79 protein-coding genes and 1 pseudogene are annotated in these 83,787 nt (G+C 42.5%); 44 read left to right on the top strand and 36 right to left on the bottom strand.

The genetic code is table 11. The features are described 5' to 3' along the window. The 5 genes from AC4E96_RS00470 to rpmB all read right to left on the bottom strand — a co-directional run. On the bottom strand, positions 1 to 668 hold a 668-nt coding region (locus tag AC4E96_RS00470; RefSeq protein WP_490254568.1), incomplete at its 3' end, for an aldehyde dehydrogenase family protein. A gap of 64 nt (positions 669 to 732) precedes the next feature. Next, positions 733 to 1,542, bottom strand: a complete 810-nt coding sequence (gene mutM, locus AC4E96_RS00465) for a bifunctional DNA-formamidopyrimidine glycosylase/DNA-(apurinic or apyrimidinic site) lyase (protein WP_488032014.1) — start codon at positions 1,540 to 1,542, stop codon at positions 733 to 735. 99 nt (positions 1,543 to 1,641) lie between these two features. After that, a complete protein-coding gene (locus AC4E96_RS00460; RefSeq protein WP_490254567.1) occupies positions 1,642 to 2,133 on the bottom strand; it encodes a hypothetical protein in 492 nt (163 codons plus the stop codon). A 187-nt stretch (positions 2,134 to 2,320) separates the two neighbouring features. Then, positions 2,321 to 2,476, bottom strand: a complete 156-nt coding sequence (gene rpmG / locus AC4E96_RS00455) for a 50S ribosomal protein L33 (RefSeq protein WP_208830114.1) — start codon at positions 2,474 to 2,476, stop codon at positions 2,321 to 2,323. Positions 2,477 to 2,487: 11 nt separating this feature from the next. Continuing rightward, positions 2,488 to 2,724 carry a 50S ribosomal protein L28 gene (rpmB, locus tag AC4E96_RS00450; RefSeq protein ID WP_488032016.1) on the bottom strand — a complete coding sequence of 79 codons (237 nt, stop codon included), beginning with the start codon at positions 2,722 to 2,724 and terminating at the stop codon, positions 2,488 to 2,490. A 392-nt stretch (positions 2,725 to 3,116) separates the two neighbouring features. Here rpmB and AC4E96_RS00445 point away from each other — a divergent pair, with 392 nt between their 5' ends. Continuing rightward, complete coding sequence (locus AC4E96_RS00445) at positions 3,117 to 4,142, top strand: CDP-glycerol glycerophosphotransferase family protein (RefSeq protein ID WP_490254566.1); 1,026 nt, start codon at positions 3,117 to 3,119, stop codon at positions 4,140 to 4,142. On the opposite strand, the gene AC4E96_RS00440 is transcribed toward AC4E96_RS00445, so the two are convergent. Then, complete coding sequence (locus AC4E96_RS00440; RefSeq protein ID WP_490254565.1) at positions 4,118 to 5,194, bottom strand: CDP-glycerol glycerophosphotransferase family protein; 1,077 nt, start codon at positions 5,192 to 5,194, stop codon at positions 4,118 to 4,120. The two genes, AC4E96_RS00445 and AC4E96_RS00440, sit on opposite strands and share 25 nt — an antisense overlap. Before the next feature lie 182 nt (positions 5,195 to 5,376). Between AC4E96_RS00440 and AC4E96_RS00435 the strand changes: the two genes are divergently transcribed. Both AC4E96_RS00435 and AC4E96_RS00430 read left to right on the top strand, forming a co-directional pair. After that, entirely contained in the window at positions 5,377 to 6,471 is a 1,095-nt protein-coding gene (locus AC4E96_RS00435; protein WP_490254564.1) for a glycosyltransferase, read from the top strand. Between the two features lie 28 nt (positions 6,472 to 6,499). After that, the gene (locus AC4E96_RS00430; protein WP_490254563.1) at positions 6,500 to 7,267 is read left to right on the top strand and encodes a glycosyltransferase family 25 protein; all 768 of its coding nucleotides are present in this window, start codon (positions 6,500 to 6,502) and stop codon (positions 7,265 to 7,267) included. Positions 7,268 to 7,283: 16 nt separating this feature from the next. On the opposite strand, the gene radC is transcribed toward AC4E96_RS00430, so the two are convergent. Next, positions 7,284 to 7,958, bottom strand: coding sequence for a RadC family protein (radC, locus tag AC4E96_RS00425; protein ID WP_490254562.1), 675 nt, complete (start codon positions 7,956 to 7,958; stop codon positions 7,284 to 7,286). A 130-nt stretch (positions 7,959 to 8,088) separates the two neighbouring features. Between radC and coaBC the strand changes: the two genes are divergently transcribed. Genes coaBC through AC4E96_RS00400 form a run of 5 tightly spaced genes read left to right on the top strand, consistent with a single transcriptional unit; the run spans position 8,089 to position 12,016 of the window. After that, positions 8,089 to 9,297: a bifunctional phosphopantothenoylcysteine decarboxylase/phosphopantothenate--cysteine ligase CoaBC gene (gene coaBC, locus AC4E96_RS00420; protein WP_488032022.1), complete on the top strand. Its 1,209-nt coding sequence runs from the start codon at positions 8,089 to 8,091 to the stop codon at positions 9,295 to 9,297. Positions 9,298 to 9,323: 26 nt separating this feature from the next. Continuing rightward, positions 9,324 to 9,908 (top strand): nucleoid occlusion factor SlmA, encoded by a 585-nt coding sequence (gene slmA, locus AC4E96_RS00415; RefSeq protein ID WP_488032023.1) that lies wholly within the window; start codon positions 9,324 to 9,326, stop codon positions 9,906 to 9,908. Positions 9,909 to 9,942: 34 nt separating this feature from the next. Further along, positions 9,943 to 10,689 (top strand): hypothetical protein, encoded by a 747-nt coding sequence (locus AC4E96_RS00410; protein ID WP_488032024.1) that lies wholly within the window; start codon positions 9,943 to 9,945, stop codon positions 10,687 to 10,689. A gap of 26 nt (positions 10,690 to 10,715) precedes the next feature. Beyond that, the gene (locus AC4E96_RS00405; RefSeq protein WP_490254561.1) at positions 10,716 to 11,648 is read left to right on the top strand and encodes an alpha/beta hydrolase; all 933 of its coding nucleotides are present in this window, start codon (positions 10,716 to 10,718) and stop codon (positions 11,646 to 11,648) included. A gap of 11 nt (positions 11,649 to 11,659) precedes the next feature. Further along, positions 11,660 to 12,016, top strand: a complete 357-nt coding sequence (locus AC4E96_RS00400) for a hypothetical protein (protein ID WP_488032026.1) — start codon at positions 11,660 to 11,662, stop codon at positions 12,014 to 12,016. 51 nt (positions 12,017 to 12,067) lie between these two features. On the opposite strand, the gene AC4E96_RS00395 is transcribed toward AC4E96_RS00400, so the two are convergent. Next, positions 12,068 to 12,406 (bottom strand): hypothetical protein, encoded by a 339-nt coding sequence (locus AC4E96_RS00395; RefSeq protein ID WP_488032027.1) that lies wholly within the window; start codon positions 12,404 to 12,406, stop codon positions 12,068 to 12,070. A gap of 33 nt (positions 12,407 to 12,439) precedes the next feature. Then, positions 12,440 to 14,227, bottom strand: a complete 1,788-nt coding sequence (locus AC4E96_RS00390; RefSeq protein WP_490254599.1) for an ABCB family ABC transporter ATP-binding protein/permease — start codon at positions 14,225 to 14,227, stop codon at positions 12,440 to 12,442. Between the two features lie 146 nt (positions 14,228 to 14,373). Between AC4E96_RS00390 and ccmA the strand changes: the two genes are divergently transcribed. The 7 genes from ccmA (at position 14,374) to AC4E96_RS00355 (ending at position 18,568) form a co-directional block, all read left to right on the top strand. Then, positions 14,374 to 15,024, top strand: a complete 651-nt coding sequence (gene ccmA / locus AC4E96_RS00385) for a cytochrome c biogenesis heme-transporting ATPase CcmA (RefSeq protein WP_490254560.1) — start codon at positions 14,374 to 14,376, stop codon at positions 15,022 to 15,024. Between the two features lie 2 nt (positions 15,025 to 15,026). Next, a complete protein-coding gene (gene ccmB / locus AC4E96_RS00380) occupies positions 15,027 to 15,716 on the top strand; it encodes a heme exporter protein CcmB (RefSeq protein WP_488032029.1) in 690 nt (229 codons plus the stop codon). Then, on the top strand, positions 15,716 to 16,480 hold the full coding sequence (locus AC4E96_RS00375; RefSeq protein ID WP_488032030.1) for a heme ABC transporter permease: 765 nt from the start codon (positions 15,716 to 15,718) through the stop codon (positions 16,478 to 16,480). Before ccmB ends, AC4E96_RS00375 begins: the two co-directional genes overlap by 1 nt. Before the next feature lie 5 nt (positions 16,481 to 16,485). Beyond that, positions 16,486 to 16,719, top strand: coding sequence for a heme exporter protein CcmD (gene ccmD, locus AC4E96_RS00370; protein WP_488032103.1), 234 nt, complete (start codon positions 16,486 to 16,488; stop codon positions 16,717 to 16,719). Positions 16,720 to 16,743: 24 nt separating this feature from the next. After that, the gene (gene ccmE, locus AC4E96_RS00365; protein WP_490254559.1) at positions 16,744 to 17,235 is read left to right on the top strand and encodes a cytochrome c maturation protein CcmE; all 492 of its coding nucleotides are present in this window, start codon (positions 16,744 to 16,746) and stop codon (positions 17,233 to 17,235) included. Between the two features lie 63 nt (positions 17,236 to 17,298). After that, on the top strand, positions 17,299 to 17,949 hold the full coding sequence (locus AC4E96_RS00360) for a hypothetical protein (RefSeq protein WP_490254558.1): 651 nt from the start codon (positions 17,299 to 17,301) through the stop codon (positions 17,947 to 17,949). A gap of 49 nt (positions 17,950 to 17,998) precedes the next feature. Next, on the top strand, positions 17,999 to 18,568 hold the full coding sequence (locus AC4E96_RS00355) for a phosphoribosyltransferase (RefSeq protein ID WP_490254557.1): 570 nt from the start codon (positions 17,999 to 18,001) through the stop codon (positions 18,566 to 18,568). Between the two features lie 113 nt (positions 18,569 to 18,681). Here the strand turns inward: AC4E96_RS00355 and AC4E96_RS00350 are convergent, their stop codons facing one another. From AC4E96_RS00350 to ompR, 3 genes are read right to left on the bottom strand one after another with little or no spacing between them, the layout of a single operon-like run. After that, complete coding sequence (locus AC4E96_RS00350; RefSeq protein ID WP_488032034.1) at positions 18,682 to 18,930, bottom strand: hypothetical protein; 249 nt, start codon at positions 18,928 to 18,930, stop codon at positions 18,682 to 18,684. A 17-nt stretch (positions 18,931 to 18,947) separates the two neighbouring features. Continuing rightward, positions 18,948 to 20,255 (bottom strand): two-component system sensor histidine kinase EnvZ, encoded by a 1,308-nt coding sequence (gene envZ, locus AC4E96_RS00345; protein ID WP_490254556.1) that lies wholly within the window; start codon positions 20,253 to 20,255, stop codon positions 18,948 to 18,950. A 23-nt stretch (positions 20,256 to 20,278) separates the two neighbouring features. Further along, positions 20,279 to 20,998: an osmolarity response regulator transcription factor OmpR gene (gene ompR / locus AC4E96_RS00340; protein WP_488032036.1), complete on the bottom strand. Its 720-nt coding sequence runs from the start codon at positions 20,996 to 20,998 to the stop codon at positions 20,279 to 20,281. A 193-nt stretch (positions 20,999 to 21,191) separates the two neighbouring features. On the opposite strand from ompR, the gene greB reads away from it, so the two are divergent. The 3 genes from greB to AC4E96_RS00325 all read left to right on the top strand — a co-directional run bounded on the left by greB (position 21,192) and on the right by AC4E96_RS00325 (position 25,109). Continuing rightward, entirely contained in the window at positions 21,192 to 21,674 is a 483-nt protein-coding gene (gene greB / locus AC4E96_RS00335; RefSeq protein WP_488032037.1) for a transcription elongation factor GreB, read from the top strand. Between the two features lie 25 nt (positions 21,675 to 21,699). Next, positions 21,700 to 24,039, top strand: coding sequence for a Tex family protein (locus tag AC4E96_RS00330; RefSeq protein WP_488032038.1), 2,340 nt, complete (start codon positions 21,700 to 21,702; stop codon positions 24,037 to 24,039). A 131-nt stretch (positions 24,040 to 24,170) separates the two neighbouring features. After that, positions 24,171 to 25,109 (top strand): GyrI-like domain-containing protein, encoded by a 939-nt coding sequence (locus AC4E96_RS00325; RefSeq protein ID WP_490254555.1) that lies wholly within the window; start codon positions 24,171 to 24,173, stop codon positions 25,107 to 25,109. A 127-nt stretch (positions 25,110 to 25,236) separates the two neighbouring features. Here AC4E96_RS00325 and AC4E96_RS00320 read toward each other — a convergent pair whose 3' ends face one another. The 6 genes from AC4E96_RS00320 to lptM all read right to left on the bottom strand — a co-directional run bounded on the left by AC4E96_RS00320 (position 25,237) and on the right by lptM (position 31,136). After that, entirely contained in the window at positions 25,237 to 26,922 is a 1,686-nt protein-coding gene (locus tag AC4E96_RS00320) for a response regulator (RefSeq protein ID WP_490254554.1), read from the bottom strand. Between the two features lie 104 nt (positions 26,923 to 27,026). Continuing rightward, a complete protein-coding gene (gene xerC, locus AC4E96_RS00315; protein ID WP_490254553.1) occupies positions 27,027 to 27,986 on the bottom strand; it encodes a tyrosine recombinase XerC in 960 nt (319 codons plus the stop codon). Between the two features lie 42 nt (positions 27,987 to 28,028). Next, a complete protein-coding gene (locus AC4E96_RS00310; RefSeq protein ID WP_490254552.1) occupies positions 28,029 to 28,688 on the bottom strand; it encodes a DUF484 family protein in 660 nt (219 codons plus the stop codon). Next, positions 28,685 to 29,515, bottom strand: coding sequence for a diaminopimelate epimerase (gene dapF / locus AC4E96_RS00305; RefSeq protein WP_488032043.1), 831 nt, complete (start codon positions 29,513 to 29,515; stop codon positions 28,685 to 28,687). The genes AC4E96_RS00310 and dapF overlap by 4 nt, the downstream gene beginning before the upstream one ends. Positions 29,516 to 29,585: 70 nt before the next feature. Beyond that, positions 29,586 to 30,833: a diaminopimelate decarboxylase gene (lysA, locus tag AC4E96_RS00300; RefSeq protein ID WP_490254551.1), complete on the bottom strand. Its 1,248-nt coding sequence runs from the start codon at positions 30,831 to 30,833 to the stop codon at positions 29,586 to 29,588. 87 nt (positions 30,834 to 30,920) lie between these two features. Next, on the bottom strand, positions 30,921 to 31,136 hold the full coding sequence (gene lptM / locus AC4E96_RS00295; RefSeq protein ID WP_488032045.1) for an LPS translocon maturation chaperone LptM: 216 nt from the start codon (positions 31,134 to 31,136) through the stop codon (positions 30,921 to 30,923). 72 nt (positions 31,137 to 31,208) lie between these two features. Between lptM and cyaY the strand changes: the two genes are divergently transcribed. Next, positions 31,209 to 31,523 carry an iron donor protein CyaY gene (gene cyaY, locus AC4E96_RS00290; protein ID WP_488032046.1) on the top strand — a complete coding sequence of 105 codons (315 nt, stop codon included), beginning with the start codon at positions 31,209 to 31,211 and terminating at the stop codon, positions 31,521 to 31,523. A 190-nt stretch (positions 31,524 to 31,713) separates the two neighbouring features. Here the strand turns inward: cyaY and AC4E96_RS00285 are convergent, their stop codons facing one another. From AC4E96_RS00285 to AC4E96_RS00245, 9 genes are read right to left on the bottom strand one after another with little or no spacing between them, the layout of a single operon-like run. Next, positions 31,714 to 33,450 carry a Na(+)/H(+) antiporter subunit D gene (locus AC4E96_RS00285; RefSeq protein ID WP_490254550.1) on the bottom strand — a complete coding sequence of 579 codons (1,737 nt, stop codon included), beginning with the start codon at positions 33,448 to 33,450 and terminating at the stop codon, positions 31,714 to 31,716. After that, positions 33,440 to 33,694 carry a hypothetical protein gene (locus AC4E96_RS00280; protein ID WP_488032048.1) on the bottom strand — a complete coding sequence of 85 codons (255 nt, stop codon included), beginning with the start codon at positions 33,692 to 33,694 and terminating at the stop codon, positions 33,440 to 33,442. Before AC4E96_RS00280 ends, AC4E96_RS00285 begins: the two co-directional genes overlap by 11 nt. Continuing rightward, complete coding sequence (locus AC4E96_RS00275; RefSeq protein ID WP_488032049.1) at positions 33,695 to 35,209, bottom strand: proton-conducting transporter transmembrane domain-containing protein; 1,515 nt, start codon at positions 35,207 to 35,209, stop codon at positions 33,695 to 33,697. It abuts the gene before it with no gap. Then, positions 35,206 to 36,741 carry a monovalent cation/H+ antiporter subunit D family protein gene (locus tag AC4E96_RS00270; RefSeq protein ID WP_490254549.1) on the bottom strand — a complete coding sequence of 512 codons (1,536 nt, stop codon included), beginning with the start codon at positions 36,739 to 36,741 and terminating at the stop codon, positions 35,206 to 35,208. The genes AC4E96_RS00275 and AC4E96_RS00270 overlap by 4 nt, the downstream gene beginning before the upstream one ends. Then, positions 36,741 to 37,091, bottom strand: a complete 351-nt coding sequence (locus AC4E96_RS00265) for a cation:proton antiporter subunit C (RefSeq protein WP_488032104.1) — start codon at positions 37,089 to 37,091, stop codon at positions 36,741 to 36,743. The genes AC4E96_RS00270 and AC4E96_RS00265 overlap by 1 nt, the downstream gene beginning before the upstream one ends. A gap of 2 nt (positions 37,092 to 37,093) precedes the next feature. Then, positions 37,094 to 38,071, bottom strand: coding sequence for a DUF4040 domain-containing protein (locus AC4E96_RS00260; RefSeq protein WP_488032051.1), 978 nt, complete (start codon positions 38,069 to 38,071; stop codon positions 37,094 to 37,096). Continuing rightward, complete coding sequence (mnhG, locus tag AC4E96_RS00255; protein WP_488032052.1) at positions 38,071 to 38,397, bottom strand: monovalent cation/H(+) antiporter subunit G; 327 nt, start codon at positions 38,395 to 38,397, stop codon at positions 38,071 to 38,073. The genes AC4E96_RS00260 and mnhG overlap by 1 nt, the downstream gene beginning before the upstream one ends. Further along, positions 38,394 to 38,696 (bottom strand): MrpF/PhaF family protein, encoded by a 303-nt coding sequence (locus AC4E96_RS00250; RefSeq protein ID WP_490254548.1) that lies wholly within the window; start codon positions 38,694 to 38,696, stop codon positions 38,394 to 38,396. Before AC4E96_RS00250 ends, mnhG begins: the two co-directional genes overlap by 4 nt. After that, a complete protein-coding gene (locus AC4E96_RS00245; protein ID WP_488032054.1) occupies positions 38,696 to 39,184 on the bottom strand; it encodes a Na+/H+ antiporter subunit E in 489 nt (162 codons plus the stop codon). Before AC4E96_RS00245 ends, AC4E96_RS00250 begins: the two co-directional genes overlap by 1 nt. A gap of 373 nt (positions 39,185 to 39,557) precedes the next feature. On the opposite strand from AC4E96_RS00245, the gene AC4E96_RS00240 reads away from it, so the two are divergent. The 7 genes from AC4E96_RS00240 to AC4E96_RS00210 all read left to right on the top strand — a co-directional run bounded on the left by AC4E96_RS00240 (position 39,558) and on the right by AC4E96_RS00210 (position 46,844). Beyond that, a complete protein-coding gene (locus AC4E96_RS00240; RefSeq protein WP_490254547.1) occupies positions 39,558 to 40,391 on the top strand; it encodes an AAA family ATPase in 834 nt (277 codons plus the stop codon). A gap of 12 nt (positions 40,392 to 40,403) precedes the next feature. Continuing rightward, positions 40,404 to 41,576, top strand: coding sequence for a vWA domain-containing protein (locus tag AC4E96_RS00235; protein WP_490254546.1), 1,173 nt, complete (start codon positions 40,404 to 40,406; stop codon positions 41,574 to 41,576). 104 nt (positions 41,577 to 41,680) lie between these two features. Continuing rightward, positions 41,681 to 42,139, top strand: a complete 459-nt coding sequence (locus AC4E96_RS00230; protein WP_490254545.1) for a DUF2914 domain-containing protein — start codon at positions 41,681 to 41,683, stop codon at positions 42,137 to 42,139. Positions 42,140 to 42,232: 93 nt separating this feature from the next. Next, positions 42,233 to 43,171: a hydroxymethylbilane synthase gene (hemC, locus tag AC4E96_RS00225; RefSeq protein WP_490254544.1), complete on the top strand. Its 939-nt coding sequence runs from the start codon at positions 42,233 to 42,235 to the stop codon at positions 43,169 to 43,171. 89 nt (positions 43,172 to 43,260) lie between these two features. Next, positions 43,261 to 44,067: a uroporphyrinogen-III synthase gene (locus AC4E96_RS00220; RefSeq protein ID WP_490254543.1), complete on the top strand. Its 807-nt coding sequence runs from the start codon at positions 43,261 to 43,263 to the stop codon at positions 44,065 to 44,067. A gap of 43 nt (positions 44,068 to 44,110) precedes the next feature. After that, positions 44,111 to 45,643 carry a uroporphyrinogen-III C-methyltransferase gene (locus tag AC4E96_RS00215; RefSeq protein WP_490254542.1) on the top strand — a complete coding sequence of 511 codons (1,533 nt, stop codon included), beginning with the start codon at positions 44,111 to 44,113 and terminating at the stop codon, positions 45,641 to 45,643. Further along, positions 45,636 to 46,844: a heme biosynthesis HemY N-terminal domain-containing protein gene (locus tag AC4E96_RS00210; protein WP_488032061.1), complete on the top strand. Its 1,209-nt coding sequence runs from the start codon at positions 45,636 to 45,638 to the stop codon at positions 46,842 to 46,844. Before AC4E96_RS00215 ends, AC4E96_RS00210 begins: the two co-directional genes overlap by 8 nt. An 86-nt stretch (positions 46,845 to 46,930) precedes the next feature. Here AC4E96_RS00210 and AC4E96_RS00205 read toward each other — a convergent pair whose 3' ends face one another. Then, positions 46,931 to 48,019 (bottom strand): mechanosensitive ion channel family protein, encoded by a 1,089-nt coding sequence (locus AC4E96_RS00205; protein WP_488032062.1) that lies wholly within the window; start codon positions 48,017 to 48,019, stop codon positions 46,931 to 46,933. Between the two features lie 90 nt (positions 48,020 to 48,109). Here AC4E96_RS00205 and AC4E96_RS00200 point away from each other — a divergent pair, with 90 nt between their 5' ends. From AC4E96_RS00200 to AC4E96_RS00160, 9 genes are all read left to right on the top strand, one after another. After that, positions 48,110 to 49,021, top strand: coding sequence for a peptidylprolyl isomerase (locus AC4E96_RS00200; protein WP_490254541.1), 912 nt, complete (start codon positions 48,110 to 48,112; stop codon positions 49,019 to 49,021). A gap of 205 nt (positions 49,022 to 49,226) precedes the next feature. After that, positions 49,227 to 49,904: a GntR family transcriptional regulator gene (locus AC4E96_RS00195; RefSeq protein WP_488032064.1), complete on the top strand. Its 678-nt coding sequence runs from the start codon at positions 49,227 to 49,229 to the stop codon at positions 49,902 to 49,904. Positions 49,905 to 49,994: 90 nt separating this feature from the next. Continuing rightward, entirely contained in the window at positions 49,995 to 50,873 is an 879-nt protein-coding gene (prpB, locus tag AC4E96_RS00190) for a methylisocitrate lyase (RefSeq protein WP_490254540.1), read from the top strand. Between the two features lie 154 nt (positions 50,874 to 51,027). Next, on the top strand, positions 51,028 to 52,149 hold the full coding sequence (gene prpC, locus AC4E96_RS00185) for a bifunctional 2-methylcitrate synthase/citrate synthase (RefSeq protein WP_488032066.1): 1,122 nt from the start codon (positions 51,028 to 51,030) through the stop codon (positions 52,147 to 52,149). A gap of 146 nt (positions 52,150 to 52,295) precedes the next feature. Continuing rightward, on the top strand, positions 52,296 to 54,884 hold the full coding sequence (acnD, locus tag AC4E96_RS00180) for a Fe/S-dependent 2-methylisocitrate dehydratase AcnD (RefSeq protein WP_490254539.1): 2,589 nt from the start codon (positions 52,296 to 52,298) through the stop codon (positions 54,882 to 54,884). Beyond that, the gene (gene prpF / locus AC4E96_RS00175; protein ID WP_490254538.1) at positions 54,884 to 56,065 is read left to right on the top strand and encodes a 2-methylaconitate cis-trans isomerase PrpF; all 1,182 of its coding nucleotides are present in this window, start codon (positions 54,884 to 54,886) and stop codon (positions 56,063 to 56,065) included. The genes acnD and prpF overlap by 1 nt, the downstream gene beginning before the upstream one ends. A gap of 118 nt (positions 56,066 to 56,183) precedes the next feature. After that, positions 56,184 to 56,933: a tetratricopeptide repeat protein gene (locus tag AC4E96_RS00170; protein ID WP_490254537.1), complete on the top strand. Its 750-nt coding sequence runs from the start codon at positions 56,184 to 56,186 to the stop codon at positions 56,931 to 56,933. Positions 56,934 to 56,952: 19 nt separating this feature from the next. Next, positions 56,953 to 57,699, top strand: a complete 747-nt coding sequence (locus AC4E96_RS00165) for a bestrophin-like domain (protein WP_488032070.1) — start codon at positions 56,953 to 56,955, stop codon at positions 57,697 to 57,699. A gap of 101 nt (positions 57,700 to 57,800) precedes the next feature. Further along, positions 57,801 to 58,085, top strand: a complete 285-nt coding sequence (locus tag AC4E96_RS00160; protein WP_490254536.1) for a hypothetical protein — start codon at positions 57,801 to 57,803, stop codon at positions 58,083 to 58,085. 35 nt (positions 58,086 to 58,120) lie between these two features. On the opposite strand, the gene AC4E96_RS00155 is transcribed toward AC4E96_RS00160, so the two are convergent. The 4 genes from AC4E96_RS00155 to rho all read right to left on the bottom strand — a co-directional run bounded on the left by AC4E96_RS00155 (position 58,121) and on the right by rho (position 62,272). Continuing rightward, positions 58,121 to 58,603 carry a GNAT family N-acetyltransferase gene (locus AC4E96_RS00155; RefSeq protein ID WP_488032072.1) on the bottom strand — a complete coding sequence of 161 codons (483 nt, stop codon included), beginning with the start codon at positions 58,601 to 58,603 and terminating at the stop codon, positions 58,121 to 58,123. A 15-nt stretch (positions 58,604 to 58,618) separates the two neighbouring features. Next, entirely contained in the window at positions 58,619 to 59,323 is a 705-nt protein-coding gene (gene fre / locus AC4E96_RS00150; RefSeq protein ID WP_488032073.1) for an NAD(P)H-flavin reductase, read from the bottom strand. A gap of 107 nt (positions 59,324 to 59,430) precedes the next feature. Beyond that, entirely contained in the window at positions 59,431 to 60,912 is a 1,482-nt protein-coding gene (ubiD, locus tag AC4E96_RS00145; RefSeq protein ID WP_488032074.1) for a 4-hydroxy-3-polyprenylbenzoate decarboxylase, read from the bottom strand. Positions 60,913 to 61,003: 91 nt separating this feature from the next. Continuing rightward, positions 61,004 to 62,272 carry a transcription termination factor Rho gene (gene rho, locus AC4E96_RS00140; protein WP_488032075.1) on the bottom strand — a complete coding sequence of 423 codons (1,269 nt, stop codon included), beginning with the start codon at positions 62,270 to 62,272 and terminating at the stop codon, positions 61,004 to 61,006. Positions 62,273 to 62,800: 528 nt separating this feature from the next. On the opposite strand from rho, the gene AC4E96_RS00135 reads away from it, so the two are divergent. Then, positions 62,801 to 63,022, top strand: coding sequence for a TIGR02922 family protein (locus AC4E96_RS00135; RefSeq protein WP_488032076.1), 222 nt, complete (start codon positions 62,801 to 62,803; stop codon positions 63,020 to 63,022). Between the two features lie 250 nt (positions 63,023 to 63,272). Further along, positions 63,273 to 65,495 carry a hypothetical protein gene (locus tag AC4E96_RS00130; protein ID WP_488032077.1) on the top strand — a complete coding sequence of 741 codons (2,223 nt, stop codon included), beginning with the start codon at positions 63,273 to 63,275 and terminating at the stop codon, positions 65,493 to 65,495. 222 nt (positions 65,496 to 65,717) lie between these two features. Here AC4E96_RS00130 and AC4E96_RS00125 read toward each other — a convergent pair whose 3' ends face one another. The 3 genes from AC4E96_RS00125 to AC4E96_RS00115 all read right to left on the bottom strand — a co-directional run bounded on the left by AC4E96_RS00125 (position 65,718) and on the right by AC4E96_RS00115 (position 72,592). After that, entirely contained in the window at positions 65,718 to 68,603 is a 2,886-nt protein-coding gene (locus AC4E96_RS00125) for a family 16 glycosylhydrolase (RefSeq protein ID WP_490254535.1), read from the bottom strand. A gap of 78 nt (positions 68,604 to 68,681) precedes the next feature. Further along, positions 68,682 to 71,279 (bottom strand): glycoside hydrolase family 3 protein, encoded by a 2,598-nt coding sequence (locus AC4E96_RS00120; RefSeq protein WP_490254534.1) that lies wholly within the window; start codon positions 71,277 to 71,279, stop codon positions 68,682 to 68,684. A gap of 44 nt (positions 71,280 to 71,323) precedes the next feature. Further along, on the bottom strand, positions 71,324 to 72,592 hold the full coding sequence (locus tag AC4E96_RS00115; protein WP_490254533.1) for a sugar MFS transporter: 1,269 nt from the start codon (positions 72,590 to 72,592) through the stop codon (positions 71,324 to 71,326). Positions 72,593 to 72,829: 237 nt separating this feature from the next. On the opposite strand from AC4E96_RS00115, the gene AC4E96_RS00110 reads away from it, so the two are divergent. The 7 genes from AC4E96_RS00110 (at position 72,830) to AC4E96_RS00080 (ending at position 83,331) form a co-directional block, all read left to right on the top strand. After that, the gene (locus AC4E96_RS00110) at positions 72,830 to 74,170 is read left to right on the top strand and encodes a GH1 family beta-glucosidase (protein ID WP_490254598.1); all 1,341 of its coding nucleotides are present in this window, start codon (positions 72,830 to 72,832) and stop codon (positions 74,168 to 74,170) included. A gap of 86 nt (positions 74,171 to 74,256) precedes the next feature. Further along, entirely contained in the window at positions 74,257 to 75,579 is a 1,323-nt protein-coding gene (locus AC4E96_RS00105) for a glycoside-pentoside-hexuronide (GPH):cation symporter (protein ID WP_490254532.1), read from the top strand. Positions 75,580 to 75,598: 19 nt separating this feature from the next. Beyond that, positions 75,599 to 76,612 (top strand): LacI family DNA-binding transcriptional regulator, encoded by a 1,014-nt coding sequence (locus AC4E96_RS00100; protein ID WP_490254531.1) that lies wholly within the window; start codon positions 75,599 to 75,601, stop codon positions 76,610 to 76,612. A gap of 324 nt (positions 76,613 to 76,936) precedes the next feature. Beyond that, positions 76,937 to 79,900 (top strand): TonB-dependent receptor, encoded by a 2,964-nt coding sequence (locus tag AC4E96_RS00095; RefSeq protein WP_490254530.1) that lies wholly within the window; start codon positions 76,937 to 76,939, stop codon positions 79,898 to 79,900. A 13-nt stretch (positions 79,901 to 79,913) separates the two neighbouring features. Next, a complete protein-coding gene (locus AC4E96_RS00090) occupies positions 79,914 to 81,527 on the top strand; it encodes a tryptophan halogenase family protein (RefSeq protein ID WP_490254529.1) in 1,614 nt (537 codons plus the stop codon). A gap of 58 nt (positions 81,528 to 81,585) precedes the next feature. Further along, positions 81,586 to 82,314 carry a SapC family protein gene (locus AC4E96_RS00085; RefSeq protein WP_490254528.1) on the top strand — a complete coding sequence of 243 codons (729 nt, stop codon included), beginning with the start codon at positions 81,586 to 81,588 and terminating at the stop codon, positions 82,312 to 82,314. Positions 82,315 to 82,332: 18 nt separating this feature from the next. Further along, complete coding sequence (locus tag AC4E96_RS00080; RefSeq protein WP_490254527.1) at positions 82,333 to 83,331, top strand: cupin-like domain-containing protein; 999 nt, start codon at positions 82,333 to 82,335, stop codon at positions 83,329 to 83,331. A gap of 69 nt (positions 83,332 to 83,400) precedes the next feature. Here the strand turns inward: AC4E96_RS00080 and AC4E96_RS00075 are convergent. Then, a pseudogene (locus tag AC4E96_RS00075) lies at positions 83,401 to 83,787 on the bottom strand (glutathione-disulfide reductase); the annotation flags it as partial.

Here is an 83,787-nt window from a genome sequence, read left to right as displayed (position 1 = left end):
TTTATATCAACTTTATCATCCACGATACACGGGCTTTTACCACCAAGCTCTAAGGTTACTGGCGTTAAATGTTCTGCAGCAGCCTTCATGATTATTTTGCCTACATTCTCACTCCCTGTGTACATGATGTAGTCAAAGCGTTGTTTTAACAGAGCAGTAGTTTCTTCGACACCACCTTCATAAACTGCAAACGCGTCATTATCCATGTATTTAGGAATTAAAGTTGCCAATAAATTAGATGTCGCCATCGCAAGTTCAGATGGTTTAAGCACTACACAGTTGCCCGCACCTATTGCGGCGACCATAGGGCTTAAAACCAATTGCAGTGGATAATTCCACGCTCCCATTATCAACACGGTGCCGTAAGGCTCTGGTACTAATTTACTCGAACCCGGTTGAGCTAATAATGGCGTAGAAACTTTGCGAGGCGCACTCCACTTCTTTAAGTTTTTGATAAATAATTTGATGTCTTTGAGTACGTAGTGATATTCGGCAACATAAGACTCAAATTGACACTTGTTTAGATCCGTTTTTAAGGCGTCATAGATGGCGTTTTCATTTTCCAATAACATACGTTGTAATGCTAAGAGCTGAGATTTACGCCAAGAAAGAGGTTTCGTCTTGCCGCCGTAAAAAGTGTTGTTCAGCTTTTCAAGAAATTCCATCATGAGTGTTTTCTGCCTTTAAATAAGAAATTATGAGCCGGATGATTTATTAATGTTAGTAACGCGACTAAGTTTGACATTGTTTACAGTAAACCGTCGTACGTTGCCCTATTTTTGCTTCTTGTAGAATACTATTACACTTCACACAAGGTTTACCACCTTGACCATACACCAACAGCTCCTGAGCAAAATAGCCCGGATTACCGTCGCTTTGAGTAAAATCTTTGAGCGTCGTGCCACCTTGTTTAATAGCGTGAGCTAAGGTTTCTTTTATGTATTTTGTTAATGCAACATATCGCTGCTTTGATACTTTGCCAGCCGCTCTTTTAGGGTGAATACCGGCTTTAAATAGACTTTCGTTAGCATAAATATTACCAACACCAACCACCACGTGATTGTCCATTATGAAGTTTTTAACTGCGACTTGCTTATTGCGCGAAGCTTCATATAAATGCTCGTCATGAAATGCCTCAGTCAGCGGCTCTGGTCCCAAGTGTCCTAGTAATTCGTGCTCTTCACCTTTTGCTTGCCACAAACATGCACCAAAGCGCCTAGCGTCATTAAACCGAAGGATCAGACCATTCGAGAATTCGATATCAATATGGTCGTGTTTAATTACGGGAACTTGTTTATCTATAACTCGTAACTTACCCGACATGCCCAAATGTAAAATGATGGCTCCTGCTTCAGTATGTAATAACAAATACTTAGCACGACGCTCAACGCGTTGAACTTCGAGCCCTACAGCTTTATCCACATCTTCTGGTACTGGCCAGCGCAAATTAGGGTTGCGTACCACAATTTTGGTTATGACTTGGTTTTCAATATGAGGTGAGATGCCTAATCGGCTTACTTCAACTTCAGGTAACTCTGGCATTTTTAAACTCTTTTGAATTCTATATTTTGGGCTCTGTACTAACTTTTATATGGATCTCAGTAGTAGTCTCTTCTGTCTTAGACCCTGAAAAGACAACATTTACAAAAGCTGATGCGGTATCAATACGTGTAGTTGTGCGTAATCGTGCACAAACCAAGTGTCGTTTTGATGATCTTTGATATAAACACTTTTCTCTGAATCATCGATGAAAAACTCGTAAACCGCGCCTTCTTCTTGTCCCGCAATCCACACCACCACGGGCATAGATTTAACTGTGTCCATCAACATTGGAGAATTAGATAAGGTTTGTAGTGGGCGCTGTTTCCACTCAGCGATTAATTGTTCAGGTTGCTCTACTTGAACAGTAGGGAATTTAGAAAGGACTCGCCAATTTGCGCCTAGTCGCTGAATTTCGATGCCATTAAAGTCAATGGCTTGGATTAACTGCTCTTGAGCAACAAGCGGCTTGGCAACTTGATCCTCATCGTTGGTCATGAGCATGTTGTTTGTATAGTTAAATAACAGAATCATAAACATACATGAAAAGATCAGAACGTTGTTCCAACCTTTTTGGGACAGTTTAATAGCCATAGTGATTTCTCATGTTAATGTTTAAGCTTTGCTAATACCTTGTCTCAAATAATACCCATGATTAACAAGTTATACCAACTTCATTAAATATTATGAAAAGGTAAATGACGAAATTTAAAAACAAAAAACCCAGCACAAGGCTGGGTTTTTATAACTTTTGCAAAAGTTTCAATAGAATCAATAAAGCTTACTTAATTTTAGCTTCTTTGAAGATCACGTGCTTACGGATCTTTGGATCAAATTTTTTGATTTCCATCTTTTCAGGCATGTTCTTTTTATTTTTTTCAGTTGTATAAAAATAACCAGTACCAGCCGTTGAAACTAAACGAATTTTATCACGCATGATTTAGTTCCTTAGATTTTTTGACCAGCTGCACGCATATCTGCAAGCACTGTATCAATACCTTTTTTATCGATGATACGCATACCTTTAGTAGATAAACGTAATTTAACGAAACGCTTCTCGCTTTCAACCCAAAAACGGTGAGTTTGTAGGTTAGGCAAGAAACGACGTCGTGTAGCATTGCGAGCGTGTGAACGGTTGTTACCAACTGTTGGACGCTTGCCAGTTACTTGGCACACTTTTGACATGTCAATTTACTCCAAAACTTAAATTCTGACGCCAATCTAATTAACCCTTACGGCTAATTATTTGCCCGGGCATTTGAAAGGGCGCAATTTATACAGAATTTGGCACAAAAGATCAACATAATTCGTGTTTTGAACACGAAAAACTCTCAATTGGTCTATTGATAATCAAAAACTGAAAGACAAAACGTCAGGTCGACTAATTTAGTGGCGCGTATTTTACTTTTTTTTGGCCTTTAGTACAAAAGAAACTGCATAAAAAGTCCAAGTTATTTTTTGTTCATTTAAACTCAATGAAATACAACGCAATAAGCGGATGACGTCGATGCGGGTAATTTGTTACATTTGTGTTAACGTAAGACCATACGACAGCAAACCTGCTACGCGACAAGCCAATGAAATATCTATTTTTAATCAGCCAAAACTACTCTTTTGAGATACTGAGACCAATTCAGCAAGAAGCAATTGCAAGAGGCGCTCAGATTTTGTGGTTTGTCTATCGCAATACCGTCGACACAACTCGGTTTGCAGAAAATGAAGTATTTACGACAGATGTTAGAGAAGCGATTCGGTTTGCACCCGATGCCTGTTTTGCGCCCGGCAACATTGCCCCTAACTTTGTGCCTGGACTCAAAGTACAGGTTTTTCATGGCTTAGAACGAAAAAAGAAAGGTCACTTTAGAATAAGAGACTGCTTTGATCTTTATTGCACGCAAGGATCGATCTTCACCCAGCGCTTTGAAGAATTAAGTAAAAAACATGGAAACTTCGATGTAGTTGAGACCGGATGGCCCAAACTAGATAATCTGTTTAGCAGTGCCCCGCTTCAGGTTGAAACAAAAGGTCGCCCTTGTATTTTATATGCCCCAACCTTTTCTCCATCGCTAACAAGCGTTGAATCTTTATATGATCAAATAAAAGATCTTCGAGAAAAAGAGTGGCATTGGCTTGTGAAGTTTCATCCTAAAATGGCACCAGAGTGGGTGGAAAAATTCAGGTCATTACAAAATGATCATTTTCAGTTAATTGAATCCGGTGATTTAGCACCAGTACTACAACGAGCGGATGTGATGATTTCAGATACGTCTTCAATCATTACTGAGTTTATGTTGTTAAATAAACCCGTTGTGACGTTCAAAAACTTGGCGCCAGAACCAAGCCTAATCAATATTGAGTCGGAAACTGAGTTAGAACAAGCCATTCAAACCGCGCTTTCACCTACTGAAGAATTAAAAGCAGAAATTAGTAAACAGAACGCAAAGACTCACCCCTACACAGATGGTAAGTCTGCAAGTCGAGTTTTAGATGCTACTGAACGTACTTTAAAGGAAGGAAAAAAGTCTAAGCCTTTACCACTGAATTTGCTGCGTACTTTAAAGATGAGACGAAGTCTCAATTATTGGCAGTTTTTTACCAAGTAATCGGCAATGCGAACTGAGCATTGACCATCGACCTTGCCTGCTAACTCTTCAATTAACGCTTCGTATTCGTGGCTATGAGAAAAGTCCTCGGACGCGGCGTAGTCCACAGCTTCACTTAAAGCAGAGTAACTCTTTGTTCTAAGAGCGACCTTTTCAAAAAAACCAATATCTGAGTCCAAACGCTTTTTAAATCGAAAACGAAACACCCCGCGATAACTCCAACGCAACTGATAAAAGTCACACCAAATCGTCGGCTTGCCCAATGCCGCAAATTCAAAAATAGCCGAGGAAGCATCCGAGAGCATGACATCGGCCATTGCCATAAAAGGTACTAAGCTAACGTCTTCAATACTGGCAACGTATACGTTTTTGGATTTTTTCCAGCGGTTTAAAATAGCTCGTTGTTTACGATATTTTTCTTTTGTTTGTGAGAAAAAATGAGGCTTTACCAAGATATTAAAGTCGGCAAAATCATTTGGAAATGATTTGGCAAATTTTTCTAATGAGCTTGGGTAAAAGGTCGGGGCATACAATAAAGTTTTTTTCGTAGGGTCTAAACCCAACTTTTCTATAGTTAGTGACTGAGGCTCACGATTGACGATTGGGTCTAATTTAGCGTATCCCGTATCAACAAAATTTCCATTGGGATAAAGCTTATTCAGACGTTTTAGCCTATGTTGGCCTTCAATAAATCTAACGGTAGTTGGGTTTTTAGAAACGTCGTAGTAACAGCTTTTCGGACCAATACCGTGTTGCATCAAGGCTGTTTTACTATATTGATGAATCACTTCAAGGTCGCTCACCGCATTACCAAACACGATCCAATTTGCTTTTCGAGTTTGATAGATTTGTTTAGCTTCGTCCCAGCCTTTCACCCAAGATGCATCTATTTGTAATTGCTCGATCACTTTTTCTGCAACCGAATTTAATGATTTGTCCGCTTGTTCATAAAAAAGAAATGAAACTTGAATACCCTTATTACCGAGCTGAGCCGCCACGGGTAAATACTGCGGTAAATAATAAAGGTGCAAAACATCAAATATTACGGTCATAAATCTTTCTGGTTGCTATGAAAAAGTGAAAGCGGTTATTTTTTTGATACTAACATAATTACTATTTTGCTGACTAATTTCAGTAAAAGACACTAATAATGAACAAAGAAATGGTAATTAATAGCAATTTTAGTGACAATTAACGGTCCTGTGGCAATACAAAAAGAGTCCTAAACAGCAACATGACTTCGAAAAGAATAGCGATTTACATTGACAGTTTAAGTGGCGGTGGTGCAGAGCGTGTGATGTTAAGTCTCTCACTACAAATGCAAAAAGAAGGTCATGACGTTCATTTTTTCTTGCTCGAAGAAGTTATTGATTACGCGTTGCCAGAGGACACTCACGTTCACGTCGTTGACCAACCCTATAAAAGAACCAAAGCCACCAGCGTGCTTCACATAAATAATACAGCCAGAGCGATGACGGCATTGGTAGAGGAAAATGAACGTCGTTTGGGTCGCTTTGATTTACATTTAGCTAACTTGGACAGTACAAATCAGGTTTTGCATCACTGTAATTTTAGCAATACCTATTACGTTATTCACAATTCTATAAAACAAGAACTCAAACGCGCTGCCAAACTCAATCCATTTCGGTATTGGCGCACAAAACGCGAAAAGAAAGTCTTAAAAGGCAAAAATCTCATTGCTGTTTCTCAAGGTGTTGCCGAAGAGGCTAAGCAACTTACGTGGCTTAATCCTAAAAGCGTCACGACAATCTATAATCCATGTGATCTCAATGACATCAAAAAGATGGCCGACGAGAGCAATCCAGCCATCCCAAGCGAACCATACTTATTGCACATTGGCCGTGTGGTCAGACAAAAGCGGCACGATGTTTTGTTTAAAGCGATCAAACAAGTACCAAATATAAAGCTTGTGTTATTATGCAAAAATATCAAAAAGGTTAGGAAACTTGCACGCCAATATGGCGTCGAAGACCGCATTATCACTCCCGCCTTTCAACACAATCCATACAATTGGATGAAGCAAGCGTCACTAATGGTGTTCAGCTCTGAATTTGAAGGATTAGGGATGGTGTTAATCGAGTCACTAATATGTGGTACACCTATTGTCAGTACCGACTGTGACTTTGGCCCGAGTGAAATAATGACCGGCCCGATGGCCGACTATTTAGTCCCTGTAAATGACCCGGACGCACTGGCAAATGCAATTGTGAAAGCCTTAAATAACAAAATCGATGTTACAGACGCACCGATAATTGATAAAGTGGATTTACCTAAAGTGACCCAACAATATTTAAGTTTGATGGCGTAACTTAGCGTTAGATGGTGAAGAGGAAAGAATGAATAAAAACACAATCCCAGTTTATATTATCAATATGAAAGATAGTAAAACTCGGATGCAACGGGTACGCGAACAGCTCGAAGAATTAGCGATTCCATATACTCGCATCGATGCAGTGGTGGGACGCGAGCTAACAGAGGCTGAAATCAACGCCTGTTATGACCCTATCTTAAATAAACAACTTCATCATCGAAATCTAACGGTTGGTGAGATTGGTTGTTATCTAAGCCATCGCAAAGTATTTACCATGATGGTAGAGCAAGGCATTGAAAAGTCGTTGATTCTGGAAGATGACATTGTAATTAAACAGCACCTACAAGAGTGTATTGATATTGCACAGCAATCGTCGGGCTGGGATGTAATTAAAATTGCAGACGATGAAGATGTTACACCAGCCGCTAGTAAAGAATTATCAGAGCAAGTTAACTTAATCAGCTATAACCGAGTTCCGAATCGTACAATGGGCTATTTTATTAGCTTAGAAGCGGCCAAAAAAATGTTGAGCCGCGACCGTTTTTATCGCCCGGTTGATGTTGATTTTCAGTTTTATCGAGATTTTGATATTACGATTTGCGGACTAACGCCAAATGCTATTGAAGTCTGCCCTCAACTAGGCGTTGATGAAAACAGTGATATTGCTAAACAAAATCGCGGAGCGCACAGCAACCACTCGACATTTCTTCGCAACCTTAAATATCGCTGGGCTTTAAAACAGCGAAGAAAGAGCGTTTCCTACGACATTCAACAATTCCAAATCGAAAAATAAAAGCGCTAAATGAGGGTTATATAAGCCCTCGTTCAGCAAAGCTGACCACGTCAGTCCTTCCTACTATAAAATGATCTAAGGTTCTGACATCAATTAACGCTAACGCGTCTTTTAACCTCTCTGTTAACACAATGTCTGAACGACTAGGTTCACTCACACCACTTGGATGATTGTGAGCAAATATCACCGCAGCCGCTCGGTTCTTAATCACCGAGTCAACAACGACACGAGGATAAACAGCAGCGCTATCAATTGTTCCCTTAAAAAGGGTTTCACTTTTTATTACCCGATGCTGATTGTCTAAATGAACCAATACGAATTGCTCATACGCCTCATCTCGCAATAGACGGTGCAAGTAGGTTTTTACTGCATTAGGTGAGTCCAGCGTCGTCTCCCGGTGCATCTGCTCACTAAAATAACGCTTAGATAACTCGAGTGTTGCCTGAAATTGCACGTACTTGGCCTGGCCCATTCCTTTGACTTGCTGCAATTGTTCCAAATCAGCCGAAAACAAAGATTGTAAAGAGCCAAAATGAGTGATTAATTGCTGGGCCAACGCCACCGCGTTGATACCTTTTATACCTGTACGTAAAAAAATCGCGATTAATTCGGCGTCCGATAAACTATCTGCACCTTTTAATAAAAGCTTTTCTCTGGGCCTTTCTGATTCGTGCCATTTAGCTATCGACATGTTAAATCCTTGAGTTGGAATTCACTTTTTTATGGTGAAATCAGTTTAAAACCGATAAAGTACGACTTTAGAAACGAAAGCTAAAATATAGTCTTCATTTATCTGACGATAAATTAAAAGTGTCCTAATTATGTCAAAACTAAACCTTAAACGTATTTTGCTGATCGTAAGTGGTGGAATTGCTGCTTACAAAATGCCTGAATATATTCGTCGTATAAAAGAGCAAGGTGCAGAGGTAAAAGTCGTTTTGACCAAAGGTGGTAAAGCCTTCATTACACCGCTTACCCTTCAAGCGGTCAGTGGCGAACCCGTCGCCGAAGATCTATTAGACCCAAATGCTGAAGCCGCAATGGGCCATATCGAATTTGCCAAGTGGGCAGATTTAGTTATTGTCGCACCAGCCTCTGCTGATATGCTCGCATCAATGAATGCCGGTTTAGCCAACAATTTAGCTACCACCTTATTACTTGCGACGCCTGCTCCGGTTGTCGTTTGTCCAGCAATGAATCAACAAATGTATGCGCACCCGGCAACTCAGGCGAATTTGCAGTCACTAGCTGCTCGCGGCGTTCATGTTTGGGGGCCCGCTCATGGCGAACAAGCCTGTGGTGATGTGGGCGCAGGGCGAATGTTAGAACCAGCGGAGTTAGTTCAACGCACCTTACAAATGAATCATGCTCAAGAAAAGTCTTGGGCAGGCAAAACACTGACGATTACAGCAGGTCCAACCCGTGAGTCTATTGATCCTGTTCGTTATATTTCAAATCACTCAAGCGGTAAAATGGGTTTTGCTATTGCTGAGGCAGCTGCCGCACTCGGCGCAAAGGTTAATTTAATAGCTGGCCCCGTGTCTTTGCCTACCCCTAAAAACGTATTGCGATTTGATGTTTCTAGTGCGATTGAAATGCATGACGCATCATTAGAGTTAGCAACACAATCGGATGTTTTTGTCGCTTGCGCAGCGGTTGCCGATTATCGTCCTAGCAATATTGCTGATCAAAAAATCAAAAAAAATAATGATGAAATGACCGTTACCATGGTCAAAAACCCAGATATCGTCGCGGATGTAGCCGCCCTGTCTCAACAACGCCCATTTGTTGTCGGATTTGCCGCTGAAACCCAAGATGTCGAAAAATATGCGATGGGTAAGCTCAACAAAAAGAATTTGGATATGATCTGCGCTAATGACGTATCCGTATCAGGTCAGGGGTTCAATTCTGACAACAATGCACTAAAAGTCTATTGGAAAAGTGGAAGTAAGGACTTACCATTGAGTTCTAAACAACAGCTTTCATTTGAGCTTTTGGCTGTCATTCATGATCAATTTACAAACGCTTAAAAATAACAATAACGCCGAGGGGAAGTATGCCTGCTGCAAAAAAAGGTAATCGTAAAGAGCAAATTCTGCAATGTCTTGCTGAAATGTTAGAGAGTCATGCGGGACAGAGAATTACAACCGCCAAGTTAGCGGAAAAAGTAGGTGTATCAGAAGCGGCTCTGTACCGTCACTTCCCGAGCAAAGCGAGAATGTATGAAGGGCTTATCGAATTTATCGAGCAAACGCTACTGACTCGTATCAATGTGATTTTGGACAAAGACAAAACCACTGAAGGTCGCGTTTACAACATCATGAAGTTGATTTTGAGTTTTGCCGAAATGAATCGCGGTATTACCGCTATCCTTACAGGTGATGCACTTCTTGGTGAACACGACCGTTTGCGCGAACGTGTTGCATTGTTGTTTGAAAAGTTAGAGACTCAATTCAAGCAAGTTCTTAGAGAAAGAAAGTTGCGAGAAGGGAAAAGTTTTCCAATTGAAGATGCTGCGTTGGCAAATTTATTGCTAGCTTACACTGAGGGAAAAATGAACCAATTTGTTCGCTCAGGGTTTACTCGAAGTCCAATGGAAGGCTTTGAGTCTCAATGGCAAGGTCTTAAGTTATTCTGGTAGGAAACCAAGCTTAAGCAAACAATAATAATTAATAATGCTTATAGCTCAGTTCCTACTAAAATCGTCGGCTTATTTAATTGTCATTTTATTGGCAGGTCTTTGGCTCAAACCGCACGCTGCGTTTGAGCACCTGCCAGTCGAATCGACACCTTGGCAAATTCCGTCATCCCAGCCTGACGCTATCCTACACACCCCGAATATCGAAAGACTCGAGTCTGGTCAATATCGGCTCAACTACTCGATTAATCTTGAAGGTGTGACACCACGAGCATTGCATTGGTTTATTCAAAATCAAGCTAATCACTTTGCCTATATCGATGAAAAAAAGATTCAATGGTTTCAGTTGAGTCACCCTCATGAGCACAATAAGCTTTTAATCATAGATTCTCCCGATGCTCAATCAGATCAACTGCACGCCGGTACTGTCTTTGAAGTCCAAGAGCAAATATCCGAACAGAACTGGCGAATGAGAATGCGAGTTCGTTCTTTTGGCGAGCAGGGCATGGACTTTGACGTTATACACTCAGGATATAAAGTCGGTGAGTTGAGCTATGTTTTTTATCCAACGCCGAATGGCACACAAATAGATTTTAGTGGAACCTTAGGTTTAGATATTCCTGTTTTGGGCGATATTAGTAACTTTTACCTTTTTAAAAAGGTCATGCCAGAAGACTTGCTTGATGTCTGGGTTTTGCATAATCTAGAGACATATCAACACATGGAGAAGTTGATTCCGATATTGTATCGTCAACGAGACAATAAACAGTTTTCACTTAGTTAGCTAAAAACTAGAACATGGAGTCCTTAATGAAGCTGTATAACGTGATGTTCGCTGTATTTTTAAGTGTGTGCTTTATCAGCCAAGCCACCGCGCGTAACTTACCAGAACCAAGCTCTGGCAGTGTCCAACGTATCTCTGACTTTTATTCCAAACACGTCCCAACCCGCAACATAGATATCTGGTTACCAGAGGGCTACTCTGACCAAACCAAGTATGACGTTTTGTATATGCACGATGGCCAGATGCTGTTTGACGCTTCCAATACTTGGAATAATCAAGAGTGGAACGTCGATGAAGTCGCAACAAAACTCATGAGTAAAGAATCCATCAAGCCATTTATTGTTGTTGGCATATGGAATTCTGGTGAAACTCGTTATCCTGAATATTTTCCACAAAAGGTCTACGATAATTTACCTTGGCTCGATAAAGTCGAAGTCAAAAGCAAACTTGTTGCCCAGTCGAAAAGCATTGCGCCTATTGGGGATTTTTTCTTTGCCGATGCTTATATCCAATTCTTAGCCGACGAGTTAATCCCTTTCATCGAGATGAACTTTTCGGTCAACAAAGGCCAAGCACACCGTTATTTGGCCGGCTCAAGTATGGGCGGTCTGATATCTTGGTATGCTTTGATGGAACGCCCAGATTTATTTGCCGGCGCCGCTTGTTTGTCGACGCATTGGCCAGGCATGTATGATGTGAACAATCCAATTCCAGCTGGGTTTGAAGCCTACTTCAAAGAAAACTTGTCGCGATTACAGAATCACAAGCTATATTTTGATCTTGGCGACCAAACTTTAGACGCACTATATCCACCGCTACAAAAACGCATAGATGCAATTTTGCAACAACAGTATAATGAGGTGTATTGGCAAAGTGAGTTTTTCCCTGGCCACAGCCATGATGAAGTCTCTTGGGCAAGTCGACTCCACTTACCCTTATCATTTTTATTACAAAAGTAGCGTTAATCACTATGCAAACCAAATATCGCAGTAGCCGTCACAAAGAGTACGTTGCAGACAAAAACGGTAACTTATATTACAACCAGTTAAAGTACTTCGAATTTCATTCGTATCCTGGTATCGGACTGCATCAAGTGTGGACGGTTGTGATCATTTTACTGCTGATGTTTCGAATGGATGACTTGTTTCAGCTAAGCTTTTTTTCGGGGCTTGGTGGCGTTTATGTACTTTACTTAGCTGCGATGACTTTATATTTGTTACTCAAGCGAATTTGTCGATACAAAGGTTACTTTTTATACCCGGCCTTTATGATCCGCTTTTTTAAGAAGCGTCGAAAAAGCACAGAATCCAGTGAGAATGTCGCTTAAATTAGCAGCTAAGCCTAACGACTAGGCTTAGTGGTTTACACAGAAGCTCAGTTATTGAGCTTCCACCTTTTCTGCATTTGGAAACAACTCAAAACAGCGCTCTAATACCGCGTCGAATACTTTTTTAGGCACCCACACATCAATCACTCCGTGTTGAGTCGTTATTAATTGCAAACGTCCTGGAGAATAAATTATTTTACTTACGTCACTTTTCTCAATTGGCTTACCAGGTAAATTAAAAATTCGACGAATAGGTACGTCTTTGAAGTAAACAGTGTGACCATCGTCTTTAAATATATGGTCTGGGCCGTTCACGTCGGCTGAACGATTTAAGTACATAAATAAAAACACTATTACCCACAAACTGATAAAAATCGGATAATCAATCATCTTATTGCCTTTTCTTTTGAGGTCATCACAGCACTAAGACTGTGTTTGTTCATTTTGCATTCGCCATAATTGTGCATAGCGACCTTGTTTTGATAATAATACTTGATGCGTCCCTACCTCGACCACTTTTCCTTGCTCGAGCACGACTATTTGGTCGGCATCGACAATAGTAGACAAACGGTGAGCGATAACTAAAGACGTATGTCCTAATGCAATTTCTTTTAATGTGCGCAAAATAGCTTGCTCAGAACCAGAGTCCAGCGACGAAGTCGCTTCATCAAACACCAAAATAGGTGGACCCTTTAAAAGAGTTCGGGCTATCGCTACTCGTTGTTTTTCACCACCGGAAAGTTTAAGACCACGCTCCCCCACTTTCGTGTTTTCGCCTTCTGGTAGACTTTTTACAAAACGCCCTAAATGAGCGTGCTCAATGGCCTGCCAAACTTGGTCATCGGTTGCGGATGGATTGCCGTAACGAACATTTTCAAACAGGGAGTCATTAAACAAGACAGTGTCTTGCGGCACTATTCCAATGTGCTCTCGAAGACTTGCTTGGGTTAACTCTGAAATATTTTGACCGTCAATTCGGATTTGTCCTGATTGAGCGTCATAAAAGCGAAATAACAATTTTACGAGCGTCGATTTACCCGAACCGCTCGATCCCACGACCGCCACTTTTTGACCCGGCTCAATGACAAAGCTAACGTTGTGAAGTACTTGTCTGTCTTGTGAATAACCAAAACTGACATCATCAAATTCGATACCGGCTTGCTTAACAGTGAGAGCTTTGGCATTTGGTTTATCGGTGATTTTGGGCGCTCTTTGCAATAACTCGAACATTTTTTCTATGTTTGCCAGCGAGCCTTTAATTTCTCGATAGACAAACCCCAAAAAGTTAAGTGGCATAAACAGCTGCATCATAAAGGCATTGATCAAAACAAAGTCACCTAGCGTCATACTTTTATCAACAACGCCCTGTGCTGCCATCATCAACATACTGGTCATCGCCGTCGCAACAATAAAGGCTTGACCGCTGTTAAGCGCAAACAAAGTGAGCCGATTACTTCTTCTGGCCTTTTCCCAATCAGCCAAGTCTTCATCATAGCGCTTGGCTTCGTATTCCTCATTATTAAAATATTTAACCGTTTCGTAGTTCATTAGGCTGTCAATCGCACGGGTGTTACTACTGTTGTCCGCTGCATTAGCAGCCCGAATAAATCGCGTCCGCCACTCAGTCGCATATGCAGTAAACGCTATGTAAATAACGATGGCGGTAAGAGTGATAGCAGCAAATGACAAACCGTAGTTATAAAAGAAAATTGCGACAACAAAGATAATTTCCAACAAGATAGGCACGATATTAAAGACCATAAACCGCATCAAGAAACTAATGCCGCTGACGCCTCTTTCCATATCTCGACTGAGCCCACCTGTCTGGCGATTTAAGTGAAAGTCCAATTCGAGTTGGTGAATGTGCTTAAACACGTTGAGACCGACTCTGCGCATAGCCCGCTCTGTGACTCGCCCAAATAAAGTATCACGTATTTCCCCAAGTAAGACATTCAATAAACGAATCACCCCATAAGCAATAACGAGAGCAACGGGAACGGCCGCCAAACTGACCGCTAAGTCGCTTTGAGCATCTAACGTGTCTACGACATTTTTCAAGACAAAAGGCATGCCGACACTGGCTACTTTTGCAAGCACCAAACAGCTCAATGCCATGATCACGCGTATCTTATGTTCCAACAAATAAGGTACTAATGACGTCAGACTGCGCCAGCTGAATTCTGTGACAGGCTCATCTGTCATGTTTCGCATTTTTCTCACTATGTATTCCTTCTTTTCTTGCTTATGAACAAGAAATTTGGGGCTTTATTACGACAAGTCAGCTACCACTTTTTTAACTAAAGACTGGCAATTTTCGACAAGCGTGGGACAATATTCATTGATTTTAACAACTTTGAATGACGCGCGTGGAAAAAGTTAGTTCTGAGACATTACTAGACGGCATAAACCTGTCGTGTATTAAACAAGATCGAGTCTTGTTCGAACACCTCAACGTATCATTTAGACGTGGCGATATTATTCAAGTTGAAGGCCCAAATGGCGCAGGTAAAACAAGCCTATTAAGAATTTTGGCTGGACTTGCAAAGCCAAGTGAAGGCGAGGTTCGGTACAACGGCGTGTCTATAGATGAAGACCCCGAAAGCTACCATCAAGGCCTGTTATATTTAGGCCACAAAGCGGGCGTAAAAGCCGAACTAACCGCTCAAGAAAATTTAGAGTTTAACCTCGCGTTACATCAACAATCCATAGCGCAAGCCGAGTCGATGCTAGCGTCGGTCGGATTGTTAGCTTTTGAAGACTCTCTTGCGGCACAACTGAGTGCTGGTCAACACCGCCGAATTGCATTAGCACAGCTTTGGAACAGCTCTGCTGATATTTGGATTTTGGATGAACCTTTTACTGCAATAGATGTAAAGGGTGTTGCGGCCTTAGAAGAAAAAATACTTGCCCACGCCGACCAAGGTGGTTGCGTTATTTTAACGACTCACCAAGCGTTATCCATTGACCCTGCGCGAGTAAAGTCACTCAAACTCGATTATCGGTTTTAACTATGAGTCATCCATCATTTTCCTACTGGTCCGCATTTAAGCTCATTTTGGGGCGTGACTTACGAATTGCATTGCGTCATAGAGATGACGTGCTTAATCCCATTTTATTTTTCATTATCATCCTCACTTTATTTCCGCTGGGAATTGGTCCCGAACCCAACACCCTATTAAAAATCGCACCAGGGATTATTTGGGTTGCCGCCTTGCTAGCGACTTTGCTCTCGTTAGACCGATTATTTAAATCAGACTTTGCCGATGGCGCGCTTGAACAGTTGATGTTATCACCCTGCCCTGGTTTTATTTGGGTTTTGGCAAAAGTGTGCGCACATTGGCTTCTCACAGGCTTGCCACTCATGTTGGTTTCGCCATTATTAGGTGCGATGTTAAATTTATCTGGTGATAGTCTAGTCGCGGTGGTCGTCACATTACTCATTGGTACTCCGGTTCTTAGCTTCATCGGTGCAATAGGTGCGGCACTGACCGTTGGACTGCAAAAAGGTGGCGTTTTGCTCAGTTTATTGATCTTACCTTTGTATATTCCGGTATTAATTTTTGCTACCAGCGCTATCGACTCGGCAACAATGAATTTACCCTATAGCGGACAAATTGCTATCATAGGGGCTTTATTAGTGGGCTCGATTACCTTAGCTCCATTTGCAATTTATTCAGCATTAAAAGTGAGTACGAATTAATGTGGAAATGGCTTCATCCATACGCTAACCCAGAAACAACATTTAACTTAAGCCAACGACTTATTCCTTGGTTTGGTGGTATCAGTGCGACCTTTTTATTGGTCGGACTAACCTGGGCGTTGTTGTTTGCACCGCCTGATTATCAACAAGGCGAGAGCTTTAGAATATTTTACATTCACGTCCCTGCAGCAACGTTATCTATGGGTATTTATTTGGGCATGGCCATTGCGGCATTTTGCGGCATGGTTTGGCAGCTCAAATTGTCAGATGCCGCCGTCGCAGCCCTAGCTCCCATCGGTGCCGTTTATACTGCCATTGCACTAATTACCGGTGCGGCTTGGGGTAAGCCAATGTGGGGAACTTGGTGGGTGTGGGATGCTCGTCTGACATCAGAGTTAGTTTTATTATTTTTGTACTTAGGCGTCATCGCACTTAACAACGCCTTTGAAGACAAACAAATGGGTGGTAAAGCCGCAGGTATCTTAGCAATGGTTGGCGTCATCAATTTGCCTATCATTAAGTATTCTGTTGAGTGGTGGAATACGCTTCACCAAGGGGCAACGGTCAGTAAATTAGGCAAACCTTCAATGAGTCCAGACATGTTTTGGCCATTTGTCGTTTGCTTTTTGGGCTTCGCCTTTTTGATTGCTGCACTGGCGTGTTTACGTTTCAATTCTGAATTATTATTGCGTAATACCACTCGTCCATGGGTCAAGAAATTGGTTTTAGAAGGCTCAGCTTCTAAACAAGAGAAAGAGGTGTGATGATTATGCAGTTTGATAGTTTTTCACAATTTTTGGACATGGGCGGCTATGGCTTTTATGTATGGCTATCGTTTGGCTCAGGCGCTTTTCTAATTGGTTGCCTCATTGCTCACAGCCGTTATCAATACAATGCCGTAAAGCGAGCGATTGCCAAGAAGATGACAAGAGACCAAAAGCTTAAACAGGCTGCAGAGTTAAATGCTGCGGCTCAACAAAAACAATCTAGCGTACAGAATTAATAACGGTATTTTAAGAGATAAACTATGAACCCTCGTCGTAAAAAGCGCTTATCTATTATATTGGCAGTATTAACAGGGATTGGCTTAATTGCTGGACTGGTTTTATACGCATTAAGCCAAAACATTGACCTGTTCTACAAACCAACTGAAATTCATTACGGTAAACAAGAAACTGGTATCAAACCAACCGAAGGACAAAGACTTCGGATTGGCGGAATTGTTGTACCGGGTTCAGTTATTCGTGATCCAGATAGCCTTCGAGTTCAGTTTGATTTGGTCGATATGCGCACGCCTCTTGTTTTTTCAGAAGACGATATTAAAGTGACGGTTAAGTACAACGTCATCTTGCCTGACTTATTTAGAGAGGAACAAGGCATCGTCGCGAACGGTACGTTGCAAGACGGGTTTGTTGTTGAAGCAAGTGAGGTATTAGCAAAACACGACGAAAACTATATGCCAAAAGAAATTGCTGACCAAGCCAAAGAAGCAAAATCAAATTATAAGAAAAGCTACTAAAAAATAGCTTCAGAATTGACCGAGTTAGTCTTCGGTCACTGCACTTTGTCCAGGAGGTAAAAAGTGACAACGATAGCGTTATGGTTCTTAGGTATTGTATTTGCCATTATTTTTATCGTGATATTGGCAATCGTATACAGTCGATACAAAGAGCTAAAAGAAAAAGAAAAAAAACAACAAGCATTGGGCACTTCAGTTCGTGAAAAACAAAAGGCATTTCGTACTTTATTACAAGGTCTAATAACAGAAAAGCTCATCGCTGCCCCACACAAGCAGGGCATCATGATGCTAATTAATAACTACTTCGTGTATCAGCCAATCAATGATATTAATGTACGTCACTTTGAAGAACTATACAGCTCTTTAGTAGATAGTATTGCCAAAATAAAAGAGGCTCCAACAGAGCACAAGCTCGAGGTTGCTGTCGCATTACACGAATTAGCCGCTGAGCTGCCAATCAGCCCTTCTGACTACTCTGCGCGATTCTATCTAGATGTTGCGCCTATTTTAGTGGACCAAGTCGCTGTCCGTGTAGATGAGTTATTAATTGAGTCTCAACAAACCGCCATGTCTGAAGAGGAAGAAGAAGAAGAGCTCACGCTTGCTAGCGATGAAACAGACAATGAATCTGACCAAATTTCAGCACAAGAAACCAAATCAGATGGTGAGCGAAAGGTAACACTAGTCACTAGAGAGCACATGTCGATTCGTTGATATTCATCTATACTGCATCTTTTTATAATAAAAATAATAGGTCTAAATAATGACAGATAAGAAATACATTACGTCTCAAGAGTTGCTAGAGGACTCGTTCCGCTTAGCACACAAAGTATTTGAAGATGGTTTTAGACCAAACTTTATTGTTGGCATTTGGCGCGGTGGTGCGCCTATCGGTATTGCGGTTCAGGAGTTTTTTGACTTCAAAAAGGTCGAAACTGATCACATCGCAGTGAGAACGTCTTCGTACTACGGTATTGGTAAACAATCTAAAGAAATCAAAGTTCACGGCTTGCACTATCTCATCGAAAACGCCAATGCCGATGACAGCTTACTCATCGTCGACGACGTTTTTGATACTGGACGTAGCATCGAAGCCCTCATCAAACAAATAAAAGCGTTATCGCGATTAAATACGCCTAAAGATATTCGTATTGCGACACCTTGGTACAAACCGACAAACTCAAAAGTCGATATTGTTCCTGACTATTTTGTTAATGAAAGCGAAGAGTGGTTGGTATTTCCGCACGAGCTTTCTGGCCTGTCCGCCGACGAAATCAAAAACGGCAAAACCGAATTGAGTAACATTGTCGACTTATTCGTTAAACCAGAATAAGTCTCTTCACGCCTCATTTGTGTCGTCGGGATTAGGTTCATAACCCTTAATTAAGACGACAAGGGGCTAATAAATTATATCTACAAAAAAGGAGAGCTTGGCTCTCCTTTTGTTTATTCATCTCGAATAACAATAGTGGTTTCACTTTTGTAGGTCGCCGCTGAAAATATTGCCCAAAGATGCACAACCGCTGCAATAATAGCTGGTACAAAAATAACAAACCACAACGCATAACCGCCAATAACCACAATAGCAGTAAACAATGCCGCCAAAATACGACCTTGTACTAAAAAGCCTAAGCCCGGAAAGAACACATTGCATAGTGCTGCAATGACGTTTCCAGCTGATCCTTGTTGAGACATATGATTCTCCTAGTTAGTTAGACACCTGCAATAGGTAATGTCACCCTTGCTGTCAAACCGCCTTCTTCGCGATTAAACAGTGTCACATCACCACCATGCATATCTACAATTTTTTTAATAATTGCCAATCCTAAGCCGCTTCCTTCTACTCCACGCGCCGCGTCTCCCTGAGTAAAAGGTTCAAACAATCGATACATATCCTTTTCGGGAATGCCCGGTCCCGAATCCGACACCTCAAAACTTACCGCTTGATGTTCTGGTGACGTATACGACGTGATTAAAATATCCCCATCTGAATAACGTAGCGCATTTTCGAGCAGATTTGAAATAACGCGTTTAATTGCCACCGGACGAATCATGATCTGAGGTAGGCTAATATCGAGCTCTAACTCAAAATTACGCTCTCGATTAACCTGCTCCGACTCCGCGACATCCTGAATCAAACCATTGAGATCCATCCGTTCCAGCTCTTCCATTTTGTGATGGCGAATGTATTCCATGAACTGGTCGATGATGGCATTCATATCCTCAATGTCGTTAACAATCCCTTCTCGCAAAAACGCTTCAGTTTCTGACATCATTTCTGTTGCTAATCGAATTCGAGTCAAAGGCGTTCGTAAATCGTGGGACACACCTGCCATGATAAAGTTACGGTCTTTTTCGAGTTGCTGAATACCCGACGACATGTGGTTAAAGGCTCTTGTTACCGCGACTATTTCTTCCGAACCGACTTCTTTTAATTTATCTGGGAATTCACCTTTACCCACATCTTCCGCTGCGTTTTGCAATGACTTAAGTGGTCGGTTCAATTGACGGGCAAAAAACCAACCGCCTGTGACACTGACAACACCGATAGCGATAAGGTAAATCAACAAGGGTGATAAGTCTTTCTTTTTAAAACCATCTAACGGAACTTTTATCCAAATATGTGGCGCTTGGGGTGGCCTTACCCAGAAGTAAAAAACGTCACCTTGTGATAGGCGGACTTCGGCTTTGCCACCAAGTTGCTTGGACATTTGAGACGAAAAGTAAGGGTAATATTCGGCCTCGTTAAGACCTTGGAGTTCGGCTTGTTGTTGATCCAGTATGCTGATATCTGTTGCGTCTAAATAACGTTTAGACAAATCTGCACTGATTTTGAATTCTCGCTCGTCTGCGATAAACAAGACTTTTACTTGCTTGGCGAGCAAGTTGTTAATTTGTTGGTAGCTCGGCTCTATAATGTAGGAAACCACACTGTAATAAGACACAATTTGGTTGAGCAACAAAATAAAACCGATCAAAAAGACCGTTTGACCAAATGCACTTCTTGGCAAGATTTTCATAAACGGCCCTTCGTCAAACTACCCTAACCCTTGCCGTCTGGAATAAATACATAACCTACACCCCAGACCGTTTGGATATAGCGAGGCTTGGTGTGGTCATCTTCAATCATTTTTCTTAAACGCGATACTTGAACATCAATACTTCTTTCAAGCGCTGAGTAGTCTCGACCGCGCGCCATGTTCATCAGCTTGTCTCGAGAAAGCGGCTCTCGTGCATGAGAAATAAGTGCTTTAAGAACAGCAAACTCACCGCTAGTAAGCGGCATCACTTCTTCGCCACTTCGCATCTCTCGGGTTGCTAAGTTAAGTGTGAAATCGCCAAAAGTAACCTCTTCTTCTTCCGTTGCTGGTGCACCTGGCACTTCTTTAGATTTGCGACGTAAGATTGCTTTAATTCGAGCCAATAATTCACGAGGGTTAAAAGGCTTAGGTAGGTAATCATCTGCACCTAATTCCAAACCGATAATTCGATCGACTTCATCGCCTTTTGCTGTAAGCATGACAATAGGGATTTCGTTTTCTGTTTGACGTAAGCGTCGGCAGATAGACAAGCCATCTTCACCAGGTAACATCAGGTCCAAAACCAGAAGGTGGAAGTTCTCACGCTCGAGTAACCTATCCATCTGTTCAGCGTTGGCGGCACTGCGAACAATATAACCTTGTTCTAACAGATAGCGCTCTAACAAACTGCGCAAGCGCATGTCATCATCGACAACCAATATTTTTGTAGTTTCTTGTTCCATCAAATTTACCTTTAAACGTCACAACATTACTGAATATAAAGTAAAAATACACGATTGCCAAAGCACACCTAACGCTAGGTTGTTACAAAGTTTGTCAACTCGTTCATATTTCGACCGTTAACCTGTGATTTGCTAGCGCTTTTCAAAAAAAAGTTGCTACAATGACCCTCTAACGGCCCTAACTTTAGATGCAATGAAAACAAACCTAATCACAAGAAGTGGATACCTCAAGCTCCAAGCGGAGCTAGATACATTATGGCGTGAAACTCGCCCAGAAGTAACCAAAAAAGTGACTTGGGCGGCCAGTTTAGGCGACCGATCTGAAAATGCAGATTACAAAGAAAACAAACGTCTGCTACGACAAATCGACCGACGTATTCGTTATCTTCGAAAACGCTTAGAAGAAATCAAAGTCGTTGATTATGCGCCAGAGCAAGAAGGCAAAGTCTTTTTTGGGGCGAAGGTCGAAATAGAAAACGAACAAGAAGAAACACTACAATTTCAAATTGTAGGGCCGGATGAAATTTACGGCGAAAAACAAGTCATTTCAATTGATTCTCCTATGGCTCGAGCCATCTTAAAAAAACAAGTCGACGACGAATTTGAAGTTGCGACACCAACGGGTAAAAAACTGTGGTTTGTCAACGCAATAGAATATCCAACTAAACCTCAGTAACGCCCCACGCTTTTTGGAAAAAATTATGTCAGTACCTCAACAACACATCATTCAACAAATTTCTGTAGAGCTTAATGTAAAAGATAATCAAGTGGCCTCAGCCGTTGCGCTTCTAGATGAAGGTGCGACCGTGCCATTTATTGCACGTTATCGTAAAGAAAAAACGGGCGGCTTAGATGATGCACAGCTTCGTACTTTAGAGTCGCGTTTGGGTTATTTACGTGAATTAGAAGACCGCCGTGGCGTTATCTTAAAGTCCATAAAAGAACAGGACAAACTAACGGCTGAACTAGAAAAAGCTATCTTGAGTGCTGACAACAAAACACGCCTTGAAGATTTGTATTTGCCATTCAAGCCTAAACGTCGCACCAAAGGTGAAATAGCTAAAGAGCACGGCTTAGAACCACTGGCCGACAAGCTATTTAACGACCCAACATTAAATCCAGAAGACGAAGCAAAAGCCTTTATCAATAATGATGTCAGTGATGAGAAAGCAGCATTAGATGGCGCTAAATATATTTTGATGGAGCGCTTTGCCGAAAATGCCGATTTATTGAATAAAATCCGTCGTTACGTAAAACGCAACGCCCACCTAGAATCAAAGGTTGTTGCTGGTAAAGAAAAAGAAGGCGCTAAGTTCCAAGACTATTTTGAACATTCAGAGCCTGCGACGAAAGTGCCATCACACCGCTTACTAGCAATGTTAAGAGGTCGCAATGAAGGTGTGTTACAGCTGACATTAAACGCAGACCCTGAACAAGAAGCGCCGGTGCGCGAGTCTCATTGTGAGCACATTATTGCTGAGCACTTCAACCTCAACTTCAATCAAAAAGCCGCCGATAAATGGCTCAAAACTGTTGTGCAGTGGACTTGGAAAATTAAGATTTCATTGTCGATTGAAAATGAAGTGCTAACCGAAATCCGCGAAGCAGCCGAACTAGAAGCTATTCGTGTTTTTGCTAATAATCTAAGTGACTTATTAATGGCTGCTCCGGCTGGTGCCAAAACGACTATCGGTATTGACCCAGGTTTTAGAACAGGCTGTAAGATTGCAGTTGTGGATAAAACCGGTAAATTATTAGATACAGCCACTATTTATCCACATGAGCCACAAAACCATTGGGATAAATCGATTCGTACTATCGAACACTTGGCTCGTACTCACAAAGCAGAATTGGTTGCAATCGGTAACGGAACGGCTTCTCGTGAAACGGATAAGCTGGCGGCAGAAGTACTTAAAAAAGCACCAGAACTTGGCCTAACTAAAATTATGGTCAGCGAAGCCGGTGCATCGGTTTATTCTGCCAGTGAATTTGCATCAAACGAATTCCCAGATTTGGACGTGTCTATTCGAGGTGCTGTTTCTATTGCCCGCCGATTACAAGATCCGCTTGCTGAACTAGTAAAAATCGAACCAAAATCAATTGGTGTAGGCCAGTATCAACACGACGTAAGCCAAAGCTTGTTGTCAAAGAGCTTAGATGCGGTCGTTGAGGACTGTGTAAACGCGGTTGGCGTAGATTTAAATACCGCCTCTGTACCGCTTTTAACTCGCGTATCTGGTTTAAACAAAACGCTAGCGAATAACATCGTTAAATACCGCGATAGTAACGGTAGCTTCAAGAACCGCAAAGAATTAAAGAAAGTCGAAAGATTAGGGCCTAAAGCCTTTGAACAATGTGCTGGTTTCTTAAAAATTGCCAATGGTGATAACCCGCTTGATGCATCCAGTGTTCACCCTGAAGCCTACCCTGTGGTAACCAAAATCATTGAAACCCACCAGCGAGAAGTCACTGACATCATCAACAACCATGCGTTTTTATCGACGCTAACGGCGAATGACTTTACTGACGAAAGCTTTGGTTTACCAACCGTCAAAGACATTATCCAAGAGCTTGAAAAGCCAGGCCGCGATCCTCGTCCTGAGTTTAAGACTGCCACTTTTAAAGAAGGCGTTGAAAAGATCTCTGACCTTCAGCCAAACATGTTACTAGAAGGTGTCGTCACCAATGTAACTAACTTTGGTGCCTTTGTAGATGTTGGTGTTCATCAAGATGGCTTAGTTCACATTTCATCACTGACGGACAAGTTCGTATCTGACCCGTCTGAGGTCGTCAAAGCGGGTGACATCGTTAAAGTGAAGGTCTTGGACGTGGATGCACCTCGTAAGCGTATTAGCCTTACTATGCGTTTGGACGAACAAGCCAAACCTAAAGCAAATACAGATGCCAAACGTGCGGCTAATTCTAAAGGCCAACGTGGTAACTCTGGTAAAAACAACCAGGGCAACAAAAACTCAGGTTTAGGAAATGCAGCAATGGGTAACGCCTTTGCAGATGCATTTGCCAAAGCAAAGAAAAAGTAGTTAAGTATCATTACAACGGCGCGTTTAATGCCACAAGCGAGTACCAAAGTGATTGTGTTTGATAATCACCAGTAGACTTGCCCTTGTCACTAGACCGCGCTCTGATAATAAAAGTTAAAAGTGGAGTGTGTATGTTTTCTATCGGATTTTCATTGTCGAGAGACATAGTGATAAACCGGCCTTTAGCGGAAGTAATGCAGAACGTTGGTGACTTCAATCACTGGAATACCTGGTCTCCTTGGATTATTCAAGAACCAGACTGTCCAGTCACCGTTGAAGGTACTCCAAATACGGTAGGCCATACACAATCGTGGAAAGGCGACCGCATTGGTTCAGGACAAATCACGATAGCGGCAATCGAAGAAAACAAACGCATCGATTACGACTTGGTTTTCTTTGAGCCGTGGAAAAGCGAATCTAAAACGCAATTTGTCTTTGAAGCGATAAGTGAAACCGAAACTAAAGTAACGTGGGACATGCAAAGCTCCCTGCCTTTCTTCTTGTTCTTCATGAAGAAGATGATGGTTGGCATGATAGGTTCGGATTATGCCCGTGGCTTATTGATGTTAAAAGAATTCATCGAAACAAAGGAAGTTCTGTCTAAAGTCACGATCAACGGAATCAAAGAGCATAAAGGTTTTCACTATGTGGGTTTTCGTCACCAGTGTGATATCACCAATATCAAAGAAACTATGGGTCCAGTGTTCCAGCAATTAGTAGACGAACGCTTACCTATCCCTGATTTGATGATCACTATCAGCCACAAATTTGATTTCGTGTCGGGTAAATGTGAGTTAACAGGTGCCTTTGCGTATCACGAAAAACCTAGCTTTGATGTGCCAACCAATATGGTCTTTGGTGAAGTTCCAGCCCACAAAGGCTTAGAAGTAGACCATACAGGTAGCTACAATCATTTAGGCAACGGCTGGGCAACCGCCAAAAACTATCAACAATTTGCCAAGCTAAAAAGCGCCAAAGACTTGGCTGATTATGAAATCTATCGAAACGCCCCACAAGCGGTGCCAGAGAAAGAGCTTCTGACGAGTATTGTTTTACCTATTAAAGACTAGATGCAATTTAAATCTGACTCAGTTCAGGTCAGGTCAGGTCAGGTCAGGTCAGGTCAGGTCAGGTCAGGTCAAAAATTGTAGCCAATGAAGATAAAACAAAGCCACGAAAATTCGTGGCTTTTTTAATTTATTCAGCTTGAGCCTGAACCTCCACCGCTTCAAACTCACCAGGGTCTATAACGCCCATGAGCTCTGTACTGATCTCTTTAAAGTGAAGCTCCTGCTTCTCATCAAGCGTTGCTTGATCTAACGCTGATAGTGTTTTAAACGCTAACTCTTTTTGATCTAAGTCCAACCCTTCTGCTCGATGAATAGCAACCAAGACTTTTAACAAGCTGAGCGCCACTTTTACGTTTTTAGGTGTTAGCTGTAAGGCTTGCTCTAACGATTTAAGTGCAGGTGCCATCTTTTTCTTTTTAAAGAACTCAACGGCCATACTGTTGAGCTGCTTTGGGGTGAAATGAATTTCGGCTTTTTCTCGCGCTTCCTGTTCCACGTATTTGGCCGTTACTGCGCCAGCCAGAGAATCACAGGCAATCTGTTGTTTAACGGCTGTCAGAAGCGTTTGCGCTTCCTCTCGCTTACCTAACTCGTGATACACCTTAACTTTATCTAGGTTGTCTTCAACCGAGGTGTTTGGTTTGAGGGACACTTGATTATCCACAAGTCTTGTCGCCAAGGCTGGCTCATCTTTGGCATTGAGCAGTCGGGCCCTAACCACCACTAGCTGCTCTTTAAAATGACCAATGTCTTCATAATCATTTTCTAGCTCAGTGATGTACTTTTCGATACGGTTGAGTAGCTCGTGAGATTCCATTGCATCAACACTTTGCGCTAGGTCTAATCCCGAGCGAATAACATTGAACATTAATTCAGGTGAGTCGTGTATCGACTTTTTGGCAAATTTGGCCATATTCACTGTTGCTAAGTATTGCTCGCGCTGATCGTGGTTTAGGCGCGCCAAATCCCAGACTTTTTTGTTACGAGCGATATTACGTGGTGATAACTCTGCGGCTTTTTTAATTTCTTCGTAGGCTTGAACAAAATCTTCATTTTCGACGTGATATTGAGCCAACAAATCAAAGGTGGCGAATCGTGTCTCAACCTTATGTGTCATCGTCTCTAGGAGCTGTTCAATTTCTAAGATTTTGTTCTGCTTAAGTAAAGCGTGAACAAAGCCAAGGTAAATCCAAGACTTTTTCTGCGTTTGAAGTAATTCACGATAATATTCTTCAGCGTCTGAGAACTCCATTAACGCCAGCAGGCACTCGCCTTTCATGCGCAAAAGGTGTGGGTGGTACTTCTTTAACTCAGGGTTGGAAACGTGCCTGTCTATGTAATAAATGGCTTTACCAAAGTCTCGATTGTCGATGCACTGATAAACGTTAAACAGCTTCTGTTTCACACTTAAAACATAGGTAAAGCGGTCGCGAATTTGTTTTACATTGAGAGGTTTGACCCAGAAGTCGTCTGGTTGAAGCTCTGAAATGCTGTTCACTAACGTCTCGTCAGTTTCAGAGCTTAAGAAGATAAGAATGGTACTTTTTGAAACATAGCCCTTAAATTTCATTTCTTCCAAAATATGAAAACCGTCTTTGTCGCTTTTGACATTAAATGCGCATAAAACAACATCAAACTGAGTTTCGGCGCACAAGCGAAGACCATAAAACGCATTTTCTGCACACTTAACATTTCGTAAACCAATTTCATATAGTGTCTGTTTAACAATGTCATGGACAAGGAGATTGTCGTCGATAATTAAGACATTGAGATCTTCTATTGGTTTGGGTGATTTGAGTTCTGAAAACTCCATTTAGTGTACTCCGTTACAACCTAATTTGGGCGAGATGAGTATGCCATTTTTTACTGTACGTTGCTATTAGTACGTTTCTATTATAGATGCAATTTGCCGAGGCGTTAGTCAGATTTTTTTTTGGCTCTGGGATGAGCGGTGTCGTATACCGACGCGAGATGCTGATAATCAAGATGTGTGTAGATCTGAGTGGTAGACAAATTTTGGTGGCCAAGTAACTCTTGAACCGCCCGCAAGTCACTACTCGATTCAAGCATGTGAGAAGCAAAGGAGTGACGAAGTTTATGTGGGTGCAAGTTACCATTCATTCCTTGTTTTAAAGCCCAGTGCTTGAGCCTCTGCTCAATTTGCCGCGTTGATAGGCGATTACCCAGTTTACTTAAAAACAATGCGGAGTTTTGTCCCTGGCTTTGGTCATACTCACTACGGCGTTGTAACCACGCTTTAATAGCCTTAATGGCTTGTTTTCCAACCGGGACGACGCGAGTGCGATTACCCTTACCTAGTACTCTTACTTCGGCGCTGTCAAATGACAAACTATCTGTGTTTAGTTGGGCTAGCTCTGACAATCGCAAACCGCTGCTATAGAACAGCTCTAGTATTGCCTTGTCCCGATACTCTATCGTTGACTCTGGATTAAAGGAGAGTAAACCATCAAGCTCATCTACGGACATATTTTTGGGTAATGCTCGACTACTTTTAGGCGCGCTAATTAGCTCTGACGGATCGATACTTACGACATTGCGCTGCAGTAAAAACCGAAAAAGCCCTTTACACGCAGAAACCTTATTTTGAATTGTACTCGCTTTTAAGCCTGCTCTTTTAAACTCTATTAGCCACGACGATAAATGTAATTCCTGAACGTCTGACCAGCTAGTTATTCCACTTCGCTGCAAATGTAATGAAAGCGAAACCAGTGGATTAAGATAAGTCGAAACGGTATGGGTAGAATAAGCGCGTTCGTATTTCAAAAACGATAGATAGCGCTCTAACGGCTCTGCGAGGGAAGAAGATAATTGTGATTCGACATCAGTAGGAAGAAAAGACACGATGCTGTCCGCCATTGTGTTCCGTTGTGTTGTGTTCCGAGTTGGAACACTTTCAATTTACTTTACTAAATGAACGAAGTGTTTACTTAACAAGCGCGCTAATTCTTTAATGAAAAAAGTGTCCATTTGCGGTTGGAAGTGATCGGCGGCTTTTGCACCAAAGGCTGCAATACCAAAAATTTCTTCACTTTCGTCGTCTTCATGAACGACTTCTATTAACGCGACAGACTTTACTTCTTCATCAAAAACCACGTCCATGAGCTCGACTGAAAGTCTGCCTAAATACGTTCCTTTGCCATCGAGTTTGGCTTGAAGGTGAAGATATGCCTCGTCTTGCGGCTGCAACAATCTGAACTGAACGAGATAAAGGTGTTGTTGGCAAATTTCACTGACGATTTGTTCAAGTTCAGCAATACTTTGACAACCTACCAACGAAATATAGATTTCGCTGATGGCTTTAAAGATCACTTCATTGACCCGAGCATTATCAATCAAAATGGATAGTTGCTCTTCCATTTCAGTGATTTTGGCACGTTGCATTTCTTGGCGTTTTTCCAACAACGAAATCGCCCCACGAGAAATGTGAGGTATTTGAATTTGGGTGACCATTTCAGGGTACTGCGCAAAAAAATCCGGATTTTGCTCTAAGTACTCTTTCACTAGCTTAGGATCTAAGCCTTGGAGGTCTTCGTTATTGGTTGTGACCATTTTGCTCATAAGTGTATTTGTCCATCAAACACATATTCTGCTGGGCCCGTCATCTTAACGGGTGAAGATTCGTCATGCCAACGAATATGCAAGCTACCACCAGGTAAATCTACTTGAACTTTGCTTCCAAGTAAATCTTGAATTCGACCAATAACTACAGCAGCACATGCGCCGCTTCCACAGGCTAGAGTTTCTCCAGCGCCTCGCTCATACACGCGCAACTTTACGTGCTCGCGATTTATAACCTGCATAAAGCCAATATTAGCTTGCTCTGGAAATCGTTCATGCTTTTCTAGCTCGGCACCCAAACCAAGAACATCTGTTGCATCCAAATCGTCAACAACCACTACCGCATGCGGGTTACCCATAGAGACAACGCCTGCCATGACCGTTTTTTCTTTTGTCTTTAGTAGGTAGGTTTTTTCTTGCTGATTGGCAACAAACGGGATTTTTTTAGGTTCGAATATAGGGCGGCCCATATTCACAGTGACCTGGTCCTCACCTTCAAGATACAAGACCATATTGCCAGACTTAGTACTTACTTTGATAGCCGTTTTGTTAGTCAGTCCCTTTAAAAAGACAAACCGTGCAAAACAACGAGCGCCATTACCACACTGCTGGACTTCTGAGCCGTCTGAATTGAAGATTCGGTAATGAAAGTCCAATTCAGGATCGTACGGTGGCTCGACCATAAGTAGTTGATCAAAGCCAATACCAAAATTGCGATCCGCTAGTTTTTTAATTTGCTCTTTGGACAAAAATACATTTTGAGTGACCCCATCGACCACCATGAAGTCATTCCCTAGACCATGCATTTTGGTAAAATTTAACAACATTTAACTGCTCAATTCCTAACTCTGTTCTTAATCATAGTTATATCATTAATTGACGGTGGATAAACCTCCTTTAATCAATTAACGACTCATTTTCCCACAAAGATTCAATCGTTTCGCGTTTGCGAATTAAGTGCATTTTGTCTTTGTCGATCATGATTTCAGCTGCACGTGGGCGAGAATTGTAATTACTACTCATCGTAAAACCGTATGCGCCTGCACTTCGCACCGCCAGTAAGTCTCCGGCCTCAACATTAAGTTCGCGATCTTTACCGATAAAGTCACCGGTTTCACAAATTGGCCCCACAACATCGTACACATTGCTTGGTTTGTCTGTTTGTACCACAGGCTCAATGCGTTGCCATGCTGAGTATAAGGCAGGTCGAATGAGGTCATTCATAGCGGCATCGACAATACAGAAGTTTTTGTCGGCGTTTTGTTTTAGGTATTCAACACGAGTCAGCATGATGCCGGCGTTTGCCATAATCGCTCGGCCTGGCTCAAAAATAATAGTTAGATGTGGGAAACGTTCTAGCTTCTCCATCAGTGCCGCTGCGTATTCGCTTGGATGAGGTGGCTCTTCACCGTTGTACGGAACACCTAAACCACCGCCCAAGTCCAAGTGAGACAACTCAATACCAAAGTCTGCTAAACGGTCGATTAATGCAATAAGCGCATCTAACGCGTCTAAGAATGGTGAAATTTCAGTTAGCTGCGAACCAATATGGCAGTCGACACCTTGCACACTCAGAGAGTCTTGCGCTTGCGCCCACTCAAATAGAGGAAGGGCTTGCTCTAATTCGATACCAAATTTATTTTCTTTTAATCCAGTAGAAATATAAGGGTGTGTGCCCGCGTCAACGTTAGGGTTAACGCGAATTGAAATAGGCGCGACCTTGTTCATGGCTTTTGCTACTTCTGCAATTCTATGCAGTTCAGCTTCCGATTCGACGTTAAAACACTTAATGCCCAACTCCAAACCTAACTGGATTTCTTCAACGGTTTTACCGACACCAGAGAAAACGACTTTGCTAGCATCACCGCCAGCTTTGATAACACGAGATAACTCTCCGCCAGATACTATGTCAAAGCCCGAGCCCATTTGGGCAAGGACATTCAACACGGCGATATTCGAGTTCGCTTTCACGGCATAACAAATCAAATGAGGGTGAGACTTCATCGCATTTGTAAAGGCTAAGAAGTGGCGCTCAATTGTTGCCTTAGAATACACAAAACAAGGCGTACCAAATTTTTCGGCGATTTCTTCGCAATTAATATCTTCTGCAAATAATTGTTTTTGAGAGTAGTTAAAAAAGTCCACGTGATGGTTCTCTTCGGTAAATATGGGATCAACACCTTGATTTTAGATAATTAAGACCAAGTTAGTTGGTTAATAAACGTTGTGATTTTAGTCTTTAGACGTCAATGTCTGATCAGCGCGAACTTGAGACGCTTGTGAGTCGGCTTCTTCTGAGCCGTTATCCTTCGGCTTTTCTGCCTTTGGTTTATCTTCTGGTAGATACAACGGCCCTTTTTGACCACAAGCACTTAAAATTAGCGTAATGGCGACAAATAGACTGCGTGGCAAAGCACGATTTACAAGCGATGTGGTTCGTTGAGTCATGTTTTTAATGTATCTAATGAATTTGCCGCCTATAATCGCATGACAAACAGCAATTGCAAGTAGGAAAACCCGATGAATGACAGCCAATACCATCAACTCGCCGATGAACTATTAGAATCGTTACAGGACACCGTTGACGAGATTGAATTTGATCTCGATTACGAGTCCGCGGGCGGCATCGTAGAAATCATTTTTCCAAATGGCTCAAAAATTATAGTCAATAAACAAGCACCACTGCATCAAATCTGGGTTGCAACAAAATTTAATGGCCATCACTTTGAATATAAAGATGGGACTTGGATAGACAATCGTACTGGTATCGAGCTATATGAGTTGCTAAATGATGCAGGTAGCAAGCAAGCCGGAACGGCCATTTCATTTAATTAATGTCAGTTAATTAGACAAAATTACCATAAGAAATAAACAAAAATCCTAAGGGCACGCTTGTATAAGCAAGCCTTTAGGATTTTTTTTATATATCGAATTCTGGTTTTCTCTTTCAGGTATACCTTTGAGATATACCTGAAAAATATCCAATCTAGACAACCGCTCTAAATATCAAATCTAGTTCTAAATTCTAGATATAATAGAGCAGTAATATCCCCGCTAATAACAACGCAACCCAGAAGACCATCGTCTCTGTTGGCCACAACTGAGCAAAATAGCCTTTTGGTTGTTCTTTTGTTTCATCGTAAGAGTTGTTAATTAACTTCTTGATGCCACCAGTAGCTTTTGCTTCCAACTTGCCCATTGTCTCAAGGACATAATAGTAAGCCGGAACAACAAACCCAGGAGCTAACTTTCTGAACAACCAGTCTGTATCTAGGTTGGTAGAAGGCAGCTCAGGTGGGTACATATTCTTCAAGTTCAACCAAACGAACGCTAATGCAGAGAAGAAGAGTAGCTGCAATTGCGTTAACACGTGAGTCACATCATATGGCTGATAGTCCGCTTCCCATGGCAATAGTGCATATACCGTTTGCGCAGGGAAAGTACCAATAATGATACAAAGTGCGGCCGCAATACCCATCGCGATCAACATATTCGTCGGAGGTTCGGTCGTACGGATTCCAGAGTCATGTGCAAAGAAAGCAAAGTAAGGAATCTTGATACCGGCATGGTGGAAAACACCAGCGGCAGCAAACAATAACGCCAACCAAACATAATCATAACCTTCCGCAACGGCGGCACTCATGATCATAGACTTTGAGACAAAGCCACTAAATAGAGGGAACGCAGAGATAGACGCTGCACCAACAATACAGAGTATGGTGGTTTTTGGCATGCTCTTATACAAGCCGCCCAACTCAGAACCGTTTATCCGGCCCGTCATATGTAACACGGCCCCCATCGTCATCATTAACAAACCTTTAAAGATGACGTCATTGAATGCGTGAGCAACCGCGCCATTAAGCGCCATTGATGTACCGATACCCACACCGACAACCATAAAACCAACCTGGTTAATCATACTGTAAGCTAGGACTCGACGAAGGTCGTTTTCGATTACTGCGTAGAAAATAGGGAAACACGCCATCGTAACACCAATCCACACCAATAATTCAGTACCAGGATAGCCTCTGGCAAGGGCGTAAACCGCCGCTTTAGTTGTGAAAGATGCCAAGAAAATGGTTCCGGTCGGCGTTGCTTCTGGATAAGCATCAGTTAACCAAGTATGTACAAATGGGAACGCACACTTGATACCAAACGCTAAGAAGATAAGCCATGCACCAACATTTAACATGCCTTCGTGACCAAGGCCTATGTCAGCAAATCGTGCACTACCCGTTTCATTAATAAAGATGATTGCACCGGCTAATAACAAGACGCCAGAAAGCACTTTGATAGCCAAATAGCGCATACCTGCGCCATACGCTCTGTCAGTTCGGCGAGCCCAAATTAAGAACACCGAGGTCAGCGCCAAGAATTCCCAGAACACAAATAGAGTTAACAAGTCACCCGCAAACACCGCACCGACGGCACTGGCGGCGTAGCTCAAGCCAGAAACGTGTTGAACCGTATCTTTAAGGTGTAATGAATAAATAACGGCGATCAGTGCGGCTAAATGAAACAGATAACCAAACATTAGGCTAAGTTTATCAACTCTCACAGGCTCTAATTGGTAACCCATAAACTCGAATGCCCAGTAGATGCCATGCTCCATTCCAGCTAACTGTAACGCACCCCAAATCGGTGCTATGAGCATAATCGCACTACGTAAATGACCGCGTAGGAAAATAGCCGCTAGTGAACCAATTAAAAGAGGTACAAACGGTGGTAGCAGTGGTAACAAATCAGCCAAGCTACTTATCATAGTAGTCTTCCTCTTTCATCAGTACTTTACGCATTGCTTTGGCAATAAGAACCAAGACAACACATCCAACAAAACCATAAATTGCATAAAACGCAGGGATATTCTCCCATTCGTGATAAATGTGACGATGGACAATAAAGTCAGCCAAAACTAACAGTGCACACACGACATAAAACACTTTAATTATCTTATCTATGTTTTCCTGCTTATCGAAAAAGTCAGGTTTTTCTTGTTCTTTACTCATTTAAGACTGTCCTTTAATTGCGGTAGACACGTCAGGAATTAAATTAATTAGGTCAATGATTGGTTGTGGATAGAAGAACAACACAACACAAAGCGTACTCGTCACACCAATCGCGATAAGACTTGGCAATGGCGCTTCTTTTGTTTCAGACCATGACCACGGCTGATCGCTTTGTTGGCCCGTATTAAAGAAAGCCTTTATTGGAATCGGCAACAAGTAAGCAACATTAAGTAACGTACTTATTGTAAGGACCGTTAAAATGATCATTTTGTCCGCTTCTAACGCACCCATAACCAAGAACCACTTACTCCAGGTACCGGCCATTGGAGGCAATCCAATGATGCTCAGTGCGCCAATGGCGAAAGCAATCATCGTCAGTGGCATTTTGCGGCCAAGGCCAACCATTTCACTGATGTTCTTTTTATGTGCCGCAACCATAATGGCACCAGCACAGAAGAATAAGGTAATTTTACCGACTGCGTGAGTAACAATATGTAAGCTTGCACCTGCCGCTGCGATAGATGAAGCGAGCAGTGCACCCACAACGATATAGCTCAATTGGCTAACCGTAGAATAAGCCAATCGAGCCTTTAGGTTGTCTTTAGTCATTGCGACACAAGAACTCAATAGGACGGTTGCTGAGGCGATATATAACATTAAATCCGTTGTTGCGACTTGACTCAACTTATCTATGCCAAAGATATAAATCATGACTTTTAGAATGCTGAATACACCGGCTTTTACAACGGCTACGGCGTGAAGCAATGAACTTACTGGTGTTGGCGCAACCATGGCTGCTGGTAACCAACGATGGAAAGGCATCAACGCCGCTTTACCAATACCGTAACAGAACAATACCAGCAATAACGCGATTAACCCGTTTGCGTCACTGTCACCAAATATGCCGCCCGCTTTAAAGTCCAAGGTACCTGCCGTCACCCAAGTACCAAGAATAGCGAATAGCAAGAACGCGATAGAAGTACCTAGTAATATACCGAGGTAAACACGCCCACCACGCTTAGCTTCATCAGTACCCGCATGCGTTACCAGTGGGTAAGTGGAAAGCGTAAGTAGCTCATAAAATATGAATAAAGTAAGCAGGTTACCAGAGAAACAAATGGCCATAACCGTACTGATTGATAGCGCAAAACAGAAGAAAAATCGGGTTTGATTGTCTTCGTTATGACCACGCATGTAGCCAATTGCATAGATGGTTGTAATAATCCAAAGGAAACTTGCCACTAGCGCAAACAACACTCCTAGCGGTTCCACAGAGAAGGAAATATCTAGCCCAGGCAACAGCGTCACCCATGTAGTTTCCATCGTTGTGTTATTGAATGTATTGTCAGTGATCGCCAAGACCAAAGTAAACAAAACAACTGCTGTAGCAATTGATGCTGTTTCTCTTAGGTTTGGATATTTGCCCAATAGCAAGACCAATACCGCACCAGCAAGTGGCAAAAGAATAGAAATATTAATTAGTTGAGCAGGCTCAAATGCAGACCAAATGTTCATCGTGACACCTCCTCAATTAAAGTTGAGGAAACGGCCGACGACTCAGCCCCCGTAGCGTTTGTCAGCCACTGTGCAGCTGCCTCTGCAGCGTTGACACTCACAGAGGTATCAATACCAAAATAAACATTTGCGATAACCAATACCCACATAGGAATTAACATAAGTAGTGGTGCCTCTTTTACCGATTCAGAACCAGTGCTTTCATGTGGCTCTTTGAAGTAAGCCACTTCCAAAATACGTCCGATATAAACAACCGCAAACAGTGAGCCAATCAACACTAAGAACGCAATCACCCAATGTTGTTGTTCTAATGCTGCTGTTACTAAATACCATTTACTCACAAAACCAGCGGTCAGTGGCACACCAATGATACTTAAACCTGCGATAGTAAACGCGGCCATAGTCCATGGCATTTGTTTACCAAGACCATGAAACGCCTTAATGTCTACAGAGCCTTTTCGGAACATTACCGCACCAACGGCCATGAACAAGGCACCTTTCATCAATGCGTGATTGAAGATATGTAACAAACCAGCCATAACGCCAGCGGCCGTCACTAGGCTGATACCAAGAATCATGTAACCGATTTGAGCCACACTACTGTAGGCCAGAACAGTTTTAACGTTACTTTGAACCGTTGCCATAAATGAGCATTTGAAGATAGCAATTATCGCTAACACTAGCAGGATAACGTCCATGCTCATCGAGTAGAAAACAAACTCTGCGCCATAGATCGTAAAGATAAACCTTAGCATCACGTAGACAGCAACTTTTGTTGCAGTACTTGCCAAAAACGTACTAACAGCAGAAGGTGCGTGGGTGTAGGCAGGCGGTAACCACATATGAAGTGGGAATAACGCCAACTTGATGCTGACGCCAATTAAAATGAATGCCAAGCCAGTATTTAACGTTCTATTACTGTCAAATTCAGCAATTCGAGCGGCTAGGTCAAGCATGTTCAATGTGCCGGTTTTCATGTACATCATACCGACGCCAATTAGGATAAACGTCGCACCAATTGTACCCATTACTAAGTAACGGAACGCAGCCGTTAAGCAACGTTTGTCTCTAGCTAAGCTCACTAAGGTGTAGGTAGCAAGAGAAGAAATCTCTAAAAATACGAACAGGTTAAATGCATCACCGGTACTTAAAATACCTGATAAACCCGCTAAACAAAGGAGATGTGCCGTATAAAATAACGTGTGTTGGCTCTCATCCACTTCTTTTTCTATGCTTTCTTTGGCATAGACTAAAACCAAGGTCGAGATTGCTGTTACGACATTCAGTACCAACGCGCTTGCGACATCGATACGGACCTCAATCCCCCAAGGAGCTTGCCAACCGCCAAGTGCGTAACTAACAAACCCTTGTTCTAGTGTCGTCATCAATAAGTCGACAGAAACAAAGAAACTTAACGCGCTAACAATCGTCGCGAATAACCAAGCTAACTGACTACGCCCCAACAATATACAAATTGGGGCCGCCATTAGCGGCAGAATTATTGGTAAGACAGGAAAGTGCTGTTCAAACATCAGATTAGATCGTCCTTATCTTTAAACTCATTTTCTTCTACAGTACCGTAGGCTCTTTTTATTCTTACTATTAATGCCAACCCTACAGCAGTGGTTGCTACCCCTACTACAATCGCGGTTAAGATAAGAACATGTGGCAATGGATTTGAATAAACTTCTATCCCCTCTGCCACGATTGGTGCACTACCACCGGTCACTTTACCGATAGAGATGTACATCATAAATACAGACGTTTGGAATATGTTGAGGCCTACTATTTTTTTGACCAGATTGTTTGCCGAAATAACGATGTAAAAACCTGCCATCATTAAGAAAACAACAATCCAATAGTTATAATGATCGACGATCATGCTCATTGAATATTTCTCCTTTCAGCTTGTCCTGCAAACGCATAAAAAATGCTGAGCATTGCTGCAAATACGGTTATACCAACACCCAACTCAATGAGAATAATACCAATGTGTTGTCCCGCCACTGGGTTGCTTGCCAGTACGTTATAGTCAAGGAAGTTTCCGCCTAAAAACAAGCTGGCAACGCCCGTTCCTGCGTAAATTAGAACACCTAAAGCGGCTAGTGCTTTAAGGACATTTGGTTTTACTACTATCGTGGCCATCTTCAGTCCAAACACTAGCGCATAGAGAATGAAGGCTGCCGCTGCTATGACGCCTGCTTGGAACCCTCCACCGGGTCCATAATCACCATGAAACTGAACATACAATGCAAATAAGATTATCAGCGGGATGAGCATCTTAGACACGACCCTAAGAACAAGGTGAGACTTCAAGCCTGATGCTACAGCCGCTCTATCTGGCTTAGGTAAACCTAACAGGCTAAACACACCAATGGCTGCAGCAAAAACTACCGCTGTTTCCCCCAATGTATCAAAACCTCGATAACTCGCTAACACTGAAGTGACCATGTTCGGCAAGCCGATTTCTTGAGGTGAGTCTTGAATATAACGCGGAGCAACGTGTTGTTGTGCTGGATTATTTGGATCGCCAAATGGAGGCATGTCTAATGTGCCATAAATAAGAGCGGCGCCGGTAATGATCACAACAAACAAGGGCAATAATTTTGTTTGTTCACTCTTTTTTTCTTTGCGCCCAGTCAACGCCAACGTTCCAAGCATTAATACCGTCGAAATACCCGCACCCACCGCTGCTTCTGTAAACGCAACATCAACCGCGTCAAGATTGACAAATATCAATGCGGACAAAAAGCTGTAAATACCAAATAGCATAACAACCGCAAATAGGTCTTTAAGATAAATTACACGCAAAGCGACAATTGCCAGCATAGCCAGTAAAACTAAATCGATAAATTCAACCATTAGTCCTTACTCTCTTGTTTTTTTTCTTTAGCTTCTGAAATTGTTAGCAAACCGCCGTGTCTAGCCGATTTTGCCAATGCGTGTGATGCAGTCGGGCCAGTCAGCAACAAAAAGATTAAAATCAGCAAAAGTTTTGCAAAAACCAGCCCAAAGTCGGTCAACAACATTAAGCCTGAAATAATTAAAATGGCGCCAATGGAATCGGTCACACTCGCAGAGTGGACACGTGTAAAAAAGTCAGGAAACTTAAATAGCCCAAGCGCCCCGGTCAAACTAAAGAATGCGCCTAAAAGCAGAAGGATCGCACTAATAACTTCTAAAATCATTGTGTGTTCTCCTCGTTTTTAGCTGTTGTATCAATTGAATCAGCGTCAGCGGTATATTCAAAAAATCGCAAAACGGCAATCATCCCAATAAAGTTAATCAACGCATAGACGATCGCGATATCGAGGAAGTCAGGACGACCATTTAAGAAACCCATCACGGCAATAAAGAGAACGGTTTTGGTGCCAAACATATTGACGCCAAGAATACGGTCGTAAACCGTATCAGCGCGTAAAGCTCTGGCAAGCGCCAATGCCATAACAGAAAGCATTGCGATACTCGTCGCGGCTAATATGAGCATTATATTTCTCCTTTAGATTCGGAGTAGACTTGTTCCGTCATTTCTCCATGACGAAGTTCTTTAATTGAGCTTTCGTGTAAAGCGTGAACAGTGACGTGTTCGTCATCAAGATCAATACTCAATGTACCCGGCGTCAACGTAATTGAATTGGCGTACAGAACGCGACTTCTTTTTGGAATTTTATCGATAGGAAGCTTTGCCGTTGCCGGTGAAAGTTCTGCGTTTTTACCCCAAACGAGTTTGGTCACTTGTACACTCGATAGAACAATTTGTCCCGTTAACCAAACGATGTATTTGATGAAGGATAAATTTAACGCGAGTTTTTGTTCTTCCGAATCGTTGTCATTCATTCGATGTATTAAAAATACGACCAATGCTACTGAAGCAACACCAAAGCTCAATAAAAGGGGCTTAATAAAGCCAGAGAGAACTAACCAGAATGCTGATAGAATGAGAGACCAACTTGTGAGGTATTTTATTGTATTCATTGTCAATTTGATAATCACTCTAAGTGTTTATATTTTCAATTTTGATTTTTAATATCGCCTAAAATCGATTTAATTGCCATTTATTAATTTAAAAAACTAACGAAAACAAATGAATGCCTAACACCTTTTTGTGCAAAACTATCCAAAATAACGGCGTTCTATACTCAAATCATTAACAAATATAAGATGTTACAACTCATAGTCAAATCCGACGACTTCAAGTGCCACTTACTTTGCTCAAAAACCACTCAAAAACCACTTAAAAATACAGATTTCTCCAATCGAAAGTAGAACCATCTCTGGATGCCGCGTATATTTAAGTTAGCATTGCTTAACACGCTTAGATTTAACAACAATAAAGATGAGGTATCCGATGGCATTTAAGGGCACAGAAACATATATAACTAACGACGAGTTGCAATTAGCCGTCAATGCGGCCATGACGTTAGAGCGCCCTTTATTGATAAAAGGCGAACCTGGAACAGGTAAAACTCAGCTTGCCGAAGAGCTCGCCAAATCTCTCGATACCGAACTTATCCAGTGGCACATTAAATCGACGACAAAAGCACAACAAGGCCTTTATGAATATGATGCAGTTTCTCGTCTGCGTGACAGCCAGTTAGGGGACGAACGCGTTCATAATATTGGCAACTACATTGTCAAAGGCAAAATGTGGCAGGCATTCGAAGCGGACAAACGCCCTGTTCTTCTGATTGACGAAATCGACAAAGCTGATATTGAGTTTCCAAATGACTTGTTACAAGAGCTCGACAAGATGTCTTTCTTTGTTTACGAGACCCAGCAACAGATCACTGCCAAGCAGCGTCCTATTGTGATCATCACCTCAAATAACGAAAAAGAGCTGCCCGACGCCTTTTTACGTCGTTGTTTTTTCCACTACATTCAATTCCCTACGCGTGAGGAAATGGAAAAAATCATCGCGGTTCACCACCCTGATGTAAAACCGACTTTATTGCGCGAAGCATTAGAAGTGTTCTTCGAATTAAGAGAGCTCAACGGTCTCAAGAAGAAACCATCGACGTCAGAGTTAATCGATTGGCTCAAGCTTTTGATAGCCGATGAGGTTTCACAAGAAGTGCTACTAGACAAAAACGCATCAGTGATCCCAATGTTTGGTGCATTGCTCAAAAACGAACAAGACGTTCAGATGTTAGAAAAGCTAGCCTTTTTGTCTCGTCGTAAATAAAAGCCTGTACTTATGTTCATCGATTTCTTTTTAACCTTAAGAAAATATCGAGTACCGGTATCATTACGCGAATTACTCGATTTAATTGAGGCAGTCAAAAAGGGCGTTATCTTTGCCGATGTCGAGCAGTTCTACCACCTTTCTAGACTTATCATGGTCAAGGACGAAACTCACTACGATCGATTTGACCGAGGATTTGCGGACTATTTTGAAGGGGTTCAAAGTATTGATTTGAGTGAGCACCTTATTCCCGAGGACTGGTTAAGAAAAGAATTTGAAAAGCAACTGTCTGATGAAGACAAAGCCAAGCTCAAGACTCTTGGTGGCCTCGACAAGCTCATGGACACACTAAAGGAACGTCTCAAAGAGCAACAAAAGCGTCATGCCGGCGGTAATAAATGGGTCGGAACAGGCGGCACCTCTCCTTTTGGAGCTTATGGCTACAATCCAGAAGGCGTACGAATTGGTCAACATGAAAGTCGTCATCGCCGCGCCGCTAAAGTATGGGACAAACGCGAATTCAAAAATTTAGATAAAGACAGTGCATTGGGGCAGAGAAACATTAAGCTCGCCCTGAAGCAATTGCGTAAGTTTGCCCGGACCGGCTCAACTGAACAACTCGACATCAACCAAACTATCAGGGCCACTGCCGATAATGCCGGTTATTTAGATATTAAAACCGAACCCGAAAGACACAACGCAGTAAACGTATTAATGTTTTTTGATGTCGGCGGCTCAATGGATGACTACATTCACATTTGTGAAGAACTGTTTGCTGCGGCACATGCCGAGTTTAAACATTTAGAGTTTTTCTATTTTCACAACTGCCTATACGAACAAGTATGGAAGGACAATACCCGTCGATATGATGAAGGCCTGGATGTTGAGCAACTTATTCGAACGTATGGTTCAGATTACAAAGTCATTTTTGTCGGTGATGCGACGATGGGTCCCTACGAAATTATGATGCCAGGTGGCTCTGTAGAACATTGGAATGAAAAACCGGGTGTCGATTGGATGAGGAAAGTCACCCATCACTTCGACAAGGTAGCTTGGCTTAACCCCCAAGAAGAAGCTCATTGGCCGTACTATCAATCTATCGGAATTATGAATCAAATTGTAGAAGGGAAGATGTTCCCACTTACTGTGGATGGAATTAGTAGAGCAATTAAAGAGTTAAGTTAATGAAGTAAAATGTAGCCCAAACTCTACATTTTTACCTATACTGTAACAATAACATAGCGGTTATAAAGCCGCCTAAAACCCTATATAAAACGAGGCTTTAATAGATGTTTCGACAAATTAATTTTCGCCGTATCGCACTACTTTTAATAGTAAACGCATTAATACTGCCTTTGTCAGCCACCGCCGCCATTACTGCACCAAACGACGACGTGACGATGGTTGACGAGCCAAATGTGCCTGCCAGTCAATTTATTCGTCGTGCTATTTTAACCACAGGCATTGACGCTCGTGAGCCGATAAACAATTACAATTCAAAAACGGTACCCACAGATACAAAAAAGGTTTACTTTTTCACTGAAATTCTGGACAAGTCTGGTCAATATGTCACTCATAGATGGTTTCTAAATGGTAAATTAGTCGCCGAAGTCATGTTGAATATTGGCAGTGACCGCTGGCGAACTTATTCCAGTAAAAACCTAATTTCACCTCTCAGAGGCACCTGGGAAGTAGAAGTCGTCGACGAACAAAACAGACTATTAGCGACCACTAGCTTTACCTATTAAAGCGCTAACTTACGAATTGGTCCTCCACTCGTTTATACCCGCCGCCAAAACTGATATTCTGGCGGCAATCTCATTATTTTTGAAAAGAACGTTATGACACAAGCTACCGTATCCGAATTGCGTATCGCCACACGTGAAAGCCAACTTGCCCTGTGGCAGGCCTATTTTGTAAAAGGACGTCTTGAAGAAGCACATCCGAATCTAAAAGTAACCTTAGTGCCGATGACCACAAAAGGCGATCAGATCTTGGATACCCCTTTGGCCAAGATTGGTGGTAAAGCACTGTTTGTTAAAGAATTAGAAGTAGCAATGTTAGAGAACCGGGCCGACATTGCCGTTCACTCAATGAAAGACGTTCCCGTCGAATTTCCAGACGGGTTAATGCTTAATACAATTTGTGAACGCGAAGACCCTCGCGACGCATTTGTTTCAAATACCTTTGACTCGATTGATGCTCTTCCTGCGGGGGCTGTAGTGGGGACGTCTAGCTTACGTCGTCAATGCCAATTAAAAGCGATGCGCCCTGACCTAGTCATTAAGGATTTACGAGGCAACGTCAACACGCGCTTACGTAAATTAGATGAAGGCCAGTACGATGCGATTATTCTAGCGGCAGCTGGATTGATCCGATTGGAAATGTCAGAGCGTATCAAACAAACCATCGCAACCGATGTTTTACTACCGGCAAACGGTCAAGGTGCCGTCGGTATTGAATGTCGTTCGGATGATGCCGCGATCAAGGCTTTGCTTGCCCCACTCGAAGACACTGAGACGCGCTACCGTGTATTAGCTGAACGCGCGATGAATAGAGGTCTAGAGGGTGGTTGCCAAGTACCAATTGGTAGCTATTCAGAGATTAAAGGTGACACAATTCATTTACGTGGCTTAGTCGGTAGCCTTGACGGTAAAACCATTATTCGAGATGAAATAAGTGGTCCTGTCCAAGAAGCCGAAAAACTTGGATTAGAACTCGCAAATAAATTATTAAGCCAAGGTGCGGATGTCATACTCAATGAGGTATATAACCAATAAAGCTCGGTAAATTAAAATGGGTTAGCGCTCGCCTAACCCATTAAATAACTAAGCTACTTAGAAATACATTAGGGATTAGCAGGATGCCAATGAACTTAAACAACAATACCTCACCACAAGTTATCAATACTCGTCCTGCACCTATGGGTCTCGAACTCGAAGCTCTATTACAAAAACATAAATTCTCTAGTCTTTATCAGCCTGCATTAGAAAATCGCCACTTCCCTAATGCGACGGCTACTTTAAATATAGAGGACATAGTTTCAGCGATTCTCGTCTTTGTTAGTCGCCCTGCTGTTGACGCTTTTTACCAACAAATAAAACACAAACCAGATATTATTGCCGCGTTGAAGCAACACCAAAAAATAGTTGCTGTCGGCCAAGGTACCGCCAATCAACTTGCAGAGCACCTTCTTATTTCACCTAAGAGTATTCTCACACCGGAGCGCACTGACAGTGAAGGGGTTTTGGGCCTGAGTGTTTTCAGTGAAGAGCTGAATAAAAATAATCGATTAAAACCCCCTTACACTTCTCAAAAAGTTCATATTTTTAAAGGCACCGGAGGCAGAGAGTTAATTAAAAACGCTCTAAATAACAGAGGTTTTGAGGTTTGTGAGTGGTCACTATATGAGCGGGTGGCTATCCATTACCCAAAAGCGATTGATCAATGGATAGACGCCAAATTCATCATAGTAACGAGTAAAGATGTACTTAAAAGTGTGATTGAGTCTCTACAATTTCAACAAAAAATAGACCTTAATCAATGGTCCTGGGTGGCATTTAGCGACCGTATACGGGAAGCATTACTCAATCTAGGCATAGAAAAATCAAACATTTATATCTGTGAACATATGAATAATTCTTCTATTATTCATAAGATAGAGTCGATTGGATAAATTCGCTTCCCACTGATGTAGGTAATAGGTAACGGGCAATAAAATGGTAGATAAAAAAAAGAAGGACAAATCGTTGGCTTCTAAAAACGACGCAAACCAACGCATGAATGATGCAAACTCTGAATTAGAAAAATTAGAGGCGGAGCTTAAGGCCCGTGCTAATGATGCCAGTGATAAAGCCGACTCGAAAAAAGAACCGTCAACACAAAAGCCAAGTGATACTCCATCGAGTCAACCTTCAGCTAGTACTGCCACTTATTCGTCTAAAGACAAGCCTTCAGCAAAGCCTGAGAATAAGTCCAAACCTGAACCTTCTGCCTCCTTTAGCTCTTCATCACAACGCTCACAAAGCGCTTCGTCACATTCACAACAAAATAATAAGAAATCCGGTGGCATCAGTATTCTAGGCTTATTTGGCTTTTTATTTGGTCTAATCGCGTTGGCCGGTGTGGCTTATTTATACTGGCTACAACAACAAACCGCACTTTCTCACCAACAGCAATTAGAACAGAATCAAGTTATTGCTCAGCAAAGCCTTGTTGAAACTCGCCGAACGGTTGAAAAAGTGCAGAATAATCTAACCGCATTGGAGAGCAATCAACAAAATAACAATGAGTTTGTCCAAGACACGCAAAGACAATTAACAAGTTTGACGGCACGCATTAAAGAATTAGGCCAGGTTCAACCAAACACTTGGCTAGCCGCTGAAAGTTTATATTTGGTCAATCTCGCCGAGCGACGCCTTCTTATTGAGCAAGACATTAATACAGCTATTCAGTTGTTAGTTGATGCCAATATCCGACTTGATGCGATGAATGACCCTAGTGTGTTTTATTTACGTCAAGCAATCAGTGAAGACTTAGCCCTTCTTGCCGCTATCCCAAAACCAGACACCGACTCTGTGTATCTAGCGTTATCAGGTGTCATCCGTCAGCTTGAAACATTGCCTTTGGCTCATATCTATGTACCAGACCCGGCCGAATTACCAACCAAACCTGAAATATCTGACGACGTAAATGATTGGCAAGCGAACCTGTTGGCAAGTGTAAAGCGGTTTATGGGTAACTTTATTTCTGTCACTCGACGTGAAAGTGCTGTAGAGCCTGAACTTCCGCCCAAACAGCGCTGGTTTGTAAGGGCTAATATTCGTCAGCAGCTTTTGATTGCGCAACAATCAGTATTAGAAGGTAATGTCGCTATTTATCAGGATGCACTAACCAACGTTGAGCGTTGGTTAAAACAATACTTCGATTTGACTCAGCCGAGTGTTGTGGCTTCAATCAATACGATAATCGAGCTGAACAAGAAAAACGTAGCGCAAGTATTACCGGCTAATTTGAGCTCTCAAGCGTTGCTTAACAAACACGTCATAGGATTAATGCAACTGCAGCAGCAACGGTTGCAAGAACAACTCCGCACGCCAAGCCCCTCAGAAACCGATCTAAATGACTCTGAGCAATCTGAAGATCGCCCTAAAACAGTCGATGACGGCGGGAATGAATCGACAGAGACTAACCAACCTCAAGAAAACTCTATCGAACAAACATCAGTTGAGACGGAGGTGAATAATGGGTAAATGGCTAAAACGAATTATCGTCTGGGGTTTAATCATTGCGGCACTACTCAGTGCGCCTTTGTTGGTAGGTAAACAAGGTTACGTCCTTATTTCTCTAGGAACTTGGACCGCAGAAGGTTCTATCGTCTCTTTTGCAGTAGCCATTACTCTAACAGTCCTAGCGTTTTACGCTGTGTTTCAAGTATTAAAATATTTGTTCTTGATGCTGATATGGCCAAGTAAATGGTGGCAAAAATTCCACGCCAAAACTCACGCCAATTATTATCAACAAGGCCTAAATTTAATGGCACTTGGTCAATGGCAGCTAGCGGCAGAGCAGTTTTTGCGAGTCAGACGAAGTGAAAAAATAGAGTCGGCACGCGCGTTGAGCTTAGTATGTGCAGCCCAATCACAACAACCTCACGTCGCCGAACAAGTCAAAAAGCAATTAGATATTGAAGAACTAGATTTGACAACAAGTGCCTACCGAGTGGATTTTGCAGAATTGGTTATCCTATCTCAAAACAAAGATTACGAAGCGGCGAGAGCCCACATCGATAAGTTGGCTTTACCTTTATTAAAGCAAACCGTAGCTTACCAACAATTATGGCTCGAAATTAATATCTATAGTCACCATTGGTCTGATGTCGATACCCAACTACCTAAGATTCAGAAGAACTTGAAAAAGTCTTTCTCGGATGAAGCATTTGCGCTTTGGAATGAACAGCTCAAAACTTGGTTCGAACGCGGGTTTGCCGACTATGTTCAAAGTAAGTCATTAAACCAGCTAAGTGAAGTTTGGCAATCTTTACATAAAACCAATCGCCAAATGCCAGAAGTGTTTTTTGCTTATTTGTCAGCACTGGCTACGGCTCAACAAAGTGACAAAATTGAAACGTTGATTTTAGATCAGAAGAAAGTCATTGATAACGAGTTGATTTTGGCCGTCGTCAGACGCTATTACGAACTCAACCATCAAGTACAAATGGACAAGCTTTTTCACCGCGTCCACCAGCAAGCGACTAAGTCACCTCACGACCAGACGTTATTAACTATCATGGGTTATTTAGCGGCTGGACAAAAAGACCATCAGTTAGCTCAACAAGCATTGCAACAGGTTATTTACAGTAACCCTCACCCAACGGATATAAAATTGTTCGCTCAGGAGCTGGCCCTGTTAGGCGAGACGCAAAAAAGTTTAGAGATGTACCACTCGCTCTAGACTTTATTACGAGAAAAGTCGCTGAGTAAATTAATCTGCTCAGCGATTTGAATAGCTTGATTCGTTGAGTAGCTTGGGTAATTTAATTAAGAAGCCGGCTCACTCTCTACAAACCCCGACCCTCTCTCTTCAGAGTGAACATGCAAAGTTTGAGTTGGAAACGCAAACTCACCGTCGTGTTTTTCAATGATTTCGGCAATCGCAAGTAAGACTTGGTGTTTATGTTCGTGGAACGTCACCCAATCAGTCGTCACCGTCATGCAATAAACCAAGATATTCAAACTAGACGCACCAAAACCATTGAAGTTAACAATAATGGTTTTGTCTTGGGCAATCAGTGCCGAATTGGTTAAATACGCTTTTATGTCTTCTACCATTGCATTGACTTGATCAATGTCCTCATACCGCACGCCAATCGTTTCTTTGATGCGCCGGTTTGTCATTCTCGAGGGGTTTTCGACAGTAATGTTATTGAACATTGAGTTTGGTACGTATAAAGGACGCATATCAAAGGTTCTTATCTTGGTAATGCGCCAGCCAATGTACTCAACGGTGCCCTCAATCTCTCTATCCGGAGATCTGACCCAATCACCGACCTTAAATGGCTTGTCCATGTATAACATGATCCCACCAAACCAGTTCGACACTAAGTCTTTAGATGCAAAGGCTAACGCCGCTCCTGAAACACTACCAAGTGCAATCAAACCACTGGCATCTAATCCCAACAAATCAAATGCCACAATTGCCAGAACAACCATTAACAACAAGCGACAAACCTTTGCTACTCCAATGATAGCGGTCTGATCGAGTCTGACCGTATCGTGAGTATCCAAAAACGCCGTTTCTAATGTATTAACCACTCTAAAGCCAAACCAACTTAAGTGAATGGCAGCCATTAGCTTAACGACGGGGTATTCATTCAAGCCGATTTTGAGTACCCAGAATTCATTAACTAAGTGTAACGCGTGCCAAAACAATAATAAGAAAAGGAACATACGAAGTGGGTGATAACTTGAATAAGCGGCTGCGCCCCAAAATTTGTCTTTGCGCTGGGAAACAATGTTCGATTTAAAATAGCGTAATAAAAATAACACCGTTAAGTTGGCGCTGACCGCCATCAACTCAAAAAAGTAGTCATTGTTGGGATTAAAAAAGTCGGAGATTACTTCAAGCAAGGTGTCACTTCCTGTTGTATTTTGTCAAAAACGGGTTACTTTATATTCAGTTAGGTTATCTAAAAACAATAATAAATGATAGGAAGCAAGATGTTAAAACACTGGAATAAACACCACATTATTAACGCGAGCCGAATCGTCACTTCGTTTTTTGCTTTGCTAATAAGCGCACAGCTATTTGCAATCGACACACAAGTTCAATCAGACGATGTCTTAGACTATGTTTCGATCCCTCAAACCGACTTAGTTTACATGCAAACCACAAAGGGCATGTTGGTTTTTCAGATCACTGACATTCAATCGCCAATGGCGGCACAGCAATTTAAAAACTTAGTCAAAGAAGGTTTTTACAATGGCCTCGAGTTTTATCGTGTTGTGGACGGTTTTGTCATACAAGGCGGCGAGCAAGAATATAACGAAAAGACTAGTAAACCGAGTGCGTTCCGAAAAACATTAAAGGCCGAGTTTACTCGCCCTATCCCAGCAGACTCAACATTTCAGCTGGTTCAATCTCCAGCTATGCTTGCACCAGAAACGGGGTTCATCGATACCTTTCCTGCCGGTCGAGACCCAAAAACAAATGAAGAATGGCTATTACATTGCCCAGGAGCGCTAGCGATGGCTCGTGATAATGCCCCAGATACTGCTACTACCGAATTCTACGCTGTTATTGGTCATGCACCTCGTCACCTTGATCGCAATATGTCTATATTTGGTCGTTTAATTGATGGTATGCCTGCTGCACAAGCCATGAATCGAGGACCTAAAGAAAAAAGCGGAATGATTGAAGACAAAGATCAGCGAACTAAAATCCTTAGCGCCACTCTCGGTACAGATTTGATGGCAGGCCAACAACGCCAATATTCAGTTGAAAACACACTTGGTCAGAAATATCAAAAGCGTCTTGAATCTGCGCGTCATAATTCAGGCCCGTTTCTAGTTTACCCTGGCACAGGTAATGTTGACGTTTGTTACTATCAACCAAGGATTAAACAAAGTTAAAACCAATTGAAATAAACGGTGCCTAGCCCGCTGTGACTCAGTGGGCTGTAACTAATCATGTGAAAGCGTAAAGCTAGCTGTCCAGTTTAGTCGTCAAACCATCTTTGTTTTGTCGACAATTTAGACCTCTTTGTTTGACTAGAGTCTTAATCAACCCTATATTGTCTACAATCCATTCAACAAGATTGAGGCATATTCATTTCTCGTGGCTAATATCACTCTCCCTTTCGATCAACCCGTTACGTCTGCAGACAAAACCTTTGTTGCACTTCGCAAAGATATCGTCGAAGGCAACCTAGCAGCAGGCTCCAAACTATCAGAAGCGGATTTGTCGACAAAATACAGTGTATCGCGTGCGGTAGTTAGAGAAGCCATTAACCGACTTGAATCTAGCCATCTTGTTGAACGCAAAGCAAACGTGGGTGCCCGAGTTGCAACGCTAACTATCGAAGGGTTAATCGAACTTTACCAAGTCCGAGAGTCTCTTGAAGGGATGGCCGCGCGTCTTGCGGCCAAGAATATGACAAATGATGAAATTGACGACTTAAAAGCGTTACTCAGCAGTCATTTCGATAAAGTCAAAGACGGGCAGTCCTATTATCAAGAAGCGGGTGATGTCGATTTTCATTACCGAATTATTCTTGGCAGCAAAAACAAACACCTTATCAATATGTTGATCAACGGTATTTACCACTTGGTTCGAATGTATCGAGTCCAATTAGGTATGGCTGGTCCTCGAGTGACAACCGCCTTTGACGAACACAAACACGTTTTGCAAGCCATTAGCAATCGTGACGAAGAGCTAGCCGAGCTACTCATGCGTCGTCACATTTTATATTCTAAAAATAACATCGAACAAAAATTAGTATCGATGCAACCCTGATTACCACTAACAACAATAATAAGTAATCACAATTATTAACCACGAACATGAAACGTATGTTCAAACAGGTCAAACAACAGAGAGAGAAATATGAGCGCAGGTAAAAAGTTTAGACAAGCGTTAGATGCAAACCAACCCCTTCAAATCGTCGGCACCATCAATGCCTACACAGCAATGATGGCAAAACAAATCGGGCATCAAGCTATTTATTTATCAGGTGGTGGCGTTGCCAATGCGTCTTACGGTTTACCAGACTTAGGTATGACTTCACTGAATGACGTTATTGTTGATGTTCAACGCATAACTTCAGCTTGTGACCTACCATTAATGGTCGACATTGATACAGGTTGGGGCGGTGCATTCAATATCGCCAAAACCATTCGTGATATGGAAAAAGCAGGTGCGGCGGCTGTGCACATGGAAGACCAAGTTGCTCAAAAACGCTGTGGTCACCGTCCAAATAAAGAAATCGTTTCAACAGAAGAAATGGTAGACCGTATCAAAGCGGCGGTAGATGCGCGTACTGACCCTGACTTTTTCATCATGGCTCGTACAGACTCTTTTGCTCAAGAAGGCTTAGAAGCGGCAATTGAACGCGCTAAAGCGTATGTTGCTGCAGGTGCCGACGGTATTTTTGCTGAAGCGGTTCAAACAGAAGAACACTACCGCGCATTTTCTGAAGCGTTAGATGTGCCGATTCTGGCGAACATTACTGAGTTCGGTAAAACTGAACTTTGGAACAAAGAAGAGCTAGGTCAGTGGGGTGTGGACATGGTTCTGTATCCACTAAGCGCTTTCAGAGCAATGAACAAAGCAGCCGAAAATGTTTATAAACACATTTTGACCGATGGCGATCAAAAAGCCGTAGTAGATACAATGCAAACACGTATGGATTTGTACGATTATCTTGGCTATCACGAGTACGAGCAGAAGCTAGACTCTTTGTTTGCTGAAGGCAAAAATAAATAGCGACATTGCATTAAATGCAAGTAGCAGTAAAACATATAAAAACTAAATCATTAAATAACAAATATTTCAGGTTCAACATATAACCGTCTGGTTGGCGCCGAAGTCTAAAAATATAAACGGCGCCAAAGCAGATAATCTAAATTAGGAGAGAGACATGGGTAAGGTATTATCAGGTGCAGGTCTACGTGGCCAAGTGGCAGGTAAAACAGCACTTTCAACCGTTGGAAAATCAGGTTCAGGTCTAACGTACCGTGGATACGACGTAAAAGACTTAGCCAATAACTGTCAGTTCGAAGAAGTTGCCTACCTTATTTTAAAGGGCACATTACCAACCCAAAGCGAGCTTGATGCTTATAAGAAAAAACTTCACGGCATGCGCGGTTTACCTCAAGCACTGAAAGACGTACTAGAGCGTATTCCAGCTGATGCGCACCCAATGGATGTATTGCGCACTGGTTGTTCAATGCTTGGCAACTTAGAAATGGAATTGGACTTTGGGCAACAGCAAGATGCGGCTGACCGAATGTTGGCGTGTTTCCCATCAATCATTTGTTACTGGTACCGCTTCTCACACGATGGTGTTCGCATCGACGTTGAAACAGACGACGATTCAATCGGCGCACACTTCCTACATTTATTACACGGTGAAAAGCCAAGTGAGTTGCACGAGCAAGTCATGCACGTTTCACTTATTCTTTACGCCGAGCACGAATTTAATGCTTCAACGTTTACTGCACGTGTTTGTGCATCTACATTGTCAGATATTCACTCTTGTGTTGCGGGTGCTATCGGCTCATTACGTGGTCCACTTCACGGTGGCGCAAACGAAGCCGCGATGGACATGATCCAAGAGTTTACTTCTGCGGATCACGCTGAAGAGCAAATGATGCTTAAATTAGCCAAAAAAGAAAAAATCATGGGCTTCGGTCACGCAGTTTATTCAGAGTCAGACCCGCGTAACGAAATCATCAAAGGCTGGTCAGAAAAACTGGCTGAGCAAGTTGGTGACACCGTTTTATACCCTGTTTCTGTACGTTGTGAAGAAGTCATGAAGCGCGAAAAAGGCTTGTTCTGTAACGCCGATTTCTTCCATGCCTCTGCGTATCACTTTATGAATATCCCAACTAAGTTGTTCACACCGATTTTCGTTATGTCACGACTAACGGGCTGGGCAGCTCACGTGATGGAACAACGTGCGGACAACCGTATCATTCGTCCATCTGCAGAATACATCGGTGAAGAACTACGTCCAGTTACGCCAATTTCAGAGCGTTAATCGCCTTTTCATCGAAAATATCAGGCTAGTGTTTCGCTAGTCTGATTTTCTGAATTGTTTTAAGCAAACGTGTTTTATATGTATTTGATTTACACGAGCTTGTTTTAAACAGAATTTATTTCAAAAAGAATCCAGAAAGCCGAATTATGAATATCGAATATAGAAAGCCGTTACCGGGCGCCAACGTCGACTTTTTTGACACTCGTGCAGCCGTTAATGCGATAAGCCCTGGCGCATACGAAGCCTTACCTTACACTTCTAAGGTGTTAGCAGAGAACTTAGTCCGTCGTTGCCCAAGTGACAAACTGACTGACTCATTAAAACAAATCATCGAGCGCAAGCGTGATCTAGATTTCCCTTGGTTCCCAGCACGCGTTGTTTGTCATGACATTCTAGGTCAAACGGCATTGGTAGACCTCGCAGGCCTACGTGATGCCATCGCTGAAAAAGGCGGCGACCCGGCCAAAGTAAACCCAGTTGTTCCGACTCAACTGATTGTCGATCACAGTCTTGCGGTTGAGCACGCTGGTTATGAAAAAGATGCCTTTGAAAAGAACCGTGCCATTGAAGAGCGTCGTAACGAAGACCGTTTTCACTTTATTAACTGGACCAAAACAGCGTTTAAAAACGTTGATGTAATACCTCCAGGTAACGGCATCATGCACCAAATTAACTTAGAGCGTATGTCTCCGGTTATTCAAAACCGTGACGGCGTTGCGTTCCCAGATACGTTAGTTGGTACTGACAGTCATACGCCGATGGTTGATGCACTGGGTGTTATCGCGGTTGGTGTTGGTGGTCTAGAAGCCGAAAGTGTGATGCTTGGCCGTGCTTCTTATATGCGTCTGCCAGACATTATTGGTGTTGAACTTACCGGCAAGCCACAGCCTGGTATCACAAGTACTGATATCGTTTTGGCCTTAACCGAGTTTTTACGTAAAGAGCGCGTTGTATCTTCATACTTAGAGTTCTTCGGTGAAGGTGCGAACGCACTAACACTGGGTGACCGTGCGACCATCTCAAACATGACGCCAGAGTTTGGTGCGACCGCGGCGATGTTCTATATCGACCAGCAAACTATCGATTATTTAACGCTGACAGGCCGTGATGATGACCAAGTTAAACTAGTTGAGACTTACGCGAAAGAAGCGGGCCTTTGGGCTGATGACATGACGGGCGCTCAGTACGAACGCGTACTAAGCTTCGATTTATCAAGCGTTGTACGCAATATGGCGGGTCCTTCGAATCCACACGCTCGTGTCGCAACCACTGATTTAGCGGCAAAAGGCATTGCTGGAAAAGTTGAAAACGAAGAAGGTAAAATGCCAGATGGTGCTGTCATTATCGCAGCCATCACTTCTTGTACTAACACGAGTAACCCTCGTAACATGATTGCAGCAGGTTTGATTGCTCGTAACGCCAATGAAAAAGGCCTGTTACGTAAACCGTGGGTAAAAACATCATTAGCACCAGGCTCTAAAGCTGTGACTATGTACCTAGAAGAGGCCAACTTATTACCTGAGTTAGAGCAACTTGGTTTTGGTGTTGTCGCCTATGCGTGTACATCGTGTAACGGCATGAGTGGCGCACTTGACCCAAAAATTGCCCAAGAAATTAAAGATAGAGACTTGTATAGCACGGCGGTACTTTCGGGTAACCGTAACTTTGATGGCCGAATCCATCCACATGCAGATCAAGCATTCTTAGCCTCGCCTCCATTAGTTGTGGCGTACGCGATTGCCGGTACGATTCGCTTTGACATCGAAAAAGACGCCCTTGGCGTCGACGAGCAAGGTAATCCAATCACCTTGAAAGATCTGTGGCCGAGCGATGAAGAAATCGATGCTATTATCAAAGCAAGCGTCAAACCTGATCACTTCCGTAAAGTGTACGAGCCAATGTTTGATCTTACCGTTGACTATGGTGAAGACAACAATCCACTTTACGATTGGCGTCCACAAAGTACTTATATTCGTCGTCCTCCATACTGGGAAGGCGCATTAGCCGGTGAACCAGCCCTGAAAGGCCTGCGTCCACTTGCCGTACTTGGTGATAACATCACTACTGATCACCTATCACCATCAAACGCTATCATGGCTGAAAGCGCGGCCGGTGAGTACCTTGCCAAAATGGGCTTGCCAGAAGAAGACTTTAACTCTTATGCCACCCACCGAGGCGATCACTTAACGGCACAGCGTGCAACATTCGCTAACCCTAAGTTATTGAATGAAATGGTACGTGAAAATGGCGAAGTAAAACAAGGTTCATTAGCCCGAATTGAGCCGGAAGGCAAAGTGACCCGAATGTGGGAAGCCATTGAAACCTACATGGAACGCAAACAGCCATTAATCATTGTTGCTGGTGCGGACTATGGTCAGGGCTCTTCGCGAGACTGGGCCGCTAAAGGCGTTCGATTAGCGGGTGTAGAAGTTATCGTTGCTGAAGGATTTGAGCGTATTCACCGTACCAACCTTATCGGTATGGGTGTACTACCGGTCGAGTTTGAAGCTGGTACAACACGCAAAACACTAAACATCGACGGCACAGAAACCTTTGATGTTGAAGGTCAGCCGAGTCCTGGCGCGACATTAACGCTCATCATTAATCGCAGTAATGGTGAGTCAGTTCGCGTTCCAGTTAAATGTCGCTTAGACACAGCTGAAGAAGTTTCGATTTACTCAGCCGGTGGTGTCCTTCAACGCTTTGCTAAAGACTTTTTAGAGGCGGAAGCATAATGCACCTGCCGCAAATAAAAATACCCGCTACGTATATGCGTGGCGGTACGAGCAAAGGGGTCTTCTTTAACTTAGAAGACCTACCTATTGAAGCACAAGAGCCAGGCCCAATTCGCGACCAGGTTCTACTTCGTGTGATTGGCAGCCCTGATCCTTACGGCAAGCATACCGACGGTATGGGTGGCGCAACATCAAGCACGAGTAAAACCGTGATTTTGTCAAAAAGTAGCAAAGCTGATCACGACGTTGACTATTTATTTGGTCAAGTCGCGATAGACAAGCCATTTATTGATTGGAGTGGTAACTGCGGCAACTTGACCGCTGCGGTTGGCTCTTTTGCGATTAACAATGGCTTGGTCGACCCGACCCGTATTCCAGAAAATGGCATCGCTGTGGTTCGAATTTGGCAAGCTAACATCAAAAAAACCATCATTGCCAATGTGCCGATTACCAATGGTGAAGTGCAAGAAACCGGCGACTTTGAGCTAGATGGTGTAACCTTCCCTGCCGCAGAAGTACAAGTCGAGTTTATTGCGCCAGCCGATGGCGAGGGCTCAATGTTCCCGACTGGTAATTTAGTCGACAAACTTGAAGTGCCAGATATCGGTACCTTCGATGCGACCTTCATCAATGCTGGTATTCCAACGATTTTCTTGAATGCAGAAGCGTTGGGTTACACAGGTACTGAGTTACAAGAAGCGATAAATGAAAACCCAGAGGCGCTTGCGAAATTTGAAACGATTCGCGCCCATGGTGCCGTTCAAATGGGACTTATCCAAAACGTCAGTGAGGCTGCAGCAAGACAACACACGCCAAAGGTAGCATTTGTAGCGCCACCAAAGCAGTACGTGAGCTCTAGTGGTAAAGCCATTGCTGAAAACGAAATCGACGTGTCTGTTCGTGCCCTATCCATGGGTAAAATGCACCACGCCATGATGGGAACAGCAGCAGTTGCAATTGCCGCTGCGGCTGCGATACCGGGCACCCTGGTTTATCAAGCAGCGGGCAACCAACCTCGTGATGCTGTTACTTTTGGTCACCCGAGTGGAACGTTAAAAGTAGGCGCAAAAGCCAGCTTACAGGATGGCGAATGGCAAGTTGATAAAGCCATCATGAGCCGAAGTGCGAGAGTGTTAATGGAAGGTTGGGTTCGCGTTCCGGCGGATACGTTAATTCCATAAAGTCGCACGGCTATTATTAGTAAGAGGAAATCGAGTAAAAAGCTGGATTTCCTCTTTTTGTTTGTGTACATTTTTTAAACAACACATGGAGTAAAATAATAATAAAAAGGACAGAAAAATGCGGACTCTATCAATTGTCGTTGCGTTAATAGGCTTAACTGGCGCACCGCTTCACGCTCAAAATGACATCACTCAGCCTAATCAAACTTCCAAGCCGAACGACACGTCTAAATCAACGACCAACCAAGTAGAATCAAGCACTAGCCTCATTACTATCGAAACTGCAATAAATGCCTTTAATCAGCATCAATTAGACACGGCCAAAACACAGTTTGAGTTTTTATTAAGCAAAGCCCCTTACGACCCGGCTGTGAACTTTTATTTAGGTAAGATTGCCTTTAATAAGAACCGCTACGAAGAAGCTGAAGGCTATTTGGTTCGCGCTGTAGAGGTAGAGTCAGACAACCCTGAGTACCTTTCGAGCTTAGGAGAAAACTACTTTAAGCTTGCTGACCAGGCATCCATTTTCAGTAAAATGTCGACGCTTGCCAAAGGTCGAGATGTCTTTATTCGAGCGCACCAACTGGACGCTAATCACATAGTAACCATTCAGTCCCTTGGCCATTTTTATTTAACCGCTTCTAAACTCATTGGTGGTGACCCAGACAAGGCTGTCAGTTTATTTACTCAATTAACAAAAATAACACCGGATAAACCAGAGGCGTATGATAATCTCGGCAAAAGTCTGCTAACCACCGAGAACTATCAAGCAGCCAAGGCGGCATTTGAACAGGCACTAATGCTTGAGCCATCTCTGCAATCATCTCTAAGTGGTTTGAAAGAAGCTGAACAGGCTCAATTAGACTGACACAAATTAAGGATCTAAATTGCAACTCTACGAATTCAGTACCATCAGTATTGCCATCACTTTATTTCTGGCAATAAGCTTTTTTAATGAAATAGGGTTTGCTATTGGTCACTTTGTCCAGAAAAAGACAACAGATGAGGTAAAATCTCTCACTGGTTCAATTCAAGGCAGTATTCTCGGTCTACTTGCTTTGTTATTAGGTTTCACCTTTAGCATGTCAATTCAGAAATACGATGCTCGAACCACGGCCCTAATTGATGAAGCAGCGTCAATCAAACAAGTCATGATGGCGTCTAGTCACCTACCCAACTCTTTGAGACCAGAGTTTAAGTTATTACTTGAACAGTACGTCGAGACAAAACTGGAGTTAGCAGAGCTAAGTATTGTTGAAGACAAGTCGCGACAAAAACTCACCACGCACGTCGAGTCTATTCAACAGCAAATGTGGCAACTAACCGACAACAATGCATTACAAAATGATGTGGCACTGTTGATAGAGCGTGACTTTAAACGCAATGCACTTATCAACAACTATGCCCCTGAAGTAGTTCTGTACTTGTTGTTTTTTGTATTTGTTATTGCGGTTACGATTTTAGGTTACTCAGCAGGACTCAGCGGGAAGCGTTTGACCATACCTATTTCGTTAGTCGGAATTCTCATTACGCTGATTGTTTATATCATTATTGATCTCGACCGCCCTAAACGCGGCTTGATCACGACAGAAATGGCACCTCTACATTTAATTTCGAAACAATTGAAAAGTTAAACTACACTCAAAACTCGATGTATTAAATTCGCGTTTTTATCATATGTATTTATCTCATCATCAAAACCGCGAATTGAGATTAACAAAAGGAAGTAGGTTATATGTTTTATCGTGTTTTGTTCGTCGTCGTTTTCAGTTCCTTAATACTTGCCTGTGCCCAAAACTCAACATCTGAGAGTAAAGCCCTTACTGAAAGTAAAGCCGTAGCTAAAAGCTCCGATTTAGATACCAATCCGATTGCTGAAGGCAAGAAAAAAGCTAAGAAAAAACAAAGTGAGCAATGCGAACAGGCGCATTTTAGATGGATGGAAGCGCGCGCCGCAGAAGATGAAGCGGCGATAGCAGCGGCCAAGCGCAGCGTCGATAAACACTGCGCGAAAGGCTAATCACCACTCATTACGTAAGGCGCTAATTAATAGAGTTAAAGCGCTTTTTCCCAAAACTCAGCTTTACCCATGGCTGGGTCTAGCTCGTAGCCAGCAAACCCAAAACTCTCGTAGGAATGTCGAGCAACGGTATTACCTTCGAGCACTTCAAGGGTCAATTTACAAGCGCCACGATGTTTGGCTTCTGCTTGTACCGCTTCTAACATCGCGTGGCTGATACCTAAGCCACGAAACGCTTTTTGTACCGTTACATCGTGAATATTGATAATAGGCTTACACTTAAATGTTGAAAAACCTTCAAAGCAGTTAATCAACCCTGCTGGTTTACCGTCTACATAAGCAATAAAAGAAAAAGCATGTGGTACTTCTTTTAAGGCATTAACCAAATTAGCTTGGGTACTTTCACTTAACGCTTCAGCGCCACCCATAGGGTCCTGGGCATAACCATTAAGTAAATCAACCAATTCTTGTCCTTGTTGCTGATCGTTATAATCAACACGTCGAATTTCAATACTCATTTGTTTTCCTTAACATTAGATAAACGCAAATGCGTCCGCAAACATGTGCTCTTTTAAAGCGCCTTTTTGGCTAATAAAATCTTCTCGAGCGATGCCGGCCATTTTGAAAGGGCCTGCTAGATAAATATCGTAAGGCTCAAGACTAATGATGTCTTCCATTACTGCATGGTGGACATAACCGGTTTTACCAGTCCATTCATCATTACTTTCTTCAACAACAGGAATATATTGGAAGTGAGGATGAGAATTCGCCCAATTGACCAAGTACTCACTTGCATACAAAGATGTGGCATCCTTCGCACCCCAATACAAAATAACGTGATGATTTGGCTTTGTTTCAGCCAAATAGTCGGCAATTGACTTAACGTAAGAAAAGCCCGTTCCACCAGCCATCAATATAATAGGACGCTCAGACGCTGAATTTAGATGAGCATGACCCAAACCAACTTCCAATTGAACCACTTTGTTGGCTGCCATATGATCAAGTGCACCACGTGGGTAGTCATCATTTGGACCAGCGCCAATATGCAACTCAATTAACTCTGCATTTGGGCTTGATGCAATTGAAAAAACGCGTTTGTCTTCATCACTTAAGACAATTTGCAAATACTGACCTGCCAGAAAGTTAATGGTTTCTAGTGGCTTTAATTTAACAATGTGAACATAGTCTGTGGTCGCTTCAATCGACACGACTTCTGCATTAATAATCGGTGCAGACATGTAATATTCCTACCTTAATGCCAACCTATTCGTTGGGACTTACCTCTAACTATAGGATTGATTTTGGCATTTGTTATATAAGTTACAGTTTTAAAATACGTTTAACGTTAATCTTTTGGTGTGAGCTTGATGCCAAACTCCTCCCACCTTTCATCGACTCGTTGTTTGATCTCTTCGCTCATGACAATCGGTTCGCCCCATTCACGATCCGTTTCTCCCGGCCATTTGTTGGTGGCATCTAAGCCCATTTTTGAACCCAAACCAGACACCGGTGAGGCAAAATCAAGATAGTCTATCGGCGTGTTTTCAATCATCACCGTATCACGAGCAGGGTCCATACGCGTAGTAATCGCCCACATCACATCATCCCAGTCTCGCGCATTGACATCATCATCACAAACAATGACAAACTTGGTGTACATGAATTGTCTTAAAAACGACCACACACCCATCATTACGCGCTTGGCATGACCAGGGTACTGTTTCTTCATAGTCACCACCGCCATACGATACGAGCAACCTTCTGGCGGTAAATAGAAGTCTTCAATTTCCGGAAACTGCTTTTGAATAATAGGCACAAACACTTCGTTTAATGCTACACCCAAAATAGCGGGTTCATCCGGTGGGCGGCCTGTATAAGTGGAATGATAAATTGGATCTTTACGATGGGTAATATGGGTGACGGTAAAGACAGGGAATTCTTCTACTTCGTTGTAATAACCCGTGTGATCACCATAAGGACCTTCTGGTGCCGTTTCATTAGGGTCTAAATAACCTTCCAAGACAAATTCTGCAGAGGCTGGGACTTGTAAGTCGTTGGAGACACACTTCACAACTTCAGTTTTACTTTCGCGTAATAACCCTGCAAATCCATATTCACTTAAAGTATCTGGCACGGGTGTTACTGCACCTAAAATTGTCGCTGGATCAGCACCAAGTGCCACAGAAACCGGATACTTTTCACCTGGATTACTCTTTTTAAACTCTTCAAAATCCAACGCTCCACCACGATGGGACAACCAGCGCATAATGAGTTTATTTGGCCCCAACAATTGTTGACGGTAAATACCGAGATTCTGACGAGGTTTATTTGGGCCTCGTGTCACCGTTAATCCCCAGGTTACTAATGGTGCAACATCACCCGGCCAACAACGCATGATGGGTAACTTCGTTAAGTCAACTTGGTCGCCCTCTAGCACAAACTCCTGACAGGCTGCTTTTTTTACTTCTTTTGGTGATAGGTTAAGTACCTTTTTAAAAATAGGCAGCTTGGAAAATGCATCCTTGAAACCTGCTGGCGGCTCAGGCTCTTTTAAAAATGCTAATGTCTTTCCCACTTCACGCAAAGCGGCAACGTCATCTTGGCCCATACCCATAGCGACGCGCTTTGGTGTACCAAACAGGTTTGCTAGGACAGGAACCGAGTAGCCTTTCGGGTTTTCAAATAACAACGCGGGACCTTTACCACGTAATGTGCGGTCCGCAATTTCAGTCATTTCTAGATCAGGGTCAACTTCCGCTTTTATTCGGATCAGTTCACCTTTTTTTTCTAGCTGTTTAATAAAGTCACGCAGATCTTTATATTTCATTAATCTTCAGCGTCTCTTGGTCAAAGTAGATAAATTAAATACAAAAAAGCCCAATCAATGTTGGGCTTTTGTGCGTTTGATTCGTTGAGAACTACGCGCCTTTTTGGCGTTTCATTGCATCAAAAAATTCATCGTTGGTTTTGGTCATCGCCAACTTGTCGATCAAAAACTCCATAGCTTCTACTTCTTGCATTGGGTTTACGATCTTTCTTAGGATCCACATTTTTTGTAATTCGTCTTGAGAGGTCATTAATTCCTCACGACGAGTACCAGAACGGTTAAAGTCGATAGCAGGGAATACACGACGCTCAGCAATCTTGCGATTGAGGTGTAATTCCATGTTACCTGTACCTTTGAATTCTTCGTAGATAACTTCGTCCATCTTAGAACCAGTATCAACAAGCGCTGTGGCGATGATAGTTAAGCTACCACCCTCTTCTACGTTACGAGCAGCACCGAAGAAGCGCTTTGGCTTGTGTAACGCATTTGCATCAACACCACCAGTCAGTACTTTACCTGATGAAGGAATAACGGTGTTGTATGCGCGAGCTAGACGGGTGATTGAGTCGAGTAAGATAACAACGTCTTTCTTGTGCTCAACAAGACGCTTGGCTTTTTCGATAACCATTTCTGCAACCTGAACGTGACGAGATGCTGGCTCATCAAACGTTGATGCAACTACTTCACCTTTTACGAGACGTTGCATTTCGGTTACTTCTTCCGGACGCTCATCGATAAGTAACACCATCAATGTTGCTTCAGGGTGATTCGCTGCAATTGAGGTTGCGATGTTTTGCATCAACATCGTTTTACCCGCTTTTGGCGGTGCTACGATAAGACCACGCTGGCCACGACCAATTGGCGATGCCAAGTCTAGTACACGTGCAGTAATGTCTTCTGTTGAACCATTGCCTCGCTCCATAACAAAACGCGATGTTGCGTGAAGTGGAGTAAGGTTTTCAAAAAGGATTTTATTTCGAGAGATTTCTGGCTTGTCAAAGTTAACTTGCTCTATTTTAAGTAAGGCAAAATAACGTTCAGAATCTTTTGGTGGACGAATCAGACCAGAAATCGAATCACCCGTACGTAGGTTAAAACGACGAATTTGGCTAGGTGATACATAAATATCATCCGGCCCTGCTAGATACGATGAATCTGCTGAGCGCAAAAACCCAAAACCATCTTGCAATATTTCCAGTACACCATCTCCATAGATGGATTCGCCACTTTTGGCATGTTTCTTTAGGATTGAAAAGATGATGTCTTGCTTGCGCAGACGTGCCATGTTCTCTAAGCCCATCGACTCAGCTAGTTTTACGAGCTCGCTAATCGGCTTATTCTTTAATTCACGTAAATGCATATTGAAATGTCTTTGTAATTAATATGAAGGTTTTTGAAGTTTATTCGTTGATAAGGTTCGCGCAGGGCTCCGCGCCGATACAGATAAGTTAGCAGTAAATTTAACCACCGTAAAGTGACAATCTTAATTAACTGCAATTAAAGTTGCAATATCGGTGTTTCTTACTGTTAATCTCTTTTTTCTTGCTCTGACAGGCGTATTTTTTCTAAAAACTGATGCTCTATCTCGATGACATTAAGGGGGCAACCTATTTGTTCGCTTCCCTTTTGATTTAGAAAACTTTTACTCTATGTTATTAAAAAGGTACTGAATAGAAAAAACTGTTTACTTAGAACATTATGTAACTTTTTATTTCAGTTCTATGCATAAATAAGCATTAAAAGGGCAGTATTCGTAACGTTCAACTCATTTAGTGGCCCAACCAGCCTTTTTTGATCCTTTTTTGATACAAATATGTTTGCTTTACGTATGAATATTTATTAAGTTGGTGTTCAGACCGATTTAATAATAAAAATAAAAGGTTATCTGATGTTACATGACCCGGTTTCTCAAGCGACGCTAATCTTCTTTGAAGATGGTGCGTTAGATTTAAGGCACGAGACTCACAGCTTTAACAAAAGCGAGAGCGGCAGACTCATTATACCTGATGAGTTAAAACAAGGTCGCTCTATCATTGCCGTATGTGATGGTGAGGTCGATATCTTAAATAGTATTGGCGACAGGATTTTGCCTTATGAAGGTGTTGCTTAAAAAGCAGACTTTTTAACAACAACCAAACATATTCAATAAAACGCAACTGGCCTGGATGGTGCAGTTGCGTTTTTGTTTAACTATCTCTTAACGCTTTCTTATTTCTTTAGTTTTCTATCTTAGAAAAAATAAAAAAGTACAAAAAACACACAATAATTTTTAGTAAATCCTCAACTTATCAACTAAGTTTAAAATCCGACTTCATTTTGAGATCTATGATCGTCACCGCGATTGTTTAGGGATTTAAACTATGGCAAAAAAAGGTACTTCAACCAAAAAACCGGCCGAACAGATAGAACCGGTTATGTCTGATTTTGATGAAGTAGTACAGACAGTTAAAGAACAAACCAAACCCAAAACGACTGAGACTACTCCAAAGTCCCCTAGTCGAAAATTAACCAAAGCCCACGACTTAGGATTCGGTGATTACAAATACTTTACCGAAGAAGATCTCAATAAAATCCTTCAAAACCTCGATATTTTAAGAAGTGACGTATTACCCCAACCCGATACACTCGAGCACGAAGAATATAAAGAACCCAATTTCCCCTCGGTCTGTCTGATAGGTTTAGGTCGCTGTGGTTCAAATATCGCGCTTGATGTCGCAACCTTAGTTCATAATGCACGTGTCTTTTATCTTAATGACTTCCATAATGTGGAAGAGAAACCGGCTGAAAAAGATCGCAAAGCGATCAATTGGATCCAACGCAGCCTTAACATTCAGCCGCAAGAAAAACTAAAGCCGGTATTTCTTATCGAGCCTTTGGTCATGTTAGGCGATTTGGATAAAGACATTCGTGGCCGTATTCAGTTTTCCGCTAAGAATGGCGGCATTAACTTTTTAAACGAATACAGTAAGCTCAAAATCATGGACTTATCAGAGGTTCATGCTGGCGGTGCCGGTAACGCTCCGATTCTCGGCCAGTACCTAGCTAAAGTCATACTGAACAAAGAAACAGAAAAGTTCAGCAATGATGACTGGAAGTTCATTCATTCCTACCTCATTGACTCTTGTGGTATTAAAGCCAACCAATCTCGTCTGTATTTCTATATTTTTAGCGCAGGCGGTGGCACAGGCTCTGGTATGGCTTCAGAGTTTGGCCTGGCACAGCAATACTCTTACATGACCAAAACCTTTGATATTCGTACCGAGCAAGAGATGCTCACTCACAATCAGTCTTTTGTATTTGAGCCTATCTTTACCAGCGGTATTTGTATTTTGCCAAATATCACCCACCGCACGATTGAGATGTCAGAGGCGCTTCACATTAATGCAGGCCGTTTATTGTGTAAGTACTTATCTGAAGAATGGAACTTCTCTTACAGTATGGATAATGACGACAGCGAATTAGAGAACGTCAAACGCCGTATTCGACCTTGGAACGCCATGATGCTGATTTCAAATGACATTATGCGTTATGCCGAAGAGTCAGATGAGGAGCATTCCGGCCAGTTCATTGACGTGAACACAATGGAAAAGCACGCCAATCAATACATAAGCCAACAGATCTTTAACATCCTTACCGCCCAAGCCGTTACAACCGATTACGACGAAAACTACTTTCGTCGAGCCGGAATTGATATTGGCGAAACCATTCGATTAGATGCTAATGACTTGTTCATGAGCCTGGCAGGTCCTATAGCTGTCGCTTACGCTGAATCAGTCGTTAAAATTGGCGATAAAGGAGAAAACAAAGCGGGTCTATTTGAACGTGTTCAAGAAGAGCTGGACATCGATGACTTGTTCTTCCGCTCTATCGACTTACCTCACTTTAATAAACAGACTCAAGCAATAGAAGGCATTAGCCTACTGCCCATCGAGTCTGAAAATTACAAAGAAGCATTGAAGAAATATCGTGAGAGTGGCTATGACGCGAAACATTTGAGAGACCTGCACTTTTTTAACAACTGCTCGTCCATCGTATCTATCGTCTCTCTGCCAAAAGATTACAAACTGAGTTACATGGACTTAAACCGCCTAAAGGTACATTTAAACAGCCTATTCCAAAACACCACGTTAAAACGCTTTGCGTTAGTGATTGGCGCTTCTGCCAACTTATCCCTAACGACATTGGTGGCCAAAAGCCCTTGTTTGAGTGATGACTTCCTAACCCTCATTGTTTCTTATATTAAACGTTGTTTTGCAAAAGAAAACTACGGCTTCGATAACACCTTAGATGAAGCCATCGTCGGCTTTATTAAAGATCCAGAGTTTGATGAAGCAAAATTAGATGAGATGTTAGAAGCCCATGAAAATCCGGCCAAAATACTCGACACCAATTGGTTTGCTATTAAACCTATGTACGAGAAAAAGTATCGGGAACTAATCCACGACAAAGACAAGTTCACGTCGATAAATGACATCAGACTAAGCGTCGATAATGTTAAACAGGCGATTTACTATCTGCGGAAGATATATCGTCATCGTATTAGTAAAACGCGGGTTATTTCTCTTAATACACCAAGTGAATGATTAGCTTGGAAACCAGAGTTTTAGCTTACCTTTGAGCTAGTGAGTTTGTGAGTCTCATAAATAGGCTAAAAGAAGGCTCTGTTAACAACGGTTAAATAAACAATAAAAAACCGCTCAACTGTGAGCGGTTTTTTTATATTCACAATGTTTTAAAGTAAAGCCAGCCTCAATTCAGATAAATAATATATCGAGGCATACCTTGTACGTTTCTAATCGTAATAATTAAGGTTGTGCTTTTATTTGTAAGTTATCAAGTTGATAAATCGCACCATCTGCTTGGTCCCAAGTCGGGAAAATCATAATGATGTTTATCATCGACAGATTAAGTCCATCAGCCTCGAGTGCCGATAAATCAAATGTATAGTGCTGCCACTCGCCTTCAACTGGTGCAACGCCTTCATTACTATCTGAAAGTAGTAGCTCGGCGAATATTTGCTGACTCGATTCTACTTTGATCATCCACTCTGCTGATGAGTTGCTTGGTTGAGAAACCACTTTAAGGTCAAACTCTAACGTACCGTTCGTTAAAGAAGACGCATCATGTGTTTCAAAGGCTTTAGCGCCAGCAACTGTCGCGGTGTTATTAAAAGTGAACTGAGCAACGTTACCACGGTCAGTTTCAGCGACTTCTTCATAGACGGCGCCGCCACAGCAGTCCCAAAGAGACCAGTTGCTGTCTGCTGCATCGCCATATACCACGACCTCACCTTCAATTGATGGGGTTGGTTCAGGCTGAGGACCACTTATAGTCTTTTCCCAACGCACGTTATCAACTAAGAAGTTAACACCTTGCTGGTCACCCCAAGTTGGATAAATGACCAGACCAGTATTAACGGTATTTACGTCAAGTCCAGCACCAACTAATTCACTTACCGGTACGGTAATAGTTTCCCATTCGCCGTCTCCTACTACGCCTAGCACTTGGTCACCTGTCGTACATGGATAAATACAGTCTATTTTGAAGCTAAGTCCTGATGTTGTTTGGGCATAATCAACGACTTTTACGTCAAAGACTAATGCACCATCAACAAAATCTTCAAAGTTAATAGGCGAAGCTGATTGGAAGTACAATAAGCCATCAGCGCCGTCAGTACCAAAGCGTACATCTAACACCATGCCACGTTCTGCATCTGCAGACTCAACTAACGACCACTGAACATGGTTACCAGATTCACCATCAAAGTAATCTGCACCAGTTACTGTATCCCAAGCGCCAATGCCATTCGTCCAAAGCTCTGCATTGACCGCATCATCAAATACCGTGATTTGCTCGCCTTGAACTTCAACTTCTGGTGGGTTGATACCACAACCGTCTTGGTCTTTATGACCACAGCTCAAAGAAATGTTGTCGAACATGACGTGTGCTTCTGCACTGAACTCAGCAACAAACAGGTTAATAACCGAACTCGTATTTAGAGCTTGATCGCCTGGAGTCGCAACCAAATCATTTACCTTAACAGACACTCGCGTCCATTCGTCTTTAGGCAAGTCAGCAACATTTAATGCCTTTTGACCAAGTTTAGGCCAGCCACTGTCCATTTTGATTGTAATCGTGCTGTCTGCTGTTGTGCCTGCGCTATCAATATACATATCAAAAGTCAGTTCACCAGCATGTAACTTCCAAGGTTCATTCGAATTGCCCATGCCATAAAGGCTAAATGCGCCGCCATCAACGGCGTTGATAGCAATATTACCCATGTTAGACGTTGTTACTTCAATAACCGTACCGTGATCACCACCGATATCGGTTTCCGCCATAGTAATAGCACCTTCGTTATCCCAGGCAACTCCGGCTTTTAGCTCACGTGTTGCTACTTCATCCGCAACATCCCAGCTCAATGAAGCCGCACCATCTGTGTATAAGTCATATTGAGCAGTGTAAACCTGGTCCGCAGCTGGCGTTTCTAATGTTGGGTCAACATTTTTAACACAGCCCATGCCTGTTTCAGGGTCAGCACTACACTCATAAACGCGAACGTAGTCAACACTTAACGTCGCAGGGAATACAGTGGACGCATCCGGTGAGCCAGGCCAGTTACCGCCGACCGCTAGGTTTAACAATAAATGGAAGTCTTGATCGAATGGCGCTTGAGGTGCAGAAACATACCCGTTTTCACCATAGTAATAGCTCCACCAAGTATCTGAAGTCACCGTTGCGAAATGCACATCATCTACGTACCAGCGGATTTCATCTTGTTCCCACTCAATAGCGTAAACGTGATAATCGTCTGTTGGGTTAATTTCTAGGCTACCACCAGCACTTTTGTTCAGAGGCCATGCCATGCCATAGTGAATCGTACCGTGGACGCGCTGATTTTCAGCACCGTTAGGGCTGACGACTTCCATAATGTCTAATTCGCCACCAGAAGCCCAGCCACCGTATTGAGAATCGGTTGGTAACATCCAGAATGCAGACCATAAACCTTGGCCTTCTGGCGCTTTAATTCTCGCTTCAATACGACCGTATTTAATATCAACTTTGTTGTCTGAACGCATACGACCAGACGTATAATTGTAATTGTTACTCGCTTCTTCTTTCGCCGTTATATTTAGAAAACCACCAGCTACAGTAATGTTTTCTTCTTGATACCACTCGAGCTCGTTATTACCCCAACCCGTTAAACCATATTGAGAACCATCACCGGTTTCGATGTTCCAGTTTTCAGAATTTAGCGATTCACCATCAAACTCATCGCTCCACACCATGGTCCATTCGGCAGCATCACTTGGTAAAGTGACTTTAACCTCAAACTTTTGTGTCGTAGACAACGCGCCATCCGATACGGTTACATCAAAGCTGTAATCGCCGATCACTGCAGTACTAGGAGTAAAGGTGAATGTATTTGTTGAGGCATCGAATTGAGCCCAACTTGGTAACTCAGAGACGCTTACTGTTAGCGTATCACCTGTGTCGATATCAGAGACCGTGACAACAAACTCTGTGGTTTGCTGTGCATTAATGGCCAGTTGTGGTGATGACGTTACTTCAGGAGCCGTATTAAACTGCAACGTCTCTCTTGAACTAACACCATCAGAATCTCCGCACGCTGCTACTGTTAGTAGAGCGCCGGAGAGAAACAAAGACTTTGTTATTTTATTTTTCATCATAGTTTTCTCTCACGGATGTAACCGCTTACATTTGTGTTTAAACAAATGACCACAAGTGGCCTGTTGATTTACTTGTTATTAATTACATTTAACGACGGTTGAATATTCTCTGTCATTGACAGCAATATTCACATTCGAAAACTCAAGAGTGACAGCTTGAGAGCTAGTCAAAACAAGAGGTTCAAAAACTTTTGCGAAGGCGGCTTTGTCTGTATTAAAGCAACTTAACTCTATACCCACGCTTTGCCACTCAGTCGAATCACTTTGAATATGGCTCGCTAAGTCGACACCATTGCGACACTCTTTTTGACAACCTTTTACCGCATCCATGCCGACAAATACTTCGCCAGATTCGATAGAGTTTGCAAGTTTGATGTCAAAGTTCAGTGTTGCGTTTTGTTCAACTAACGTTAATAAGTCCACCGGGAAGTCGTGACCGATAGAAACTCGACCGACACCTTCGCCACTGAACCGAACAAGTCTAGTATCTTCTTGAACAAAACGGTCTATTGTACGGACGTATACAGTTTGGTTTTCTAAGACACTACTGTTCATCACTTTTTGAGGTGTGTTTGGGGTTGAAGCATGGCCAATTCTCAACTTGAATGGTGCCTGTACGGCTCGATCCATTAATACTAACTTGGCGTCTTCATCTGTACTTCTCTCTACCGTTTCATCTAAAACTGGCACTTGATCGATTGACTTGTATGTTAAGCCATAACCATATTTAAATAGCGGTTGGTAGTCCGCATCACCTAAGTTAACCGTTACTTGAGTTGGACTTGCAGGCCATGAAAATGACAAGCGTCCAGCAAAATCATATTTAGGCTGACCCTTTTTATTCGCCACCAATACATCAGCGACACCAACACCTTCCGAGCCAGGCAACCAAGCTACAACAAAAGCGTCTGAGGCATTGATTTCAGCATTGGTCCATAGTGGGCGGCCAGTAATAAATACAGAAACGACTGGAATTCCCTGGTCTTGTAACTTTTTAAGTAAGGCATGATCACGTTTGTTGGCACGTTGATATTCAAGGTTATCCAAATCACCATTGCCTTCGGCATAAGGCTCTTCACCGAATACCACAACCGCTACATCAGGCTTGTTTTGATAATCACCTGTCTCGTTTAACTCAACAGAGCCGCCAATTTCTTCGATTTGTTGTTTGATGCCATCATAAATTGACGTTGCGCCTGGGAAGTCATCATTAGTATTACCGGTCCCTTGCCAAGTGATGGTCCAGCCACCTGATTGTTTACCAATATTGTCGGCACCGTCACCTGCAACTAACACATGCTGATTTGGTTTCAACGGTAATACTTTGTTGTTATTTTTTAATAACACTAGAGATTGGCGAACCGCATCACGAGCAATTGCACGATGCGCGTCATGACCGATTAAAGAAGTATCGGCGGCTAATGCACGGGCCTTTGGACTTGGTTTTTCGAACAAACCTGCGCGAACTTTGACGCGCAAAATACGGCGTACCGCGTCATCGATACGTTCTTGTGAAATCTCACCTGATTGTACTTGCGCTAGAGTGTTTTTAAATAACGGCTTCCAAGATTGAGTCGGCGCCATGAAAATATCTAGTCCCGCATTGATAGCTTGTGGACAAGAGCTGTTATCACAGCCTTTAACTTGACCATGACCGTTCCAGTCCCCGACAACAAAGCCATCAAAACCCATGGTGTCTTTTAGGACTGTGGTTAACAGGTACTTGTTACCGTGAATTTTATCGCCGTGCCAGCTATTAAATGACGCCATAACAGACTGAGAGCCAGCGGTTAAACCACCCACGTAGCCTTGTGCGTGAATATCAAATAGCTCTTGTTCCGAACTAACGTTATCACCCTGGTCATCGCCACCAACCGTACCACCGTCACCAACGAAGTGTTTTACCGTTGAAATAACGTGTTTTTCGTCTAAGAAGTTGTCACCTGGTTTGCCTTGCAAACCACTCACGATGGCAGCGGCATAGTCTTTTACGATTGCAGGGTCTTCAGAGTATGACTCATAAGTACGACCCCAGCGGTCATCTCTCACCACCGCAACAGTCGGAGCAAAAACCCAATCGATACCGGTCGCCAATACTTCTTTTGCCGTGGCATGAGCAATTTGCTCAATCAAATCTGGATTGTTTGCTGCGCCCAGACCAATATTGTGTGGGAACAAAGTCGCACCGATAACATTATTGTGGCCATGCACAGCATCCGTGCCCCACATGGTTGGAATAGTTGAACCATCCAGGCTATCGTCAATAGACGCTTGATACATCTTTTCCGCTAAGTCGACCCAATCTTGCGCAGTGGCATGTTTGTTATCATTTGGAAATGCACCACCACCATTTAAATATGAGCCAAAGCCGTATTGACGCATTTCTTCAATAGTGACGTCACGGATTTCTGGCTGAATCATTTGAGCGATTTTTTGCTCAAGTGTCATGGTCGCCAAAATCGACTCAACTCTTTGCTCTACGGCATCATCTTTTTTAACAACGATATCGAGTTTGGGCCAAATCTGTGCTGCGCGAGCTTGTTCACTTACGTCGTTTTTAGTCTTTGACGCAACGCTTTGCTCTTGAGTGGCATCGCCTTTTTGCATACAAGCTGTGGCTAAGAATACGGCCGAAATTGACAGCGCCACTTTTGAAAAAACATTTAATCTAGTCATCTGATAAACCTGGTTAATGCCTTGTTTAAAGTTGTTCATTAAAATTACGAATTTGAAGCCGGTTGGTCTTTGACCACACTGCCTTTTAGACCATAAAAAGCGATGTACAAATAACACACAATTGGCATTGCAAATGAAGCGGTTAAGCCAAAGCTATCGGCTAGCACACCCTGTACTAGCGGTAACACCGCACCACCTACAATCGCCAAACACAAGATGCCTGAACCGTGACTGGTAAATTCTTTTAAGTGTTTTAATGCCAAGGAGAAAATAGTTGGGAACATGATTGAGTTACATAGACCAACCAGAAGCAGTGACCACATTGCTAATTCGCCTTGTGACAACACAGTTGTAATCAGTAATAACACAGCAGCGATCGCGTTAAATGCCAACACAGTGCCTGCGTCAATTTTTTGCATAATTGCAGCACCTAAGAACCGACCAACCATTGCACCACCCCAGTAGTAAGTGATGTACTTGGCCGCTTCGGCTTCTTCAAACGACATCACACGTTCTAGGCCAAAATAATTGATCATAAAACTACCAATACTGACTTCTGCACCGACGTATACAAAAATACCAATGGCACCGAGACTTAAATGACGGTGTGACAAGGCAGATTGATAGTCTTTCATCGTGCTAGCAGTAGAGTCTTGTTCAGCACTTTGAATATTAGGTAGCTTGAGGAATGAAAACACTAACGCCAAAACCAATAGCATCAGCGCTAAAAGTAAGTATGGAAACTTAACTGACTCACCGAGGTTTGCGCCTTCGTTTACCGCGGCACCCAAAATCAAAATACCGCCAAAGTATGGTGCAACCGTTGTACCTAATGAGTTGAAGGCTTGAGTCATCGTTAGACGTGATGAAGATGTGCTTGGGTCTCCTAACACGCTGACATAAGGATTAGCTGAAACTTGTAATATTGTGATACCCGATGCCAGTACGAATAAAGCACCTAAGAATAATTCATAAGTTTGGTAAGCGGCTGCAGGGTAAAACATAATACAACCCAAGCAAGCGACTAATAAACCGGCAACAATACCCTTTTGATAACCAAGTTTGGCCACCAATTTACCAGCAGGCAAAGACACCAAAAAATAAGCACTGAAAAAACAAAATTGAATCAACATAGCTTGCGTGTAATTCAATGAGAATAGGTTTTTCAGGTAAGGGATTAAAATGTCATTGAGGCAAGTAATAAAGCCCCACATGAAAAATAAAGACGTCAATGAAACAAGCGCAAAACGGTAATTTTGATCGCTTTGAACATGACCTGAATTTAAGGTCGGCTCGACCGGTGTTGATGACATAATATCTCTAATCCTAATTGGTGCTTGGGTCTAATTATTATTGTTTACTTCACTTTTTATGCTGGCTTTGTTTATAAAACGTGCAAATTTTAATTCCAACAAATTCTTGTAAGCGCTTACATTTATAGCATACAATAATTTCAAATCAATAATATTTTTGTGTTCACTCTCTGCGTTTAGCAAGGAAAAGCAGTGAAGACAAAGCCAATGCAAATTGGATTTAAGGAATATAAGCTAATGACATCATTGACATTACCTAAGGGTTCGGCGCTGCTAAACAAAGACTTTATGTTTGGTGTTGCGACGTCTTCTTTTCAAATAGAAGGAGCACGTGATCAACGTGATGCCTGTATTTGGGATACGTTTTGTGCAACTGAAGGTAAGATCAAAGATAGAAGCAATGGTGATGTCGCCTGTGAACACGTTGAGCTTTGGCAACAAGACGTCGAACTTATTAAATCATTAAATGTCGACAGTTATCGTTTGTCTATCAGTTGGCCGCGTGTCATCAATGAACATGGTAAGATCAACCAAGCGGGATTAGACTTTTACGTCAATTTGATCACGGCACTAAAGCAAGCTGATATCAGAGTGTTTGTCACGCTTTATCACTGGGATCTTCCTCAATACTTGGAAGAAAAAGGTGGTTGGCTTAATCGAGATACAGCATTTGCTTTTCAGGCTTACACTGAAGTCATCGTCAAAGCACTCAAAGGTTTAGTCAGCGCTTATTCCACCTTAAATGAACCTTGGTGCTCTGCTTATCTAGGCTATGAGTTGGGTATCCATGCACCGGGGTTGACTGGCCGCGAAAAAGGTATGACAGCTGCTCACCACTTGCTTTTGGCTCATGGTTTAGCAATGCAAACCTTAAATGAATTAAGCCCAGAAACCGAAAATGGCTTGGTCCTCAACTTTAGTCCTTGTTATCCAAAAACAGATAGCGATACAGATAAAGAGGCCGCAGAGTTAGCGAATCAATATTTTAATCACTGGTATCTTAAGCCAGTCATGGATGGTAAATACCCGGCTATTTTTACCGACCAATTGGCGAGCACCGGCGCAGTAAAAAACGGTGACATGGACATAATCCAACAGCCAATGGATTATTTAGGTGTCAATTATTACACCCGTTCCATTTTTGCCGCTGACCATGAGCAAGGATTTGTTGGCTGCCCTGCCGAGGCACCGGAACTTACCGCTATGGGCTGGGAAATTTTTCCGCAAGGTCTCACTCAAATACTAACAGACCTAAACAATACCTATTCATTGCCACCAATTTACATCACAGAAAATGGTGCAGCTATGGACGATAATTTAATCGATGGTATGGTGGAAGATGAAAATAGAGTTGCTTATTTTCAATCTCACTTGTTAGCTGTGCACGATGCGATTGAAAAGGGCGTAGATGTCCAAGGCTATTTTGCTTGGAGCTTAATGGACAATTTTGAATGGGCCGAAGGTTATGTAAAACGTTTTGGTATCGTTCACGTTGATTTTGAAACCCAAAAACGAACAATTAAAAGAAGTGGTCTGGCGTTTGCTGCCCTCATATCTGAGCGCAACCAGTCCATTTAAAAATAATAATAAAAAACAATAATTGAAACAGGTTAATAGCGTTCAGAATTATTAATGAGCGCTAACCGTGCAGGTTAGGACAAACCATGCTCAGTATTAGAGAAAAAGTCGCTTACGGTTTAGGCGACACGGCCAGTAATATTATCTTCCAAACGGTGATGATGTTTTTATTGGTCTATTACACAGATGTCGTGCAGATCTCACCTGCCGAGGCTGGCACGATGTTTTTATTGGTTCGAATTATCGATGCGATAACAGACCCTTTGATGGGTTCATTCGCAGACAGAACCAATACCAAATGGGGACGCTATCGCCCTTTCCTATTATGGCTCGCGCTGCCTTTTGGCATCATAAGTGTCCTCGCATTTACTTCTTTTTCTACATTCGACAATTACAAATACGCATACGCCTTTGTCACTTATACCTTGTTAATGCTGATATACACCGCCATCAACATTCCTTACTCCGCCTTAGCCAGCGCTTTAACCAATGACCCAAAACAACGTGTTTCGATTCAATCCTATCGATTCGTTTTCGGTATGCTAGGTGGGCTATTGATCGCAGGCGGCACATTGCCTTTAGTCGAGTATTTTGGCCAAGGCGATAAAGCCAAAGGTTATGCGATGACGATGACTGTAATGGGTATCTTAGGCGTCATCTTGTTTTTACTTTGTTTTGCCGGAACTAAAGAGCGCGTCAGTTATACCAGCACACCAAAAGAGCCAATTTGGCAAAGTCTAAAGTCATTAGTAAAAAATGATCAGTGGCGAGTGTTATCTGTCGTAGGTGTCTTTTTGTTAAGTGGTCAAGTACTCAGAGCCTCTCTAGCTGTTTATTACGTAACTTACTATCTACAACAACCCGACAAAGTTACCTTGTTTATTACCCTTGGAATGGTGGCCAGTGTTATCGGCTGTAGCCTTAGTGCCCAACTTGCCAAAAAAGTTTGCAAAGTTAAGGCCTATATTGCCCTTCAACTCATTGCTGCCATGTTATGTGCAAGCAGCTTTTTAGTTAGCCCTGACAACATTGTGATGGCTTTTGCAGTTTATATTTTATGGAACTTCTTCCTTCAAATGGCGACACCGTTATTATGGGCAAAGATGGCCGACACCGCTGATTATGGTTTGTGGAAAACGGGTACACCTATGACAGGACTTGTCTATTCATCCATTGTATTTTTTATTAAACTCGGGATTGCAATCGGTGGTGCATTAGCCGGGTGGCTGCTTGCTTATTACGACTACGCTGCAGATCAGGTACAAAGCGATTATACCCAGCAAGGTATTTTATTGTGCTTCTCGTTGCTACCAGCACTCGGTTCGGTCGCCGCCGCATTTGTAATGAAGTGGTACACATTGACCGATGAAAAGGTAGAATACATCAATGCCAAGTTAACCGCGTCTTAAACAGGAGATTATTGAGGCAATGGCGACAATCTATGAAGTATCTGAACTAGCCGGTGTTTCTTTGGCAACCGTATCTCGTGTCGTCAACAACAACGCACGAGTCAGTGACAAAACTAAGGAAAAAGTAATCAATGCCATGAATGAGCTTGGTTACAAACCAAATACCATTGCGCAGTCTTTAGCTTCAAATCGTTCAAACAGTATTGGTCTGCTTGTTTCTGAATTACACGGCCCTTTTTTCGGCGCCATGATGAGTGGTATTGAAGGTGAGCTTCGTGCCGCAGGTAAACATACCATCATCGCCTCAGGCCACTCTGATGAACAAACCGAAAAAGACAGCATCGAGTTTTTAATTGGTCGTAAGTGTGACGCACTAATTCTCCACGCCGAAGCTGTTAGCGACGAATATCTTCAAGACCTAAGCAAACAGCCGATCGAATTAGTAATTATCAACCGTGTGGTACCCGGATTGGAGTCAATATGTGTCAGTCTAGACAATGAGCACGGCGGCTTTCTTGCTACTCAATACCTAATAGAGCAAGGCCATACTCAGTTTGCCTACATTACAGGCCCTAACTGGAAGAAAGACAGCAAAGATAGATATGCAGGCCATTTGCGAGCCTTAGCAGAAGCAGGGCTGAGCCAACACCCTAAACTCGTAGTGGAGGGTAACTTCCAGCAAAGCGGCGGCTTATACGGAGCCGATCAAATTCTGTCGGTAAAACAGCCCTTTACTGCGCTCATTTGTGGTAACGATGAAATGGCCAGCGGTGCGATTACGCGTGCGCGTGAACTAGGCATTCAAGTGCCTCAACAAGTCTCTGTTGTGGGCTATGACAACATTATTTTAGCTGATTACTTATATCCGAAATTAACAACGGTTGAATACCCGGTTCATAAAATGGGGCAAATGGCCGCTAAATTGATATTGGCCAACACCTATAAAATTGCGGAAGAAAACATTGTAACGGCGTTTACACCTTGTCTTATCGAGCGCGATTCGTGTATTAAATGCCAACCAAACAGAGATTAAACTGAATTCAGTTTTGTACGCTTTCAGTTTAACCATCATAAAAAAGCTCACACTTTGTACAAAAATCACCTATAGAGTCAAAATTTAGTTGACGATTTAAACAAATTGTCATATTTTTTGTAAGCGCTTACAAAACCAAACACCGATACATTTACGGTAGTCTGGTTTTTTTTGTAGTATTTTTGTAAGCGCTTACATTGATTTCAATTCAACCATTTGACGAATGGGCAGTATTAGCTACCTCTGTAAAATGAGTTAAATTGAATAAAACAATAACTACAAAAACAAACTAATATCAGCACGGTTAAGCGTTGGGGACACAACATGAAAGCCAAAAAATTTAATAAATCTTTGTTAGCGGCAAGTATCTCACTTGGTCTGACAGGGACATTCAGCAGCCAAGTAATGGCCGCTGAGGATGAAGCAAAAGAAGTCGAGGTTATCCAGGTAAAAGGCATCCGCGGCAGTATGGTCAAGTCGATGGACGTAAAGCGTTCATCACGTGGTGTTGTTGAAGCGATTTCATCTGAGGATATCGGTAAATTCCCTGATACTAACCTTGCTGAATCATTACAGCGTATTTCTGGTGTGTCTATCGATCGTTCAAACAACGAAGGCAGTCGCATCACAGTTCGTGGTATGGGTCCAGAGTTCAACCTTGTAACGTTAAACGGTCGTCAAATGCCGACTGTCGGCGGTCGTTCGTATGACTTTGGTAACATTGCTACTGAAGGCGTAAGCGCTGTTGAAGTATACAAGACAACACGCTCAGACTTACCAAGTGGTGGTATTGGTGCAACGGTAAATATGTTGACGGCTAAGCCATTAGCATTTCCAGGCTTAAAAGCATCAGTCGGCGTAAAAGGTGTAATGGAGACCAGTAATGAAACTGGCGACGACGTTACCCCTGAAGTATCAGGCTTGATCAGCAATACTTTTGCTGATGACACATTTGGTGTTTTAGCCTCTTTTGCGCACCAAGAACGCAACAACCGCGAGCAAACCGCTGCCGTTGATAACTGGATTCCGAACGTAAATATTTCTGCGTCTCCTAACCTAGAGTTAACAGACAATAATCAACGTGCCGATGGCGCAACGTGGTATCCGCAAAATTCAGGCTATTCAATCAATGACAACGAGCGCACTCGTACCAATGGTCAGTTAGTATTCCAATATCGTCCAGTAGAAAACGTCACTGCGACGCTTGATTACACCTACTCAAAACTTGAGTTCGAATCAAACCGCAATAGCTTTGGTGTTTGGTTTAACAACGGCGGTAACGTTTCAAGTGCGACCATCAACGAAAGAGGTACTTACACCGACGTCGCTGAAATTGGTGGTGACTACGCGACAAACCTAGCGCGTGGTGAAAACGAAAATGAAAACAAATCACTTGGTTTAAACATTGAGTGGCAAGTCAACGACGGCTTAAAACTGACATTTGATGCGCACGACTCATCAGCTGTAAGCCAAGGCGTTGGCTTAGGTAATGATGCATTCTTAATTATCGGTAACACTTTCTGTGGCTTCTGTGGCGATGCTGGCCCTGACTTTGGCCCAAGCACAGCGAACATCAATATCAAAACAGCTGAGTTCCCACAAGACGGCATTCCGCTTTGGGGACTGGATCTAATTGACGCACAAGGTAACCCTCAAGCGGAGTTAACGGGTGCTGACATGGGCTCGTTATTTGGTGCAGTAACCAAAAACTTCAGTGAAAACGAAATGAGCCAATTCCAGTTAAAAGGTGAATGGGTTCCTGAAGGTGACGGCGTTGTCAATAAAGTTGACTTTGGTATTGCTCGAACAGAAATGAACTTCCGCTCGACTAATGCCTACTCACAAAACTTACCAGCCGGTTGGTGGAACTGGTCAGCGGTTCACTTCCCTGATGACATGTTTACTCGCGTAGGTATCGAAAGCTTATTAGACGGCTTCTCAAACGGTAACAACAAGGCGATTGACTATTACGTAACCGCTGATTTTGACGAAGTTTTAAATATCTTTGAAACGATTGAAGATCCAATCGCTCCGGGTATTTATAACGACGGTTGGCCACCTGAAGTAAATGGCAAATTCCAAGCTGGTCCAATCGATGGCGATAGTCGTGTTAAAGAAGAAACAACCTCTCTTTTTGCCCAGGTTAGCCTAAGTTATGACATGTTCGATCGCACGTTAGACATAATTACCGGCGCCCGTTATGAAGTCACCGATGTAACATCAAACGGCCTAGAAGTTCCAGCAACCGCAATGGAATGGGTTAATGGTAACGAGTGGGAATATGTTTATGCAGAAAACCAAACCTTCTCTGAAGGTTCTGGTGAAACGAAACAATTCTTACCAAGTCTAGATATGAGCATGGAAGTTGAAGAAGACATGATTGCTCGCTTCTCATACTCAAAATCACTGACTCGCCCTCCAATTGGTGCATTAGGTTCAACAAAAGCCTTCTTAGGTAATCCAAAAGTTGGCCAACGTAAAGTTGCAGTGGGTAATCCAGCGCTTGAGCCATATGTTGCGGATAACTTTGATTTGTCATTCGAATACTACTACGAGGAAGGTAGCTACGCGTCAATTGGTTATTTCCACAAAGACGTTGATAACTTCTTAGTAAACGTGACAACAAAAGAAACTATTGAAGGTCTTCGTGACCCATTCATTGGCCCTCGTGCAGAGCGCGCGCGTGAAGAGCTAGCAGCAGAAGGTATTCAGCCTTCTGACCAAGCTATCCACGATCGCATCAATGAAAATCAAGGCACACCTACAGGTACGCGCATTGGTGCAACGTCAGAAGACCCACTAGCGACTTTCGATGTATCACGTGATGTAAACTTAAACGAATCTAGCCTTAAAGGTTGGGAACTAGCAGTTCAGCATATGTTTGGTGAGACTGGTTTTGGTTTCCAAGCCAATGCTACCTTTGTATCTGGTGACGTAGAAGTCGATCGTGACTCAACTGAGGCGCAATTTGCCCTAGTAGGTATGAGTGATTCTGCTAACTTCTCAGCAATTTACGATAAAGATGACTTGTCAGTACGACTTTCTTATAACTGGCGTGATGAATTCTTAGCTGGATTTGATCAGCATTCTTCACCTGTATTTACAGAAGCTTACGCACAAGTTGACCTAAACGTGAACTATCAAGTAAATGAAAACTTAACGGTATTCTTCGAAGGATTAAACATCACAGAAGAAACTCAACGAGTATTCGTTCGTTACGAAGAGCAATTCTTAAATGGCTCTCAGTACGGTGCTCGTTATAACATTGGTGCACGCTATAACTTTTAATTGAGTTAATAACATGACCGATGTTATCAAACGTGTTGTTGTGTTGGGCGGAGGCAGTGCAGGCTGGATCGCAGCTGGCCTGATTGCCTCGACGCTCAAACGCAGTTCACAAAACACAACCACGGCTGCAAAGGTCGTGGTAGTTGAATCTCCCGACGTCAAAACGATTGGCGTTGGTGAGGGTTCTTGGCCTACTTTACGACAAACCCTAGCTGATATCGGTATAAGCGAGAGACTCTTTCTCACTTATTGTGATGCGTCTTTTAAACAGGGCACCGAGTTTGTCAACTGGCGGTATGATACCTCTCAACAACAAATTAATAATACAAATAGCAACGAGTCGCTAAAGTACAGTGACCGCTACTATCACCCTTTTACGGTTCCTTATTGTTATCCCAATGAACCAAACATCGTCGCCAAATGGCTTTCTTCTGATAACCCAAGTTTTGCCCATTTTAGCTCTCCTCAAGCATTAATTTGTGACAACGACAAAGCCCCAAAAACGGCTCAAGATCCCGATTATGCTGGCTTTGTTAATTATGGCTTTCACTTTAATGCCGACAAGTTAGGTCAATTACTTAAACAACATTGTATTGAGCATTTAAATGTCGAATACATTTCTGATCACATCACGGACGTAGTAGAAACAGACGACGGTTCGATTACTTCGTTGACGTCTAAACAATCAGGTCAAATACAAGGTGACTTGTTTGTCGACTGTTCCGGTTTAAAAAGCGTATTACTTGGAGAACACTATAAGATTCCATGGCAGAGCCAGGCTCCTGTTTTATTTAACAATCGTGCAATTGCCATTCAAACACCATACGAATCAAAAGACAGTCCGATTCCGTCTAGCACCCGCTCGGTCGCCACTGATATTGGTTGGATGTGGGACATCAGCCTGCAATCACGCCGTGGTACCGGAATCGTCTATTGCGACAAATATTGCACGGACGAAGAAGCCGAATTAACTCTGAGACAATATTTACAAGACACAAGCGGAACGCTTGATACTGACGCTTTGCCCGCTCGAAAGATTAAGTTTGAGCCAGGCTATCGAGAAACATTCTGGCATAAAAACTGTGTCGCCGTTGGTATGGCCGCTGGCTTTATTGAACCTCTTGAAGCTTCTGCTCTGGTCATGGTCGAGTTATCGAGCCAGTATATCTGTAAACACCTTCCTCTGGATAAAACGGCAATGCCAGTTATAGCCAAACGATTTAACGAGTTATTTCGTTATCGCTGGGAAAAGGTCATCGACTTTTTAAAATACCACTATGTTCTAAGTGAGCGTCAATCACCCTATTGGCTCGCGCACCAAGACCCAACGAGTATTCCAGAGAGCCTGCAAGAACTTATGACTTTATGGCAGTCAAAGTCTCCAGAACATACCGATTTATGGCAACAAGATGAAATATTTTCAGCCGCGAGTTATCAGTATGTATTACTTGGTATGAAACCAGAGCAACCTGATACTTTTGGCAGTGCTTTGGATAATCAAAAACAACAAACCAACAGCGAACAACAGCAACTCAAACAACAGTCTGAGCAATTATTGCGCCGTTTACCAACTAATAGAGAATTGTTAGAGTGGATGTCTAAAGACAGCTCAATAACTTCAAAATAATAACAATAGTTGTTCGTCGCCAAATCAGCGTTAACAAAAACGCCAATAAGGAATATCAATGTCACAACATCAAGCACTTAACAATCAGGCCCACCAGCACGTCAAAGTTATTGATAGTCTTGGCGCAGAATACGGTGACCAAATTGGTTTTTGCCATATATTCCCGATGGAATTTGCGTTAGCACAAGGCGACTTCCCTCTTGTCATTAAAGGCAGTATTGACCAGCCAGAGAAGCTAGAAATCATCGCCCTATTTGGCTTTCAAACTCAACAAAACCTGTTTTTAGATGGCAATGATTGGCAAGCGGATTATTTACCATTAACAATTCAACGAGCGCCTTTTTTAATTGGTTTTGAGCAAACAATGGAACAAGGTGTGCCAACCCAAAACCCAGTGGTGCACATCGATATGTCACACCCAAAAGTGTCAGAAAGTGAGGGCGAGTCCTTGTTTTTAGAACACGGCGGTAACACCGAGTTTTTAAACCAAAAAACCTCAGTGTTGTTAGGTATATTAGAGGGTAAACAACACGCAGATTTATTGTTAGAAGCATTAAAAGCAAACGACTTGCTAGAGCCACTAACCATAGATGTTACTTTTGACAATAATGAACAAATTAATCTCTCTGGGTTAATGACCATTAATGAAGAAAAGTTGGCTGAATTGTCTCCTGAGAGTACAGCAACATTACAGCAACAAGGGTTATTAAAACCGATTTACATGATGTTGGCTTCGTTGACGAATATTAAAAAGTTAATTGCTAGACGCAATCAGCGCTTGGCTTAAACGATTAGTATTGAGATTATGTTTACGCCTGAGTCTATTACAGTCGAGGCCAACCAAGACCTCACAGATATGCTTCAAACTCGCACAACACCTTTAGTGATCAAAGGTTTGTTGAGTCATTGGTCGGCGTGTTCAGTTCCGCAAGAAAATTCGATTAGTTACCTCAAGTCAATTGCAGCTAATGAACTTGTGTATGTTAATCAGAGCTTAGAAAACAGCCCACGCTTCTTTTACACGCCAGACTTAAAAGATAAAAACTTCAGTCAAACGGCGATGCCATTTAATGATTTTCTCACTGCGTTAGACTTAGCTGCCTCTCTCGACAAATCCGAAGCACCAGAACAATCTACGTTTGCTTACATGGCTTCGACAAGCGTTGCCTATTGTATGCCAGACTGGTTAACAGAAAACCCACTTAACCTAAACCTCGCCAATCCTTTAATAAGCGCTTGGTTAGGCACACAGTCGGTGGCCGCTACCCATTTTGATATTCCACAAAATTTAGCGTGTAATGTTTTTGGCCGTCGTCGTTTTACCCTATTCCCGCCTGAGCAAATCGAAAATTTATATATTGGTCCCATAGACTTTACTCCAGCTGGCCAGCCAGTCAGTCTTGTTGATGTAAACGAGCCTGACTTGACGCGTTTTCCAAAATATCGAATCGCTGAACAAAACGCTTATCAAGTGACGCTAGAGCCTGGTGACGCACTTTTTATCCCAAGTATGTGGTGGCACAACGTCGAAGCACTGACATCGGTTAACTTGTTAATTAACTATTGGTGGCAAACCACGCCTGCTTTCTCAGGACAACCTATGGATGCGATTAAACACGCTTTACTTAGTGTAAAAATGCAATCCGTTGAACAGAAAAGAGCATGGCTTAAGCTGTTGGAATATTGGCTGTTTAACGAGGATTGTGATCATTTACCTGAAGAGGTAAAAACGAGAGTCAGAGAATTAGATGAAAAAACAGCCCGACAATTACGTGCCGAGCTGCTTAAAAACCTTAATCGATAACATTCTAAAATAAGCTACCGAATGGAGAGAAGAATATAAGGAGTGAGTCTTCACTCACTCCAAGTATTCTTAACGCATGGTAACGTATTCTTCCGCGCTGGTTGGGTGAATCGCCACACAGGCATCAAAGTCTGCTTTCGTTGCGCCCATCTTCATAGCGACACCGAAGCCTTGTAGAATCTCGTCCATACCAAGGCCGATTCCGTGTAGACCAACAACACGCTCGTTATCACCTGCACAAACCAACTTCATCTTCGTCATTTGACGATGTTCAGTAACCGCTGTGTACATAGCTGCGAAGCTCGAGTTGTAGACCTTAACGTTTTCTTTACCGTATTGAGCAATGGCTTGTTCTTCTGTTAAGCCCATTGTGCCAATAGCCGGGTGACTAAATACCACGGTTGGAACCATAGTGTAGTCCATCACAACGTCAGTCATGCCGTTGAACAAACGCTC

It is taken from the genome of Psychrosphaera sp., from assembly GCF_982872775.1.
The sequence above is the reverse complement of the archived record's forward strand: the minus strand, read 5'-3'. Positions and strand labels throughout refer to the sequence as shown.

Coding starts and splice junctions, on each gene's coding strand:
- AC4E96_RS00120 (WP_490254534.1), bottom strand. CDS start 71,279: ATGACTAGATTAAATGTTTTTTCAAAAGTGGCGCTGTCAATTTCGGCC.
- ccmA (WP_490254560.1), top strand. CDS start 14,374: ATGACGCGCGTGGAAAAAGTTAGTTCTGAGACATTACTAGACGGCATA.
- ccmD (WP_488032103.1), top strand. CDS start 16,486: ATGCAGTTTGATAGTTTTTCACAATTTTTGGACATGGGCGGCTATGGC.
- AC4E96_RS00440 (WP_490254565.1), bottom strand. CDS start 5,194: ATGACCGTAATATTTGATGTTTTGCACCTTTATTATTTACCGCAGTAT.
- hemC (WP_490254544.1), top strand. CDS start 42,233: ATGACACAAGCTACCGTATCCGAATTGCGTATCGCCACACGTGAAAGC.
- AC4E96_RS00395 (WP_488032027.1), bottom strand. CDS start 12,406: ATGATTGATTATCCGATTTTTATCAGTTTGTGGGTAATAGTGTTTTTA.
- AC4E96_RS00355 (WP_490254557.1), top strand. CDS start 17,999: ATGACAGATAAGAAATACATTACGTCTCAAGAGTTGCTAGAGGACTCG.
- AC4E96_RS00310 (WP_490254552.1), bottom strand. CDS start 28,688: ATGAGCAAAATGGTCACAACCAATAACGAAGACCTCCAAGGCTTAGAT.
- AC4E96_RS00115 (WP_490254533.1), bottom strand. CDS start 72,592: ATGTCATCAACACCGGTCGAGCCGACCTTAAATTCAGGTCATGTTCAA.
- AC4E96_RS00375 (WP_488032030.1), top strand. CDS start 15,716: ATGTGGAAATGGCTTCATCCATACGCTAACCCAGAAACAACATTTAAC.
- rpmG (WP_208830114.1), bottom strand. CDS start 2,476: ATGCGTGATAAAATTCGTTTAGTTTCAACGGCTGGTACTGGTTATTTT.
- AC4E96_RS00240 (WP_490254547.1), top strand. CDS start 39,558: ATGGCATTTAAGGGCACAGAAACATATATAACTAACGACGAGTTGCAA.
- AC4E96_RS00110 (WP_490254598.1), top strand. CDS start 72,830: ATGACATCATTGACATTACCTAAGGGTTCGGCGCTGCTAAACAAAGAC.
- rho (WP_488032075.1), bottom strand. CDS start 62,272: ATGCATTTACGTGAATTAAAGAATAAGCCGATTAGCGAGCTCGTAAAA.
- AC4E96_RS00270 (WP_490254549.1), bottom strand. CDS start 36,741: ATGTTTGAACAGCACTTTCCTGTCTTACCAATAATTCTGCCGCTAATG.
- AC4E96_RS00105 (WP_490254532.1), top strand. CDS start 74,257: ATGCTCAGTATTAGAGAAAAAGTCGCTTACGGTTTAGGCGACACGGCC.
- AC4E96_RS00350 (WP_488032034.1), bottom strand. CDS start 18,930: ATGTCTCAACAAGGATCAGCTGGAAACGTCATTGCAGCACTATGCAAT.
- AC4E96_RS00085 (WP_490254528.1), top strand. CDS start 81,586: ATGTCACAACATCAAGCACTTAACAATCAGGCCCACCAGCACGTCAAA.
- AC4E96_RS00430 (WP_490254563.1), top strand. CDS start 6,500: ATGAATAAAAACACAATCCCAGTTTATATTATCAATATGAAAGATAGT.
- AC4E96_RS00130 (WP_488032077.1), top strand. CDS start 63,273: ATGGCAAAAAAAGGTACTTCAACCAAAAAACCGGCCGAACAGATAGAA.
- AC4E96_RS00090 (WP_490254529.1), top strand. CDS start 79,914: ATGACCGATGTTATCAAACGTGTTGTTGTGTTGGGCGGAGGCAGTGCA.
- greB (WP_488032037.1), top strand. CDS start 21,192: ATGAAAACAAACCTAATCACAAGAAGTGGATACCTCAAGCTCCAAGCG.
- AC4E96_RS00215 (WP_490254542.1), top strand. CDS start 44,111: ATGGTAGATAAAAAAAAGAAGGACAAATCGTTGGCTTCTAAAAACGAC.
- lptM (WP_488032045.1), bottom strand. CDS start 31,136: ATGACTCAACGAACCACATCGCTTGTAAATCGTGCTTTGCCACGCAGT.
- ccmE (WP_490254559.1), top strand. CDS start 16,744: ATGAACCCTCGTCGTAAAAAGCGCTTATCTATTATATTGGCAGTATTA.
- AC4E96_RS00405 (WP_490254561.1), top strand. CDS start 10,716: ATGAAGCTGTATAACGTGATGTTCGCTGTATTTTTAAGTGTGTGCTTT.
- AC4E96_RS00320 (WP_490254554.1), bottom strand. CDS start 26,922: ATGGAGTTTTCAGAACTCAAATCACCCAAACCAATAGAAGATCTCAAT.
- cyaY (WP_488032046.1), top strand. CDS start 31,209: ATGAATGACAGCCAATACCATCAACTCGCCGATGAACTATTAGAATCG.
- AC4E96_RS00460 (WP_490254567.1), bottom strand. CDS start 2,133: ATGGCTATTAAACTGTCCCAAAAAGGTTGGAACAACGTTCTGATCTTT.
- mutM (WP_488032014.1), bottom strand. CDS start 1,542: ATGCCAGAGTTACCTGAAGTTGAAGTAAGCCGATTAGGCATCTCACCT.
- AC4E96_RS00125 (WP_490254535.1), bottom strand. CDS start 68,603: ATGATGAAAAATAAAATAACAAAGTCTTTGTTTCTCTCCGGCGCTCTA.
- coaBC (WP_488032022.1), top strand. CDS start 8,089: ATGTCAAAACTAAACCTTAAACGTATTTTGCTGATCGTAAGTGGTGGA.
- AC4E96_RS00235 (WP_490254546.1), top strand. CDS start 40,404: ATGTTCATCGATTTCTTTTTAACCTTAAGAAAATATCGAGTACCGGTA.
- AC4E96_RS00285 (WP_490254550.1), bottom strand. CDS start 33,450: ATGATAAGTAGCTTGGCTGATTTGTTACCACTGCTACCACCGTTTGTA.
- AC4E96_RS00330 (WP_488032038.1), top strand. CDS start 21,700: ATGTCAGTACCTCAACAACACATCATTCAACAAATTTCTGTAGAGCTT.
- prpB (WP_490254540.1), top strand. CDS start 49,995: ATGAGCGCAGGTAAAAAGTTTAGACAAGCGTTAGATGCAAACCAACCC.
- AC4E96_RS00160 (WP_490254536.1), top strand. CDS start 57,801: ATGTTTTATCGTGTTTTGTTCGTCGTCGTTTTCAGTTCCTTAATACTT.
- mnhG (WP_488032052.1), bottom strand. CDS start 38,397: ATGATTTTAGAAGTTATTAGTGCGATCCTTCTGCTTTTAGGCGCATTC.
- fre (WP_488032073.1), bottom strand. CDS start 59,323: ATGTCTGCACCGATTATTAATGCAGAAGTCGTGTCGATTGAAGCGACC.
- AC4E96_RS00410 (WP_488032024.1), top strand. CDS start 9,943: ATGCTTATAGCTCAGTTCCTACTAAAATCGTCGGCTTATTTAATTGTC.
- AC4E96_RS00200 (WP_490254541.1), top strand. CDS start 48,110: ATGTTAAAACACTGGAATAAACACCACATTATTAACGCGAGCCGAATC.
- envZ (WP_490254556.1), bottom strand. CDS start 20,255: ATGAAAATCTTGCCAAGAAGTGCATTTGGTCAAACGGTCTTTTTGATC.
- radC (WP_490254562.1), bottom strand. CDS start 7,958: ATGTCGATAGCTAAATGGCACGAATCAGAAAGGCCCAGAGAAAAGCTT.
- prpF (WP_490254538.1), top strand. CDS start 54,884: ATGCACCTGCCGCAAATAAAAATACCCGCTACGTATATGCGTGGCGGT.
- AC4E96_RS00400 (WP_488032026.1), top strand. CDS start 11,660: ATGCAAACCAAATATCGCAGTAGCCGTCACAAAGAGTACGTTGCAGAC.
- AC4E96_RS00325 (WP_490254555.1), top strand. CDS start 24,171: ATGTTTTCTATCGGATTTTCATTGTCGAGAGACATAGTGATAAACCGG.
- AC4E96_RS00220 (WP_490254543.1), top strand. CDS start 43,261: ATGAACTTAAACAACAATACCTCACCACAAGTTATCAATACTCGTCCT.
- ccmB (WP_488032029.1), top strand. CDS start 15,027: ATGAGTCATCCATCATTTTCCTACTGGTCCGCATTTAAGCTCATTTTG.
- AC4E96_RS00390 (WP_490254599.1), bottom strand. CDS start 14,227: ATGCGAAACATGACAGATGAGCCTGTCACAGAATTCAGCTGGCGCAGT.
- AC4E96_RS00275 (WP_488032049.1), bottom strand. CDS start 35,209: ATGAACATTTGGTCTGCATTTGAGCCTGCTCAACTAATTAATATTTCT.
- AC4E96_RS00445 (WP_490254566.1), top strand. CDS start 3,117: ATGAAATATCTATTTTTAATCAGCCAAAACTACTCTTTTGAGATACTG.
- AC4E96_RS00210 (WP_488032061.1), top strand. CDS start 45,636: ATGGGTAAATGGCTAAAACGAATTATCGTCTGGGGTTTAATCATTGCG.
- rpmB (WP_488032016.1), bottom strand. CDS start 2,724: ATGTCAAAAGTGTGCCAAGTAACTGGCAAGCGTCCAACAGTTGGTAAC.
- AC4E96_RS00135 (WP_488032076.1), top strand. CDS start 62,801: ATGTTACATGACCCGGTTTCTCAAGCGACGCTAATCTTCTTTGAAGAT.
- AC4E96_RS00280 (WP_488032048.1), bottom strand. CDS start 33,694: ATGAGTAAAGAACAAGAAAAACCTGACTTTTTCGATAAGCAGGAAAAC.
- acnD (WP_490254539.1), top strand. CDS start 52,296: ATGAATATCGAATATAGAAAGCCGTTACCGGGCGCCAACGTCGACTTT.
- xerC (WP_490254553.1), bottom strand. CDS start 27,986: ATGGCGGACAGCATCGTGTCTTTTCTTCCTACTGATGTCGAATCACAA.
- AC4E96_RS00250 (WP_490254548.1), bottom strand. CDS start 38,696: ATGCTCATATTAGCCGCGACGAGTATCGCAATGCTTTCTGTTATGGCA.
- AC4E96_RS00080 (WP_490254527.1), top strand. CDS start 82,333: ATGTTTACGCCTGAGTCTATTACAGTCGAGGCCAACCAAGACCTCACA.
- AC4E96_RS00230 (WP_490254545.1), top strand. CDS start 41,681: ATGTTTCGACAAATTAATTTTCGCCGTATCGCACTACTTTTAATAGTA.
- AC4E96_RS00245 (WP_488032054.1), bottom strand. CDS start 39,184: ATGAATACAATAAAATACCTCACAAGTTGGTCTCTCATTCTATCAGCA.
- AC4E96_RS00265 (WP_488032104.1), bottom strand. CDS start 37,091: ATGATCGTCGATCATTATAACTATTGGATTGTTGTTTTCTTAATGATG.
- AC4E96_RS00170 (WP_490254537.1), top strand. CDS start 56,184: ATGCGGACTCTATCAATTGTCGTTGCGTTAATAGGCTTAACTGGCGCA.
- ubiD (WP_488032074.1), bottom strand. CDS start 60,912: ATGAAATATAAAGATCTGCGTGACTTTATTAAACAGCTAGAAAAAAAA.
- slmA (WP_488032023.1), top strand. CDS start 9,324: ATGCCTGCTGCAAAAAAAGGTAATCGTAAAGAGCAAATTCTGCAATGT.
- AC4E96_RS00435 (WP_490254564.1), top strand. CDS start 5,377: ATGACTTCGAAAAGAATAGCGATTTACATTGACAGTTTAAGTGGCGGT.
- AC4E96_RS00095 (WP_490254530.1), top strand. CDS start 76,937: ATGAAAGCCAAAAAATTTAATAAATCTTTGTTAGCGGCAAGTATCTCA.
- prpC (WP_488032066.1), top strand. CDS start 51,028: ATGGGTAAGGTATTATCAGGTGCAGGTCTACGTGGCCAAGTGGCAGGT.
- ompR (WP_488032036.1), bottom strand. CDS start 20,998: ATGGAACAAGAAACTACAAAAATATTGGTTGTCGATGATGACATGCGC.
- dapF (WP_488032043.1), bottom strand. CDS start 29,515: ATGTTGTTAAATTTTACCAAAATGCATGGTCTAGGGAATGACTTCATG.
- AC4E96_RS00260 (WP_488032051.1), bottom strand. CDS start 38,071: ATGGTTGAATTTATCGATTTAGTTTTACTGGCTATGCTGGCAATTGTC.
- AC4E96_RS00100 (WP_490254531.1), top strand. CDS start 75,599: ATGGCGACAATCTATGAAGTATCTGAACTAGCCGGTGTTTCTTTGGCA.
- AC4E96_RS00155 (WP_488032072.1), bottom strand. CDS start 58,603: ATGAGTATTGAAATTCGACGTGTTGATTATAACGATCAGCAACAAGGA.